Source organism: Flavobacterium sp. ACAM 123, from assembly GCF_000264055.1.
Taxonomy (GTDB): domain Bacteria; phylum Bacteroidota; class Bacteroidia; order Flavobacteriales; family Flavobacteriaceae; genus Flavobacterium.
Window position 1 is genome coordinate 1 of the sequence record NZ_AJXL01000001.1, and the last position, 90,294, is coordinate 90,294.

Annotated in this window: 91 protein-coding genes, 3 tRNA genes and 1 riboswitch; of the genes, 37 read left to right on the forward strand and 57 right to left on the reverse strand. The window is 35.0% G+C overall.

All coding sequences use genetic code 11. The features are described 5' to 3' along the window. Positions 1-243 precede the first annotated feature (243 nt). From A3SG_RS18695 to A3SG_RS0100010, 3 genes are all read left to right on the forward strand, one after another. On the forward strand, positions 244-1,707 hold the full coding sequence (locus A3SG_RS18695) for an alanine/glycine:cation symporter family protein (protein WP_016987952.1): 1,464 nt from the start codon (positions 244-246) through the stop codon (positions 1,705-1,707). Positions 1,708-1,969: 262 nt separating this feature from the next. Beyond that, positions 1,970-2,116, forward strand: a complete 147-nt coding sequence (locus A3SG_RS21460; protein WP_157485238.1) for a hypothetical protein — start codon at positions 1,970-1,972, stop codon at positions 2,114-2,116. Positions 2,117-2,677: 561 nt separating this feature from the next. Then, entirely contained in the window at positions 2,678-4,312 is a 1,635-nt protein-coding gene (locus A3SG_RS0100010) for an ABC-F family ATP-binding cassette domain-containing protein (RefSeq protein WP_016987953.1), read from the forward strand. A 64-nt stretch (positions 4,313-4,376) separates the two neighbouring features. On the opposite strand, the gene A3SG_RS20980 is transcribed toward A3SG_RS0100010, so the two are convergent. The 3 genes from A3SG_RS20980 to A3SG_RS0100025 form a co-directional block, all read right to left on the reverse strand. Continuing rightward, a complete protein-coding gene (locus A3SG_RS20980) occupies positions 4,377-5,081 on the reverse strand; it encodes an ABC transporter permease (RefSeq protein WP_016987954.1) in 705 nt (234 codons plus the stop codon). Positions 5,082-5,165: 84 nt separating this feature from the next. After that, positions 5,166-5,585, reverse strand: a complete 420-nt coding sequence (locus tag A3SG_RS20595) for a TolC family protein (protein ID WP_198008485.1) — start codon at positions 5,583-5,585, stop codon at positions 5,166-5,168. 520 nt (positions 5,586-6,105) lie between these two features. Further along, on the reverse strand, positions 6,106-6,390 hold the full coding sequence (locus tag A3SG_RS0100025) for a GNAT family N-acetyltransferase (protein ID WP_016987956.1): 285 nt from the start codon (positions 6,388-6,390) through the stop codon (positions 6,106-6,108). A gap of 792 nt (positions 6,391-7,182) precedes the next feature. On the opposite strand from A3SG_RS0100025, the gene A3SG_RS0100030 reads away from it, so the two are divergent. Both A3SG_RS0100030 and A3SG_RS0100035 read left to right on the forward strand, forming a co-directional pair. Next, positions 7,183-7,857: an alpha/beta fold hydrolase gene (locus A3SG_RS0100030; RefSeq protein ID WP_029596510.1), complete on the forward strand. Its 675-nt coding sequence runs from the start codon at positions 7,183-7,185 to the stop codon at positions 7,855-7,857. Between the two features lie 37 nt (positions 7,858-7,894). After that, the gene (locus A3SG_RS0100035) at positions 7,895-8,794 is read left to right on the forward strand and encodes a lytic transglycosylase domain-containing protein (protein WP_029596511.1); all 900 of its coding nucleotides are present in this window, start codon (positions 7,895-7,897) and stop codon (positions 8,792-8,794) included. Between the two features lie 92 nt (positions 8,795-8,886). Here A3SG_RS0100035 and A3SG_RS0100040 read toward each other — a convergent pair whose 3' ends face one another. Further along, on the reverse strand, positions 8,887-9,402 hold the full coding sequence (locus tag A3SG_RS0100040) for a hypothetical protein (RefSeq protein WP_016987959.1): 516 nt from the start codon (positions 9,400-9,402) through the stop codon (positions 8,887-8,889). A 164-nt stretch (positions 9,403-9,566) separates the two neighbouring features. On the opposite strand from A3SG_RS0100040, the gene rpmH reads away from it, so the two are divergent. Continuing rightward, positions 9,567-9,728, forward strand: coding sequence for a 50S ribosomal protein L34 (gene rpmH, locus A3SG_RS0100045; RefSeq protein ID WP_007136275.1), 162 nt, complete (start codon positions 9,567-9,569; stop codon positions 9,726-9,728). A 156-nt stretch (positions 9,729-9,884) separates the two neighbouring features. Further along, on the forward strand, positions 9,885-12,737 hold the full coding sequence (gene carB / locus A3SG_RS0100050) for a carbamoyl-phosphate synthase large subunit (RefSeq protein ID WP_016987960.1): 2,853 nt from the start codon (positions 9,885-9,887) through the stop codon (positions 12,735-12,737). 155 nt (positions 12,738-12,892) lie between these two features. Here the strand turns inward: carB and A3SG_RS0100055 are convergent, their stop codons facing one another. From A3SG_RS0100055 to A3SG_RS0100095, 9 genes are all read right to left on the reverse strand, one after another. Then, on the reverse strand, positions 12,893-13,201 hold the full coding sequence (locus A3SG_RS0100055) for a DUF3784 domain-containing protein (RefSeq protein ID WP_016987961.1): 309 nt from the start codon (positions 13,199-13,201) through the stop codon (positions 12,893-12,895). A gap of 38 nt (positions 13,202-13,239) precedes the next feature. After that, positions 13,240-14,280: a zinc-dependent alcohol dehydrogenase family protein gene (locus tag A3SG_RS0100060; protein WP_016987962.1), complete on the reverse strand. Its 1,041-nt coding sequence runs from the start codon at positions 14,278-14,280 to the stop codon at positions 13,240-13,242. A 214-nt stretch (positions 14,281-14,494) separates the two neighbouring features. Next, positions 14,495-14,665, reverse strand: a complete 171-nt coding sequence (locus A3SG_RS22035; RefSeq protein WP_232226215.1) for a GNAT family N-acetyltransferase — start codon at positions 14,663-14,665, stop codon at positions 14,495-14,497. Positions 14,666-14,689: 24 nt separating this feature from the next. Further along, positions 14,690-14,824: a hypothetical protein gene (locus tag A3SG_RS22635; protein ID WP_016987963.1), complete on the reverse strand. Its 135-nt coding sequence runs from the start codon at positions 14,822-14,824 to the stop codon at positions 14,690-14,692. A 111-nt stretch (positions 14,825-14,935) separates the two neighbouring features. After that, positions 14,936-15,829: a DUF808 domain-containing protein gene (locus A3SG_RS0100070; RefSeq protein ID WP_016987964.1), complete on the reverse strand. Its 894-nt coding sequence runs from the start codon at positions 15,827-15,829 to the stop codon at positions 14,936-14,938. A 9-nt stretch (positions 15,830-15,838) separates the two neighbouring features. Then, positions 15,839-16,726, reverse strand: a complete 888-nt coding sequence (locus tag A3SG_RS0100075; protein ID WP_016987965.1) for a dienelactone hydrolase family protein — start codon at positions 16,724-16,726, stop codon at positions 15,839-15,841. A gap of 37 nt (positions 16,727-16,763) precedes the next feature. Further along, on the reverse strand, positions 16,764-17,447 hold the full coding sequence (locus A3SG_RS0100080) for a nitroreductase family protein (protein ID WP_016987966.1): 684 nt from the start codon (positions 17,445-17,447) through the stop codon (positions 16,764-16,766). 137 nt (positions 17,448-17,584) lie between these two features. Then, positions 17,585-18,235, reverse strand: coding sequence for a dienelactone hydrolase family protein (locus A3SG_RS0100090; RefSeq protein WP_016987968.1), 651 nt, complete (start codon positions 18,233-18,235; stop codon positions 17,585-17,587). A gap of 41 nt (positions 18,236-18,276) precedes the next feature. Continuing rightward, positions 18,277-18,912, reverse strand: a complete 636-nt coding sequence (locus tag A3SG_RS0100095) for a phosphoribosyltransferase (protein WP_035663070.1) — start codon at positions 18,910-18,912, stop codon at positions 18,277-18,279. 550 nt (positions 18,913-19,462) lie between these two features. On the opposite strand from A3SG_RS0100095, the gene A3SG_RS0100100 reads away from it, so the two are divergent. From A3SG_RS0100100 to A3SG_RS0100125, 6 genes are all read left to right on the forward strand, one after another. After that, a complete protein-coding gene (locus A3SG_RS0100100) occupies positions 19,463-20,428 on the forward strand; it encodes an ion channel (RefSeq protein ID WP_016987970.1) in 966 nt (321 codons plus the stop codon). Between the two features lie 68 nt (positions 20,429-20,496). After that, complete coding sequence (locus A3SG_RS0100105) at positions 20,497-21,393, forward strand: MerR family transcriptional regulator (RefSeq protein ID WP_016987971.1); 897 nt, start codon at positions 20,497-20,499, stop codon at positions 21,391-21,393. Between the two features lie 35 nt (positions 21,394-21,428). Next, the gene (locus A3SG_RS0100110) at positions 21,429-22,901 is read left to right on the forward strand and encodes a phytoene desaturase family protein (protein ID WP_016987972.1); all 1,473 of its coding nucleotides are present in this window, start codon (positions 21,429-21,431) and stop codon (positions 22,899-22,901) included. Positions 22,902-22,906: 5 nt separating this feature from the next. Beyond that, positions 22,907-23,746, forward strand: coding sequence for a phytoene/squalene synthase family protein (locus A3SG_RS0100115; RefSeq protein ID WP_016987973.1), 840 nt, complete (start codon positions 22,907-22,909; stop codon positions 23,744-23,746). Positions 23,747-24,403: 657 nt separating this feature from the next. Continuing rightward, the gene (locus A3SG_RS0100120) at positions 24,404-24,865 is read left to right on the forward strand and encodes an SRPBCC family protein (protein WP_016987974.1); all 462 of its coding nucleotides are present in this window, start codon (positions 24,404-24,406) and stop codon (positions 24,863-24,865) included. Next, positions 24,865-26,160 (forward strand): cryptochrome/photolyase family protein, encoded by a 1,296-nt coding sequence (locus A3SG_RS0100125; protein WP_016987975.1) that lies wholly within the window; start codon positions 24,865-24,867, stop codon positions 26,158-26,160. The genes A3SG_RS0100120 and A3SG_RS0100125 overlap by 1 nt, the downstream gene beginning before the upstream one ends. A gap of 134 nt (positions 26,161-26,294) precedes the next feature. Here the strand turns inward: A3SG_RS0100125 and A3SG_RS0100130 are convergent, their stop codons facing one another. From A3SG_RS0100130 to A3SG_RS0100155, 6 genes are all read right to left on the reverse strand, one after another. Then, entirely contained in the window at positions 26,295-27,713 is a 1,419-nt protein-coding gene (locus A3SG_RS0100130) for an SDR family oxidoreductase (RefSeq protein WP_016987976.1), read from the reverse strand. Positions 27,714-27,736: 23 nt separating this feature from the next. After that, a complete protein-coding gene (folE, locus tag A3SG_RS0100135; RefSeq protein ID WP_016987977.1) occupies positions 27,737-28,351 on the reverse strand; it encodes a GTP cyclohydrolase I FolE in 615 nt (204 codons plus the stop codon). Positions 28,352-28,388: 37 nt separating this feature from the next. Continuing rightward, entirely contained in the window at positions 28,389-29,072 is a 684-nt protein-coding gene (locus tag A3SG_RS0100140) for an SDR family NAD(P)-dependent oxidoreductase (RefSeq protein WP_016987978.1), read from the reverse strand. Positions 29,073-29,223: 151 nt separating this feature from the next. Further along, positions 29,224-29,505, reverse strand: coding sequence for a TIGR03643 family protein (locus tag A3SG_RS0100145; RefSeq protein WP_016987979.1), 282 nt, complete (start codon positions 29,503-29,505; stop codon positions 29,224-29,226). A 2-nt stretch (positions 29,506-29,507) separates the two neighbouring features. After that, a complete protein-coding gene (locus A3SG_RS0100150) occupies positions 29,508-30,806 on the reverse strand; it encodes an ABC1 kinase family protein (protein WP_016987980.1) in 1,299 nt (432 codons plus the stop codon). Further along, on the reverse strand, positions 30,806-31,465 hold the full coding sequence (locus A3SG_RS0100155; protein ID WP_016987981.1) for a TetR family transcriptional regulator C-terminal domain-containing protein: 660 nt from the start codon (positions 31,463-31,465) through the stop codon (positions 30,806-30,808). Before A3SG_RS0100155 ends, A3SG_RS0100150 begins: the two co-directional genes overlap by 1 nt. Positions 31,466-31,584: 119 nt before the next feature. Between A3SG_RS0100155 and A3SG_RS0100160 the strand changes: the two genes are divergently transcribed. After that, positions 31,585-32,499 (forward strand): TIGR01777 family oxidoreductase, encoded by a 915-nt coding sequence (locus A3SG_RS0100160; RefSeq protein ID WP_016987982.1) that lies wholly within the window; start codon positions 31,585-31,587, stop codon positions 32,497-32,499. Between the two features lie 136 nt (positions 32,500-32,635). On the opposite strand, the gene A3SG_RS0100165 is transcribed toward A3SG_RS0100160, so the two are convergent. The 5 genes from A3SG_RS0100165 to A3SG_RS0100185 all read right to left on the reverse strand — a co-directional run bounded on the left by A3SG_RS0100165 (position 32,636) and on the right by A3SG_RS0100185 (position 36,125). Continuing rightward, positions 32,636-33,172 carry a YceI family protein gene (locus A3SG_RS0100165; protein WP_016987983.1) on the reverse strand — a complete coding sequence of 179 codons (537 nt, stop codon included), beginning with the start codon at positions 33,170-33,172 and terminating at the stop codon, positions 32,636-32,638. A 152-nt stretch (positions 33,173-33,324) separates the two neighbouring features. Then, on the reverse strand, positions 33,325-33,873 hold the full coding sequence (locus A3SG_RS0100170) for an acyl-CoA thioesterase (RefSeq protein ID WP_016987984.1): 549 nt from the start codon (positions 33,871-33,873) through the stop codon (positions 33,325-33,327). Positions 33,874-33,875: 2 nt separating this feature from the next. Beyond that, positions 33,876-34,241, reverse strand: a complete 366-nt coding sequence (locus A3SG_RS0100175) for a hypothetical protein (protein WP_016987986.1) — start codon at positions 34,239-34,241, stop codon at positions 33,876-33,878. 4 nt (positions 34,242-34,245) lie between these two features. Further along, positions 34,246-35,616: a DNA recombination protein RmuC gene (rmuC, locus tag A3SG_RS0100180; protein ID WP_016987987.1), complete on the reverse strand. Its 1,371-nt coding sequence runs from the start codon at positions 35,614-35,616 to the stop codon at positions 34,246-34,248. 131 nt (positions 35,617-35,747) lie between these two features. Further along, positions 35,748-36,125, reverse strand: coding sequence for a hypothetical protein (locus A3SG_RS0100185; protein WP_016987988.1), 378 nt, complete (start codon positions 36,123-36,125; stop codon positions 35,748-35,750). Positions 36,126-36,292: 167 nt separating this feature from the next. Here A3SG_RS0100185 and A3SG_RS0100190 point away from each other — a divergent pair, with 167 nt between their 5' ends. From A3SG_RS0100190 to A3SG_RS22825, 5 genes are all read left to right on the forward strand, one after another. Then, on the forward strand, positions 36,293-36,859 hold the full coding sequence (locus A3SG_RS0100190; RefSeq protein WP_016987989.1) for a pseudouridine synthase: 567 nt from the start codon (positions 36,293-36,295) through the stop codon (positions 36,857-36,859). A gap of 76 nt (positions 36,860-36,935) precedes the next feature. Beyond that, on the forward strand, positions 36,936-37,388 hold the full coding sequence (locus tag A3SG_RS0100195) for a tRNA (cytidine(34)-2'-O)-methyltransferase (RefSeq protein WP_016987990.1): 453 nt from the start codon (positions 36,936-36,938) through the stop codon (positions 37,386-37,388). Between the two features lie 114 nt (positions 37,389-37,502). Continuing rightward, positions 37,503-37,733, forward strand: a complete 231-nt coding sequence (locus tag A3SG_RS22815) for a hypothetical protein (RefSeq protein WP_029596512.1) — start codon at positions 37,503-37,505, stop codon at positions 37,731-37,733. A gap of 14 nt (positions 37,734-37,747) precedes the next feature. After that, positions 37,748-38,299 (forward strand): hypothetical protein, encoded by a 552-nt coding sequence (locus tag A3SG_RS22820; protein ID WP_029596513.1) that lies wholly within the window; start codon positions 37,748-37,750, stop codon positions 38,297-38,299. Positions 38,300-38,344: 45 nt separating this feature from the next. Next, positions 38,345-38,890 (forward strand): hypothetical protein, encoded by a 546-nt coding sequence (locus tag A3SG_RS22825; RefSeq protein ID WP_029596514.1) that lies wholly within the window; start codon positions 38,345-38,347, stop codon positions 38,888-38,890. 222 nt (positions 38,891-39,112) lie between these two features. Here the strand turns inward: A3SG_RS22825 and A3SG_RS0100215 are convergent, their stop codons facing one another. The 4 genes from A3SG_RS0100215 to A3SG_RS0100230 form a co-directional block, all read right to left on the reverse strand. Beyond that, positions 39,113-39,898 carry an ABC transporter ATP-binding protein gene (locus A3SG_RS0100215; RefSeq protein WP_016987991.1) on the reverse strand — a complete coding sequence of 262 codons (786 nt, stop codon included), beginning with the start codon at positions 39,896-39,898 and terminating at the stop codon, positions 39,113-39,115. A gap of 223 nt (positions 39,899-40,121) precedes the next feature. After that, positions 40,122-40,385, reverse strand: a complete 264-nt coding sequence (locus tag A3SG_RS22040; protein ID WP_232226217.1) for a GxxExxY protein — start codon at positions 40,383-40,385, stop codon at positions 40,122-40,124. 248 nt (positions 40,386-40,633) lie between these two features. Continuing rightward, positions 40,634-41,614, reverse strand: a complete 981-nt coding sequence (locus tag A3SG_RS0100225) for an iron ABC transporter permease (RefSeq protein WP_050979811.1) — start codon at positions 41,612-41,614, stop codon at positions 40,634-40,636. A 52-nt stretch (positions 41,615-41,666) separates the two neighbouring features. Further along, positions 41,667-42,758: an ABC transporter substrate-binding protein gene (locus A3SG_RS0100230; protein WP_029596516.1), complete on the reverse strand. Its 1,092-nt coding sequence runs from the start codon at positions 42,756-42,758 to the stop codon at positions 41,667-41,669. A gap of 137 nt (positions 42,759-42,895) precedes the next feature. Then, positions 42,896-43,158, forward strand: a riboswitch (cobalamin riboswitch). 99 nt (positions 43,159-43,257) lie between these two features. On the opposite strand from A3SG_RS0100230, the gene A3SG_RS0100240 reads away from it, so the two are divergent. Continuing rightward, a complete protein-coding gene (locus A3SG_RS0100240; RefSeq protein WP_029596517.1) occupies positions 43,258-45,210 on the forward strand; it encodes a TonB-dependent receptor plug domain-containing protein in 1,953 nt (650 codons plus the stop codon). Positions 45,211-45,506: 296 nt separating this feature from the next. On the opposite strand, the gene A3SG_RS0100245 is transcribed toward A3SG_RS0100240, so the two are convergent. Next, entirely contained in the window at positions 45,507-46,952 is a 1,446-nt protein-coding gene (locus A3SG_RS0100245) for a S41 family peptidase (RefSeq protein WP_016987997.1), read from the reverse strand. A gap of 127 nt (positions 46,953-47,079) precedes the next feature. Between A3SG_RS0100245 and A3SG_RS0100250 the strand changes: the two genes are divergently transcribed. From A3SG_RS0100250 to A3SG_RS0100275, 5 genes are all read left to right on the forward strand, one after another. Continuing rightward, positions 47,080-47,589 (forward strand): RNA polymerase sigma factor, encoded by a 510-nt coding sequence (locus A3SG_RS0100250; RefSeq protein WP_016987998.1) that lies wholly within the window; start codon positions 47,080-47,082, stop codon positions 47,587-47,589. Further along, positions 47,576-48,031: a hypothetical protein gene (locus A3SG_RS0100255; protein WP_016987999.1), complete on the forward strand. Its 456-nt coding sequence runs from the start codon at positions 47,576-47,578 to the stop codon at positions 48,029-48,031. Before A3SG_RS0100250 ends, A3SG_RS0100255 begins: the two co-directional genes overlap by 14 nt. Before the next feature lie 14 nt (positions 48,032-48,045). Next, positions 48,046-48,576: a DUF4252 domain-containing protein gene (locus A3SG_RS0100260; protein ID WP_016988000.1), complete on the forward strand. Its 531-nt coding sequence runs from the start codon at positions 48,046-48,048 to the stop codon at positions 48,574-48,576. A 1-nt stretch (position 48,577) separates the two neighbouring features. Next, the gene (locus A3SG_RS0100265; RefSeq protein WP_029596518.1) at positions 48,578-49,114 is read left to right on the forward strand and encodes a DUF4252 domain-containing protein; all 537 of its coding nucleotides are present in this window, start codon (positions 48,578-48,580) and stop codon (positions 49,112-49,114) included. Positions 49,115-50,955: 1,841 nt separating this feature from the next. Continuing rightward, the gene (locus tag A3SG_RS0100275) at positions 50,956-51,177 is read left to right on the forward strand and encodes a DUF6371 domain-containing protein (protein ID WP_255347637.1); all 222 of its coding nucleotides are present in this window, start codon (positions 50,956-50,958) and stop codon (positions 51,175-51,177) included. Between the two features lie 36 nt (positions 51,178-51,213). Here the strand turns inward: A3SG_RS0100275 and A3SG_RS18725 are convergent, their stop codons facing one another. The 10 genes from A3SG_RS18725 to A3SG_RS0100325 form a co-directional block, all read right to left on the reverse strand. Further along, positions 51,214-52,050, reverse strand: a complete 837-nt coding sequence (locus A3SG_RS18725) for an efflux RND transporter periplasmic adaptor subunit (RefSeq protein WP_232226219.1) — start codon at positions 52,048-52,050, stop codon at positions 51,214-51,216. A gap of 34 nt (positions 52,051-52,084) precedes the next feature. Beyond that, a complete protein-coding gene (locus A3SG_RS22045) occupies positions 52,085-52,387 on the reverse strand; it encodes a hypothetical protein (RefSeq protein WP_232226221.1) in 303 nt (100 codons plus the stop codon). Position 52,388: 1 nt separating this feature from the next. Further along, complete coding sequence (locus A3SG_RS0100285) at positions 52,389-56,720, reverse strand: CusA/CzcA family heavy metal efflux RND transporter (protein ID WP_016988004.1); 4,332 nt, start codon at positions 56,718-56,720, stop codon at positions 52,389-52,391. Between the two features lie 30 nt (positions 56,721-56,750). Continuing rightward, positions 56,751-57,374 carry a hypothetical protein gene (locus tag A3SG_RS0100290; protein WP_016988005.1) on the reverse strand — a complete coding sequence of 208 codons (624 nt, stop codon included), beginning with the start codon at positions 57,372-57,374 and terminating at the stop codon, positions 56,751-56,753. Between the two features lie 10 nt (positions 57,375-57,384). Beyond that, complete coding sequence (locus A3SG_RS0100295) at positions 57,385-58,062, reverse strand: HupE/UreJ family protein (RefSeq protein WP_016988006.1); 678 nt, start codon at positions 58,060-58,062, stop codon at positions 57,385-57,387. A gap of 70 nt (positions 58,063-58,132) precedes the next feature. Next, positions 58,133-58,324, reverse strand: coding sequence for a hypothetical protein (locus A3SG_RS0100300; protein ID WP_157485242.1), 192 nt, complete (start codon positions 58,322-58,324; stop codon positions 58,133-58,135). 43 nt (positions 58,325-58,367) lie between these two features. Continuing rightward, positions 58,368-58,796 (reverse strand): hypothetical protein, encoded by a 429-nt coding sequence (locus A3SG_RS0100305; RefSeq protein WP_016988008.1) that lies wholly within the window; start codon positions 58,794-58,796, stop codon positions 58,368-58,370. 918 nt (positions 58,797-59,714) lie between these two features. Continuing rightward, positions 59,715-59,797, reverse strand: a tRNA-Leu gene (locus A3SG_RS0100315). 42 nt (positions 59,798-59,839) lie between these two features. Then, positions 59,840-59,912 (reverse strand) — tRNA-Lys (locus tag A3SG_RS0100320). A gap of 38 nt (positions 59,913-59,950) precedes the next feature. Beyond that, positions 59,951-60,023: transfer RNA gene (locus A3SG_RS0100325), tRNA-Lys, on the reverse strand. Between the two features lie 126 nt (positions 60,024-60,149). Between A3SG_RS0100325 and A3SG_RS0100330 the strand changes: the two genes are divergently transcribed. Beyond that, on the forward strand, positions 60,150-60,668 hold the full coding sequence (locus A3SG_RS0100330) for a shikimate kinase (protein ID WP_016988010.1): 519 nt from the start codon (positions 60,150-60,152) through the stop codon (positions 60,666-60,668). Here the strand turns inward: A3SG_RS0100330 and A3SG_RS0100335 are convergent. Both A3SG_RS0100335 and A3SG_RS0100340 read right to left on the reverse strand, forming a co-directional pair. After that, positions 60,660-61,160: a phosphoribosyltransferase domain-containing protein gene (locus tag A3SG_RS0100335; protein ID WP_016988011.1), complete on the reverse strand. Its 501-nt coding sequence runs from the start codon at positions 61,158-61,160 to the stop codon at positions 60,660-60,662. The two genes, A3SG_RS0100330 and A3SG_RS0100335, sit on opposite strands and share 9 nt — an antisense overlap. Before the next feature lie 43 nt (positions 61,161-61,203). Further along, positions 61,204-61,596 carry an RNA-binding S4 domain-containing protein gene (locus A3SG_RS0100340; RefSeq protein WP_029596520.1) on the reverse strand — a complete coding sequence of 131 codons (393 nt, stop codon included), beginning with the start codon at positions 61,594-61,596 and terminating at the stop codon, positions 61,204-61,206. Positions 61,597-61,674: 78 nt separating this feature from the next. Between A3SG_RS0100340 and A3SG_RS0100345 the strand changes: the two genes are divergently transcribed. Continuing rightward, a complete protein-coding gene (locus A3SG_RS0100345; protein ID WP_016988013.1) occupies positions 61,675-62,742 on the forward strand; it encodes an FKBP-type peptidyl-prolyl cis-trans isomerase in 1,068 nt (355 codons plus the stop codon). A 268-nt stretch (positions 62,743-63,010) separates the two neighbouring features. Here the strand turns inward: A3SG_RS0100345 and A3SG_RS0100350 are convergent, their stop codons facing one another. Continuing rightward, complete coding sequence (locus A3SG_RS0100350) at positions 63,011-63,964, reverse strand: transketolase family protein (protein WP_016988014.1); 954 nt, start codon at positions 63,962-63,964, stop codon at positions 63,011-63,013. An 84-nt stretch (positions 63,965-64,048) separates the two neighbouring features. Beyond that, positions 64,049-64,897: a transketolase gene (locus A3SG_RS0100355; protein ID WP_016988015.1), complete on the reverse strand. Its 849-nt coding sequence runs from the start codon at positions 64,895-64,897 to the stop codon at positions 64,049-64,051. Positions 64,898-65,106: 209 nt separating this feature from the next. On the opposite strand from A3SG_RS0100355, the gene A3SG_RS0100360 reads away from it, so the two are divergent. Together A3SG_RS0100360 and A3SG_RS0100365 are read left to right on the forward strand one after the other, a co-directional pair. Next, positions 65,107-65,688, forward strand: coding sequence for a Crp/Fnr family transcriptional regulator (locus A3SG_RS0100360; protein WP_016988016.1), 582 nt, complete (start codon positions 65,107-65,109; stop codon positions 65,686-65,688). 15 nt (positions 65,689-65,703) lie between these two features. Continuing rightward, the gene (locus A3SG_RS0100365; protein WP_232226223.1) at positions 65,704-66,294 is read left to right on the forward strand and encodes a hypothetical protein; all 591 of its coding nucleotides are present in this window, start codon (positions 65,704-65,706) and stop codon (positions 66,292-66,294) included. A gap of 629 nt (positions 66,295-66,923) precedes the next feature. On the opposite strand, the gene A3SG_RS0100370 is transcribed toward A3SG_RS0100365, so the two are convergent. The 4 genes from A3SG_RS0100370 to A3SG_RS0100390 all read right to left on the reverse strand — a co-directional run bounded on the left by A3SG_RS0100370 (position 66,924) and on the right by A3SG_RS0100390 (position 69,427). Further along, positions 66,924-67,259 (reverse strand): rhodanese-like domain-containing protein, encoded by a 336-nt coding sequence (locus A3SG_RS0100370; RefSeq protein ID WP_016988018.1) that lies wholly within the window; start codon positions 67,257-67,259, stop codon positions 66,924-66,926. Continuing rightward, positions 67,256-67,549 carry a rhodanese-like domain-containing protein gene (locus A3SG_RS0100375; protein ID WP_016988019.1) on the reverse strand — a complete coding sequence of 98 codons (294 nt, stop codon included), beginning with the start codon at positions 67,547-67,549 and terminating at the stop codon, positions 67,256-67,258. The genes A3SG_RS0100370 and A3SG_RS0100375 overlap by 4 nt, the downstream gene beginning before the upstream one ends. A gap of 737 nt (positions 67,550-68,286) precedes the next feature. After that, the gene (locus A3SG_RS0100385; protein WP_016988021.1) at positions 68,287-68,703 is read right to left on the reverse strand and encodes a DUF1003 domain-containing protein; all 417 of its coding nucleotides are present in this window, start codon (positions 68,701-68,703) and stop codon (positions 68,287-68,289) included. Between the two features lie 169 nt (positions 68,704-68,872). Continuing rightward, complete coding sequence (locus A3SG_RS0100390; RefSeq protein ID WP_016988022.1) at positions 68,873-69,427, reverse strand: RBBP9/YdeN family alpha/beta hydrolase; 555 nt, start codon at positions 69,425-69,427, stop codon at positions 68,873-68,875. Between the two features lie 341 nt (positions 69,428-69,768). Between A3SG_RS0100390 and A3SG_RS0100400 the strand changes: the two genes are divergently transcribed. Beyond that, positions 69,769-70,608 (forward strand): alpha/beta hydrolase, encoded by an 840-nt coding sequence (locus tag A3SG_RS0100400; RefSeq protein WP_016988024.1) that lies wholly within the window; start codon positions 69,769-69,771, stop codon positions 70,606-70,608. A 469-nt stretch (positions 70,609-71,077) separates the two neighbouring features. Here A3SG_RS0100400 and A3SG_RS0100405 read toward each other — a convergent pair whose 3' ends face one another. Next, on the reverse strand, positions 71,078-71,842 hold the full coding sequence (locus tag A3SG_RS0100405; RefSeq protein ID WP_016988025.1) for a prohibitin family protein: 765 nt from the start codon (positions 71,840-71,842) through the stop codon (positions 71,078-71,080). Positions 71,843-72,201: 359 nt separating this feature from the next. Between A3SG_RS0100405 and A3SG_RS0100410 the strand changes: the two genes are divergently transcribed. Then, positions 72,202-72,666 carry a hypothetical protein gene (locus tag A3SG_RS0100410; protein WP_035663072.1) on the forward strand — a complete coding sequence of 155 codons (465 nt, stop codon included), beginning with the start codon at positions 72,202-72,204 and terminating at the stop codon, positions 72,664-72,666. 267 nt (positions 72,667-72,933) lie between these two features. On the opposite strand, the gene A3SG_RS0100415 is transcribed toward A3SG_RS0100410, so the two are convergent. The 4 genes from A3SG_RS0100415 to A3SG_RS0100430 all read right to left on the reverse strand — a co-directional run bounded on the left by A3SG_RS0100415 (position 72,934) and on the right by A3SG_RS0100430 (position 77,737). After that, complete coding sequence (locus A3SG_RS0100415; RefSeq protein ID WP_035663065.1) at positions 72,934-74,334, reverse strand: M16 family metallopeptidase; 1,401 nt, start codon at positions 74,332-74,334, stop codon at positions 72,934-72,936. A gap of 4 nt (positions 74,335-74,338) precedes the next feature. Further along, positions 74,339-75,652, reverse strand: a complete 1,314-nt coding sequence (locus A3SG_RS0100420) for a M16 family metallopeptidase (protein WP_016988028.1) — start codon at positions 75,650-75,652, stop codon at positions 74,339-74,341. 437 nt (positions 75,653-76,089) lie between these two features. After that, positions 76,090-77,175: an L-dopachrome tautomerase-related protein gene (locus A3SG_RS0100425; RefSeq protein WP_029596521.1), complete on the reverse strand. Its 1,086-nt coding sequence runs from the start codon at positions 77,173-77,175 to the stop codon at positions 76,090-76,092. 49 nt (positions 77,176-77,224) lie between these two features. Then, positions 77,225-77,737 carry a VOC family protein gene (locus A3SG_RS0100430; protein ID WP_016988030.1) on the reverse strand — a complete coding sequence of 171 codons (513 nt, stop codon included), beginning with the start codon at positions 77,735-77,737 and terminating at the stop codon, positions 77,225-77,227. Positions 77,738-77,857: 120 nt separating this feature from the next. Here A3SG_RS0100430 and A3SG_RS0100435 point away from each other — a divergent pair, with 120 nt between their 5' ends. Continuing rightward, positions 77,858-78,169, forward strand: a complete 312-nt coding sequence (locus A3SG_RS0100435; protein ID WP_016988031.1) for a winged helix-turn-helix transcriptional regulator — start codon at positions 77,858-77,860, stop codon at positions 78,167-78,169. A 158-nt stretch (positions 78,170-78,327) separates the two neighbouring features. Here A3SG_RS0100435 and A3SG_RS0100440 read toward each other — a convergent pair whose 3' ends face one another. The 5 genes from A3SG_RS0100440 to A3SG_RS21465 form a co-directional block, all read right to left on the reverse strand. Next, complete coding sequence (locus A3SG_RS0100440; protein WP_016988032.1) at positions 78,328-79,176, reverse strand: DUF6671 family protein; 849 nt, start codon at positions 79,174-79,176, stop codon at positions 78,328-78,330. A 278-nt stretch (positions 79,177-79,454) separates the two neighbouring features. Next, positions 79,455-80,807, reverse strand: coding sequence for a dihydroorotase (locus A3SG_RS0100445; protein ID WP_016988033.1), 1,353 nt, complete (start codon positions 80,805-80,807; stop codon positions 79,455-79,457). A gap of 831 nt (positions 80,808-81,638) precedes the next feature. Then, the gene (locus tag A3SG_RS0100450) at positions 81,639-82,805 is read right to left on the reverse strand and encodes an ATP-grasp domain-containing protein (protein ID WP_016988034.1); all 1,167 of its coding nucleotides are present in this window, start codon (positions 82,803-82,805) and stop codon (positions 81,639-81,641) included. 16 nt (positions 82,806-82,821) lie between these two features. Then, the gene (locus A3SG_RS0100455; RefSeq protein ID WP_016988035.1) at positions 82,822-84,276 is read right to left on the reverse strand and encodes a M28 family peptidase; all 1,455 of its coding nucleotides are present in this window, start codon (positions 84,274-84,276) and stop codon (positions 82,822-82,824) included. A 31-nt stretch (positions 84,277-84,307) separates the two neighbouring features. After that, a complete protein-coding gene (locus tag A3SG_RS21465) occupies positions 84,308-84,451 on the reverse strand; it encodes a hypothetical protein (protein ID WP_157485245.1) in 144 nt (47 codons plus the stop codon). A gap of 404 nt (positions 84,452-84,855) precedes the next feature. Between A3SG_RS21465 and tgt the strand changes: the two genes are divergently transcribed. The 5 genes from tgt (at position 84,856) to A3SG_RS0100480 (ending at position 90,247) form a co-directional block, all read left to right on the forward strand. After that, entirely contained in the window at positions 84,856-85,986 is a 1,131-nt protein-coding gene (tgt, locus tag A3SG_RS0100460; protein WP_016988036.1) for a tRNA guanosine(34) transglycosylase Tgt, read from the forward strand. Positions 85,987-86,183: 197 nt separating this feature from the next. After that, positions 86,184-87,272, forward strand: a complete 1,089-nt coding sequence (locus tag A3SG_RS0100465; protein ID WP_016988037.1) for an LptF/LptG family permease — start codon at positions 86,184-86,186, stop codon at positions 87,270-87,272. Continuing rightward, complete coding sequence (locus A3SG_RS0100470; protein ID WP_016988038.1) at positions 87,259-88,182, forward strand: DMT family transporter; 924 nt, start codon at positions 87,259-87,261, stop codon at positions 88,180-88,182. Before A3SG_RS0100465 ends, A3SG_RS0100470 begins: the two co-directional genes overlap by 14 nt. A gap of 266 nt (positions 88,183-88,448) precedes the next feature. Then, positions 88,449-89,015 (forward strand): dual specificity protein phosphatase family protein, encoded by a 567-nt coding sequence (locus tag A3SG_RS0100475; RefSeq protein ID WP_016988039.1) that lies wholly within the window; start codon positions 88,449-88,451, stop codon positions 89,013-89,015. Positions 89,016-89,293: 278 nt separating this feature from the next. Beyond that, complete coding sequence (locus A3SG_RS0100480) at positions 89,294-90,247, forward strand: acetyl-CoA carboxylase carboxyltransferase subunit alpha (protein WP_016988040.1); 954 nt, start codon at positions 89,294-89,296, stop codon at positions 90,245-90,247. Positions 90,248-90,294: the final 47 nt, after the last annotated feature.

The following is a 90,294-nucleotide window of genomic DNA, read 5'->3' on the forward strand; positions in this document are numbered from 1 at the left end:
GCGTTTTGATTGAAGTTATGAAACCACTTTTTTATAAATTATCAAATTGAATTAACACAATATTGTGTTTTTTGTAGGAATTAGTATTCTTACTGATAATTGATTTTTAGTGTATTATAACATGTTTAGAGTTTTATATGCTTCACAGTTAGTTTTTTTTGGCTTAATGTTATAGTTTTATAAAAAATAATTATAAAACGAATACTATTCATGTAGTATCGGGTGTTAAATAGAAAGGTACATATGGAAGAGATTATTGGGATATTAAATGATATTGTGTGGAGTGATGCATTAATCGTTTTGTGTTTAGGAACAGGACTTTATTTTTCCATAAGAACACGTTTTTTACAGATACGTCACATTAAGGAAATGTTTCGTTTGCTGTTCGACGGTAAAAGTTCAGAATCTGGAGTTTCTTCTTTTCAGGCTTTATCAATGTCATTGGCAGGTAGAGTGGGTACGGGGAATATTGCAGGTGTAGCTACAGCAATTGCTTTTGGAGGACCCGGAGCTTTATTCTGGATGTGGATGGTTGCTTTTTTTGGAGCAAGCACCGCCTTTGTAGAAGCTACTTTGGCACAAATTTATAAAGAGAAACATTTGGGTGAATTCCGTGGTGGACCTGCTTTTTATATCGAGAGAGGATTAGGTGTGAAATGGTTTGCTGTTTTATTTGCCGTGGTTTCTATTATTTCAGCAGGTGTATTGCTGCCAGGAGTTCAGGCTAACTCTGTCGCAGACGGAATACAGAATGCCTTTGAAATAGACACTTGGAAATCTGGAATAGTGGTTTCCTTAATATTTGGTGCTATTGTCTTTGGTGGGGTAAAAAGAATCGCCAAATTTACAGAATTTGTCGTTCCCATAATGGCCATTATTTATATTGTAATTGTATTGGTAATTATAGTGATTGATATTGATCAACTTCCTGGAGTTATCGCTTTAGTCTTTAAAAGTGCTTTTAATATGGAAGCTGGTTTTGGAGCTGTTTTTGGTTTAGCCATTCAATGGGGTGTAAAGAGAGGGATTTATTCTAATGAAGCAGGTCAAGGGACAGCCCCGCATATTGCCGCGGCAGCAAACGTTTCCCACCCTACTAAACAAGGGTTAGTACAATCATTCTCGGTTTATATCGATACTTTATTAGTTTGTTCAGCTACTGGTTTCATGTTGCTAATAACGGGTAAATACAATGTTCAGAATCCCGTTTTAGGTGCTGATGGTGCCACCCAGTTTTTATACCAAGGAGCAGAAAGTGTTTCTGCTGGCCCTGGATTTACACAAGCGGCGATGGATAGCGTTTTTCCTGGTTTTGGTTCTTACTTTGTAGCTATTGCATTGTTTTTCTTTGCATTCACAACGATGTTAGCCTATTATTATATTGCTGAAACAAATATCTCTTATTTGACAAGGAATTTAAAATCGCCTATTTACAACCATTTGCTTAAAGTATTAATGATGGTAGTGATTATGTATGGTTCTATCAACCAAGCCAAATTAGCTTGGAATATTGGGGATCTAGGAGTTGGATTAATGGCTTGGTTTAATATTATTGCTATTCTGCTTCTACAAAAGCCGGCATTGCTTGCATTGAAGGATTACGAAAAGCAGCGGAAAGCAGGAAAAGATCCTGTTTTTAATCCAGAAGATATTGGGGTGTCTAATGCCCATATTTGGAATACGATAGGTAAAAATAAAGAAGAGTAGTTCTTTTTCACTACTCACTTTGAAAGCTTCTAGAAACCGAATTTTTATTCTGTTTTTAGAAGCTTTTGTTTTGTAGCAAGCAAACTATTTATTATCAAACGAATCTATCCTTTATTCTCGTGTGTTGTAGTGTAATTAGTCGTCCGTTAAAAAAAGCTCAATCTTGCTGTTTTTTGATTGCGTGTTAATTTTGTAAGCGTAGTACAAATGACCTGCGGTTACAGATAGATCGGTAAGAAATGTAGAATAGACTAGCTACCCTATGTTAAAGATAAGAGTAAACTTCAAAAATGGATGTCTTCCTGAGAAAACGGATTATCTCAGTATCGTTAAAGAGGCTGATGAGCGAATTTCGTCTAGAAAAGGGACTACAATTCACGAGGTAGAAAATGAAATTGAGAACGGGTAAGCTGCAGCAGCTAATTAAAATAATATAGTACGATAAAGCTAAGCCAGGTTTGGCATGGATTTACGACTTCATCAAGATGAAATTAGTTCAGAGAGCAAAAAGGGTCTTTTATAGCATGATCATTGAAACGAATAGTATTCGTTTTGTGTAACAATGTCAGTGCGATTAAATTTTAAGAAGCCTTATACAAGAACAGTTGTTAGCGATTATAAAATAAGTTACAAAGTTAACTAGAAATCAGAAATCTCCAAATTTTTGAGACGTGATAAGGGGCTGATAAAACGTATAGCACTTATGGTGGTTTTTTACTCTGCAAAATAAATAAATTACGACGTCTTCTCTCCTATCTAATTTTGAGGGCAATTCTGCTTTTACTACGATAGTTTCTACAATTCTATTTAAAAACGGGAATACTAGTTTTTATGAGTGCAAGTTTCATAAGTAACATCTTCAAAATTTCTAAATTGGAAAAGCCTCTATTTAATCTATCTTTGCCCTTTCAAAATTTAGTCCTTAGAAATCATCTAATTTCTAACTTCTAACCTCTAATTTTAAGATTCAATGATTACAGTTAACGATATTTCAGTACAGTTTGGTGGAACCACTCTTTTTAGCGACGTCTCTTTTGCTATTAATGAAAATGATAAGATTGCCCTTATGGGTAAAAATGGGGCAGGAAAGTCAACGCTTCTTAAAATTATTGCTGGTCAAAGCAAACCGTCAACAGGAAATATATCTGCGCCAAAAGAGGCTGTCGTGGCTTATTTGCCTCAGCATTTATTGGCTACTGATGGAGCTACCGTTATGGAAGAAGCTTCTAAGGCATTTGGCGAAATTTTCGGTATGAAAGCTGATATCGACGAAATCAACGAGCAATTGACGATTCGTACAGATTATGAAAGTGATGCCTATATGAAGTTGATTGAACGCGTTTCTGACTTAAGTGAAAAATTCTATGCCATTGAAGAAGTAAATTATGAAGCTGAAGTAGAGAAAATATTAATAGGTCTGGGGTTCGTTCGAGAAGATTTTACAAGACAAACTACTGAGTTTTCAGGAGGATGGAGAATGCGAATTGAGTTGGCTAAGATCCTTTTGCAAAAACCGGATTTAATTTTATTGGATGAGCCTACTAATCATATGGATATTGAAAGTATTCAATGGTTAGAAGATTTCTTAATTAATTCGGCCAAAGCAGTTGTAGTCATTTCTCACGATAGGACATTTGTTGATAATATTACGAATCGTACCATAGAAGTTACTATGGGGCGCATCTATGATTATAAAGCCAAGTATTCTCATTATTTAGAGTTGCGTAAAGACAGACGGGTTCATCAGCAAAAAGCATATGATGAACAACAACGAATGATTGCAGACAATAGAACTTTTATTGATCGTTTCAAAGGAACGTTTTCTAAGACTGATGCTGTTCAATCAAGGGTTAAGATGTTAGAGAAGTTAGTGATAGTACAGGTGGATGAAGTAGATAATTCTTCGTTAAAATTAAAATTTCCTGCTACAGTTCGTTCGGGTCAATATCCAGTAATTGTAAAGGACTTGACGAAAGCATATGGAGATCATGTGGTTTTCAAGAATGCGAATATTGTTATTGAAAGAGGCGAGAAAGTGGCTTTCGTTGGGAAAAACGGAGAAGGGAAGTCGACCATGATTAAAGCTATCATGAAAGAGATAGGCATTGATGCAGGAAGTCTTGAGATTGGTCATAATGCGCAAATTGGGTATTTTGCCCAAAATCAAGCTTCTTTATTAAATGAGAATGCTACTATTTTTGAAACCATCGATGATATTGCGGTAGGCGACGTAAGAACTAAAATAAAGGATATCCTTGGCGCTTTCATGTTTCATGGAGATGATGTGACCAAAAAAGTAAAAGTCCTTTCAGGAGGAGAGAAAACACGGTTAGCAATGATAAAACTATTGTTAGAGCCGGTTAACTTGTTGATTTTGGACGAGCCATCCAATCACTTGGACATGAAAACTAAAGACATCATCAAAGATGCGTTACGCGATTTTGACGGGACTTTAATCTTAGTTTCTCACGATAGGGATTTCCTTGACGGATTAGCGACAAAGGTTTTTGAATTCGGAAACAAAAGAGTAGTAGAGCATTTTGAGGATATCACCGGATTCTTAGCACATAAGAAAATGGAGAGTATGAGCGATATAGAGAAGTAATAGTAAGACAATAATTTTTAAAAGCAAAAAGGCATAAGTTGTTTCTTATGCCTTTTTGGGGGAATTAAATCTCAGTTTTTAGAATGTTTTTCTTTTTGAAATACAAAGCGATATAAGCTAATATGGCACAGACTGAACCGATAATAATCATGTTCCAGATTGAACTGCTGGTTTGAGATAATGTCCCGTTCTCAATAATTAAGATTCGGAATGCTTTTAAAAAATGAGTTAACGGAATAACATTGGCTATTCCTTGAACCCAAACAGGCATTTGACTTAAAGGCCAAGTAAAACCACTTAATATAAAACTGGGAGTGGCTACCACCATAAGAATTTCGGTCGCTTTTAGTTGGTTGGGAATTAGAATACTGACTAAAACCCCAATAAAAGAGACGGAGTTTGTAAATATTTTCGCTATAAAAGTGAGTGGCAGTAAATTGTCATAAAAGGGTATTCTAAACCATATTGTAAATAGCCAATACAACAACCATAAGCCAAAACTCATAATCAAATAGGGAACCAAATCATAGTGCACAGCGTCAATCTCAGAAACGGAATAACCAGTCAGGTATTGAATTTTTTTATAGAGTAATTTTTGTTTTCCTTTTAATTCAATTTTTTTTGACTTTAATTCTAATGAAGCTAACTTTATTTTATCTCTGTCATAAGGAATGGCAAGTCCTTCTTCAAGCGCCCTTGTAACTCTTTTGGTTTCCGTTTGAAATCTTTTTTCACTCTCGTTTACTAATTTTTCGACTTCATTAAGCAAGTCGAGCTGATCAAAACTGTTGATGACTTCTTTTATGACCCCGTCTTTCTCAGCTTTTTTCAGATATGCTGTTCCTTTGGCTTTTTATTGAAGTGCTTTGGCTGCGTTTAGAATTTGCAAACCGCTAAATAACAGCATTTTTGCCATTACACGTCTGTTGAATAGATTTCCATAATTATCGAAAGCTATTTTTCCGTCGACTGGGGGGTAATTAAGTATCGGAATAGTTGCAGTAGGGAGATCTATCGTCAGCCGATTATCAAAATAGAAATAAATTGCGGTTGCTTCCAGAGTTGGGATGTATTTATTCCAGCCCCCTTTTTCTTGTAGATTTAATTTTTCAATTTCAAGTTTTTTGTTTCTGATAGACCTATTTTTTTCAATTGCTTTCTCAATCGCTTTTTCTAAGGAGATAGAAACGTCGATTTTAGCATAGCCTGCAAGGGAGAAAAAAGTAAGAATGGAAAGAGTTAGATATTTTTTTATCTTAATTTGTATTTCCACAATAGGATTAATTGTTGAATTAGTCGTTGTACGTATTGAATATATAAATCTAGAAATCAAACTGTTATAAAAAACGGTACTATAACTCGCACCAATTTATGATGAAATATTTAAAATATGCAAATAGTAATAAATTGCAATTGTATTTTGTAGTTTTGATCCACACAGTAGCATTCCTTATAAAAAGAATATTTTTTTAGATCATTGAAATTTTTAAAACAGGAAAGGATTTGAAATATACAGGTAACAAACAAAATGAGCGTTATGCGGTTATTTCTTTTTTTTAAGACTAGTCAACATGAAGAAAAGAGACCCTAAAATTATGGAGTCCAATGAAAAAGTAGGCCTTTTGTTGTAATTACATATTTTAGTAAAAAAATCGCATCTTGTCTTTTAACTAAACATCTCTTTTTTGAGTAAAAAAAAGAGTAAAAAAAATTAAGATTTTCTACTCTTTTAATAAATTCTGATTCTTTTAGGGATCTGTCATTGCGCTCAATATTTGATACAGTCTCTTCTTTTAAAATCTGATTCCCGGAGGAAGCAGTTCTTTGTAAATAGGATTTTTTTTAAAAAATACCACTATTTTTGGAAGTATAGGAACTACTTTTAATTTTCGTTCAATAGCAATTTCCAATATTTCCGACAGGAACTGAGAAACAAACTCTTCATTGTCAAATTGATCTGGGGTATTTATTTTTGTTAAGAATATTTTTCTTTCCTGAAAAGAATATTCAACTGAAACTACTCCTTGCTCTACTATAGTTTCAAATTGCCTTGCAAAAGTATTGTCTTTGATTTCCATGATGATACTAAATTGTTGCATTGTTTATTTAGGTATTTATGAACGGGTATTGTTTTCCCAAGTTTCATTATTGAGAATTCATTGGTATTTCAACCAAAAGTATTTTAGATTTTATGTTCGTTTTATTCCAAATTAATAAAAATCACTGATATCTAGAATCATATACAATTATTAAATTTTGGTTGTTTAGCCTTATTCACCTGATCTAATAAAACAGATAAGCTCCATCTTTAGGGAGGCATATGCGGTTTCTTGTGGTTGTGCTATTTTCAAAAATTGGCAGAGAGAAAAAGCTTATTGTTGAGCCTGTATTGTATTTCTTGCGTTTGTTTTTCAAAGAAGCATCCGTTACAAAGGTATCGCTTTGCTTTCCGATATCAAATTACTTTAACGTATATTGTAAGAATAACCTTTTTTTTATTAGTAAATAGGAGTGTTTAGCGGATTTTTACACGTTAATTTTTGAACTTGTTTATATCAGATTGATCTGCTATAGTTCGCGTGGTCCTTGTTGGGGCTGCTCTCCATTTTTATTACTTTAGCGGCAAATGGAGTTATGCTTTTTAATCCACATTCGGCGAGAATGATATTAGTGTTAAAAGGAAGAGTAGTGCTTTATCTTAGATTGCCCTAGACCCACCGTGCCTTTAGTTTCAGATTTCTAAAGTATGGCGTTCATAATTTAATGCTAATATAAAGGTAGATTCGAAGTTGGTTTCAATAAAAAAATTAATTTTATAAAAATTTGTAATAATTAGACTTCAATCCGCTGTAAAATTAGGAAACACAATTATGAGTAAAATACCAGTTTATTTTATGCCAGGATTAGCGGCCAGTACCGCTATTTTTGAGAGAATACAACTTCCGGTTGCTGATTTTGAAGTACATCTTTTAGAATGGGAAATTCCTAGAGCTAATGAATCTTTGGACGAGTATGCTAAGAGAATTGCCGAAAAAATTAAACTTGAAAATCCAGTTTTAATTGGAGTTTCTTTTGGTGGTATTCTGGTTCAGGAAATGGCAAAGCATATCAATACTAAAAAAGTGATTATTATTTCTAGTGTAAAAAGCAATCTGGAGTTCCCTCGAAGGATGAAAATCGCCAAGAGTACTAAGGCTTATAAATTGATTCCGATGAGTTTGATTCTAAATTTAGAGAACTTAGCTAAGTTTTCCTTTGGTGCAAAGATTAATCATAGATTAAAATTATATAGAAAATTCCTATCGGTTCGTGATATCGGCTATTTGGAATGGGCCGTGGAAAAAGTGATCCTTTGGGAAAGAACAGTTGTTGATGAAAGCGTGATCCATATTCATGGCGACATGGATGATGTCTTTCCTATAAAGTACATTAAAGATTGCACTGTGGTAAAAGGAGGGAGTCACATTATGATTTTGAATAAATACAGGTGGTTTAATGCTAATTTGGCTGCTATTATTGTAGATACAAAGACAAGTGTGGAGTGATTGTTGCTGCCTGATATAAATGACTAAAACAAAAAAAATGAAAAGAATAGAAAGAATAAGCGTAGCTCTTACCATAGTTTTGGCAAGTGGTCTTTTGGTTTTTGCGTCTACTTATAATTCTAAAGATAAAATAGACAAAGAAAAAGTATACGCATCAAGTTACTTTCCGCTAACGGCTAATTTTGCTGGGGAAGCAACTCCGCTGAAAATTTCTGATGTCAAAGAACGTTTGGACCGGGAATTGATTGTGAATATAAATCTTCACGCTTCCACCATTTTAGCAATAAAACGAGCAAACCGAGCTTTCCCCGTTATTGAACCCATTCTTAAAAAGAACGGAATTCCGGATGATTTTAAGTACCTAGCAGTTATAGAAAGCGGTTTGGTCAATGCGGTATCTGGTGCAGGTGCCAGAGGGGTTTGGCAATTTATGCCTGAGACGGCCAAGGAAAGAGGAATGGAAGTGAATGACATTATTGACGAACGCTACGACTTAGAAAAATCTACAGAGGGAGCCTGCAGCTATCTGTTGCGCGCCAAAGAAAAATTTGGAACTTGGACTTTAGCTGCCGCTTCTGATAATGGCGGAATGGGCGGGGTAAACAAACAAATGGATATTCAGAAAGAATCTAATTATTATGATTTGCTCCTTACCGAAGAAACGTCCCGTTATGTCTTCCGAATTTTGGCATTGAAAGAAATTATGAAAAATCCAGAAAAATATGGGTTCTCTCTGGCAGATGAAGAATTATATACGCTGTTGCCAACCAGAAAAATCGAGGTGGACACTACCATATTAGACTTAGCAGATTTTGCCAAAGCACAGGGGATAAACTATAAGATTTTGAAGATTCACAATCCTTGGCTTCGAGATAGAAAATTAGACAATCCAACTAATAAAAAATACACAATCGAAATTCCATTGAAGGGGTATTAAGTTAAGCTGAGATGCTGTTTTTTTAATGCTTTATTTTCCCAGAGGGAATTAAAGTAAAAAAGAGCAAATGATTTCATTTGCCCTTTTATAAATTATATCTTTTTCATCTGCCCTTTCATCATCGTGATTTGCTCTTTCAGCATACCTTGCTTGTCTAGTTTTTTTGCTTGATTCAACAGGTTAGTTGCTTCTAGCTTTCTTCTTCTTGACATCGCAACTCCGGCTAGATTCAATTTGGCAACAGCCAAATCCATATCCATAGACAATCCTAGTTCGATTGCTTTCTTGAAATATTTCTCTGACTGATTGATATTAGTTTGCGAAAGCATAATTCCGTGTAGGTAATTGAAGTATCCTTGTTGTTTTCTTACCAAGGCAGTATCCGGATTTTTAATGAATGTCAACCATTTTGTAGCTCCCTCAAAATCTTGTTTTCTTAGTTTCAAGAACGCCAATAAGATGAATTCATTTTTGAAGTAAAGGAAAATTGGAATTGAAGTCAATAATATAAGGAAAATCCCATTGCCGATATTGTTTTCAGTAAATTGCCAAATGCCAGTAATTACGATAAGTCCGGCGATAAAAAGTTTAATATTCTTGTGAAACATAGTATGATTGTTTTAAGAACGCAAATATACTAAAATGAATTGAAAATATTTTTACAAAACTACTTGTGAGAAAAAAAAGTCTTTGTATATTTGCACTCGGTTTTAGGATAACAGATATTCAAAAACGATAAGACATATAAATAAGATTTTAAAGATACAAAGCAATGAGCAAAAGAACGTTTCAACCATCGAAAAGAAAAAGAAGAAATAAGCACGGATTTATGGACAGAATGGCTTCTGCGAATGGAAGAAAAGTTCTTGCTAGAAGAAGAGCTAAAGGTAGACATAAATTGACTGTATCTTGCGAACCAAGACACAAAAAATAATGTTTGTATAAACATATTTAAGGCGTTACTTTTTTTAGTATCGCCTTTTTTTATACCTATTCGTTAAAAGATAATCAAGGTTTAGGTTTAAGGTGTTTAAGTTCAGTAACTTTAGCCTTTCTAAAAACAACTACACAACACACTAACTTCAATACAATGCCAAGAGATACTTCCATAAAATCAGTCTTAATTATAGGTTCAGGTCCTATTGTTATTGGTCAAGCATGTGAATTCGATTACGCAGGATCACAATCAGCTCGTTCCATCCGTGAGGAAGGAATTGAGGTTATTTTGATAAATTCTAATCCGGCGACGATCATGACCGACCCCTCCATGGCCGATCACATCTATCTGAAACCTTTAACTACTAAGTCGATAATTGAAATTCTAAAAGCACATCCTCAAATTGACGCTGTTCTTCCTACTATGGGGGGACAAACCGCTTTGAACTTGTGTTTAGAAGCAGATGAAAAAGGAATTTGGCAGGATTTCGGAGTAAAAATGATAGGGGTCGATGTAAACGCTATCAATATTACAGAGAACAGAGAGCAGTTCAAACAATTGCTAAAAAAGATAGGTGTACCATCTGCACCGGCAGAAATATGTACGTCTTACCTTAGAGGGAAAGAAATTGCACAGGAATTTGGTTTCCCGTTAGTGATTCGTCCTTCTTTTACTTTAGGAGGTACGGGAGCAGCTATTGTCTATAAAAAAGAAGATTTTGATGTACTTTTAACCAGAGGTTTAGAGGCATCTCCTATTCACGAGGTATTGATTGACAAAGCCTTAATGGGTTGGAAAGAATATGAGTTGGAGCTTTTAAGAGATAAAAATGACAACGTTGTAATTATCTGTTCGATCGAAAATATGGATCCCATGGGGATTCATACAGGAGATTCCATAACGGTAGCGCCAGCGATGACCTTATCAGATCCAACATTTCAAAGAATGCGTGATTATGCAATTTTGATGATGCGCAGCATCGGGAATTTTGCAGGAGGTTGTAACGTGCAGTTTGCCGTTTCGCCTGACGAAAAAGAAGATATCGTAGCAATCGAAATTAATCCTCGTGTGTCTCGTTCTTCTGCATTAGCTTCTAAAGCAACTGGATATCCTATTGCAAAGATTGCTTCCAAATTAGCTTTGGGATACAATTTAGATGAATTGCAAAACCAAATTACCAAATCGACTTCGGCTTTATTCGAACCAACATTAGATTATGTAATTGTAAAAATACCGCGTTGGAACTTTGATAAATTCGAAGGAGCTGATAGAACGTTAGGACTTCAAATGAAATCTGTAGGTGAGGTAATGGGTATTGGACGTTCGTTCCAGGAAGCCTTGCATAAAGCTACGCAATCATTAGAGATAAAAAGAAATGGTTTAGGAGCTGACGGAAAAGGATACACAAACTACGAACAAATTATAGAGAAACTGACTTTTGCAAGTTGGGACCGTGTTTTTGTGATTTACGATGCTATTGCCATGGGAATTCCTTTGAGCCGTATCCATGAAATCACTAAAATCGATATGTGGTTCTTGAAACAATACGAAGAGCTTTATACCTTAGAGAAAGAGATTTCTACTTACGCAGTAGATACTTTGCCAAAAGAATTGTTGTTGGAAGCGAAACAAAAAGGTTTTGCTGACAGACAAATTGCACATATGATGCGATGTCTTGAAAGTCAGGTACATACTTTAAGAATGACGATGAATATCAATCGTGTATTCAAATTAGTGGATACCTGTGCGGCAGAGTTCAAAGCAAAAACACCTTATTACTACTCGACTTTTGAAGCCGAAATAGAAAAAGCGAGTGGCGAGCGTTATGTAGATAATGAAAGCATTGTTACTGATAAAAAGAAAATAATTGTTCTTGGGTCAGGCCCAAATAGAATTGGGCAAGGCATCGAATTTGATTATTCTTGTGTACACGGGGTATTGGCTGCTCAAGAGTGTGGTTATGAAACTATCATGATCAACTGTAATCCAGAAACAGTTTCGACTGATTTTGATACAGCCGATAAATTGTATTTCGAACCCGTTTTCTGGGAACATATCTATGATATCATCCAACATGAGAAACCAGAGGGAGTAATTGTACAGCTTGGTGGACAAACCGCTTTGAAATTAGCAGAAAAATTATCTAAATACGGAATAAAAATTATCGGAACTAGTTTTGATGCTTTGGATTTAGCCGAGGACAGAGGGCGTTTCTCTGAATTGCTGACGGAATTAGAAATCCCTTTCCCTCAATTTGGAATTGCAGAAACAGCTGATGAAGCTTCTGCTCTGGCGGATGTATTAGACTTTCCATTATTGATTCGTCCTTCCTATGTGTTGGGTGGTCAAGGAATGAAAATTGTAATCAACAAGGAGGAATTGGAAGAACATGTTGTCAATTTATTGAAAACAATTCCAGGAAATAAATTGCTTTTAGATCACTATCTTGATGGTGCGATTGAAGCAGAAGCCGATGCGATTTGTGACGGTGAAAATGTGTATATTATAGGAATTATGGAGCATATTGAACCTTGCGGAGTGCATTCTGGAGATAGTAATGCAACATTGCCACCGTTTAATTTGGGTGAGTTTGTGATGCAACAAATTAAAGACCATACTAAGAAAATAGCACTAGGTTTAAGTACCGTAGGTTTAATCAATATACAGTTTGCGATAAAAGACGAAATTGTTTATATAATCGAAGCTAATCCGAGAGCATCTCGTACCGTACCGTTTATTGCAAAAGCATACGGAGAGCCTTATGTGAACTATGCTACTAAAGTTATGTTGGGCCACAATAAAGTGACAGATTTCAAATTCAACCCGCAGTTGAAAGGATATGCCATCAAGCAACCGGTTTTCTCTTTTAGTAAGTTCCACAATGTGAATAAGGCATTAGGACCAGAGATGAAATCAACAGGAGAAAGCATTTTGTTTATTGATGACCTGAAAGATGATCAATTTTATGAGTTGTACTCCAGAAGAAAAATGTACTTAAGCAAATAAGCTTGAATTGCATATATTGAAGAAGCCATTCGATTTGAGTGGTTTTTTTTATAGGGTGAATATTGAAATATTTATATTTTTCAAAAGATGCAGACTTATACGGTCCATAGTTTACCTATTTTTTGGAGTAAGTTTTCAAATGGACTGTTCACAAGTCATTCTTTAATTTTGTATTTTTTTGAATTTGCTTGAATTAACAAATAAGGAACCCCAATAAGTATTGAACTCCAAAAAGTATAATCTTCAATTTTTGGACTTTTAAACCATTTTGCTACAAGAAAACCAATAATAATTAGCAAAGCCATACCAAACATTGCATTTGTAAATACAGATGCAATTCCTTTAATATTATATTTTTCCTGTTCTTTTTTCGGCATGGTATTATAACCTGCTATTAGGAAATAGAATTTCCCGTATTTTATTAAAATTCCAAGTAGTATAAATACTATAGCAGCTACAATCATTTTTCTATTCTGTTAATTATGGACGATATTGGCATTATTTATTCATTAGTAATAATTATTTTTAACGCTTTTTCTTCGGCAGCATTCAAAAACACTTGATACGCATGTTCAAGTTCAGAAAGAGGGAAACGATGTGTAATCATTTTCTTAATATCCATATTATTACTTGAAACTGCTTTTAATAGCATTGGAGTTGTATTTGTATTGACAAGTCCAGTAGTTATGGTTAAATTTTTAATCCATAGTTTTTGAATTTCAAAATCTACTTTTACACCATGAACGCCTACATTGGCAATGTGAGCTCCTGGTTTAACTATTTTTTGGCAAATATCCCAAGTTGAAGGAATACCAACCGCTTCAATAGCCACATCTACACCATCACCGCCTACTATTTCTTTAACGGCTTCTTCAACGTTTGTAGTTCCAGAATTAATGGTATGTGTGGCACCTAATTCTTTGGCTAATTTTAGTCGGTTGTCATCTAAATCAATCATGATTATTTTAGAGGGAGAGTAGAACTGCGCTGTTAAAAGTACAGACATCCCAACAGGACCTGCGCCAACTATTGCAATTTCATCGCCAGGTTTTACGTTTCCGTATTGAACTCCTATTTCATGGCCTGTTGGCAGAATATCGCTTAATAAAACGGCTATTTCATCATCAATGCTCTCAGGGATTCTATGTAAGCTATTATCAGCATGAGGAATTCTAACATATTCTGCTTGAACGCCATCGATCATATACCCTAGAATCCAACCTCCATCAGTGCAATGAGCATACATTTGTTTTTTACAATATTCGCAAGAACCACAAGAAGTAATGCAGGAAATCAAAACTTTTTCTCCCTTTTTAAACTGCGATATACTGGCGCCAACTTCTTCAATAATGCCTATTCCTTCATGACCAAGAATACGTCCACTTTCGATTTCGGGATTTTTACCTTTGTAAATACCTAAGTCTGTTCCACAAATAGTTGTTTTTAATACTTTTACAATTACATCTGTTGGTTTTATGATTGTTGGTTTAGATCTTTCTTCTAAAGCGATTTTATGATCGCCATAATAAACTAATGCTTTCATTTCTTTTCTATTTTGAGGATTTGATAATTAGTGCTAATTTGTTTATGTATTACTCAATAACGTATATTTCTCTATATAAATATATGCTATTTCTATGTAGAAATCATCAAAAGGACTCTATTTGTTATCTCTCGTGGTACTTCAAGGATTTTAAATTTCAGCTATTTTACTGTTTTTTGGTACTGCACATCTTGGCTAATAAATGAGAAAAGGTTTAATCGTTAAGGCTAATTCTCATGTGTTCATGACGAATATCAACCTCTGTAAAAGGGTCGTCATAGATTTCAAACCCTAACTTCAGATAAAAGGAAACAGCGTTATTTCGTGCATGACAAACCACTTCTTTGATTCCATTAACTTTGCAAAAAGATAGTAATTCGTTCACTAATAATTTACCAATGCCTTTTCCTTACTGGTTGGTTTCAACAGCCATTTGCATCAGCTGAGTTTTTGTTTTTTCAGGATTTAAAGGATTTAAGACCACACAGCCCATGATGGCATCACTTTCGACCGCCACAAAATGCCAGGCTTTTTCATCGTGCATTTCCCAAGCATGGTCTGGAACACCACTGGGGGCGCAATAAAATACGGTTTCTTAAATCGCTCTCTAATTGATAAAGAGTATTGCTGGTGTCGATTTGTTGAATTGTGATCATTAATTAGTGGTGTCTGGATTTTTAACAGCATCGTTTTTCTTGCCAAATATTTTTTTAAATCCTTTTACAATGGCCACTGCTATTATTCCAACAATCAGTCCTGAAAGGAATTCACCTGCTATTGATGGTAAATTTTGTAATGCATGATGGAATAGTGCAACTTTGTGCATGAAAATTCCTCCTGCCACTAACAGCAATGCAATAGTACCTACAAAGGCAAGGCTTTTAATGACTATCGGAAGTGCTTTTATTAATGTTTTTCCAATCAACTGAGAGGTGCTGTTTTTATTAGCGGTTAATAGTATACCAAAATCATCCATTCGTACAATCAATGCGACAATTCCATAGACTCCTACGGTGGCTAAGAAAGCAATGAAAGTGACTACAATAATTTGGGTCGAAATGCCTTTTCCTTCTACGCTACCTAAGGCTATAATTACAATTTCTACCGATAAAATAAAATCAGTTATTATGGCTGCTTTTATTTTTCCTTTTTCTAAAGTTAATACTTCCTCTTTGCTAGGTATTTTGTTTTCAATTGTGGTGACTGCTTGTTCGTGAGGAATAATATACTCGTATATTTTTTCGGCACCTTCAAAAGCGAGATAAATAGCGCCTAATATAAGTATGACCGTGATTAACCAGGGTACAAAATAACTCAACAAAAAAGCGAGCGGGAGGATTATTAATTTGTTTAAAAAAGAGCCTTTCGTTATAGCCCACAAAACAGGAATTTCTCTGGAAGAAACAAATCCTGATGCTTTTTCAGCATTGACAGCGAGGTCATCCCCTAATATTCCTGCTGTTTTTTTGGTCGCTATTTTACTCATCACCACAACATCATCCATAAGTGCTGCGATATCGTCCAGTAGTGCAAAAATTCCTGAAGCCATAATCTATTTTTAGTTTAGTTTTTCTTTTAAAAAGTCAATTGTTCGTATCCATGATAATGTAGCTGCAGCTTCATCATATCTGGGCGTACTGTTATTGTGGAAGCCATGATTGACTCCCATATAGGTATATGCCGTGTTTTCTACTTTATTATTTTTGAGTGTAGCTTCATAGGCTGGCCAACCCTCATTTACCCGGCTGTCTAAGCCTGCATAGTGTAATAACAACGGAGTTCTTATTTGCACAGCTTCTTCCGCAGTGGGCTGTCCACTGTAATAGGGTACTGCTGCAGATAAAGTAGGTACTTTAACCGCCAACATATTGGCAATCCAACCGCCAAAACAAAATCCTACAACACCTACTTGACCATTACAGCCTTTATGGGACCTGAGATAGTCGTAGGCTGCGATAAAGTCTTCAAGCATTTCTTCGCGTGTGCGTTTTTTTTGTAATTCTCTTCCATCGTCGTCATTTCCAGGGTAACCGCCTAAGGGAGATAAGGCATCCGGTGCTAAAGTGATGAACCCTTCCACGGCAGCTCTTCGGGCTACATCTTCAATATAAGGATTTAGTCCGCGGTTTTCGTGTACTACGATGATTCCGGGTAGTCTTTTTGTCGTTTCAGCTGGCTGGGATAATAGCGCTTTAATTTTTCCTCCTCCTTTAGGGGACTCATAAGTGATGAATTCTGATTTTAATCGTGGGTCACGAGGCGTAATCAATTGGTAATCATTATAATTAGGCATCATAAAGCTTAGTAAGGAAGGAACAGTAAGCGCTCCTACTGCAAACAAGGATAATTTTTCAACAAACCTTCTTCTGTCGATTTTATTGTGGGCGTAGTCGTCATATAGGTCGAACACTTCCTGACTGATATCTTCTTTGGTTAATTTCTTCATACTCCTAACTTTTTTTTAAGATAATCTTTTGTTCCAATTAATAGAAAATACAAATATCGTCAAGTGTTTTTCTTTTTATATCCGGAACCCAGCAGTCTTGAGCCGGGTATCCCACGGGAATCAATAGAAAAGGTTTCTCATTTTCAGGTCGACACAAGGTTTTGGTCAAGAAATTCATAGGGCTGGGGGTATGGGTCAAGGAAACCAAACCAGCGTGGTGTATCGCTGCTAATAAAAAACCAGCGGCTATGCCTACACTTTCTTGAACGTAATAATTGTTTTTCTTTTTGCCGCCAACGCCAAATTCATAAATGCGCTTAAAAACGATAATGAGGTAGGGAGCGGTTTCCAGAAAAGGTTTGTGCCAATCTGTGCCCAAAGGTTTAAGATCTTCCAGCCAGTCACTAGACATGCGGGATTCATAACTTTGCAGTTCTTCCTCTTCGGCAGCGATGCGTATCTGTTTTTTTATTTCGGGATTTTCGACTACGCAAAACGTCCAAGGCTGCTTGTGCGCGCCTGAAGGAGCAGTAGAAGCTGTCTTTATCAGATTTTCAATCACTTCCTGGGGAACCGGTCTGTCTGAAAATTCCCTTACCGAGCGTCTGCTATCCATGGCTTCATAAAAGAATTGGGAGCGCTCCCGAATTTCTTTATCAGAAAGAATGGTCTTACTGTAGCGCTTATACGGATGGGCATCAATTATTTTTGTGTCTAGCATTTTGAATATTTTTTCCTAGTGTCAAATATAAAAAAAATTATGAGTCTAAGGAATAGATTTATTGGGCATGTAGAGGTTTCTAGGGGGACCGAAAAAAAATCCTTCTATCTGGGTTTTGCTTGCGTTGTAGTGGGAGCTTAATGATACTCTTTTTTGTTGATCAAATGTTTTTTATACCAGATAATTGCTAAATCAGCTACTTCTAAGAGTTTTTCCGGCTCTTCGAATAAATGAGTTGCTCCAGAAACAACTTTCATTTCTTTTACACAATGCAATTCGTCGTAAGCCGTTTTGTTCATTTCGATTACAGGCACATCTCTGCCGCCGACAATCAATAATGTTGGAGCTGTTACCTGATGCAACGCGCTTAACGCCAAGTCTGGTCGGCCACCGCGAGAGACTACGGCCTTTATGGTGTCACCAAAATAAGCAGCTGCTCGCAATGCTGAAGCCGCTCCCGTACTGGCTCCAAAATAACCGATGGGTAAATCCTTTAGTTCGTTATTTTTCATAAGCCATTCCGTCGTTTCAATCAATCGACTGACCAACAGGTCAATATTAAATCTATTTTCGTAAACGCTGTCTTCCTCTATCGTCAATAAGTCAAGCAATAAAGTGCCTATTTTTTGTTTTTGAATCAGTCCAGACACCATTTTGTTTCTGGTGCTAAATCGACTGCTACCACTTCCATGGGAGAACACAACAATTCCTGTCGCGTCTTCGGGAATTATTAAATTTCCTTTTAGTGTCACATACTTTAGGGGAATGTTTATTTCTAATTTTTTCATGATTTATTTTCTTTTAAAATGTGGATTTTAATGTGTAACATTCAAGCAATAAGGTAAGTGACTTGCAGTATTTGGATTACTTCATCGTCTTTTACCTGCTGAAAGTCTTCGTGAAATCTGCCTACGCTACTAAAATGTTTTGAGGCTATTAAATAGACAAATTCATCGGTACGTTTTTCAAAGACAGGTGTTTTATCGTAGGGTGAGACCGGAACCGCAACAATAATTTTAGTGAGATGCTGTTTTCGCAACATTTCGATACTTGCTAATAAGGTGCTTCCTGTCGCTATTCCGTCATCTACGAGGATGACATTTTTATCCTTAAGGACTATAAGCTTTCTATTACCTCTATAAAGTTTGTATTTTCCTCTCAGTGTGTTTTGGAGTCGGACAATTTCTTTTCCTATGTAGTCCTGAGGTACATTAGGATGGTCATCTAAAAGGGTAGCATCAAGTGAAACGGCCCCAATGGCAGATTCTTTATTGGAGGGATGTCCAATTATTTTGGAAAGAACAATATCGAAAGGAAGTTCTAGGTTTTTGGCAATTGTATAGCCATCGGGCACACCTCCTTTTGGTACTACCAAAACAACTGAATTGCTGTTTTTATACTTTTTCAATTTTTCTGAATGCAAAATTGCACCTTCCTTTTGGTTTTCTAAAATTTCGCTATACATGACATAGTTTTTAATTAAAAGATTAGCCTTATACATAAAGTTACTGATTTTTGATTGGTTATAAAAAAAAGAACAGATGTTTATGTGGGTTTCGGACTTTTTTAATGACTAATTATAACGATCTCATGGACAAGCAATTAGCTTCAGTAAGGAATGGAGAACATTAAACTGCTAAACAGGACTATTGGCTCTTTCGGTATTGAAGAAGTTTTGACCGTATCAAAAATAAAATGAGAGAGCATTGGAGTTTAGGGGGGTGCTGATTTAATGTAGGGGTTCACGACTCTTTTACAAGTGTTTATTATATGTTAAGTAGCTATAAATAAAATCGATACTAAAGTAGTTTTGTAAAGTAGCTTCCTTTTTTTTAATACTTTTTTAGTGTAGTGTTAATACCAGTGTAATGATGTATCCGATTCGTTTTTAGCATGTATTTAAACGAGCTGAATTAGGGATTACTATAGCTATTTATAGCAGTAGTTTTTTGAGGAACATTTTTTTGGATGCTAATTAATTTTATCTAATTTTGGTTTTATATAAGACATAAAAAATGGCATTGTTAGAAAGAATAAACCTTCGGGCAAAAGCAGATAAAAATACAGGTTTTGGTACAAATGCTAATAGCTACGGCGGTCGTTTTGTCAATAAAAACGGGAGTGCTAACGTGGAGAAGCGAGGGATGCCTCTTTTACAGCGCATAAGCTGGTACCATACGATGATTGATATGAGTGTATGGCGGTTTATGCTGATTATTCTCGCTTTCTATACGGGTATAAATTTTATATTTGCTACTGTTTATTATGGAATTGGGGTCGAACATTTAGACGGAATTACAAGTACGGATAGTGAATGGGTAAAATTCGGTCAGGCTTATTTTTTTAGTGCACAAACTTTCACCACTGTCGGTTACGGGCATATTAGTCCCACTGGTTTTTTAACCAGTGCACTTTCTTCTGCTGAGGCGCTGATTGGTTTGTTGAGTTTTGCTATTGCGACGGGATTATTTTTTGGAAGATTCAGCAGGCCCACTGCTTTTCTAAAATTTTCACACAATGCGGTGATTGCACCTTACGGAGATGTTTCAGGACTAATGATACGGTTAGCGCCTTTTAAAAACACCAACTTTACCGATGCAGAGGCTAAAATAACGCTAGGGATGAGTATAGAGGAGGAGGGAAAAATGGTTAACAAATTCTATTCGTTGGATTTAGAATTAGAAAAGATAAATGCACTGCCCTTAAGTTGGACTTTGGTGCACCCCATTACTGAGGAAAGTCCCTTGTACGAATTCACGAAAGATGATTATGCCAATACGCAAGGTGAAATTCTCGTTTTTGTAAAAACATTTGATGATATGTTTAGTAATACGGTGGCAATTCGTACTTCTTATACTTTTGAGGAAGTAATTTACGGGGCTAAATTTGAACCGATGTATACCAGAAGTATTGATAATGCGAAAACAATTTTGTATTTGGATAAGCTTAATTCATTTAAGGATGCCCCTATAAATGGATAGTTTTTAACGTATTTTCAGATTTATAACAAATAAATTGACTACATTTGTTTAATAAATCTGAATAAATAATGAACAATATAAAAAATGTTTTTAGCATAAAGGACCTAGAAAACCTTTCCGGCATAAAAGCACACACCATACGTATTTGGGAGAAAAGGTATAATGTGCTACAGCCCATGCGCACAGATACTAATATCAGATTGTATGACTTAGCGAGTTTGCAAAAACTATTGAACATTACGTTGTTACACGACTATGGATACAAAATATCCAAAATTTCTTCTTATCCAGAAGATCAAATTCCTATTATGGTAAGGGAAATCGTATCTTCAAAGAGTGCGAAAAACCATGCCATCACTGCCTTCAAAATGGCGATGATGAACTTTGATCAAGAGCTGTTCTTGAATACTTACAATTGGCTGACAGAAGAAAAAACATTCAAGGAAATTTTTCATCAGGTATTTATTCCATTGCTGGCAGAATTGGGTTTGTTATGGCAGACGGATACCATTACTCCTGCTCACGAGCATTTCATTACTTATTTAATCAAACAAAAAGTACTCCTAAATACCGAAAAACTTCAGTTGGTTAAACCGGTCAAATTAGAGAAGGTTTTTGTACTTTCACTGCCGATGAATGAAATACATGAGTTGGGTCTAATGTATTTGAATTACGAGATTTTGTCGAGAGGCTATAAGACAATCTATCTAGGAGAGAGTATGCCTATTGACAACTTAAAGGATATGAAAAAACATTTCGACTCCATTGTTTTTGTTTCTTATCTAACGGTTCAACCGGATAAAGATGCAGTTAACAGCTACATAGGGCAAATGGCTGATCAATTATTAGGTGGTAACACTGAGTTGTGGTACACGGGCTGGTTAAGTCAGTTTATAGATAAAGAAAATCTCTCTGACAAAGAAGTAGTATTCAATTCTATTGCGGAATTAGTAGAAAAAATATAGTTTTTGTTTAATCATGTCGTATATTTGTTAGACAAATGGAAAAGAAAAAGAAAGTTACAATTATAGGTTCCGGATTTTCAGCATTATCCGCTTCCTGCTACTTGGCAAAAAGTGGCCACGAAGTCGAGGTTTTTGAAAAAAATGCTACAATTGGCGGAAGAGCAAGGCAATTGAAAAAAGATGGTTTTACGTTTGACATGGGACCAAGTTGGTACTGGATGCCAGATGTTTTTGATCGCTTTTTTGCTGATTTTGGGAAAAAGACAACCGACTATTATGAGCTTATAAAATTGTCTCCTGCCTATCGGGTTTATTTTGGTGTAAATGAATTTATTACAATAGCAGATAACCTTGCGGAAATCGAAGCTACTTTTGAATCGATCGAAAAAGGAAGCGGCGCTATCTTAAATAAATTTATAAGGGAGGCGAAAAGCAATTATGACATTGCCATAAAAGACTTAGTATACCGTCCGGGTGTTTCGCCTTTAGAACTTGTAACGATAGAAACAACCAAGAAGATAGGACAATTTTTCAGCAATATCAGTCGCGATGTACACAAGAAGTTTAAGAACGAACGACTGATTCAAATTCTTGAATTTCCAGTTTTATTTCTTGGTGCAAAACCGTCAGATACGCCGTCTTTTTATAGTTTTATGAATTACGCTGATTTCGGAATGGGAACTTGGCATCCAAAAACTGGAATGTTTGATGTAGTTCGAGCTATGGAAAGTCTGGCAACAGAACTGGGAGTAACGTTTCATACTAATTCGAATATTGAGAAAATCATTGTAGAAAATAAAATAGCAACGGCAATTGTCGTTAATGGAGTAACGATTACTTCAGATTTAGTCTTAAGCGGTGCTGATTATCACCATACTGAAACACTATTAGACAAAGAGTATCGAGCCTATTCAGAAAAATATTGGGAAAGTCGTGTTTTTGCTCCTTCATCGTTATTGTTCTACGTTGGTTTTGATAAAAAAATTGAAAACATATCGCATCACGCCCTGTTTTTTGACGTTGATTTTTATCAGCATGCAAAAGATATTTATGATGAGCCCCAATGGCCGAAGGAGCCCTTGTTTTATGCTAACTTTCCTTCTCTAACAGATAAAACCGCAGCTCCTGAAGGAATGGAGTCTGGTTTTTTTCTGGTCCCTTTAGCACCTGGAATTAATGATACGGAAGAGTTGAGAGAGCAGTATTTCGATAAGATAATAGATCGTTTCGAACTTTTGACTCAACAGAATATAAAAAAAAGCATTATCTTTAAAAAATCGTTTTGTAAAAACGATTTTGTCACAGAATATAATTCTTATAAGGGCAATGCTTATGGAATGGCCAACACCTTATTGCAAACAGCTTTTTTAAGACCAAAACTTAAAAGCAAAAAGGTAGGTAATCTCTATTTCGCAGGCCAACTGACTGTTCCGGGACCTGGTGTGCCACCGGCTTTAATTTCGGGAAAATTAGTGTCAGATTTAATTAATAAACAATTTTTAGATTAGTAAATATGAAGCAATTATTTGACGATGTATCATTCAAGTGCAGTAAATTAGTCACAAAAAACTACAGTACTTCATTTTCATTGGCGGTATATATGCTTTCGCCAAGTATTAGAGATGCTATTTATAGTATCTATGGTTTTGTGCGGTTTGCTGATGAGATTGTTGACTCTTTTCATGGATTCGATAAAGAAGAGCTGATAAATGATTTCGAAAAAGAATATTATAAATCTTTCGAAGCAGGGATAAGTTTGAATCCAATACTGAATTCATTTCAGTGCACGGTGAAAGAGTACAATATTACAGATGATCTTATTCAGGCCTTCCTAAAAAGCATGAAGTTGGATTTAGTCAAATCAGATTATAGTAGTACTGAAGAGTATAATGAATATATCTATGGTTCAGCTGATGTAGTCGGTTTAATGTGTCTTAAAGTTTTTGTGGCAGGTAAAACACATAAGTATGAGCAACTGAAAGGTGAGGCGATGCGATTGGGTTCTGCTTTTCAAAAAGTAAATTTTCTTAGAGACCTAAAAGAGGACAATTTAGTACTGAACAGGAATTATTTCCCCGGAGTTGATCTGAATTCCTTTGACGAGGAGGCGAAGAATTCAATTATAAAAGAAATTGAAGAGGATTTTAGAGTTGCCTACGAAGGAATTGTAAAATTGCCTATTGAAGCAAAATTTGGAGTTTATACTGCTTATGTTTATTATAAAAAATTATTAAATAAACTAGAGGACACGCCTTACCATCAAATTGGAACTGAAAGGATACGGGTTTCTAATTATACGAAAGCGGCACTATTGGCACGCTCTTTTGTTTCTTACAAGATGAAACTAGTGTAAAGTAGAACAAGTGTTCGTAGCAGCTGACACGGATTAAATATAAATAGCAATTATCTGTTTTTTTAATTTTATTTGACGTTTTTCTATTTATAGAATGTGTTACTTGGTTAGCTAACAAGTATTTAATTCATGCTTTGATGTGGTATTTTCATGGAGACCATCATCAGCCTAAATATGGGAGTATCTTCAAACGAATTGATATATTTTTCGCAATTTTTGCTTTTTCGAGTGTTTTCTTTTCCTAAGTTGTAGCAGAGGTTGGTTTTAACTACCTGTTCTTTATAGAATTTGGAATTACTGTGTATGGCTTTTTTTACTTCATGATCTTTTAGTCACCAATGACCTAAATGGCTTAAGTCTATAAAAAACAGATACCGGATATGTGTGCGCACAGCCTACAAAGTAGAAGACAAAAAGATGGTTAAAGAGGGTACTGCGTTTTTTAGGATGCGATACGTTCCTTTCAAGTAGTACAACAAGAAGAAATACTTTTGTGTACCATTTATTAAATAATAAAACGTAAATGTTTTTTAATACAATTAAGTTTGATGCTGACGCTTTTATCATTCAACCATAAAGAATATTGAGATAATGGCAGATTGTTCAACTCTACTAATTCAATGATAACAAGTGTTATCAAATCTAAAATGACATCCAATGAAGATATATAAAAAAGAAACTGTTCAGTACGTAAATGCAACAGTAGAAGAATGCTGGAAATTTTTTTCCAGTCCACGTAATTTACAAAAAATCACTCCAGAAACGATGGGATTCCAAATAACGGATTTCGATAATAAACCTATGTACGCTGGACAAATAATTCAATACAAAGTGTCCCCACTTTTGGGTATAACAATACCTTGGATGACGGAAATCAGCTTTGTTAAAGAAAATAGTTATTTTGTCGACGAACAACGTTTTGGACCCTATGCGTTATGGCATCATAAACATTTTTTTGAAGCTACTGAAAACGGTACAAAAATGACTGATGTCGTGCATTATGCTTTGCCTTTGGGGTTTTTAGGGAGGATAATGAATACGTTAATGGTTGAAAGTAAATTAAATGAAATTTTTGCACACAGAGTTCTAAAGGTAGACGAAATTTTTAATTCAAAATAATGATAAAACAGAAAGTATCTATTTTTTGGTTTCGACGCGATTTACGGTTGGAAGATAATATCGGCTTATTTCATGCTTTGGAGTCCCAGTATCCTGTCATTCCCTTATTTATTTTTGACGAGGCTATTTTAGCTAGTTTACCAAGAAATGATGCCAGAGTTGGGTTTATTCATGAATCATTATCTAATATAAATGAACAGCTCAAGAAAATAGGAAGTTCGCTGTTGGTTAGAAAAGGAGAAACAGCTATTGTATTTGAAACGCTTTCTAAAGAATTTGATGTCAAAGAAGTGTTCTTTAATAAAGATTATGAGCAGTATGCTATTGCGCGAGATCATAAGATTTGTGAACTTTTGCAAGTGGAAAATATTATGTCTTTTTCCTTTAAAGATCAAGTTATTTTTGAAGAAAAAGAAATTACAAAAGCGGACGGATTACCTTATACTATTTATACTCCATTTAAAAATAAGTGGTTGGAGAAGTACAATACGATGGCGCCTGTAAGAGAGTACAAAGGTGCAGGTACTTCTGGTAATTATTATAATTCAACGTTTGTCTTTCCGTCTTTAGGTGAGATTGGGTTTGAGGATAGTAACATTAAGGTGCAGGCCTATGATTTAAAACAGATTCCTGAGTATGAAGCGATACGTGATTTTCCTGCTATAGATGGGACATCTCATCTGTCACCACATCTCCGTTTTGGCACAATAAGCGTTCGAAAGATGGTCAATTGGGCCGCTAAAACGAATGCTGTTTTTTTGAGTGAATTGATATGGCGCGAATTTTTTATGCAGATTCTTTTCAATTTTCCCAAGCAAGTAACACATAATTTCAAACCGGCTTACGATGGGATTCAGTGGTTGAATAACGAAGCCGATTTCAAGCGTTGGTGCTCTGGTACTACTGGTTATCCGATGGTGGATGCTGGAATGCGCGAGCTTAATAAAACTGGTTATATGCACAATAGAGTGCGTATGGTTGTAGCGAGTTTTCTATGTAAGCATTTATTGATAAACTGGCAGTGGGGTGAAGCTTATTTTGCCGAAAAACTACTGGATTACGAAATGGCTTCGAACGTCGGAAATTGGCAATGGGCAGCGGGAACCGGTTGTGACGCAGCTCCATATTTTAGGGTTTTTAATCCGATAATTCAATTAAAAAAGTTCGATGAAAAAGGAATTTATATTCGGAAATGGATTCCTGAATTTGAGCTAGGTTATGGCGAGCCTATGGTAGATCACGCTTTCGCCAGAGACAGGGCTATTGCGGCTTACAAAGAAGGTATCTTGAAGTAATTTTTGTTTATGTTTCTGAAACCTGGGTGATGTTAAAGAAAACCATTAGGGGGAGCAAAGTTGTATTTCCAGTTTTTTTAAGACAATAGGTTTCTTACTGTTGAGTAACCGTGGTCGATATTTTAATAATATAGTTATTTGATCAGTTTATTGAGCATCCCATTAAAAATAAATCCATGAAAAGGCAATACAGAGTACCAGTATAATTTTCCCCAAATTCCTCTGGGTTTGAAGGTGGCGGCTTGGTACAAGGTATTATTTATTATTTTGAATTCGAGCCATGCCTGTCCGGGTAGTTTCATTTCAGCGTAGAGGACTAGTTTTCCTTTTTCCTTATTAGCATATAAAACACGCCAAAAATCCAAAACGTCTCCGCTATGAATTTCGTGTCTGTTTGTGCGTCCTCTTCTAGAACCAACGCCCCCAAATAGTTTGTCGATAAATCCTCGAATTCCCCAAAGCCAATCCCCATAATACCATCCTGTTTCTCCACCCAAAGACCAAATTTTATTAATTGTATATTCTCGGTCAACTATTGCCTTTTTTCTTCTATCGATAAAGCAGTTCTTTTTAGGAACCGATAAGTATTCTGAAATGCTACCGCTAAATCTGCCGCTGATTAAAGAGTCTTTCCAACTAGAAGCTACTTTATCCTCATTTATTTTGATTAAAGCACGTGATAATGCCTTTTGATAGGACATAGGTTGCACATCTAATAAATCATTGATTCTAGTTTCCTTACATACAACTTCAACCCGCATACTGCTTACTAAAGCACAGGCTAGCTTATATGAAGTTGAGGTTATGAAATACAACCAATAAGATGATAATTTAGGAGTCATAACTGGTACGGTCCAAATCCACCTTTTTAAGTTTTTCGCTTCGGCATAACCAAGCAACATTTCTCTATAGGTAAGTATGTCAGGACCACCAATATCAAAGCTTTGATTATAGGTCAGTGAATTGAACAATGATCTTGATAATAATTCAAGCACATCAGGAATTGCAATGGGCTGACAACGGGTGTTGAGCCATCTTGGCGCAATCATAATTGGTAGTTTATTAACCAAGTCGCGGATTATTTCAAAGGATGCGCTTCCGGAGCCTACGATAATTCCAGCTCTAAGGGTCGTCGTGGGGAAGGTGCCAGTATTTAGAATAATTTCTACATTTTTTCTGGAAGCCAAATGCTTTGACAGAGAATCTTCATTAACGATACCGCTAAGGTATATGACTTGTTGTACACTAGTGTTGTTAATCCTTTGTACAAAATTATGCGCTGATTCGCTTTCTAATTTGTCAAATTTATCAGACGAGCTAGACATAGAGTGCATTAAATAATAGGCAGCGTCTATGTCATTAGGAACGTCTGATAAAGTTTCCTGTTTTAAAAAATCAACTTCAATTACGGTAATATTTTTTTCGAACTCTTGAGCAGTATAAAACCTGTTTTTATCTCTTGTGCAGCAAACTACATGATGGCCTTGTCCAATTAAAAGAGGTAAGAGCCGTTTTCCAATGTATCCTGTTGCACCTGTTAAGAGAATTTTCATAGCGTTCGTTTTGAAAGCTCAATTTAACTAAATTTATTGGAAATCAAGCTAATAAACTCTCTTCTTGTTTTATCCTCTTCAAATGCGCCTGTAAACGAAGATGTAGTAGTTACGGAATTTTGTTTTTGTATTCCTCTCATTTGCATACACATGTGTTGTGCTTCGATTACTACTGCTACACCTAAAGGATTTAATGCTTCTTGAATACAGTTTTTTATCTGGTCTGTTAAGCGCTCTTGTACTTGCATTCTTCTAGCAAATGCATCTACAATTCTTGGAATTTTGCTGAGCCCTACAATCTGGCCATTTGGAATATATGCAATATGCGCTTTACCGAAAAAAGGCAACATGTGATGCTCACACATGGAATAGACTTCAATATCTTTTACCACAATCATTTGTCTATGATCTTCTGTGAATAAAGCAGACTTTAAAATTTCTAGTGGGTCTAGTCCATATCCATGAGTTAAATACTGCATCGCTTTTGCAGCTCGGACAGGCGTGCTTAAAATCCCTTCACGATTTACGTCTTCACCTAAATTACGGATTATTGATGTGTAATTTTCAGCGATAAAGTCTGTAGTTTCATTATCATACAGCTCTACTTTTTCGTAACTTTTCGTTTCTTTAATTATCATAGTCTTGTTTTTTAGCCTTATCAGCGATTGATTTTAATTATATTTTAAAGCTGACAATTCCATAATCCATTTCAAAAATTTGACCTGAGATTGATTTTGCTTTTTCTGATGTAATAAAAGCAGCCATATCAGCTACTTCTTCTGGTTTTAAATAACTTTTCATAGGGTGACGCTCTACCATGTTTTCTTTCATGCGATCGTTTCTTAGAATATTTGCCGCTAGAGTCGTTTCAGTGATAGTAGGTGCGATTGCATTTACTCTTACAGTTGATGCCAACTCTGCTCCAAGAGATCTTACCAACCCCTCAACTCCCGCTTTGGCGGTGGCAATGCTTGCATGAAAAGGCATTCCTAACTTGACAGCTACTGTGCTAAATAAAAGGATTGATGGATGTGTTCCTTTTTTCAAAATTGGTAAGTACTTTTGAATCGTTTTAACCGCTCCAATAACGTTAATTTCAAAATCATTTCTAAAATCATCAATACTTAAACTTCCTATTGGTTTTAAATTAATAGAACCAGGACAGTAAATTAAGGTGTCGATGTTTTCTATTTGTGGTAGTTCATCCTTAAGAACATCTAATGAATAATGAGTTAAGTTAGCATGTGAAACCTCAGGTTCATTTCTGCTTATGTTGATTACGCGATTGTTTTCTAACTGCTGCAATAAAATTGCATTCCCAATACCTTTACTTCCGCCTACAATTAATATGTTTTTCATCTTGATTATATTTAATATTCTGTTTTGTAATCTTATTGTCTTACTAAAGAAATCGCTCAAATATTTCCTCATTATTATAAGAATCGAGTAATATTTTGTGAACCTTTATAATAATTATATTGGTAAAACTTTACCTTCTTTTATTTTGAAGCTACCGTTTAGAGATTTTATTATTATTGATTTGTCTTTGCATGGTACATTTAAACCGACCTTCTTTAAAACCTCGCAATTTCTCGTGTTTTGTTTTGCGTCCTTGAACTCTTTTACGCCACATTATAAAACTTTTTGGCTTCATTTCAATGCGCATTAAGTCGATTACTTCCTGCTCTTTTAGTCCAAATTGAAGTAAAATCGCATCAAATGTCGTTCTGTCTTCCCAAGCCATTTCTATCACTCGGTCTTTTTCTAAATCTGTTAAAGGCTGTTCTGTCATTGTTAATATCTTAAATAATCATTTACTTTTATCGTAGATTTTAAATCAAACATCAAATTATATAGGCCAAAGAATGTTCTATTGATATAAATAAAATGCTTAGAGCCACGATTTCCATTCATCTTTCTTAGGTTTGGGTCTTTGGCAAACCGTTCCCCTAATAGCGCAATATTTTCAAAAAATACCTCGTCTGAAAAGTCAAACGTTTTTGACTGAAAAGGCTTGGTAAATAAAGAAAGTAAATCATAAAATAAGGCAGTGAAGTACTTGATTTCTTCTTCAGTATCGTCTGGTCTAAGGATTTCCAGTTCAAATAATTTTTCTCTAAATAACGATGCGTTATCTATTACTTTCGGGTCGATTAATTCGAAATAAGGGACGTAAAATTCATTAGGTATTATTTTCATGCATCCAAAATCAAGTGCAATCAACTCGTTTTTCGCACTTACTAAAAAGTTACCAGGATGAGGGTCAGCATGTACTTTTCTTAGGATATGAATTTGGTACATATAAAAATCCCACAAGGCTTGACCGATTTTATTGGCAACAATAGGGTCTGAATTTTTAAACTGAGAAAGATGAACTCCTTCCATCCAATCCATTGTAATTATCTTCTCAGAAGAGTACTCAGGATAATATTCAGGCAAAAGTAGATTGTCTATTTTCTTACATGCAGCAGTAACTTCTTGGCTTTGTTTTAATTCCAACGTATAGTTGGTCTCCTCAATCAGCTTGTCTTCTACCTCTTTAAAATACTGATCAGATCCTTTTCCTTTAAGATTAAACATTCGGATAGCCATAGGTTTTACCAAAGACAAATCAGATGATATACTGTCAGATATTCCTGGATACTGAATTTTTACCGCCAGTTTTTTATTGTTTTTTACCGCCAAATGGACTTGACCTATACTTGCTGCATTGACAGAATTAGCATTAAACTCATCAAAAATTTCATAGGGTGTTTTCCCTAGATTTGTTTTAAAAGTTTTGAGTACTAGTGGGGCTGAAAGTGGTGGTACAGAAAATTGCGATAAAGAGAATTTCTCTACATAGGCTTGAGGCAAAAAACTTTTGTCCATACTCAACATTTGAGCAACTTTTAATGCACTTCCTTTTAACGTCTTTAAGCCGTCGTAGATGTCTTCAGCATTATCCTCGTCTAATTTGTCACGTGTTAGTCCTGAATCAACTATTTTACCGCTGTAATATTTAAGGTAATTAACGCCTACTTTTGCTCCCGTCTGAACCAATTTTGTGGCTCTTTCGATTTTTGACGTTGGTATGTAATCTAATGTTTTCATTATTTTTTTTGTATTTTTTCTTTGAAAATAAATTTCCCAAGATCAATTAAACTGTCTAAAGGGGCAGTATTCATGAGTTCAAAACTCAGGTTTACTGATTTTTCGATATAGATGTCTGTTTTTTCAAATTTTGGTGAAACATCATCTACCCAAAATTTGAGTGTTAACAACAATTGAATCCATGAACTTTCCTGAATTGACTTTGTTTGAAATTCCTGAAACTGCTCTTGCTTTGTTCTGAAATCGTCTGTTATAATATCTGAAACATATGTTTTAAAACTTTCCTTAAGACCTGAAAGCTGTAATAGATTTTTTAGGTTGCTGTCGTACTTTTTTAAACTGAGTGTGACATAACTCCTATTTGCCGTTAGCAATTCAAAGAACGTAAAGTAGAAACTTAACATCTTTGTCTTCATATCGTAGGTTGCGTAATCGCTATCTTTATTAAGTAATTCAATCGTCTTTTCTAAAAATATTTTAAATATCTCTTTTTCTAAACTTTCGATAGTACCGAAAAAGTCATAAAATTCGGATTCTGTGAAGCCATTCAATTTCGCGAAAAGATATACTGATTTGGGTTTTTCGCCGTTTTCTAAAACACAGTCCATATAAAAAGAAACGATTGCATCTTTAGTTATTATAGTTTTCTTAGTCGCCATTTTGAATTATTTAAATTAGAGTATAAAGGTAGTGAATGTTTAACTAAATAACAATTAAGTTAAACAAAATTTATTTTGTATCTTTGATGTGATTGAAGCAACCTAATAAATAAATTGCTATGAAAAAGAATGTATTGCTAACGGGGGGTACAGGTTTTGTTGGAAAAGAACTCACAAAGCTTTTGATAAATAGCGGATATACCGTATCTATACTCAGTAGGACAAAGAGAGAAAATACTGTCAGTACTTTTTATTACATGTGGGATATACACAAGCAAATAATAGAAAAGGAAGCGGTCTTAAATGCTGATTACATAATCCATTTAGCAGGAGCAAATATTGCCGAAAAGCCATGGACTGATAAGCGAAAAGAGGAAGTGATTAATAGTCGGGAACAGTCTGCGCAGCTCATTTATTCCGTGTTAAAACAGAACAATAAAAAATTAGAAGCCTTCATCTCTGCCTCTGCGATTGGGATTTATGGAGCAGTTAACGGAGAGGAAATTTGCAACGAAAATACCGCCTTTGGAGATGATTTCTTAGGTCTTACGTGTATAAAATGGGAAGCCGCTGCAGATCAATTTGAAAAGTTGGGCATCCGTACAGTAAAAGTACGTACTGGTTTAGTATTGGGTGAAAATGATGGTTTTCTAAATAAATTAATGCCTATTTTTAAATTAAGACTCGGTTCTGCAGTGGGCTCTGGAAAACAATACATGCCATGGATCCATGTGGAGGATTTGTGTGCAATCTATCTTGAAGCTATTGTAAACCCAAAGATGAAAGGTCCTTATAGTGCCGCGATAAATGACAATACAACCAATGCTGTATTCTCTGATACATTGGCTAGAGTATATGGATACAAAATTTGTCTTCCCAATGTTCCAGCATTTTTAATTAAAATGATATTAGGTGAGATGTCTAAAATAGTGTTGACGGGAAGAAGGGTTTCGTCCGATAAATTGGAGGAACTGGGATTTCATTTTAAGTACTTTAATTTAGAAAAAACACTTCGTTATTGTTTGTCGAAATAGTTGACACATAGAGGTGGTCGTTTTACCTTAGATAGTACTAAAATGGATTAGTTTAAAAACTAAGTAACTACAATCTACTTGTTTTAAATGTAGTTTTTGCGTCACATACAATTACGGTTTCATCTTAGTAAAAACATCATAAAACAACTTTTACGGTAACCTTTACGTTTGTGGCTATTTTACTTCTGACAATATAAGGGATTGCGATATTATACTCATCAGGTTTTAAGGTAAAATTGGAAATCAATTGTATTCCATTGGCTACTTTTTTAATTTTTGCAGGTACGCTGATATTTTTTGATTTTCCGTGTATGCTCATTTTTCCCTTGATATAATATTCTTTTGCAACGGGCGTAATATTTTTTAAATCGAACTTTTCAATTAAACCTTTGAAGGTTGCTTTAGGGTATTTTTTACTTTCCATATAATTTTCATTGAAATGCTCCTTCATTAAAGCTCTTTCAAAATGAAAATCATTTATGTTTGCAACAAATGATATTGTTCCCCTTTTCGTATTCAAAATACAATTTACTTGCTCATTTGTGGCTTTTATCGGCTCAAAGAATGGCACTGACGCTTCAAAAATAATGATGCCTTGGTAAGCGGTCATTTTTTCTTGTGCGTCGAGTACAAAAGTACTTAATAATAAAAATAGGAGTACTGTTTTTTTCATTTTACCATCTAAATCATACTATTTAAAGTTACGAATATTGATTCAATTATCTAGTAAGAAATAGCTCCAAAAACCCCATGATAAGAACTTAAAAACGAGTCTTTAGGTCATGGTTATGGGTTTTAAATGGTTTTGTCTTATAAGTAGTAAAATTATCCTAATTCCACCAGCACATTGTACTTTCCTAAGCTAGCCAATGTTTCTTTCGAGGTATAATCAAAAACTTCTTCATGACGGTCTTTTTCTTTTTTTAAGGAAATCTGTTTTAAGCAATTGATGAACCGGCGTACTTCTTCTAAATTAGAAAGAATAAGACCCGGGACTTTCTCATTTTTGCCGTCTTTATCTTTTGAAACCATCGTAAAGTAGGAAGAGTTGCAATGTTTTACCGCTCCTGTTTGAATATTCTCAGATATCACGCGGATGCCTATAATCATTGAACTGTTTCCTACATAATTCACACTCGCTTTCATCGTTACTAGTTCTCCTACTTCGATCGGTTTGAGGAAGTCTACTGTGTCCACGGAAGCTGTTACACAATAATTTCCAGAAAACTTTGAAGCGCAGGCAAAGGCAATCTGATCGAGCAAGGAAAGGATATAGCCACCGTGGATCTTTCCGCTAAAATTCGTATGCGAGGGCAACATTAATTCTGAAATGGTAATATTAGACGAGCCAACTGTTTTGTATGTGGTATTCATATTTAATTTGATTTGAAGGGAGATTCTTCTTCTTTTACTGCTGTTACAAAATATTTAGTATCTCCCCACCATGGGAATGTTTTATAGCGTTCTATATAAGATAATTTTACGTACTGTCCTTCCATGTTTTTTAGATTAAAAATTACTTGTTTGTCTTTGTCCAATACAGAAAACGAAAAAATTTGTGAACCTGACATGCCTTGGCTTATTTCTCCTTCCCAGGTTTTGAAAGCGACGCCCTTATGACTAAACTTGATTAGTTGTCCAGATCGAACACCTTCACTATAGGTGGCATAATAGACAAACGTAAAATAGCTAATTATGGACAGTATAAGCACTGCCGCAAGAATTCCTAAAAATTTTTTCATCGTTTTAGTTTAATAGTTGATTTTGATCTTTTTCAGCTCTTGATAAGATTTTTTCAGGTAGGGACTTTTTCGCTTTTGCTCCCATCTTTTTTAGTTTTTCCACACTTATAATGAGGTTGCCTTTTCCGTCGACGAGTTTACTCATAGCGCCGCTATATTCTGTTTTAGTTTCGTCGATTTTCTTTCCAATTTTTATTAAGTCAGCCACGAAGCCTTCAAATTTATCATATAGGGCACCGGCTTGTCTGGCAATTTCAAAGGCGTTTTCCTGTTGTTTTTGATTTGCCCACATGCTGTCAATTGTTCTTAGGGTAGCCAATAGGGTAGCAGGCGTTACAATTACAATGTTTTTTTCGAATGCCTTGTTGTATAAAGCATTGTCCTCATTCAGTGCCATGGCAAATGCGGGCTCGATAGGGATAAAAAGCAACACGAAATCTGGACTTTCTATCTGGTATAAATCCTGATAGTTTTTATTTCCCAGTTGATCTACATGACGTTTGATTGAGTTGACGTGCTCTTTTAAGTGACCGATTTTTAAATCTTCGTCCTCTTCGTTGATGTGCCTTTCATAAGCAGTCAAGGAAACTTTTGAATCGACAATCATCTTCTTGCCGTCAGGTAGGTTGATCACCACATCAGGGAAAACGCGATTTCCTTCCGCGGTGGTAAAGCTTTGTTGTACCTCATACTCGCGTCCTTTTTCCAGACCTGATTTTTCTAGTACTCTTTCCAGTACTAACTCTCCCCAATTTCCCTGCATCTTGCTGTCCCCTTTTAATGCCTTGGTCAAGTTGATAGTTTCCTTACTCATTTGGATATTCATTTCGCGTAAGCCTAAAATCTGTTGGCGCAAAGCCGCGTGGTAATCGATACTTTCTTTATGGGTATCTTCGATTTTTTTTCGTAATAAATGAATTTTGTCTTGCAAAGGAGATAGAATGTTTTTCATGTTTTCCTTATTCTGCTCCGTGAATTTATTCGATTTCTCGTCTAATATTTTATTAGCAAGATTCTCAAATTCTTTCGTGAATTTTTCCTGTAGTTTTTCTACTTCGTTTTTTTGCTCTTTGTTGCGTTCCCACAGATTCTCAAAATCAACTTCTTTTTTAGACAGTTGGATTGCGAGGCTGTCTTTTTCGTTACGTATGGTTTCTTTCTCAAAGCTATTTTTATCGAATTGTTTTTCAAACGCTGTTCTGTCATTTATGAATTGTTCTTTTAATTGGTTGAATTGCGAGTTTGAAGCAATTAGCTTCTCTTCTAAACTAATTTTTTCAGATTTAAAACGGGCTGAGAATACTAGTTTGCCAACGAAAACACCAAGGCCTAAAGCACTAATAAATAACAATATGAACGAAAACATAGTTGGCATAAAATGGTTTTTTTATTTTAAAAGTAAAAGTAAACAATATTATATCTTGGGCTAGATTTATTAATTAGAAAATAAAAAAAGCCAATAAAAAACAATCGTTTATATTGCCTTTGCAGCGGTGTCAGTAGCTTTTATTCATTCTCTGATTTCATGTTTCCTCGATCCTTGTGATTATCCTTTAGGGAGTTAGGGTAGCGATTCACGGTGATATCTGAGTTTAGGTCTTCGTTCTCCACTGTTTTCATTGCTTCTGCCTCATTAGTGACTCCTCGACGCAAGCTTGCGTTTTCATTATATTTGCGTTCTTCATCAGGAATAGGAGTAGTTAATCCATCAATATTTCGGGCTCGGTGTACAGTCGTTTTATTTCCTTCGGTATCAATTTCTATTTCGTCCGTTAGAATAGAATCTGGCGCTTTTTCCATATCTGATGGTTGCTTTGCTTCAGAATCTTCATTACTATTATGTGCATAGAACTCTTTTTTTGAGGTTGTATTTTTATTTTCCATGATGTAAAATTGTACGAGTTTTTATTTTAAAATCAAAAAATAGCACTTTTAGACGAAGGAAGTAAATCATTTAACATCTCTTTTAGATTGTTAAAATGTAATGAATGGATATTTATATGCTAATAAAACAATACTATCTTTGTGTTTGATAAAATTAAATAAAAGCAATGTCCCATCAGCATTTCATTCTTCATAAACCATACGGTTATTTGAGTCAGTTTATCTATGAACAGAAACGAAAAAAGAAATTGCTAGGTGAATTGTATGATTTTCCTAAAGGAACGATGGCAATAGGGCGCTTAGACGAGGATTCGGAAGGGTTATTGTTACTCACCACGGATGGGATGATGAGTGAAATCATTCGCTCTAAAAAAGTAGACAAAGAATACTATGTTCAGGTGGATGGCATTATTCATCAGGAAGCCATTGAGAAAATGAAGTGCGGTGTGGAAATAGGTTTCAACGGAACCAAATATGTTACAAAAAAATGTGAAGCTTCTTTGATAAATGAACTTCCTGCCTTTGGTGCCAGAGGTAAAAAAATACGTGACGCACGGCACGGACCCACTTCTTGGGCTTCGGTAACGGTAAATGAAGGCAAGTTTCGCCAAATACGTAAAATGACTGCGGCAGTTGGATTTCCTACCCTCAGACTGGTTCGTGTACGAATAGGAAATGTATATTTGAATGATTTACAGGCTGGAGCAGTAATTGAAGTTGAAAATTTCCAATAGTAAAAGTCAATGGCAAGGGCAAAAAATAAATTATATACCCCAACTTTAAAATTTCTAACCTCTAACTTAAAATCACATGTTAAACATCGTCTTAGTAGAACCCGAAATACCCAATAATACCGGAAATATTGGTCGATTGTGTGTAGGTACCGGAAGTCGCTTGCACTTGATACATCCTTTTGGTTTTGTAATCAATGATAAAAACTTAAAACGATCAGGATTGGATTATTGGGTACATCTTGATGTTACTGAATATCATAATTCAGACGAATGGATTGCTCAAATTCAAGACACTTCACGTGTTTTTTTAATGAGCTCCCATGCCGAAAAATCATATTTGGAGATTGAGTTTCAAGACGGAGATTGGTTGGTTTTTGGAAAAGAAAGTAAAGGATTAAGTGAAGAATTTTTAGCTAGATTCGAGAATCATCTTAAAATTCCGATGTCAAACTTGATTCGGAGTTTTAATATCGCTAATTCAGTTGCTTTTGTTATTGGCGAAGCCAAAAGGCAAATTATGCTCAAGTAATACAATAGTAGCAGAAGTTGCAAAGGAACTGTATTGTTAAGAATGCGTTTTATATTTTTGAGTATGGCATTTGCATGTTTCGACAAATAGTACTCCTTTTAAAAATCCTTTTCTATGATTGATAAAGTTTCTTTACGAAGTGAGATTTTTAGACATTTAGATCGTTTAGTGACGGCTCCGGTAGCCTATTCCTTGCATAAAAGCTGGAGTTTTATCATTTTACTCTATAAAAAGGAAGGGACTCTGGGTCAGCTTATTTCTCGCTTTAAAGCTAACCAAAGCTATCTTAATATTGGAGTAGGGGTTTTGTATTCTCTAGGATTTCTCCATGAGAAAGAGAGATAAAATATGAGATTGTAATGCATATTGAGGGCACTTTGGTTGGACCAGCTTCAGTGCGATTAGGTATGATCGGTATGTTTCATAAATTTTTTCTGGAGATATCCTTCGGACCTGAGGAATCTCATAAGTTCCCTGATAATTTTAAAACCATGTTGGATTTCTTTGTGCATTTAGTCTGGTTTACCTTAAAGGTCAGAAATTATTTACTCAGGGAAGTGGGATTGTTTTTTGCCAAAAGAGCAGCCGCTTATGGTGTGACGGTTTCTTATTCGCCAATTCGTTGTAAAATGAATAATGTGCTTTTTGGCAATGCTCGTATTTTAAAGACGGTTGCCGACGCGGAAGATGAAGTTCATGTACACCTTGAAATGAACGTTTGGAGAAGCAGTTACACATATGAGTCCTATTTTAAAGTGGTGGACAAAATCGCTATGAAATTATTTAATTTGCCCATAGAAGATCAGTCAAAAAGGGTTCTAGATAAGGGTTGCGGCAATGTAGCCTTTTTAGAACATGTCTTCGCCGTAATCGAAAGGCAAACGTTAAAAGGTCAGATGCTGCCTAATTAGCCGCTATTTCTAGCTGGTGCAGACTATAACCAAGCGGCTCTAAAAGTGACTCGAGCTAATCTGATTAAAGCCGATATTTGGGCCAAAGTTATTTGGGCAGACATAGGTCGTCCCGACTTGTTAGCGGATGACTTAATGGAAAATTACGGTATCGATTTAAAAGATTTATTGAATGTAAGAACCTTTCTAGACCACAATAGGATTTGGGAAGAACCAAAGCACATTAGTATGGACAGAATAAGTCAATCCACTGGAGCTTTTGCACATAAAGGAAAGCGAGTGAGTAATAATCTGGTGGAGGATAATCTTGTGGAGCATTTTAATAAATGGTCTCCCTATGTTAGGAATTTTGGTTTGCTCATGATCGAATTACACACCATTCCGCCCAGTGTAACAGCTACAAATCTTGGAAAGACGGCTGCAACGGCTTATGATGCGACCCATGGTTTTTCAGATCAATACATCGTGGAAATCTCCGTCTTACATAAAGCAGCTGCCGAAGTGGGATTGTATCCTGACAATCAGTATTTTAAGCGATTTCCGGATTCGAATACTGCTACAGTGAGTATTAATTTATTGAAAGGAAAGTAGAAAATAATTAGTGTTCCGTTTTTTAGTGTCCAGTCTCAATTATCGAGGTTGGAGTTTTTTATTATAAGTTTCAACTCTAGTTTTTACAATAAGGCTAACGCTCAGTCCTATAAAAAGTTTCACACCCAGTTTTACACCCAGTTCTATAAAAAGTTTCACACCCAGTTTCACACCCAGTTATTACATCCAGTCTCCTCCTCCTGCGGAGGGGGCGGGGGAGGATCACACAATCACAAACTTCCCTTTATTTGAATCAAAAACAATATGTTCATCTTTGAATAGGGTATTGAAAGTTCCTTTGGAAATAAAATTGCAAGGTTCGTCTTGAACCACAGTTTCGGGAGTCATAATGATCATTTCATCGCTCAATTGTATGGCCATATCGATATCATGGGTAGAAAACAGAATGCATTTATTTGTTTCCTGAGTGAGCTTTTTCAAGAGTTTGAATAGCGACACTTTATGTAAGAGATCCAAATGGGTAGTAGGTTCGTCTAAAATTATTAGTGGAGTGTCTTGTGCGAGAGCTCGAGCAACTAATGCTTTTTGTAATTGACCATCACTGATTTCATAATGTTTTTTGGTTGCCAAATGACTGATTTGAGTCAGTTCCATCGCTTCGTTAACCCTGGCAATATCAGTTTCCGTCAGTTTTCCAATCCAATTAGTATACGGCTGTCTTCCTAAAGCAATCAGCTCGAAAACAGTCAAATTGCTAGGCGGTAACTTTTCGGTTAGCACCACACTTAGGTTTTGAGCTACCGTCAAAGCATCTATTTCATGAATGTTTTTTCCGTTAAGTAAAATAGTTCCTGAAAGCGGTTTTTGAATCCCGGTTATTGTGCGAAGCAAAGTTGATTTTCCAATTCCATTGGCACCAATTAAAGCAATTAGTTTTCCAGATTTTAAATTCAAGTTTAGGTTTTCGGCAATAATAGTAGTCTCCGCTTTGGAAGTATAGCCAATGCTTAGATTTGATGTTGTAAGTATGTCTTTATTACTATTCATTTGTATAACTCATAGTTTTTTAGACACATAGAAACATAGGCCTTTATTGTGTCGAGATAATTATAGATTTGAAACTAGGTCTCAAACATAGTAAAACAACATAATTCTATAGTTTCAATGTGTTTTGTTTTTATTAAATTTTATTTCAACAAACTGGGTTTAATTTTCTGGCAAATTTTTAAAATATTCATTTACAAAAGTTTTGTGTCCGTCTTTAAAAATATTAAAACAATTGAAATTTATAATAATTCCTTTTTGGAGCTTTTAAAAGTTTCATATAAGTTTGAACTTGAGCTTCAATTATGGGATTTAATTGTAACATCGATTTTAGCTCTACAACCAGACAGTTGTCTATAAATAGATCACATCTAAAATCAATTTCCAACTCTCTATTTTTATATATCAAAGGGACTTTCATTTTTGAAATGAATTTTATTTTTCTTAATAGTAATTCTTCTTTCAAACATTGATGATAGACACTTTCCAATAATCCTCTTACTATAGCTTTATGAACTTCTATAGCTGCACCAATAACTTCGAAGGTAGTTCATTTAAATATTTTTGAGTAATCATTTCCAGTATTTTAGTTTTTGCTATGAACCCCTTCTTGGGCTTGTCTATCTCAACCTTTTTATTCGCGTAAAGTTAAGCCTATCTTTTTATGTGTTTTTTAAAAAAAAAACATTTGTATTAAGCTCTGTAGCCAAAAGTATTTTCACCTCATTTAATTAAAACCTATCCAATCATTTTTCGTTTTCTAACTAACAACCATATAACAATCGGTGCTCCAAAAACAGAAGTAACAGCATTAATTGGCAGTGTAATATCTCCTCCAGGAACTTGTGAAATACTGTCGCAGATAAGCATGATACTCGCTCCAAAAAGTAAAGTACTCCAAAATAGTATAGTGTGGTTACTGGTTTGAAAAACTAATTTTGCAATATGTGGAACTGCGAGTCCTATGAAGGCAATGGGACCCGCAAAAGCAGTGATACTCCCTGCCAAAACACTGGTAGCAAAAATAATGATAAGCCTTGTTCTTTTATAATTTAACCCTAAACTACGGGCGTAATTTTCTCCTAGCAACAGCGCATTTAATGGTTTGATACTGAAAAGACTTAGAATGAGTCCAATAAGTACACAAACCAATAAAATGCCAATGGATGTCCAGGATAAATTACCTAAGTTCCCTAAAGACCAAAAGGTGAATTTTTGCAACTGTTCAGCGGTACTAAAATAAGTAAGTGTTCCCACAATTGCGCTTGTTAAACTGCCGAACATCAGCCCCACAATCAAGATAGCCATCGTGTCTCGCAAGCGATAAGAGACTGCTAAAACGGCCATTAAAACCAAAAAACTTCCAAGGCTTGAAGCCAATACAATTCCGTAGGAGGAGAGCATTATGGCAGTAAGAGATTGCGGTAAAAATGCGGCTCCAAGAATCACTGCAGCAACACCTAAACTAGCTCCTGAACTCAGTCCTAAAACGTAAGGGCCAGCCAAAGGATTCCTAAATAAAGTTTGCATCAATAACCCACTAACTGATAATCCCATACCCACTAATATTGCGGCAATGGCTTTGGGTAATCTATAGTTTACGATGATATAGTCCCAGGTTTCTTTGCTCGTAACTCCTCCGGTGAGACTGTTAAATACTTCTTTTAGGGGTATGGAAACAGAACCCAAACTAAGGTTGACCATAAACAGGCAACCCATTCCAATGGTGAGGATAGTGAAGAGAGCGGTATTTCGATTTGTATGATTCAATTTATTCTAATTTCTGAAAGAAAAAAAGCGTGTGGTTTGGTACTAATTCTGGATGGAAAATCTTTATGAAATCTTTTAAAACCCAGTCTGGACGGGTAGGAGACCATTCGAAATAGAGGATACCTCCTTTTGCTCCTTTATTTACAGCATACGAATATACTTTTTTATTTTTAAATGATTCAAATTCCTGATAATGCGGATTGCTGTCGCTCATTTGTTTTAAAGAAGAAAAATCACCGGGGGCAATCCAGAATTCAGCTTGCTGCGCTTTTTCTAAAATAACCTCAAAAGGCAGGGATGCACTGCCAGTACCTTTCGAGTCTTTCCATAAATAATCCGCTTGAGCATCTTTTAAAAATAAAGCTGCCCAACTTTCGCCTTGCGGAACATACCACTGATCTTGAAACATTGCTCCACTAAGAACCGTTGGTTTTCGTGTCGCTTTTTTGGCTAAAGCCAAAGTGGCATTGTATTCTTTTTCAATTTCGATAAAGACTGAATTCGCCTTCGAGTCTAGTCCATATAAAGCGCCAAAAAACTTAATCCATTCGGCTTTTCCAAGAGGAGATTGTTCCGTCCAATCTCCATTGAACATCACTTTTAAACCACTTTTTTGTAAAATATCTAAAGAGGGATTGCTGTTGTTTAGTCCGAAACCAACAATCAGATTTGGCTGCATATCAATTAGCACTTCGGTATTTAGATTTTCGTTTTTCCCCACTTCTCTTACCTTTCCAGCATCAATGCGTTTTCGCGTTTTTTCAGAAGAAATATAATCGGTATTCGGGAATCCAACGAGCGTATTCTCAACACCTAACATTTCTAATGCTGGAACGTGCGTGGTCGAGGTTACAACTATAGATTCTATAGGTATTTGGATTGTGGTAAACTGCTTGATGCTATCTGGAATAGTTCCGTTTTTTTCTTGTAAAACATAGATAAAATTTTCTTTGGCTCCAGGCCAAGGCGTGGTAATTTTAACAACTGAATAGCCATTATACCTATAGATTTCGAATCCTGTAGCATATTGAATTTCATTTTTTACGGTTGCCGTTTCAGCGCTATAAATTTCCTTTTTATTTTTGCATCCGATGGCAAAAAAGGCAACAACAAAACAGTGATTTTAATTAGATTTTTTTCTTATAAAATAGATTTCTAGGAGTTGCAAAGGTAATCTTTAATTACCTTTTTAAAAATCAAATTTTATTTTTTATTCGGTGGATAAAGCTATATTTGCAGCCGTATTGAGGTTGCTGTTTTGTGATTTAAAACGGCATTAAAAGGGAATCAAGTGCAAATTTAGGAACTACGAAGTTAGATTTAGGAATGTAAATTCCAAACCGTAATTCCAAATTAAAATTCTTGAGCTGTACCCGCAACTGTAAGCTATTAAGCTTGTTGTTATCTACAAAACCACTGTTTCGATTATTTGAAATGGGAAGGTAAACAACAAGACGCAAGCCAGGAGACCTGCCTTTTACATCGTGTATCAAACTTTCGGGAAAAAAGGTTTGGGTATGGGTTATTTCATACTTTCTTCCCATTTTTAGTCATGTAACGGCAAGAGTCGTTATTAAAAATGTTTTATTAAAATGAACAACAAAATCGTTCGTATTAGTGCGTTGTGCGTGCTAATGAGTGCTTGTGCTTTTGCGCAACAAAAAGAAACAACTTCTACTCCTAATGAGTTAAATGAAGTTGTAATTTCAGATTCTAAATTTGCTTTGGCAAAAGAAAAATCAGGAAAGGTAATTGTGAAAATTACGGCTGAGGAATTGTCTAAGAAATCCGGTCAATCTCTTGCCACTATTTTAAGTACTGTTGCAGGTGTTGAAATTAACGGAAACCAAAGTAGTGCTGGAAAAAATTTGGGCTACTATATTAGAGGAGGTCGCAACCGCCAAACCCTCATTCTAATTGATGGGATCCCTGTAACAGATGCTTCTGGTATTAATTTAGAGTATGATCTTCGTCTGATTCCTGCAGAACAGGTGGAAAGTATTGAGATCATGAAAGGAGCGGCAAGTACCTTGTACGGTTCAGGTGCTGCAGCCGGAGTTATTAATATCACTCTAAAAAAAGCAGGAAAGAAAGCAATTGCGGGAAATGCCTATATGAACGTTGGGACGCAAACCACAGCAGATAGAACTAACTATCGTCCCGAAGACTACAACCAAGGGCTTTCTGTAAATGGAAATTTGGATAAATTTAATTATTATGCGTCTTTAAACAGTACAGAGACAACAGGGATTTCTGAAGCGGCTGTTGCTAAACCAGCGGCTTATGAAGTTGATCGTTTTTCCCGATTAAACTCCTTGATCAAACTGGGTTTTACGCCAACAAAAAAGCTGTCATTGGACTTTTTTGCAAATTACGATAGAATGAAAAATGATTTTGACGGAACATTTGATAATTTCAATAACCCTGACACCCCATTAAATGTTTCGACTTCAGAACAGTTTCGTCTTGGGTTCTCTCCAAAGTACAAGTACGAAAAAGGCGAGTTTGTATTGAATTCAAGTTTTAATACAATCCTAAGGGACTATAATACTTTTAATAGTTATTCTAATTCGGTAGACATTAGCGATTATAAATCGAGAAGCGTTAATGTGGATGCATTCAACAAATATTCTTTTAGTAATCAATTTTTTGTAGTAGCAGGAGGGCAGTTTCAGTTCCATGAAATGGATTCGAATACACCATATGATGCAATTGCTTCGGAGTCTGCAAAATTTAATTCTATTGATCCTTATTTGACTGCAGTCTATAATTCTGATTTTGGTTTAAATCTTAATGTTGGTGGGCGTTTAAATATGCACAGTGTCTACAATAGTAATTTTGTATTTAATGTGAATCCATCGTATTCTTTTTCTGAAATTCCATTGAAACTATTGGCATCTTACAGCACGGCGTATATTACGCCAAGTCTCTACCAATTGTATTCTCCTTATGGAAATTTGGAATTAACTCCTGAGGAAAGTGCTACTGTTGAGGCAGGATTTGAGGTTTCATTATTAGATAAAAAATTGACTTTTAATACTATTACTTTTTACAGAGAAGAGCAAAATCCATTTGGATTCTACACTAATCCAGATACTTATGCTTCAAATTATATCAATATAGTGGGAAGAAATAATGCGAAAGGAGTTGAAACTATGGTTGCTTATTCTTTTTCGAATGCGTTGAAGGTTAATGCAAATTATACATTTACTCAAGTGGAAGAACCTTTAAGTAGATTAATTCCTAAACACAAAGGAAATGTTTCCTTAGACTATCAGGCAACCGCACGTTCTTTTTTTAATATTAATTATCAGTTCGTTGATAAAAGGAAAGATGCTTTCTTTGATGGCGGAACGTTTGCTACCACAGCTGTTCTTTTAGACTCTTATCAGTTGGTCAATGCAATGGCTAAATATGATTTGATTAAAAACAGATTGAATGTATTCGCGTCCGTAAACAATATCTTAAATGAAGAATTTGTTGAAACGGTTGGATATAGTACAAGAGGAAGAAATTTTAAAATAGGAGTAAACGTTTTGTTTTAGTCGGTTTTTCTTGAGAATTAAAAAAGGCTTTCAGTGATGAAAGCCTTTTTTAGTTTTATCTTCTTTCCAGTTAATGATACAAAAGGAATTTATATTTTATTCCAATGTATCGTGGTATTCTACAACTTGTATATTCAATCGATTAAAAAATATGCAGATGTAGTACTACGCTAATTTATGCTTTGGTCCAAAACGTTCTGTTATCATGCAGTTGGATTACAGAAAAGATATAAGCGGTATGAAGCGAAAGTGGTGTCAAACATCCTAGACACTATCTTTTATTTACAATTGGTGTATTAGTCCAACGCTTTTAAAATACCTTCTGGCGCTTTTTCTAGATACATTTGGTTTTGCAACCCATTCAAAGATTTTGTATCTTTAAAATAGTTGAATTCTTTTTCAGGACTTTGCTTGAGCATTTTGCCTGTTCCTGTAATTTTTCCTATCGCAGTACTTAACAAAGGTTCGGTTTTGTTTCCAAGGACATCTAAATTCCCCAAATTTTCTTTAAGTAGATAAGTAGGTGTTAGTCCGTCGAAGTAATCCCCGAAACCGTCTGCATTTACTATTTTTAAGACGATTGGCTGCATGGCATAGCGGTGATTGGGATTTCTATTTTCTGTTCCAAAAGTAGGGGAGTCGTATAGCGTGACAGAACCTACGTTTTTACCAGTAGTGACATCTCCTATTTGTACAACATCCATATAAGATTTCAATCCGTTTATAACTAGCTCACTTGCTGAAGCGGAACTTTTTGTTGTAAGGATGTAAATTTTGTTCAGATTCAAACTGTTTATGGCTGTGCTTCCTATCTTATCTGTAAACAGGTTTTTTAACGCGTCAGGATTATTGGATTCAAAATAGCTATTGATTTTTGGATTCCATTGCTGCTTTGCAAAAACTTTTCCAGTGTATTGCCCGGTAATCATGCTGGCTAGACGGGTAGCAGTAAGCACAGATCCACCAGAATTATATCTTAAGTCAAGAACTAAGTCGGTCACGCCTTGTGATTTTAAACTTGCGAATGCCTCGTTTAACTTATCGTCATAATCGGCATAAAAACCATTATACATCAAGTAACCAATTTTATGTGTTCCATTAGTGATGACTTTATTGATCAAAATTGGATTTTCGGCTAATACTGTTTTGGTCAATGCAACCGATTTTCCATTTGAGGTAATGGCTCCGGCATTATAATCAGCTAAATTCAGCGTGTAAGATTCTAAGGCTAGCAAAGATTGGTAATTACTTACCGTAAGTTGCGTTCCATTTATCCCATTAAAAATTGTTCCACGTCGAATGTCTTTTGTTGCTGCATCTGAACCCGGAATAATATAGCGCACATAGCCAAATATTTCGGTGGTACTTCCAGCTTTGTAAACTAATCCAAATTCAGCACCATCATTTTTAGTGGTTCCTTGCAATGCTCCTTCAAGTTCTAAATAATCATCTACGATCCAGCTGAATCGATCGATAGACTTATCGACTCTTAAGGCATTAAATAATTCTTCAGGAACAGGATACCCTCTTAGGAAAGTGTTTAACTCATTTTGTGTTGCAAAGCGATCATCAGATAAGTTTGGTACATCCGCTTGCCATAAATAATATTGGTTTAGTCCTTTCCAAATAAAATCCTGAACTTCCAGATTTATCGGTGCCGCAGTGTCATCCATGTCTTGACAGCTTTGGAAAGAAAAAACAACTAAAAAGAGTAGTAATGCAAATTTAAAAGTAAGTTTCATATCGTTGGTATTATTTCCTTAATCTACGTAAAAATACTATCTTTAGTTTTAATTTTGCAATTTTTTGTAACAAAAATAAAACTGCTTCGTCTTGAAAGTATAAGGGAATCTAATAATGTATTGATTTATGAATGAAATAGAGTTTCTACGGATTACGGCTCCATTCAAAGACAAAGTCTTTCGATTAGCAAAACGATTGCTAATAAGTACAGAGAAAGCTGAGGATGCTACTCAAGAGATTTTAAGTAAATTATGGATTAAAAGCGAAAACTTATTTAAGTTCAACAGTGTAGAGGCGTTTGCCATGACGATGACAAAAAATTATTGTTTGGATCAGTTAAAGTCAAAAAGAGCTCAAAACGTAAAGATCAATCATGATAATTATACTGACAAAGCACCAAGGTTAGATAAAGTAGTGGAAGATGGTGACAGTTTGAATTGGGTTGAAAAAATTATTAATCAATTGCCGGAACAGCAAAAAATGCTAATACAGATGCGGGATATTGAACAATATGAGTTTGAAGAAATTGCAAAAATATTGCAAATGAACGAAATTGCTATCCGAGTGGCGCTTTCAAGAGCAAGAAAAACAATAAGGGAAAATATGACTAAAATCCACAGTTATGGAATTGAATAAAATAGAAAGAGTAGTCGAAAAATACTTTGACGGCGGGACTAGTAGTGAAGAGGAGAAAGAGTTACGAAAATATTTCGCTTCATCTGATGTTGCGCCTCATTTAAAACAATATAAGCCAATTTTCGGATATTTTTCAAATGCAGCTGGGCACGAGTTAACGCAAGAAATTCAGGTTTTTCCTAAATTTCAGCATAAAAAACAAACTAAACTTTGGTTGTCGATTGCTGCTTCAATAGTTGTTTTAGTTATTGCTGGAACCTATGTTTATTTTGAAAGGGAAGTTTCAAGCCAAGATCTTGGAACTTGCGACAATCCAGAGGCAGCGATGAAAGAAACACAAAAAGTATTAACAATGTTGTCCAGTCATGTGAATGTTGGCATAGAAAGTGTTAAAGATTTAGAACAATATGAGAATTCAAAAGATTTAATTTTTAAACAATAATAAATAGAATAGAAATGAGAAAAGTTATAATTACATTAGTACTTGCATTAATAACAAGCCCATTTTTTGCGCAAGCCGCTTTCGATAAATTTGACGGGCAAGATGATGTCACTTCGATTATCGTAAATAAAAAAATGTTTGAATTGATGAGTAAGGTTAAAGTGGACGCTTCTGATAGGGAAACGCAGCAATATATGAATTTGATAAAAAAGCTGGACAATCTAAAAGTTTTTACTACCAGTAGTGTTAAAGCGACTACTGATATGAAGTCAGCTGCTGAGAAGTATGTAAGAACGGCAGGTTTAGAAGAATTGATGCGAGTCAATGACAGCGGTAAAAACATCAAAATATTGGTAAAATCCGGAGCGACAGACTCTCAAATTAAAGAATTATTAATGTTTATTGAAGGTGGAAGTAAGGCAAACGAAACCGTTTTGATGTCGCTGACAGGTAATTTTGATTTGAATGAAATTTCTATTCTTACCGATAAAATGAGAATTCCAGGAGGAGACGATTTAAAGAAAGCAACTAAAGGAAAGAAATAATATGAAAAAGTTTTATAGCATCACGATATTTATGTTTTTGTTAGTTGTAGGCTGTAGTTCAGAACCTACGCTACAAAAGTATTTTGTAGAAAACACGGAAAATAAAAATTTTATTGTTTTAGATGTTTCTCCAAGTGTCTTAAACGTAGACAGAGCGAAATTATCTGCAGAGCAAATTGAAGCTTTAGATTCATTTGACAAAATGAATGTTTTAGCATTTAAGCTTAATGAAACTAATAAAGTGCAATTTGAAGCAGAACGGACCAAGGTTAATAAAATTCTAAAGAACAAAAAGTACCAAGAACTTATGAAGTATGGTTCTGGTTCGATAGGGGCTTCAATTAGCTATGTAGGGTCAGAAGAGCATATAGAGGAGTTTGTATTGTTTGCAAATAGTAAAGAGGCTGGATTTGCTGTAATACGGGTTTTAGGTACCGATATGAATCCTAATTCTGTTGTCACATTGATGTCTGTTTTGAAAAGTTCTAATATTGATATGGCACAATTAAAACCTTTAGAGGAAATGTTTAAAAAATAAAACAAGATATTATTAATGAGAAGCGTCCCTGCAATTTGTTGGGACGCTTTTTTTATAGATTTTACTATAGGAAAGGTAGCAAAAGTGAGGGTATAGAAACTATTTTTTACGATTGATAAGTAGTATTTAAAGCGTATCTGCTACTTGCTTACTGTGAAAGCTATAGTTTTTTATGTACCACGGGATGTTTAGTTTTTTTAATTCTAAGTTGAAAGTCCATTTGTAACAGAATTCTGTTAAATTGTTAATTCTGGGGAATAATTGAAAAATCACTAAAAGTTGGTATTGTAAAAAAGTTCCTATCCTTGTTTCTTTGTATTAGAATAAGAAGGGTCATTTTTGGGCTGTTTCTACAATTTAAATTAATGTTATATCATGGATCGGAAACACAATTTAGCTAATATAGGTCTGTCAAGAACGAAGCATAAGAATGACACACTCTTTTTGTATTTAGGTGTTTTTTTTATTGTTGCTGTGGGATGCTGCATCGCATTTTTGTTATTTAGTTTTTTTTAATAAAGCAAGGAGGATAGGTATTCAAAGAGTGTCTGGAAAAAAGGCAGAAATAAAAGAGCTAAAGCAAGATTTGCTGTTTATAACGTTGTTTTTATTCGTGACCATATTTGCAATGGATATCGTTTTTCCCAATAAGGCGCCGCTTTAAAAAAAACAAACGCTATTAAACTAAATTGAAGCAAGCTTGATTATTTTAGTAGTGTCTACGGGTGGAATATTACTCTCATATTAGCATATTTCAGACAATATTAAAATATACTGTAAAGCATTTATTTCTGATTATCAAACAACATTTAAATAACACTATATACGATTGGGGTCGACTAACGGTTGGCTAAATTTTTATAGGCAGATGCTTATATTGTTCTTCGATAAAAAAAAGCCAATTTATAACCTCTTAAATAAAATCGTAGTTTAGAGTTATAAAAATCAAAATACGATGAGTAAAAATAATTATTTTTCTAATACATCTGTTTTATGACAGCTTATTACTTTGATAAGCGACTTTTGCAAACGCGGCTTTTTGCTTTGAAGTAAAATGATAGAGTGAAGTGAGATTACCTTAAAGGTAAGAGTGATCTCATCTATTTCATAAATGAAGTTCTTGGATAAATTTTATAGACCACATTATTAATATACTGAGTCAAAGAAGCTAAATGGAAAAGTGGACAAACATGTAGAAAGAAAAACTAAGTGAGATTTTGTAGATAGGATTTTTTATAAATATAATACTATTGTAGTAGTTCAGTTTTTAAAAAACATTAGGAAAAATGAGACTACTTTTTCGTTCTACAAAGGGAATAAAAATAAATCGATGCTTGGTTCATTGCTGTGTGACTGATTCTCCTTAAACATAGAGACGTAGGCTTTTTGAGCATATCCGGACGGGTGAAAAGGATATGCGCCTTTACAACTACTTCAGCAACCTGACTACCCGTGATCTTCGTTTCACCAAGCATCGATACAATTTTTATTAGATTAGATTAAATCGTCTAAAACAAAAATACTGAAGTTGAAATTTTTTCAGCATTTTTACTTTTATAATTATGACATTTGATTTATACTGATTAGATGTGTATCTCAATAGCAAAGTTACAATACTTTTATTAAAAGTAAGTTACATAGTTATTCAGTTTTATTATATCATTTACAGGTTTATACACTGACCATAATAAATAAGCTAGGAAGCTATTATCAAGATTATTTTTTCCTAATTTTCCTAATTTTGAAAAAGTAGTGTTCTAAAATTTAAGTCAATTTCTGTAATTGCAATGTTTATATTTTATTGCTATCCTGATCTAACCTTCTAATAATCGGGCTTTAATATTAATCAATGTTTATTTGGTTTGCACCTGATAAATGAAAGCAACCAAAAGACTATTGCAGTTGTTGAAAGCGAGAAAACAGCCGTTTTAATAAGTGTTTTTAAACCTCAATATACTTGGGCTGCAACAGGAATGAAAGGCGGGTTTAAATACGAAAATTTGAAGCCTATTAAAGAGTTTAAAATTATTGCGTTTCCTGATAAAAGCGAGTTTAACGATTAGCACAATAAAGCACTATCTAAGGCAGTGAAGGTTGTTTTATTCTTCTACATTTTTCATTTTCATTAAAAGGGCATATGCGCCTTTGATAACTATAGATGCTTCTTTTAAATCAGCTGAAATTATCTCGGTGAAGTCATTATCTGTATTTCCAGTACTCACTTCTTTCATTTCATATTCCTTGTTTCCTTTGTCTACAAAAACATAATTTTTATTTTCAAAATTGACAATGGCTTCTGATGGTAATACATTAGATTGTTGGCTGTGCAGTTCTACTTCGGCATTCATATACATGCCCGGCAAAAGGGCTTTGTCATAATTGGTAAAATGACAATGTATTATGGTAGTTCTATTTTCAGAAAAGTCCTGACCAATCAGAATAATTTTACACGGATATATTTTGCTTGGATTCGTGTTTGTATAAGCAATAAGTGATTGACCAATAGCCAATTTATTAATGTCTTTTTCAAAAACGGTTAGTGCTAAATGGATATCTGTTGGATTTACAATTTCGAAAAGTATATCACTTGGGCTAACATATTTGCCAATATTCACATTGACTTTAGATACATAACCGCTTATTGGCGAATAAATATTAATGCTTTTTGAAATGGTTTTGGCTGATACGCTATTTGGGTTGATACCTGCAAACTTTAGTTTCTCTGCATAGGACTGCACCATTACGGAAAGCGAATTGTATTCGGCTTTTGCTTGTTGGTATACTTTGTCGCTACTGGCTTTACTTTGGTTGAGTTCTTTTTGTCTTTCAAATTCTGCTTTGGCATAGCCAATTTTGGCTTTCGCCAAAAGATAATCTTCCTGTAATTGAATGTATTGTTGGTCTTCCACTACACACAATACCTGACCCTTTTTCACATACATTCCTTCTAATAATTCAGTTTTTTTTAGGTTAGCCGCCCATTGGAACACTTATAGAGACTAAATTTTGCGGTGGCACATCAATTTTTCCGTTTAACTTGAGAGTTGTCGAAATTTCTCTTTGCTCTATTTTTCCAGTTTGAACACCAGCGTTTTTTATTTGGGCATCAGTAAGTGTTGTCGTATTTTCGCTAGTTGGTTTGGCTTCAGCTTCGTTTTCTGTTTTTTTGTTTCCACAGGAAGAAAAAATTAAAACGGATATAATTGCTATAAATAGATGTTTACTCACCATTTTACTATTGTTTTTTTGGTGTTCGTTACTTTTTGATTTCATTTTATTTTGATATTAAATTCATTAGAGAAATGATTGTGTGATTTTCTTTTCTGACCGCTTCAATATAATTGCTTTGAATTGCTGTATTTTGATTGATGAGCATTACCCATTCCAAATAATTGATATCACCATTGATAAATTTTTTATTGGCGGCAGCCGATACCAAATCTGCATTCTTCAAAGCTTTATTTTCATAATAAGCAAGCGTTTCTTTTTGCTTTTTATACTCTTGAAGCAATTCCTGATACTGATTTTGTAGTTTTAATTTTTCATTAGTCAAACTATTTTCGGCGATTTGAGTGTTAATTTCAAATGCTTTTTGTTTGTTTGTTATAGCGGAATTAAATAGCGGTAAAGCAATCCCGAATTGACCGTAAATTCCAGTATTACTATCTTGAAAGCTAGTATTTGTTTTAAAAGTCTGCCAATATACACCACCAATAAATTCAGGTAATCTTTTCGACTTTTCTAAGGAGACGACCGCTTTACTGTGAATGATTTCTTGCTCTTTTAATTTGATACTTGGTTGCTCTGCGATTATGCTTTGATCCCTACTTTCTAAATATTCCATTTTGAAAATAGGTGCAAAAGGGATAAAAGTAGTCTCTGCATTCAACAAATAGTTGAACTGCAATTGCAGTATTTTAGAATCAGTTTGTATTTCCTGCAACTGCAGCCTTATTTGTCCCGATTGATTTTCGGCAGTGGCTTTTTCTAGGATATTGCTTTCTCCTTTTTCGAAACGAAGCGCTGCTATTCGCAAAAATTCGGAATAAAGACTGTCACTTTTAAGCAATATTTTTTCTTTTTCTTTGAGATAAGCAATTTCATAAAATAGTATTGTCACTTGCTTTGTCAAATCTTTTCGCTGTAAATCTTCATTCCACTGGCCTGTTTTTGCATCTTCCACTAAAAGCTGTTTTTGTCTTTTGTAAACTGTTGGGAATTTTATGCTTTGTGAAACACCAATTTTTATATCATTTACAATACCGTTAAACTGACCGTATTCGCTGATAATTCCTGTATTAGGAATATCATATCCCGTTTTAGTCATTTTTTGTAGATACTCGGAGTTTAGTTTTCCGTTTTTGATTTTTATATTATTTGTAAGTGCGGTTTCGATCGCTTTCTCAATTGTGATTTTTTCTTGTGCATTACTATTTTGAAAAAAGAAAAATAATCCAATTGCTACTATGGTTGTGATAGATTTTATCTTTTTAGGCTTTACTTTTATTCCTTTTTCGAACATTATATATAAAATTGGTAACACAAATAAGGTTAGGAATGTGGCAACAATTAATCCACCGATTACGACGGTTGCCAATGGTTTTTGTACTTCGGCACCAGAGCCATTGCTTAGCGCCATGGGCAAGAAGCCAAGTGATGCGACAAGCGCTGTCATAAGAACGGGGCGTAAACGTATTTTAGTTCCTTGCAGAACAATCGCTTTCAAATTAGTCTCTCCTGAATTTTTGATGCGATTGAATTCGGCAATCAAAACCAAACCATTCAAAACGGCAACCCCAAATAAGGCAATGAAACCTACACCCGCGCTAATACTAAATGGCATTCCACGCATTGCCAAAAAGAATATTCCTCCAATCATCGACAATGGAATAGCCGAATAAATTAATAGTCCTTGCTTAACTGATCTGAAGGCAAAGTACAAAAGAATAAAAATTAAGATTAGCGAAATGGGAACAGCAATTAGCAATCGGTCTTTTGCTGCATTTAGATTTTCAAAAGCACCACCATAAGTAGGGTAATAACCCGCTGGAAAATTTATTTTGGTGGCAACCTTGTCCTGCAATTCTTTTACAATACTTTGCACATCGCGTCCACGAACATTAAAACCAACTACAATTCTACGTTTGGCATCTTCTCTTTGTATTTGATTTGGGCCTTCGGTAATTTCAACTTTAGCTAACTGTGATAATGGAATTTGCGAACCGTTTGGAGTAGGAATTAATAAATTTTGAACGTCTGCTACGCCTTTTCTTTTTTCTCCGGCCAATCGGACAACTAAATCAAATGATTTTTCGTCTTCATAAATTAATCCTGTGCTTTGTCCAGCGAAGGCTGTGTTTACTATTCGATTAATATCTTCAATATTTAAATTATATTGAGCAATGGCAGGGCGATTGTAGTCTATCACAATTTGAGGCATTCCCGTAACCGTTTCCACGTAAAGGTCGGAAGTGCCTTCCACGGTATTGACGATTTTACCTAATTTAGTAGCATATAAAGCCAAGGTATCTAAATTTTCACCATATATTTTACAAACTACATCTTGTCTTGCACCCGTCATTAATTCATTAAAACGCATTTGTACTGGATATTGAAATCCATAGGACACACCAGGCACAGCTTCGAGTTCTTTGGCCATTTTTGCTGCTAATTCATCGAAAGTGGATGCTGATGTCCAATCACTTTTGTCTTTTAAAATTACCATCATATCGCTGGCATCGATAGGCATAGGATCTGTTGGCACTTCACTACTTCCTGTCTTTCCGACTACTTTTTCTACCTCGGGAAATTTCTCCAATAATATTTTGGCGCCTTGAGAAATGGCTGTCATCGAAGTTTGTAGATTGCTTCCGGGTAAAACCCTTGTTTCCACAGCAAAGTCTCCTTCCTCTAGTGAGGGCATAAATTCGCCACCCATAAAGGAAAGTGTAACAAGGGCTAGAACAAATAATGATAACGTTGTTCCTATTATAATTCTTGGAATTCCCAATGCTTTATTCAAAAGGGGCTGATAGAAATTTTCTAATTTCTCCATCATTCTATCTGAAAAATTTTGTTTGTGGGTAATTGTTTTATTTAAGAATAATGCCGTCATCATAGGAATATAAGTTAATGACAGAACAAAGGCACCAAACAAAGCAAAAGCGATCGTTTGCGCCATAGGTAAAAACATTTTTCCTTCAATACCACGTAATGTAAAAATGGGAATGTAGACAATCAAAATTATCAACTCTCCAAAAACAGCTACATTACGCATTCTTGTTGCTGTTTCTAGCACGACACCATCCATTTGATTTTGAGTTATTTTACCTTGCTTCCTACTGTGTAAACTAAATAAACAGGCTTCTACAATAATTACAGCGCCATCTACAATTAGTCCAAAATCTAATGCTCCTAAACTCATTAAATTTCCACTTACGCCAAATATATTCATCAGGATAACCGCAAACAACATCGCTAACGGAATAACTGAAGCAACGATTAATCCTGCTCTTATATTTCCTAAAAAAAAGATTAAAACTAGAAGGACAATTAACGCACCTTCAACTAGGTTTTTACCAACAGTTGCAATGGAATTGTTTACCATTTTTGTTCGGTCTAGAAACGGTTCTATAATTACGCCTTCGGGAAGGGTCTTGCGTATTTGTGCAATTCGTTCTTTAATATTTTTGATGACAATATTACTGTTGGCGCCTTTCAGCATCATTACTATTGCGCCAGAAACTTCTCCTTCACCGTTGTAAGTCATTGCTCCGTAGCGTATGGCACTTCCAATACGAACATCGGCAACATCACGAATGAATAAAGGAGTTCCGTTAGCGGTGTTTTTAATAGCAATATCTTTTATATTTTCAATCGTATTAATTAATCCTTCAGTTCGGATGTATAAGACTCTGGGTCCTTTTTCGATGTATGCACCACCCGCATTTTGATTGTTTTTTTCTAACGCGGTGAACACATCAGCAATAGTAATATTATGTGACTTTAGTTTATCGGGGTCAATGGCAACTTCATATTGCTTTAATTTCCCTCCAAAGCTCGATACTTCCGCAACTCCTTCAACTCCTATCAACTGACGCCGAACAATCCAATCTTGAATGGTTCGCAATTCGGTGATATCATATTTTTTCTCAAAACCTGGTTTTGTTCGTACCACATATTGATAGATTTCCCCAAGACCCGTGGTTACAGGGGCTAATGTGGGTGAACCAATCCCTTTAGGGATTTTATCTTTAACAGCACTTAGTCGCTCCGTGACTTGTTGCCTTGCCCAATATACATCAGTAGCATCATCAAAGACAATGGTTACCACAGACAATCCGAAACGCGAAAAGCTGCGAATTTCTTTTAATCCGGGAATATTACTATTGGCTTGTTCAATTTGAAAGGTAATGAGTCGTTCAATATCGGTCGCGCCTAATGATGGCGCCGAAGTGATTACCTGTACCTGATTGTCTGTAATATCTGGAACGGCGTCGATGGGCAATTGCGTAAATTGATAGGCCCCATACCCGATAAGTACAAGCGTAAATAACCCAACAATGAGTTTATTTTTTATAGAAAATTCTATTATCTTATTCAGCATAATTTTTTGATATTAATGAAAATTCAATATTTATATGGAATATTGCCCTTTTAATTTTAGCGTAACGGTGATGTCTTTATCGCCTTCATTTCTAAAAAACCATCCGTGCTTTCCTTCATAAGGAGCTAAAAAAGTCCCTACCATATTATTTGAATAGGCAAGGGTGTAACTTTCAAAATAAGTATCATTAGCCGGCTTTTCTTGTTTTACTTCTCCGTGAAAATCCAAATAAACGGTTCCTTTGTCAGTCGACCATTCATATTTCATTTTTCCATATTTTAGCATATAGATTTTATATTCAATTCCTTTACCTGCGGGAACAATTACTTCTATAGTATCTTCCCTTTCCGCAAATTGTTTTTTGGTCGCTGGATTATCTGCTTCAAGGGGTCTTTTTACTTCGGGTCCAGAACCTGCTTTTTCCATTTTTATTAACGGATATGTTTTTTGAATTCTTGATTCTAATAGATTTTTAGTGTCTTCAGAAATATGAAGTTTATTAAATCCAAACAATTTTCCAGTTCCAGTGGGATCAATTCCATATTCGGCCGGTAAAACGGCACTTATTAAAATGAGTATAGAAAGGAACAAGGCAAATAAAACTGCTTTTATAAGTTGCTTTTTTTCTACTGTTTTATGATTTATTTCTGACATTTTTTATTTTTTAAGATGTAAAATAACCTGTTAATTGATATCCGATTAAAACAAATCCAGCAGCCATAAGAAGCGTATTTATTACTGTTGAAAACTTCATGAAACTAGGATGCCTACGCCATAAAGTAATCAGTATTAGTACAAAAGTCAATGCAATAAATTGACCAATTTCGATACCAATATTAAAGCCAATAAGATTCGTAAAAAGGCCTTCTCGTTCAAATTTGAAATCTTGTAATTTACTAGCTAATCCAAAACCATGAAATAATCCAAAAATTAAAACGGCAGCTTTTGTATTGGGTTGGACTCCAAAAAACTGCTTGAAACCACCTAAATTATCAAAGCCTTTATATACTATTGAGAGTGCAATAATGGCATCAATTAGATAGGCATTTATCGATATATTGCTCATTACACCAAACAATAAGGTTGCACTATGACCAATTGTAAAAAAGCTCACATAAAGCAATACTTCTTTTGGGCGATAAAGGAAAAAGATTACACCAACTAAAAAGAGTAAATGATCGTAACCTGTCAGCATGTGTTTTGCGCCAATATAAAGAAAGGAACCAAAAGCTACACCATCGTTGCCTGTTAAAAAGGCTTGGGTGTTGCCATCTACTCCATGTGCAAAAAGATTTGCACCTCCTACGAAAAGAAGTAACGTAAGTAACATTTTTGTTTTCATATATGATTTTTTTTATAAAATTCTTCTCTTCTCGAGCGATTAAGAAGAGAAGTAGTATAATTAAATTTTACTAGTGCGTATGTCCGTGAGCAGTACCCATTTTTTCTTGTTCTACTTGCATAGTACTATCGATGGGTATTTGAACTTGTTCGATAGTATCAATAGTTTGAACTCCGCTATTTTCATTTTCTTTGTTTTCTTTTTGGTTACAAGAAGTCAAGCTAGCAGCAGCAATTAGTGCAATGATTAAAATATTTTTCATATTTGTGATTTTTAAATTAAGAGTATATTGATTTGTATATTTATTAATGTTGGTGTCCGTGATTAACATCGTGTTCGGAAACCTGGCTATTTTTAAATTTTGAAGTAATTGTTTCTCCCTCATAAATTATTGAAATTATACAATATGTATATAAGTTTGCTCTGGGAACTTCAACTAATAAGGAGTTATTTATGTCTAGCGAGATTGGGTTAGTTGCTTTGGTTTTATTAAAAAATTCAAACATTACTGTTCCTGTAACATTTTTGTTTGAAAGCGTTTTTCCTTTCGCATCTAATACATAGAAACTAATGCTATTTTCTCTTTCGACCATTTCTATTTTGTAGTCACCAGAGTTTTGTATTATGCCATCGCCTGTCGTCTTGATACCCGTTTCATTTACTTGTGCATAAGAAATTATTGTAGCTGAAACTAATAACAAAAAGCTAATGGCTATTGATTTAATTATTCTCATTTGATATGATTTATTTTAAAATAATTGATTTATGTTGTGGACCAACAATACAAATATTTCAGCTTTTTTTAAGAAGATTTAAGTTATTTAAAAACCTAAAGTTCTTAAGAGACCTATTTATTTTAATTGTTGTCATTGATGAAATTGACGTAATTTTCCATTTGCTACAAAAAACAGCAAATAGGAATTTCAATAGTAATTAGTAATATAAGGATGTGACTAGTGTACTATTATCAATAAAAAATAATTAAACCAATTTAGGGGGGAGCCAAATGTTGTCAAAAACATTGGAAGTGTAGAAATCGTGATGGAATGGAATAGTACTATTTACAAAAACCATATTTGGTTTTCGAAATGAAAATAGTGTTTGAGTTTCAAACGCAATTACAGAATAAATACTTGTGTTAATGGTCTTAAAAGGTAAATTTTGATGGTCGCTTTTATGATTATCTTTATGATGATTTTCGCTTTTACTATAATGAATAATTACAAAATCAATAAACGAAATATCGTGATGATCTATATGGTCGTGATCTTTAGAAAAATGTTGTATTAAGTTGGGTAATTTCGATAGTTGTCCTACTTCTGTGTTGGCACACAAAAAAATAAAAATAAATGATATGGTAATTATCTTTCTTAACACTGTGCGAATATATTAATAAAGTTTGTTTTTATTGCTTTTTCATGCTATAATCTTTTATTATTGACAACAAAAGTCTGAGATTGTCATAAAGCTCCGCTTTGAAAAGACAAATGCTATTAAAATAATTTCAAGGACGCTTTTTAATCTTTTATGACTTTTTTATCGGTCGAGATTGACTGCGTCTTTCCCAACAAAGCTCCGCTTTGAAAATAAAATGCCGAAACTAAATAGTTAAAGCAAGCTTTACTATTTAGTTTCGGCATTTTATTTATTCGTGACCACGGTGGGATTCGAACCCACACGCCCTTGCGAGCACCAGCCCCTCAAGCTGGCAAGTCTACCGTTTCTCCACGTGGCCTAAAAATAAAAAGGTCAAGTAATAAATTACTCGACCTTTTAGTGACCCGACTGGGGCTCGAACCCAGGACCCCATCATTAAAAGTGATGTGCTCTACCAACTGAGCTATCGAGTCTGTGCTTCAAGGAAATTATGTGTTGATCACTTAAATTGTGACCCGACTGGGGCTCGAACCCAGGACCCCATCATTAAAAGTGATGTGCTCTACCAACTGAGCTATCGAGTCATATTCTTGCCTTGAATGCGGGTGCAAATATAAGGACTTAATTTGGAGTTTTCCAAGCAATTTTAGTTTAAATTTGTCTTTTTTTAACAATAAATCTTAACGCCTTAGTTTATAAGGTTTTATTCTATGAGGAAAATTATATTATTAGGTTATATGGGTTGCGGGAAGTCTACCATTGCTAAATCGCTGTCGAAAATCATTAGGGTTCCGGTTATTGATTTGGACACATATATTGAAGAAAAAGCGAGTTTATCAATAAATGCTATTTTTGAGCAGTATGGCGAAATTAAATTTAGGAAGATGGAGCATGAAGCTTTTGTCGAATTATTAAATGCTCCCGGAGATGCAATTATTGGCCTTGGTGGAGGGACTCCCTGCTATGCCAATAACCACTTACTGCTAAATGGTGAAAATGTACTATCGATTTATTTGAGGGCATCAATTGATACCTTACATAATAGACTAGTTGCTAATAAAAGCAAAAGACCCCTACTTGCCAGCAAAAGTGATGCTGAAATGAAGGAGTTTATTGCCGTACACCTTTTTGAAAGGAGTTATTATTACAATCAAGCACAATATGCTATTGTGGTCGATGAAAAAACGATTGATCAGACAGTGTTAGATATTCTTGCAATTTTAACTTAAATAGGCATAGCTATTTCCGTTTTCATCAAAAATGATTTGAACGTGCTCTAATAGTGAGGTAGAAAGTGAAATCCCTTTGAAATCTGCTTTTACAGGGTACTTTTTATGATTTCGGTCTACGAGCACCGCAGTTTTGAATTTTTTCAGTGGAACGTCTAAAAAGTGTCTTATGGCGTAGATTAAGGTAGTGCCAGAGTTCAGGACATCATCAACCAGAATTAAACCTTTGTTTGCGTATTCTTCTTTTGTTAGTGAAGTATGTATTGGTAATTCTGGGTTGACTTTGTTGATTTTAACTTCGCACAGCGACACTTTTAAGGTAGAAATACTTTGCAGTTCTCTAGCTATTTTTTCTGCAAAAACGAACCCATTGCTTGCAATTCCAGCAAGAATCACCTCTTCTTCATCGACAAATGTTTCATAGATTTGGTACGCTATTCTCTTTATTTTATGTTCAATTTCTTGATTTGTTAAAATGATATTTTTGCTCATTATTTTAGTTTAAAGTTAAGTTTTGGATGAGTAATAGCCGTAACTACTTGTCTTCGTCTTCCTCGGTTTCTATTTCATTTCCAAATTCGTCGATATCTCTTCGGTCTTTTTTGGTAGGTCGTCCTGTACCATTTTTTCGATAATGCTGCTTGGATAATTTCAGTAGCTCCAGATGTTGGTATGCCTCCGCAGAAGTATCATTTCTTCGGTACATATCTACTAATTTGGCACCTACGCGACTTTCCGGAATATCTAAAACGGTAAGGATTTGTGTGATTTGGTCTTTTCTGAAGGTGATCTTATCAGTAGGAAAAACTTCCTTTGATGGTTTGGCAATATGGCCGTTTACAGTGACATGATTCTTTTTGCATGCCTCTGTCACCATGTTTCTAGTCTTGTAATATCGGACACACCATAAATATTTATCTATTCTCATAATAATTCTAAAATCGGAGTTAAATAGTTTACAAAAATCAATCAATATTGTATCTTGCGCACTTAAAAATCAGCTATAATGAACAAATTTAGGTATTATTTTATTTTATCAATTACAACACTCTCTTTATTTTCATGTTCGAAGAGTGATACTACTGAAATTACTCCACCTAGAGACTATGCAGTACAGTATGCCAGTGATATTACTGATATTGAAGAATATTTAAAAACATATTATATAACGGTTGTAGATCATGCCGGTTTTGCTGATGACCAAGATGTAACCATCACTAAAATTCCTGTTGGAGGAACACAAAAGTCAATTTGGGATCAAACAACTTATCAGCTTAAAAGTAGAGCAGTTAGTCAAAACGATGTTGCTTATAAATTATATTATTTAGTATTAAGAGAAGGAATGGGCTCGGCACCCAGTAATGTGGATGGCGTTTTAGCGTCGTATAGAGGTGATTTTTTAGAGCAAACAGTAGAGTCATCCGGCAGTACATTAACAGCAACGCTGTTCGAAGAAGTGAAGTACCCACAACAAATGGTCAGCTTGTTCAGTACGATAGCCGGTTGGAGTGAAACGTTTCCACAATTTAAAACCGGGAGCTATACAACAAGAGTGGATGGAACGGTATCTTATAATGATTTTGGAGCAGGGATTATGTTTATTCCTTCCGGATTAGGGTATTATGCCTCAGGAAGTGCTAATATTCCGTCTTATTCACCTCTAATTTTTAGTTTTAAGCTATATGAATTAGAGCGATTAGATCAGGACGGTGATGGAATACCTTCTTATTTAGAGGATTTAAATGGGGATGGTTATAGCAGGGTGTTAGCAACTGGAGTTTTGAATCCTGATGATACGGATGGGGATGGCATTCCTAATTTTCTAGATGTAGACGATGATGGAGATGGTTACGGTACAAAAAGCGAAATTAAGAGACCTAATATTACTGTTAACGGTGGCAGTACTGCTAATGGGCATTATCCCTATAACGGCGTAGCTAACGATGATCCATTGACGCTTAATGTAGATGAGAGACAAGGTATACCTGCTTACATCACAGCTTCAAAAACATTAGATTATACGACAGCAGGAAGAACGAGAGTTCATCTTGATAAAAATTATCCGGTGAAATAACTGGGTAGTTATAAATAATTATAAACCTCGAAATCATGCTTGTTTCGAGGTTTTTTTATGTAATACAGATTGTGTATTCAATATAGTTCAATCACATTGTACTATGTTCATATTACATCGGCATTATACCAAAATGATTTGGACTAAAAACATAAATTCCTCTGGTATAAAAAGAATACCGCCATTAGTGTTGATGGAGTAGGGTTAATGAAAAAACCCATCTTGTTATAAAACGAGATGGGTTTTTTTATGGCTTGAAGAAAATAGCTTATTTTCTCTTGATCACTCTTTCTACAGCTTCAACAATCGCTTCATTGTTTAATTTGTATTTATCCATTAATTGTGCTGGAGTTCCTGATTCTCCAAAGCTGTCATTTACTGCAACAAACTCTTGTGGAGCAGGATGGTTCAATGCTAATACTCTTGAGATGCTTTCGCCAAGACCACCCAGAATATTGTGCTCTTCAGCAGTAACGATACATTTTGTTTTAGCCAACGATTTAAGAATCGCTTCTTCGTCCAATGGTTTAATGGTATGTACGTTGATTACTTCAGCAGAAATTCCTTTTGCTTCCAATGCTTCAGCCGCTACAAGTGCTTCCCAAACTAAATGTCCCGTCGCTACGATTGTTACATCTGTTCCTTCGCTAAGCATTATTGCTTTACCAATAACGAAAGATTCGTCAGCTGGTGTAAAATTAGGCACAACAGGACGTCCAAAACGCAAATAAGCTGGACCATGATGATCAGCAAGTGCTAAAGTGGCTGCTTTTGTTTGGTTGTAATCACAAGTGTTGATAACTGTCATTCCAGGCAGCATTTTCATTAGCCCGATGTCTTCTAGGATTTGGTGTGTTGCACCATCTTCTCCTAATGTTAAACCGGCGTGTGAGGCACAGATTTTTACGTTTTTATCAGAGTAAGCTACTGATTGACGTATTTGGTCATACACTCTTCCTGTAGAGAAGTTAGCAAACGTTCCTGTAAAAGGAATTTTACCTCCAATGGTTAATCCGGCTGCAATTCCAATCATGTTTGCTTCCGCAATTCCGATTTGGAAAAAACGCTCTGGATGATTTTTCTTGAAATCGTCAAATTTCAATGACCCAATTAAATCCGCACAAAGTGCCACTACGTTTTCGTTTTTTTGACCTAATTCAGTCATTCCCGCCCCAAAACCGGAACGCGTATCTTTACTGCCTGTGTTTGTATATTTTTTCATTTTTTTAAATTGAAAGATTTAAAATTTAATAATTGAAGGATTTTGAGTACTAATTCAAAATTTACAATTCAAATTTTAAAATTATTAGTAATCGCCTAGGGTTTCTGGATTTTGAGCAAATGCAGTTTCTAATTGTGCATCATTAGGTGCTTTTCCGTGCCATGCATGAGTATGCATCATGAAGTCCACTCCATTCCCCATTTCAGTATGCAATAGCACACAAACTGGCTTTCCTTTTCCTGTTCTAGATTTAGCATCTGTCATTCCAGCAATAATTGCTTCGATGTTATTTCCTTCTTTGATGTCAATAACATCCCAGTCAAAAGCTTCAAACTTAGCGCGGATACTTCCCATTGGTAAAACTTCATCAGTAGAACCATCAATTTGTTTTCCGTTTAAATCGATTGTAGCAATAAGGTTGTCAACTTTTTTTGCAGAAGCATACATGATCGCTTCCCAGTTTTGACCTTCTTGCAACTCACCGTCACCATGAAGGGTATAAATTATATGATTGTCATTGTTTAGTTTTTTAGCTTGAGCAGCTCCAATACCTACAGACATTCCTTGTCCAAGAGAACCAGATGCAATTCTCACTCCAGGTAAACCGTCGTGAGTTGTAGGATGACCTTGTAATCTTGAATTGATTAAACGGAAAGTAGCTAGTTCCGAAACTGGAAAATAACCGCTTCTTGCTAAAACGCTATAGAAAACGGGTGAGATATGTCCATTTGAAAGGAAGAAAAGATCTTCTCCAATTCCGTCTATATCAAAACCTTCTTTGCGGTCCATTAGATTTTGGTATAAGGCTACCATGAATTCAGTACAACCAAGAGATCCTCCCGGATGACCTGAGTTGACATTGTGTACCATTCTAAGGATATCTCTTCTGACTTGGATAGTTAAATCCTTTAATTGTTGTGTGTTAGGCTTCATTTTGTGTGTAAAAGTTAAACTGCGCCAAAGGTAATTTTTATTTTGGCGTAAGACAAATGATTTTTGATTTTGTTAGGATGGCTATTTTAGTTACAATTGTTAGGAAATAAGGGCTTCAACGGTATGTTTTTTTAGGATTTGGTTTTTCTGGTTTGATCATTTTTACTAATCATTTTTTTTATTGATTCAGTAATTATTATCTTGCGTTTATGTATGAACAATTAGCAAAAAGTATTGGTGAGAAAGTGACCCTGACCGCAGCGGAGTTTGACGTGTGTAAGACTTTCTTTATTCCAAAGAAAATACGAAAAAAACAAACGTTGCTGCTAGAAGGGGACGTTTGTACTTATAATGCCTTTATTGAGAAAGGTATTTTACGGTCCTATACTACTGATGAAAAAGGAAATGAACACATCATACAGTTTGCTTTTGAGGGCTGGTGGATCACTGATTTGTCCAGTTTTTTAATGGGAGCACATTCAACCTATACGATCGAAGCAATTGAAGATTCGGAACTGTTGTTATTAACTGTGGCAGCAAGAGCGGAATTAATGAATGCACTACCTGTATTTGAACGGTACCAAAGACTGTTATTGGAAAATGCCTATATTGCTTTACAGGCAAGAGTAAATTCAGCTTTGACTGCAACTGCTGAAGAGAAATACATCAAACTCACAAACGGATACCCTGATATTACATTGCGTGTGCCCCAGCACATGATCGCTTCTTATCTTGGACTTACCCCGGAAACACTAAGTAGGGTGAGAAAACAAATTACACTTCGTAAATAAAATTGATTTAGATCAATGGCATTTCTTGTTCTATCTCAATGGAACGATGTTGCTTCATGCTGTATTTTTGCAACAGTAAAAACAATAACAATGGAAAATGTAAGAACTATTGCCGTGATTGGTGCCTCGGAGGAAAGAAACTTTCCTATACTCAAAGAATTATCAGAGCGTTACCACCTTTTATTATTCGATGACAACCAAAAAGCACTTTCTCAGATTCATGAAAGTCTTGTAGCGCAAAATCGCCATGGCGTCATAGAAAAAATGAATTGTGCTTTAAACGCAAGTTGGGAGGCAGATATTATTATTCTTTCTGGTTTTTGTGTTAACGATGCAGCTGTTGTTGAAAAAATAAAGGAGGTTGCTACAGCAAAGATTATCATTATTATGGAAAATGACGATGATTTCACTAAATCGATAAATCGCCAGTTGAGTTTTGATCTTATTTTCCCTCATTCTAAAATCGTAGAAATTATCAATGTGGCTACAGATGATAACTCAGAAAAAGAATTTTTGTTAGAAGGTCATAATTCAAAAGCGCTAGAAACGGTTGCAGGTATATTTGATAGATGTGGCTTTACCACATTCGTATCGCAATTTAATTAATGATTTATCAAATAAAGTGGGAACCAAGTTCTAGAAGAGGAAGATGTTAATAGAGTAGCATGTGGGTTGCCTTTTATCGCTAATTCTGATTTAGTGCAACACGGTAACAAAAATGCAGTTTTAAACAATGCTGATTTAAGTGCCTTTTATACTTTAACGTCCAGCGGGTGTAATTATTTGCAAAAAATGTAATAGTAATTTATGAATATTTAATTTGTTGTCAGGTTTATAATTTTTACCATCGAATACTAATGATGCAATACTGGTGTTTGTTTGTACGGATTTTTAAGCGTTAATGAAATAAAAAGCCCCAATTTGGGGCTTTTTATTTGAATGTATTTTAAATGTAGTAGTTCGCTGAAGCCTACGATCCTATTTTTCAAGAGTAGTACTTTATAAAGTAACAATTTATTTATTTTACTTCTTTGTATTCCAGATTCTCAAAACTGTCGTTATTCTTTTTCTTTAGCAGTACTATACAACCATTTGCTCCACCACAGCCAGAATTGGTAATGACTTGGTATAATAAAAAACCGGTTAAAAGTACTGAAAGAACGCTTTGGGTTTGACAGGCTTATACAATGATATAAATTCCCAGAGCAAGATTAACAAAACGCATAAAGTGCTAATCATGTAATAGGTTTTGTACATTCATTATATTTTTTTTGTAAACTACTCCAGCCGCCGCCGTTATGTACTTGCTCAAAACCGTTCGATTTTAAAATACTTTTTGCAGAAGCGCTTCGCATTCCTGATGCGCAACAGGTAATAATAGTAGCGTCTTTTTTTAATTTTGCACTATGTCTAGAAAGATCATTCAACGGAGCGTTTAATGAACCTTTTATATGTCCTTGTTTGTACTCTCCTGGACTACGAACATCTAGGATTACCGCTCCTTGTTTTACTAAATTGGCGTAGTCTAATTTAGGTCCTAGACCAAATAGCTTTTTTAATGTGTTTATCATTTTATTTTTTTGTCTTGTGATTTATAATAATTAATGTCTAACCAAGAACCACCATTGTAACATTTAATTCCTAGTTCTGAAAGGAAGTGCTGCGCCTGTCCACTTCTATTTCCAGAGGCGCAACAGAGTACTAAAGGTGTTTTTAATTTTTTTAATTCTTCTACTCTTTCCGGTGTTTCATCTAACGGAATGTTGAGGGAATCCAACACGTTACCTCCCATAAATTCACCGTGAGAACGGACATCGATAATCGTCCCTTCATTTTCTTTGATTATTTTTTCTAAGCTCATTTTTTTATATTATGAGATTTGAATTACTCTTAAAAGTAATCCCATTACTGCATTGTATTTGTACTAGATTCTAATTTGATAAGGCAAAAGTAAGACAAAGGAAAAGGTTTCTCAGTAACTTTTGTTACACAAGCAAATAATTAACGTTCCATAGTTACTACTAGCTAATGTGCTATGACGGCCAACATATATGTTCGTTTGTTTCCGTCATATTTTTATTTACAGTACTTACCAATTCTGGAGTTGAAGCATTTTTTCAATTTTCAGAAGCGTTTTAATCACTATTTTTTCTTTATAATGTTACCATTCCATCCCAATTGAAATAAATCTTACAATCCATGAGCTACTTTTTTTCGCTTTTGTAACTTCTAATTTTTTTACTGATTGAGGTGCTATAATAATTGATTTTAAACATTTTTTTTCTAAAAACAGATTTAAATTATCATTAATCACATAAATGAGAATAAAAAAAGCGTTTTTGACTTAAAACAATAAGGCTATTTCTTGACAAATTAAAAATTTCAGTATTTTGGCAGATGGTATTTATTTTTTATTGGTTGGAAACAAAGTAAAAAGAGGGAGTACAACATTTAAATTAGATGGGAAGCACTGAAATTAAAAGATTCAGATAACAAAGAAAGCCCATTTAGCTCTTATTAAGAAGGCTAAATAGGCTGCATTTTCTAATTATAAACAACGAGATAATTAAAGTCTTGGTCGTTGTTTTTATCCTTTAATTAAGGCTGATTTTCTAATTTTTCTAACATTCTAATTATTTTGTCTAACTTGTCCACTTCAATACTATTGAGCTTTGTTGTAAGCGCTTCTATTTCCAGTTTAGCCTCTACATTAGTCTGGTAGTCTGCTTGTGCTTGTGCCCGGTCTCTTTCGCTTTGTCTGTTTTGGGCCATCATGATAATTGGAGCTGCATAAGCTGCTTGTGTTGAAAATACCAGATTGAGTAAAATAAAAGGATAGACATCCCAATGTTTTATAAAAGCAATCGTGTTTAATGTCATCCAAAGAACGACTAAAACTGTTTGCACAATTATAAATTTCCAGGAACCCATACTTTTTGCTACGGCATCGGCCAAGCGACTCCCAAACCCTAGGGTTTCAAAATGTTTTTGATGCCAATTTTTTCTTGCTAACATAGTACGTTTATTTTATAAAGGGTTACTGATTTTCAAAAATCTCCATTGTATTTGGTAGTAAAAGCGCTTATAAAAAGGCCGTTTAAATAATCTACCGTCCGTTTATAGCGTATCCCTCTCTATTTCATGTTACTAGCACGAAGAGGAGTTACGGTTAAACCCGTGGACACTACTTGTTATCTTGTATCATGTGTACTAACGATTGTAAAATTTCCTGTCCTTCTTCCCAGTGTTCTAATTTTGATTCAGAATTTAGATGCCCTTTCTCTCCAACATTTATAAAGGAACTTCCCCATTTTTCAGCTAGGAACGTGGCTCTCTCTACTGAAATATAGGGGTCATTAGCACTTGTGATTACAATGGAAGGATAATCTAACTTCAATAAGGGAATGGGGGAGAAGTTTCTGATTTGTTCTGGAGTATGCGCTGGAGAATCTACATCTGCTGGTGCGACAAGCAAAGCGCCGGCTATTTTATGGGTTTTATTTTCTTTTGACCAATGGCTAATAAGCGAGCAGGAAAGGCTATGAGCAACGATAATGATTTCGCCTTCCGCAGATTCGATGGCAGTGTTGAGACTTTCCAACCAGTCTTCTAAAAGAGGGTTGTCCCAATCCTTTTGAATCACTTTTTGGGCAGTTTCAAAATGCTGTAACCAATAGTTTTGCCAATGCTTCTCTGCCGAGTCCCCTAAACCGGTTACGATCAAGATAGTGTACTTCATGTCTTTCCTTTTAATTAAAGTGTAAGTGTGTATCCCATAAAAGTAGCCTAGCTATTTCTTAGAATTCGTTCGCTTTTGCGTCTTTGATTTTGCACCCTTATTTTCTAATGAGGATTGTTCAATTGGATTAGCGTATTTCCACCTTTGTATTAACTGTAGTTTTAGCAATAGTAAGTAAGAACCAGCAGCCATTTCAAATTATATTCTGTGGTTACAAAGCTAATGAATTCCAGTTCGCCCTGAGTTCATAATAATGAATTTCATCAGTAAAAAAGCAAAGCAAAGGCTGTTGAAATAATTGCGTTTACTTTTTCTTTAATTTATATATTTGTAGAAAAAACATGCGTCATAAAATTGCGATACTCGTTCTCTTAAATAGTTTTTTATTAGGCAGTTGTGCCTCAAAAAAAATTAAGGATGCCTCTTATTTAGCACCTTCGAAAGAAAGCACAATAGCGGTACCGAAAATGAATGTTTTTGTTCCCAGAAATTCAAAAACAAAACAGCTTCCCGTTTTAATCTTTGTACATGGGGGATACTGGAATAGTGGACGAAAAGGGACTTATGATTTGTTGGGCAGAAACTTTGCACGTAAAGGAGTAGTCACTGTTATTCCTGATTATACTTTAAGTCCGAATACGGATTATGATGGGATGGCTAAACAAATTGCTGCCGTTATTCAATGGACGAAAGATAGTATCAGCAAATACAATGGTAATCCAAATGAAGTTTTTATAACTGGACATTCAGCAGGTGGTCACCTGAGTGCATTGGCCGTTATGAATCCGAAGTATGGAATTAATCCTAAAAGTATTTCTGGAATCATCTTGAATGATGCCGCTGGATTAGATATGAAATACTATTTAGAGGGAAACCCGCCTACTGCAATGCACAATTATACAACAACGTGGACCAAATCACCCGCTAAATGGCAGGATGCTTCCCCTATTTATTTTTTGGATAAGGACACGCCTCCTTTTCTAATTTATGTTGGTGATAAAACCTATTCTTCCATCAAAACAACTAACAAGCGTTTTATAGATGCTTTGCATCCGTTTCAACCGGATGTTAAAGCAATACTCTTAAACAAAAAGCATGTTCCTATGGTCACACAATACTTTTGGCCGTGGAGCAACCGTCTCGATGAAGTTGTTGACTTTATGAAACTACATGAGAAGTAAAAAGGATGTAGTTCAGTACGTTTTACTATTTTTGCGTACTTCGTAATCAACAAAAACAGTGTTTTAAAGAGTGAAATCGTTTAATTTGGGTGGCAAAATGATTGGCGTTGTTTTCTAGCAAGTATCAAAATGGTTCTAATAAGACTACTTTTTACTTAACATATAAATCAGATAGCGTAGAGAAATCATAGATTATTCTATTTAAGATAATAACCAAAATCAAATAAAAAAAACCGATTAGCTTTCTAATCGGTTTTTTTAAAAGAAGAGAATTAATATCAAACGAATTTATGCTTTAGTCCAAATCGGTTTGGTATCATGGAGATGTAATTTGAAAGATAGTACAATGTAATTGAAGTACATTGATGTATACGATCAGTGTACACTTCTGTTTAAAATGACTTTTATCTTCCAACTTTACAAAGCAAAAGTAACTTTAGAAATTGAAATGTCTTACTACAAGAAGCTATTAATCAACTAAAAAAGGCGTCTTACCGTCAGTTATTATGATTTTTGAATTGCTTGATTTAGATAATTCAAGAAAAGCTTCAATAGATCGTAATTTAATAATATCATTATTTAGACCTTCTGCTACTATTTTTTGAGAATCTCTTGTTCCTTTGGCTGCAATAATTTTCCTTTCTGCTTCGAGTTTTTCTTGCTGCAAAACAAATTCCATTCGCATTGCATCTTGTTCAGCCTGCAGTTTTCGTTCAACAGAACTTGCTAAACCCGCAGGAAGCTGAATGCTTTTCATTAAAACTGATTCTACAATTATTCCTTGCTTCGATAATACGTCACCCATTTTAGCTTTAATCTGTGCTTCTATATTGGAACGCATACCGGAGTGCATATCTTTTGCAAAAAAATTAGAACTAACATCAGCCGAAGCAGAGCGGAAAACATTAGAAATTATATTTTCATAAGACAAACCGTATGTCTCTATGATTTTACCTACTTTTTCTCGTTCAAGACGATACAAAATTGATACTTGCGCATTTACGCTCAACCCTTCTTTACTAGGCAAACTAAGGTTTTGTTCTAAATCATTTGTTTGAATAGAAGCCTTAATAATTTTACTAGTAAAAGGATTAAACAAAGCTGGACCTTGAGTTGTAATTTCGTTAGAAAGTTTGCCCATGCGTTGTTTAACACCAACCTCTCCTGGGCGGACAACAGTGCAACTTTGTAGTACAAACAAGGTAAAAACGGGTAGTAGAAGTTTTTTTATCATGATTTTTTTTACTAAAATTAGGAATAAATAGATGTAATTTTCATATATCTATATTTATATAATTTATAAATTACATAAAAATTTTTATTATTTATTTTTTACTCTTAGTATCTAAACCATTTTTTTTAGAACGGGATTTTGCGGACTTTAATTGCAGATCCATTATTTGTATATCTGTTATATGTTGCAAGTCATTTTAATCTGTGATGAAAAGCGGCATCGTATTTATTGTTCACAATTTTGCTTAATAAATATTTTTCTAGATTTAAGGATAATAAGGTAGGGTAAACTTGTTTACAGTTGTCTTAGTATCGAAGTTATCAATGAAATACTATTGTACTAACACTAATTTTAAAATTATGAAAACAGTTAAAGTCGCACTAATACTATTAATTTTTTCTTTTGGGCCAGATATGAAAGCGCAACAATCTAGAGCCAGTGATCAAGCCCAAGTAGAGACAAAAAGCAGGATGTCTTATTATCAGCAAAGAGGTTTAGAAGATGCTCAACATGAACAAGAGCTTGAGGTTAAAAGCAAAGCAGAGGAATACACTTTTTGGCAAGAACAAAGACAATACGAAAAGGAATTAAAGAAAAATGATAGAAGAGCACATCGAGCTTATCTTCAAGGTAAAAAAGAGGGTTACGCTGTGCATCATAAGTATTGTGACAATAATTGTCATCATAGCGAATACTGGTATCAGCATGCAGGATATTATTATTATGAATATCGAGAACCACGTAACCAAAATAGAACTTCGAGGACCACAGTGAACACGCAAATAGGAGTCAGAACACCTAAGGTGAGATTAGGTCTTTTTTAATGTAATATCAAACGAATTTATGTTTTAGCCTAAATCGTTTTGGTATAATTTGAATATCGAGTTTAGGGAGCGGGAGCGTTGCAATCAATGCAATAAAAAAGACCACTTTTAAAGTAATTTAAAAGCGGTCTTTTGTTTTTATCTGGCAGTAGTGCACTTATACTAGATGAATTTATATTTTATTCCAATGTGTTGCTGCTAACAAAAATTATTTGATGAAATAGCTCTTTATTTTTTGCCATCGAATACATTGGGTAGTCGTAGTAATTAAAGTCCTCTTTTTGGACCATCTTTTATTTCCACCTCGGTTACTTTACCATATTTTTCAGCAATGTTTTTAATGTCATCTGCTTTTCCTACCATAACAAATTGGAGGGTGTCTTTAGGAAAATATTTAGCAATGATTTGGTTGGCTTTTGCCAAATCCAAGTCGTCAACATTTTTTTCGAAATTATTTATGAAAGACTTGTCAAAATCATACCAGAACATTTGGGTCAGCAAGTTGGCCTGTTGTTCGGTAGTTTCGTATCGTGGCGGAAACTGTCCTTTGACATAATTTTTAGCAGATGCTAATGATTTTTCATCAATACCATTTTTATGAAGTTTGTTAAGAACTTCCAAGGCTTTGTCGATAGCGGGCTCGGTAGTTTTTTCGGCCGTGAAAGTACTGATTGCAAATGAACCTCCATTTTTCAAGGCATTAAAGCGACTGCTTGCTCCGTAAGTTAAACCAGAGTTTACCCGCAGCTCATCATTTAGCATAGACGTAAAGCGTCCGCCAAAAAGAGTATTCACCACTTCAATAGCAACATAATCCGGATTATTTCTGCTCACGCCTGGCGCACCTATGTAAAATGTGGTTTCCTTTGCGTCTTCTTTATTTACGAGTAATACCCTACTTTCTTTCGGGATGACAATCGCTTTTGATGCAGGACTTTCTTCCTCTTTTACTGATTTCTTCCATTTTGAAAATAAAGTAGTCAATGAAGCTTTCATTTCTTTGCTGTTGAAATCACCCACTACGCTGATGGCAGCATGGTCCGGATTGTAATTCGTTTTGTAAAAAGCGTCGAGATCATTAACTGTTAATTTACTAACGGTTGCCGGAGTACCAGTTATTATATTTCCATAAATATGATCTCCGTAAAGCATCGATTCAAAGTAAGCTCCTATGACAGATTGTGGACTTTCTTTTTGCTGCTCTAACCGAACTAATAACCTACTTTTCTCTTTTTCAAATTCGGAAGCGTTAAAAACAGGGTTGAGCAATACTTCTTTAACGATAGTCAGTACCTTGTCTTTGTCTTTAGTTGCAAAGTGGGAGGAAAGTCCGGAGTATTCCTTCGAAGCATAAGTGCTGACGTTGGCACCAATGAAATCGAGTTCTTCATCTAAATTTGCTTTTGTAAAATTTTTAGTACCATGCTTTAAAGCTGTAGCAGTCAATGAAGCGAGTCCAGATTTATCTTCATCATTAATGGCTCCTGCAGGTATGAGTGCAGATATGCTGATGACTGGTACATCATGTTGCTCCATCAGGAAAACAGTAAGGCCATTTGCTAATTTAAAAGTAGTGTACTCTGGTAATTTATAACTTTGGGCGTGCAAGCTTATTTGTGTGATTACAAGTAGGCTGACCATTATGATTTTTTGGCTAATACTCTTCATATAATTAGTTTTCTACATTTGTTTTTAATACTCCTACTGTTCGGTTACTTTTTGTAAAATATTTTTTGGCTACGTTCTGTACATCAGCTATGGTAGTCTTATTAAAATTGGCTGGAGCAGCAAACATTTTTTTATAATCACCGAAAAACACTTCATAAGTACCTAGGTTATTCGACTTACCGTTGATGGTTTCTACTTGGTCGTAAAACTCCATTAGTTTTTGGTTTTTTACTTTTTGCAATTCTGTTTCGCTAATGCCTTCTTTTTTTATTTTTTCAATCTCAGCATAAATGGCATTTTCTAAATCTGCTTCATTCACATCTTTATTGGCTACAGCATAGACATTGAAAAGACTAGGATCAAAGCTATCGCCATAATCTGTAAATACTTGCGTGGCAAGCTGTTTTTTATCTACGAGTGAAGCATACAATCGGGATGATTTTCCACTGGAAAGGATCGAACTGAGAATATTTAAGGCGTAGTAATCCTCATGTTTAGTTTCAGGAGTATGATAACCAATCATTAGATAAGGAGTAGCTACTTCTTTTTGAACCGTTATTCTTCGTTCGCCAGTTTGTGCTGGTTCTACAATGTGGACTTTCGGTGGTGCTGGTTGAGCGGGAATTGGTTCAAGATATTTCTGCGCTAATCGTTTTACCTCTTCGGTTTTTATAGCACCACTAACGACAACGACACAGTTATTTGGGGCATAGTATGTTTTAAAATAACGTTCTAAGTCTTGTTGGTTCCAATTCTTCATATCATCTTCATAACCCATCACCGGCCAGTGGTAAGGATGTTCTTGAAAAGCAGTCGCCTGCATGGATTGTGACAACAGTCGCCACGGAGAATTTTCCAGACCTGTACGACGTTCACTTAATACAACACCTCTTTCACTTTCAACAATGCTAGGATCAATACTTAAGCTCGAAATGCGATCCGCTTCGAGGTCAAATATAACAGCGGCAGCTGAGGCAGGAAACCAATTCGTATAGACGGTAACATTTTCAGTAGTATAGGCATTATTAGCACCTCCATTGAATTCCATTGTTTGGTCAAATTGTTTTGGACCATACTTTTTTGCACCATTAAACATCATATGTTCAAAAAAATGAGAAAGACCAGTGATACCTTGATATTCATTGCGGCTCCCTACTTTGTAGAATAGATACATATTAGCGTTGGGGATAGAGAAGTCTTCCACAACCAGTACTTTCATTCCGTTTTTCAGAGTGAAGGTGTTTACATCGTCGGCCTTTATTTGCGCTTTTCCTGTAAGAGCGAGCAAAAGAAAAAGCGGTAGTATTATTTTTTTCATGCTGGGTAAATTAATTTTTATAATTATCTAAAGTTCACTTTTGTCCCTATTGGACACTAACAATAGTCCTTCATTCTTTCGAAATTGTACTGTTTTCATTAGTTTTTATTAGAATTTTAACTGTGATAACAAGACGTTAGTTTTTAGTAATTGTTACACTGATAAGATGAAAAGAGTTGTGATTCGTAAATTATCATCATTCAGATTAACACGATTTTCAAGACTTCCGTTTTAAATTGTTCTGATAACAATCATTCAAGATTTTATTTCCATGGATAGTATAGGTGTTTGTATTGCAATTTGAATGTCTAATTTAAAAGTAGATAGCACTTAATTAAATAAGAAGACCGTCTTTAAATTACTTTAAAAGCGGTCTTCTTTTGAATTGTTTTTGAAGCAGAAGTGTGGCTTAGCAGTTAAGTTACCTTGCCCTTTTTTTAATCGTCAGCTAATTTTATTTTATTCAAAGTAAAAGTCATATTTGAAATAGCTCCTGTAACTTCATTAATTCTAGAGTTAGTGAAATACAAGTAGTGGTTATAGATACTAAATGTGTCAGCCCATCTGATTTTTTCACCCTCCACTAGGGTGTGAATACTGCCATCTTGCTTGCGGTACATGATTTTGTTGTTTTCTAAATCAGCAAAATATAACGTACCATTTTCATCCAATATCATTCCATCAGGAGCTGCTGTTTTCGCTACCAACTTGACTGATTTTTCTACTTCAGCATTGTTTGCATTGGCCAATACCTTTGTGGGTACGGAATATAAACTGTAGCCTGTTAGTGCGTGAAAGTAGAGTAAGTCATTTTTAGTATCTAACGCAATTCCGTCAGAATTAATCGTATTCTCCCATTTTTTGTCGCCAAAGGTCAAATAGGCTTGCTCTGCTTTTGTAGAAAAATGATTGTCTAAAACTCTAGTAGATTTTCCAGAAGTCATATCCAGTACAATTAAACCCGCTCTGCCAGAATCAGTACAATAAATTTTATTGTTTTTTGCATCAACACGTAAATCGTTAATATAAGAATTAGGATAATAACTGTCTTTTTCTAATATGTAGGTTTTCTCTAATTTGTTGTCATTTAAATTAAAGACAAAAAGCCGAGGTGCGTCTAAAACGGCGCCAAATAATGGACTGCGTGTGTCTAGTACATAAAGTTTGTTTTCAAAAGCAACCACAGACTGAACACCAATAAATTTTTGATCTTCAACGGCGTTGCCAATTTCCCAGGAATTCCATTCTTCATTAGGATACGCTAATTTTTGATTGTCTTTAGTGATTTCAACTACTGAATTTTCAACTCCTTTTCTCCATCGAGGAAAGTTTACAAAAATCCGTTCTGTCGAAGTCACCGTAACGCCAGTAACTTGTTGCCCAATAAATTCAGCAACTTGTAGTACTTGATTTGTAATGCTATCTCTTTGTTTTGACATTTCAGGGTCTAATTTCTTGTTGATCGCTTCTTTACAAGAAACAACTGCTATAAAAAAGGAGAGTAGGTAAATACTTTTTTTCATTTCATTTTTAGTTTTAATAGTCCAATACAACTTATCGAACTTCATTGATTTATTTTGTGTAGGCTCCGGAAGAATAAGTTAATTCGTAACTATGTGTGTATATTTCGAAAACAATTCCGAAGGGATCTTCTACATAGCACATTTTAAAAGGCTTGTCTTTTGGATAATACTCTCGAATAGGCATTCTTTGTTTGCCACCGTAAGATACAATTTTTTCGATGAGGTCTTCAATGTTTGGATCTTGTACACAAAAATGAAAAAGACCAGTATTGAAAGGATTGAATTCTGGTGCTTCTTTGGCTCCGTTAGGGAAAGAGAACAATTCGATTCCGATACCATCTGAAGTTGCTAAATGTGCAATTTCAAATTCTTTCCAATCTTCACCAAAAACGTCAATACACATTTGGCCAATAGCCGTTTCCTTTTCTTTCTTTACTGTAGATGGTTTCATAATAATGTACCAGCCCATTACTTCTGAATAGAATTTAACTGCCTCTTTTATATTCGGAACTGTAATCCCTATATGTGAAAATGATTTTGGGTAATTTGTATTTGTAGTCATATGTTATAGTATTTGATTGCAAAATTAGGCTAGATTTGCATAAATAGCAAGTACTAACCATAAAGTGTTACAGTTACTTAAAAGAGTAAAATGTTGATTATCAATAGATTATACTTTAATATGAGCGAAAAAAATTATTGTCCACTTAATTATACAATGAGTTTAATAGGGACTAAATGGAAACCTTTGATTTTATTTCATTTATTGGATGGCAGTTTACGTTCCGGATTGCTGCAAAAGCAGATCTCTGGTATTTCTAATAAAATGTTTACTCAAACCGTAAGGGAATTAGAAAGAGACGGCCTTATTTCTAGAAAAGTTTTTCCCGTGGTGCCCCCGAGAGTGGAATACAAATTAAGCGAGAGAGGAAGATCGCTTGAAAATATTTTAAGAAGTTTGGATACTTGGGGCGTTGCAGATAATCCGAATTAATGAAAGGAGATTGTTTTATTTAGTTGTGAACTATAGTAAATGGATGGGCGTACTATTGTGAGTCTTGGATGAAAAAGTCTTTCAAAAGTAGCCCATAAATAAATGGAGCAACTGTTGTGTTTTTAAACTGAACTACCTCGCGAAAGCGTTCAAAGTCATTACGGATTGCAATAGTCACAATACATAGGATCTTCGGTTGTTTTTTTATGTGGATGCATCTCTTCTTTTGTGTAATGACAATCTTGGCATGTATAAATGAAGCTTAAAGTTGAATTAGTAGGCGAACCACATAAGCTACATTTTAAGCCTCTTTTAGCGTCTGTAATTCCAAAGCCTGGGACTTCACATTGAGGACAACAAGAATTTATCTTTTCAATCAGTTTTTTAGTTGCATTTTGAATTACAGTCATCCGACTAGGATTGTACATGGCGCGCATATCTGTTTCAACATAAAGGTTGTTGCTCTTTTCATGTAGCAAATGAAAAGCATTTTTTAGATCTTTTAAGTTGGTAATACCTTTGATGATAGTACTATTTTCTGCTTTTGATGAACGCAGTATTAATCCGTGGGAAGGGAACTGCGCCATTTCAGCAAATTCCAATAGTTCTTGTTCATTCGTAATTTCAGTTCCGTTAAAATTGGTTTCCATACTCAGTTCTCGGGCTATTATTTCCAAGTTGTTTTTTGTATCGATAAATATTAAAAATTCATCATCTGCACTGGCAATAAATAGGGAAGGATGAGCACCAAAAGAACCTTCACTTGCCACACCTAAATCGCAGTTGCTTAGTTTCATTGCTAAAAGACATTTTTGCCTTGCGGTTGCTATCGGATCTAGTTTTCTTTCAATTTCTCCTGTAAAAGTGCCTAATAAGTCTGTGTCGAAATCTTCATTAACAAAGCAGATTACGCCAAGGGTTTGTTCTAGTAAAGGAGCAATTACTTTTTCCTTTTCATGCTTAGTAGCAATTAGGAGTCTTCTGTTTTTAAATAATAGGGTACTCATAGTGGTTTGGGTTGATTATAATATTTGCGTAGCTCTCTCTAAACTATTTTTAACTGAATTTTTTTTAATCCAAAACGGAGTACTTCACTGCTAATCTTTTACAATCAACTAATGAAGTGAATGTACCCTGTCTAAGTAAAGTTTTTACTATACGAGAAGTATTTTACCAATTATTTTGACTCTCGCTATTACTAGTCAATAAATAAACTATATCGGTGCTTATTGTTATTTGATCTTTATTATTTAAGATTGGGATTGCTCTTGAATTAAGATCCGTTTTAGATTTCTCTATTGTCAAATTCTATTGCCATACCGAAGGTGTCTTCATGGAATTCTCCGTGGTCATAAATTAGCGTTCCGTTTACAAAAGTCTGTATTACTTTGGTATTAAAAGTGGTGCCTTCTAACGGTGACCAACCACATTTGTACAAGATGTTTTCCTTAGTAACTGTCCACTGGCTATCTAAGTCTACCAAGGTCAAGTCGGCGAAATAGCCTTCTCGGATAAATCCTCTGTTTGTCATACGATAGAGGATAGCAGGATTGTGGCACATTTTTTCAACTATTTTTTCTAAAGAAATGAGTCCTTGTTTATAAAACTCTAACAGGCAATTGAGTGAATGCTGAACCATTGGCGCACCTGACATAGATTGAAAATAGGTTTTTTGCTTTTCCTCTAAGGTATGTGGTGCGTGATCAGTCGTGATGATGTCAATTCGATCGTCAAGTAGCGCCTTTAATAAACCTGCTTTGTCTTGTTCTGTTTTTATCGCGGGATTCCATTTGATAAGCATTCCTAATCGTTCATAATCTTTGTCCGAGAACCAAAGATGATGCACTGAAACTTCGGTTGTTATTTTTTTATCTTCTAGCGGTATGTCATTTTGAAACAGATGAGTTTCTGCTTCTGTCGTTAAGTGTAGAATATGTAATCTGGCGTTGTGCTTTTTTGCCAAATCAATGGCACGTTTTGTGGCTTCATAACAGCCATTGGTACTTCTAATAATTGGATGGTACTTTACAGGAACGTCTTCACCATATTGTATTCTAAAAGCCTGTTCGTTTGCTTCTACTATTTCTTCTTTCTCAGAATGAATCGCAATAATGGATTTGCAGCCAGCGAATAATTTTTCCATTGTTTCTGGATTATCAGCAAGTAGGTTTCCTTTTTTGGTAAAGTAGAGGCCGTCATCAGAAACCCCAATAAATTGACTCGTATCCGTTTTTAGAATTTCATCAATATTGTCTCCATTAACCCCCATGAAAAACGAGTAGTTTGCGAAGGACTTTTTTGAAGCAATAGCATACTTTTCTTTTAGGCTTTCTACGGTCAAAATATTCGGAACCGTATTTGGCATATCAATAAAAGAAGTCACTCCACCTGCTACAGCAGCTTTACTTTCTGTATATAAATCTCCTTTGTGGGTAAGTCCAGGGTCTCTAAAATGGACTTGTCCGTCAATAATTCCGGGTAATAGGTGTTTGCCCGTTCCGTCAATGATTTTATAAGTAGGATAAACGTCAATAGTTCCTATTTGACGAATAACTCCGTCCGCCAATAACACGTCTGCGATAAATGATTTTCCTTCATTTACAATCGTTGTATTCTGAATTAAAATTGTTTGATTCATGGTTTAATGCTTGTCTTTGGGTTCTTGTGAGCTGCTTTTTTCTGACTGAATGAAGATAGGAATTAAAACAATGATGTATTAAGTAGTTCGTATATTCGAAACCGATTTTATTGGCTGGTCTTTTGTTAAGGTTTTATTATCTTCCTCACTAGATCTTATAGGAGCAGATCATGACTTTTAAAATGCAAATTTAGTTGGCCATAAATAAAACAATGCTCTACTGCGGTGGATTACTATAAAATAATTTCTTGAGAGGCATTCATTAATACAAGACCTATTTGATCTCTTCTTGCGACTGTTGTTTTTATTATTTGATTTTTTCCTTACAAAATTAGGAATCTTAATTCATAATTTTTTATTTATAAAAATAATGGAATGCATAAATTATATTTATAGACAATTCCTTAAATCAACTTTGGATGGTATGAGGATTTTTACAAGCACAAAGAGATACATCAGCTACGGAAGCTTTGCATACAAGAAGACTAACTATTTATATTGAGTTAGATAATTTTCAAGACCGTTTTAGATTCTACTTACGGAAGGGATTGGACAAGAGATTATACCGATGCAATATGAAAACGATTTAGACTAAAACATAAATTCGTTTGGTATTACCACAATAGCAGAATTGAATACCAGTCAATTTTATTGATAAGAAACGATGGCATGGAAAGGACAGTTGACTGCTAGGTTAAAAAATCAGTAGTTGCAGTGTGGAAATAGATTAGACCTTGTTTTCTTTCTGATTTTAAGAAGGAAAACAAGGACATGGAGTTAACAATTAATGCAGCTCATGTAAAAAAATATTTTTGAGTGTTAAAATTCCCTCTAATTAAGTACTATATATTTTCTTAGATCAGAGGTGAGAATATCACTTAATTCCTTTCTATTACTGGCAGCACTTTCAATAAAAGCAAATCCAAATACGGGATATTTATTGATATCTAACTCTCTAATTAATATTGGTTTTTCAAAATCGTTAGCAAGATCTGAATAGTTAAATCTTAAAATATCAGAAGAGATTATTCCTGAATTATTATCTAAAATAATTACACTAAATATTTTAGTCTCTTTTCCCTTGAATATAGTATCCCAGTCTGGTTTTTTGTTTTCGTAAAAGCATTTGTATTCATTAAACCCTAAAGTTACTCCTAAAAGGTCAGCCGTAGTACAAAATCCACCGAATCGTAGAGGGTTTATTTCGATAGGAACTATTTTTCCGTTTTCATCGATGCGGACTTCAGCATGAGCTGGGAAATTTTTTAAATTTAACGCTGCACCAATTTTGCTTAAAAAATATTCGAGATCAATTTTATACTTTTCAATGATTGCCTTGGATGTTGAGTACACCCGATCACTTGTATCTGTTCCGGAAGAGAAAAGATGATGTAAAACGTTTAATAAAACAGCATCTCCATTATTGTCGTAATAGTAATCGATTGCATATTCTTCTCCTCGAATAAACTCTTCGATAATAAAATTACTTGTGTTTAATACATTTTCAGGAAATATACTTTTAAGTTTATCAGGTTGTAATTCACTTTTAGCTTTTATCCAGTCTTTTTCATTTTCTACGATATGAACTCCTATGCTAAAGAAACCAATCGCAGGTTTAATTACAAACGGGAAACGGATTTCATCATCGGACAGTAGTTGGATTTCTTCAATACTTATTTCTTTGAAATAAAAGTCGGGAAATAATCCTTTTATCAGTTCTCTAAACTTTATTTTGTTTTTTAAAATTTTTAGTTGACTTGATAGTTCACGCTCTCCATAGTTTTCTTCGATCCAGGCTAACGCGTTCTCTGAATTGCTGTAAAGAGAAATTTGAGGATTCCTTTTTAGTAAAGAGATAGCTTCCTCTTCCTCTATCCATACCAACGAATCATCTTTCACTAATTCTTTGGCTACTTTGGTTGCAATTATTTTATAATTATTATCTTTTATTGTTTCGATAAGAAAATCAGAAACAAATGGCTTGTCTATTAAGAACATACGATTTAGTTATTTTTTACTTTTTCTTTATTGTCAGAGCTGGACGTTCTGCACTTTCAGCAACTCTCCAGCCGGTTTCATACATCCACTTGGTCATCTTAGTAAGTTTGACATAGTCAATTTTATCTGGGCTATCGAAAGGGGTATGGTAATCAGGATGCAATAGGGTGGTAAAAAAAATTGCGGGTACATTAGCCTGAGCATAGGGAAGATGATCGCTTCGATAATACCAATTCTCCGGATGATCTGCAGCATCCCAAGAGGTATCTATTTTGAAGTTGGCAATACTTTTATTAGCAGCTAAAGTGATAGCTACAAGTTCAGAAGAATTAAGATGAGGTTCTGTTACACCTAATAGCGCCGCAGAATCAGGTGCATTGCGTCCTATCATATCGCCATTTAAAACAGCAACAATGGAAGACAGTTCAACGGTGGGATGGCTAACAAAATAGCGAGAACCCAATAAACCCCTTTCCTCAGATCCATGCCAAACAAACAAGGCTGATCGCTTAGCAGGCTGTATATTCCATGCTGCTCCTATTGCAAGCATCGCTACCGTAACTGATGCATTATCATCGGCACCATTCCAGATAGGGTCACCATTAACTGCGGGTCCTACTCCGTCATGGTCTTGATGACCGCTGAATAACACATATTCCTCTTTCAGTTTAGGATCAGTTCCATCAACTTTTGCAACAACATTAACAGAAGGATAGTCAAAATTCTCTACTTTTAATTTGGTATTTAAATAAGCACCTTGGCTAGAAAGTGTATTCGCTAAATTTTTACTTGCCAGAAAAATAGGTGCCGTATCCGTGTTAGGAACTTCGTTATCTTCAATTCCATAATTTCCTTCTTGAAAATGAAATCCTGTAAATGAAATTAGTGATTCTACCTTATCATCGGCAACAAAAATGATAGCGGCAACGTCACGGCTAAGGAGTTCTTTCCCCTGCTGACGTATGGCAGAAGCAGTATAACGATATTGCCAAAGGCTAACCCAGCTTGGAATCATGGGAGTAGGGGGCATAATATTCAAAGCTACAATTTTACCTTTTAGATCAACAGTACTTTCTGGCATCCTGTCTAACCAAACTATAGCGCCTTCTAAGGCAATGTCTACTAGATTAGTTGGCCAAATTTCTTTCCAAAGATCAAGTTTTTTACCATTTAAATTAATAGCACTGCTATTGGCCACACGGCTGCGTTTGAGATTGAAGAACTGGAAATAGGTTCCGTCTTCACCTGCAGGTTTTAACCCAGCTTCGCGCGCTTTTTGAGCGACCCAAACGGAAGCTCGCATTTCGCCAAGTTCTCCTCCTCTTCGTCCTCGGAAGGCATCACCTGCTAGTTCATATAAATCATCTTTCAGGTCTTGTTGCTTAATTTTATCTAGTTGTGGCGCTGTGCTTTGCGCATAAAATGAAGTGGAAATAAATAATAGCAAAAGAAGAATTTGTTTGGATTTCATAAGATTTATTTTAAAAAAATTGAAAATTTTACTATCGTAAAGTATTTATGGTTAGTGTTAGCCTGTCTGTAATCGCTACGTAAATAGCAACTGTAGACCAACTATTGAGTAGAGCGTCGCTATCGAAAGCCGCATTCTCCTCAAATATATAAATAATCTTTTTAGTGCAAATCATCAAAAGCATTTTTAGTTTTAATTCTCTTAAATAATAAATTGTTCTTTTAAAAGTGTCGTTCTGGCGATTGTGTGAAGTATAATCCTGAAGGGGCGGAAAAAACGGTATCTCGTTTTATTTTTAAAACGAGGCGGGAGAGATTGTAGCGTTCTGGGAGTCCGACGGGAGTGAAATTGCAAGGTGGAATAATGAAGCAAGCACTAGGGGGTATGGACAAATAATTCTTGATTTACTATTTGCGATTCATGTTAGTAGAAAAAGCTCTGACATCGTATGTAACCAAAAGAAATTTCGGTATCACAACCTCATTTTCGGAGGAAATCCTAAATCTTAAATAATTTTTGTAATTATCTAATTTTCAAATTGTCGAATTAGCCTATCTTTGCTCACTGAAAAAAGCATCTATGAAGTTTGATTTATTACAAAAAGACCCGCAGACTAGAGCGAGAGCGGGCAGTATTACTACTGATCACGGTGTTATTGAAACACCTATTTTTATGCCCGTTGGTACCGTGGCCTCGGTAAAAGGGGTACATCAAAGGGAATTGAAAGAAGATATAAATCCGGATATTATTCTGGGAAACACTTACCACTTATATTTACGCCCACAAATGGAGATCCTAGAGAAAGCCGGTGGTTTGCATAAATTCATGAATTGGGACCGTAATATTTTGACAGATTCCGGTGGATACCAAGTGTATTCGCTTTCGGCAAACCGAAAAATAAAGGAAGAAGGGGTGAAGTTTAAATCGCATATTGACGGTTCGTTCCACTTTTTTACACCAGAGAATGTGATGGAAATTCAACGTACTATAGGTGCTGATATTATCATGGCATTTGATGAATGTACGCCTTATCCTTGTGATTACCGTTATGCGCAACGCTCGATGAAAATGACACACCGCTGGCTAGACAGATGTGTCAGCCACTTAGAAACAGTGCCGGTGAAATATGGGTATGACCAAGCTTTTTTTCCTATCGTGCAGGGAAGCTGCTATAAAGATTTACGTCAGCAATCAGCGGAATATATTGCTAACAGCAACCAAGTAGGAAACGCCATTGGCGGACTATCAGTAGGGGAGCCTGCAGAAGAAATGTATGCCATGACCGAAATAGTTTGTGAAATTTTGCCGGAAGACAAACCTCGTTACTTGATGGGTGTGGGAACTCCGATAAATATTTTGGAAAACATAGCTTTGGGAGTTGACATGTTTGACTGTGTAATGCCTACTCGTAATGCCAGAAACGGGATGTTGTTTACGGCTAACGGTACGATTAACATCAAAAATAAAAAATGGGCGGACGATTTTTCTCCTATTGATGAAATGGCAATCACTTATGTGGATACGGAGTATACTAAAGCGTATTTGCGTCACTTGTTTGCTGCTAATGAATACCTAGGAAAACAAATTGCTACCATCCATAATCTTGGGTTTTATATGTGGTTGGTTCGTGAGGCCAGAAAACATATCTTAGCAGGCGATTTTAGAACTTGGAAAGAAATGATGGTGCGCAATATGAACCAGAGACTCTAATACTGTTTAATTAGTCAATTAAATCAAGGGTTAAACGATTAACTGATTCGATCGCTGTAGTTTTAATTGCTCTAAGGACTGCTTTTATTTTTTGCAACTTATTCACGTGTTTAAAAATGATTTTTAGAAATCTGTGGTTATTATTTCACTAACACCTAGAGGGCCCTGCTCCAGGTAGCATACTCAAATTAGTCTTTATGCTTTCAATAATTGATAAATATATTCTGAAAAGATACCTGGCCACCTTCGCGGCCATGTTGGGTATGTTTATTCCTATTGGAATAGTTATTGATGTCTCAGAGAAGGTGAATAAGATGATTGAAAACAAAGTTCCATTGTGGAATATTGCTATCTATTACTATCATTTTACTATTTATTTTGCCAATTCTTTATTCCCCATATTTCTGTTTTTATCGATTATCTGGTTTACCTCAAAACTAGCTAATAATACCGAAATTATCGCTATTTTAAGCTCAGGGATTTCTTTTACACGTTTCTTGAGACCCTATATTATTGGGGCATCCCTTATATCGATTTTTGTACTGATTATGGGTTTTTATGTGGTCCCAGCATCTAGTGAAGGTTTTAATAATTTTAGGTATACGTATCTAAAAGGAAATGGTCCCGAAGCGATGAGAGAGGGCAATACAGACGTTTATCGCCAGATAAATGATAATGAATTTTTGTATGTGAACAGTTTCAATAGTGTTTCTAAAGTGGCTTTCAATTTTGCCCTTGAAAAATTTGATAAAGAGAAATTGGTGTCTAAAATTACCGCTAGCAGATTAAAGTGGAATCCACAGGACAGTACCTATACGATGTATGATTATACCAAAAGAACGGTGGGAGAATTAGGAGATAAGATTGAAAAAATGCCTGAGAAAAAGACCAAATTTAGTTTTGATCTCGAAGATTTGACTCCGGTAATTTATATCGCAGAAACCTTGAGTTTGGATAAATTATATCAATTTATCGATAAAGAAAAAAAGCGGGGTTCTTCTAATATTAATATCTATATGGTAGTTTTATATAAAAAGTACAGCGTGCCTGTTTCAGCATTTATACTAACAATAATAGCCGTTTCTGTATCATATAAGAAAAGAAGGGGAGGTATGGGAATGAATCTGACCATCGGTATTGCTATTGCTTTTGGCTATGTATTTTTTGACAAAATATTTGGTACCTTGGCTGAAAAATCTACTTTTTCACCACTCCTGGCAGTGTGGTTTCCCAATATAATTTTTGGAATATTAGCAATCTTTTTACTTCGCAATGCAAAACGATAAATTAAAAAGTTATATCAATCTTCATTTAATTGTCTTTATTTGGGGCTTCACAGCCGTTTTAGGGGCTTTAATTACCATTACTGCAGACGCTATTGTTTGGTACCGCATGCTTTTAGCAGCGGGATTCTTATTTGTATTTATCCTTTTTAAGAAAAAAACATTTCGAATTCCTTTAAAGTCCTTTTTGACATTGACATTTGTTGGATTCTTGATCGCAATGCACTGGGTTACTTTTTTTCACGCTATCCATGTTTCTAATGTTTCCATCACCCTTTCTGTTTTTTCATTGGGAGCTTTTTTTGCCTCCATTTTAGAACCGCTTTTTTATGGTCGAAAAGTATTGTGGTACGAGGTCTTCTTTGGACTCATCATAATAGCCGGATTAGGAATGATCATGCAAGTTGAGGTAAATTATTTAAACGGAATGTTGTATGCCTTGATTTCGATTATATTAGGGGTATTGTTTACCCTTATGAACGGAAAATTAATTCAAAATCACGACGCTACAGTGATCTCCTTTTACGAGTTTATAGCAGGTGTGTTTTTTATATCTATTTATTTTGTCTTCCAAAATAAATTTACTGCAGACTTCTTTATACTGAGTTTTAATAATTGGATTCTTATGTTGATTTTAGCTTCTATTTGTACGGCCTACGCTTTTACAGCTTCCGTAAAAGTGATGAAAAAATTGAGTCCCTATACCGTTATGCTGACCACTAATTTAGAACCGGTTTACGGGATAGTTTTGGCGTATTTTATTATTGGCGGAAAAGAAAAAATGAGTTTCTCCTTTTATGTAGGAGCCGTAATTATCATCATTACGGTAATCTTAAATGGCATTATCAAACACAAGGCTGGCAAAAAAGTGCTGGCAATTGTAGACGACACCGGAACTACAGATGCAAGCTAAGTGGGATTGATGCGACAAAGATTGTCTATCCGTTTTTAATAAGGAAGTACAGCTACACTTTTATTGGGAAAAAGAACTTACTTTGAGGGTCCACGGCTAAGCTGGTTGAGGCTATTCGATAAGAAACAGGTATTCAGCTTTGGATGTGATTGGATTAAATTACAAATCTTTTATTCAAGAGTACGTGTAGTGGGGTATTGATGAAAAACGATGGCTGAAGCAATTAAATTTCACTGGTTTTACAATCGTAAATCTATAATTCAAGGATGAAAAAGAATAAGAAAATAATTGGATTTGCGCTGCTTGCGCTACTCTTAGTGTTTGTAGGTAAATATGTTTATGACATGAATATCAATCATAATTTTGAGACCATCACAGAGGGGAAGGTCTATAAATCCGGGGTGATTCCTCCCGATGAAATCGCAAGTTATATTAGAAAATACCACATCAAATCTATTGTGGACTTACGGATGCCGGGGACCAATGATTTGGCTCTAAACCCTGAAAAAATTGGAGAAATTCAGTCAGAAAAGAACGCTGTCGCAAAAATTAAGGGGGTTAATTACTTTAGTAACCCATCAGAACAAGTTCCGAACGAAAAAAATATAGAAACCTTTATAAAAATAATGGATAATAGTGATAATTACCCTGTCCTAATCCACTGTTATCATGGTACAGGAAGAGCTGAAATGTATTCTGCTTTGTACCGCATCGAGTATGAGAATTTCACTAATGAAGCCGCGCGTCAAGGAGTGAGGACGCTAGTTAAATTTAGTTCTTTTGATGACGGAACCCCTAAAGGAGAATACCTTAAGGCATACAAGTTAAGATAGAAATAAGTCGTCAAAAGTCAATAATCTAAAAGGAAGATATTATTTGAAGCAGTTGTTAAATTATCTGGAACGATGCCGGACGATAGAAATATAAAATAAAATTGCCCATTTTCTTTGTAGTCCTAAGGTGGACGAGCTTGCAGGTTTTATGCAGAATGGGAGGCTTAATTTACGCTTTGATAAAGTCTTTTAGGACTTAAATATAAAATAAACGATAGCGAACGATATAAAATTTTATATTTGCAATTCGAAATAAAAAATAAAAACGCACAAATCCTATGGAATATTTAGATTTTGAGCTTCCAATAAAAGATCTAGAAGATCAGTTAGAAAAATGTATCGTTATTGGTCGAGAATCAGATGTTGATGTTACGAATACTTGTAAGCAAATTAACAAGAAGCTAATAGACACCAAAAAGACTATTTATAAAAACTTGACCGCATGGCAACGTGTGCAATTGTCGAGGCATCCAAGCAGGCCGTATACATTAGATCATGTAAGAGCGCTGTGTGGAGATACTTTTTTAGAACTTCATGGGGACAGAGGCTTTAAAGACGATAAAGCGATGATTGGTGGTTTAGGAAAAATTGGCGGTCAGTCTTTTATGATTGTTGGTCAACAAAAAGGATACAATACGAAGACGCGCCAATACAGAAACTTTGGAATGGCAAATCCAGAAGGATATCGAAAAGCGCTGCGTTTGATGAAAATGGCAGAGAAGTTTGGTATTCCTGTTTTGACACTTATAGACACGCCGGGTGCTTATCCAGGTCTTGAAGCAGAAGAACGTGGACAAGGTGAGGCTATCGCCAGAAATATATTTGAAATGGTCCGTCTTAAGGTACCGATCATCACTATTATTGTTGGTGAAGGAGCTTCAGGAGGAGCATTAGGAATTGGAGTGGGGGATCGAGTTTATATGTTAGAAAACACTTGGTATTCTGTAATTTCTCCAGAATCTTGTTCTTCTATTTTATGGAAGAGCTGGGAATACAAAGAAGTAGCTGCCGAAGCTTTAAAATTGACTTCTTCAGACATGAAAAGACAAAAATTAGTGGATGACATTATACCAGAACCTTTGGGAGGTGCGCATTACGATAGAGAGACTACGTTTGTAACAGTAGAACAATATATCATGAAGGCATTTAATGAACTTAAAGACTTATCAACAAAAGATTTAATCGATCAGAGAATGGACAAGTACAGTAAAATGGGTGAATACAAAGAGTAAAATATTTCAAGTCTAAAAAAAGCCGTCTCGTTTACAAACAAGGCGGC

Coding starts and splice junctions, on each gene's coding strand:
- A3SG_RS18695 (WP_016987952.1), top strand. CDS start 244: ATGGAAGAGATTATTGGGATATTAAATGATATTGTGTGGAGTGATGCA.
- A3SG_RS21460 (WP_157485238.1), top strand. CDS start 1,970: ATGTTAAAGATAAGAGTAAACTTCAAAAATGGATGTCTTCCTGAGAAA.
- A3SG_RS0100010 (WP_016987953.1), top strand. CDS start 2,678: ATGATTACAGTTAACGATATTTCAGTACAGTTTGGTGGAACCACTCTT.
- A3SG_RS0100025 (WP_016987956.1), bottom strand. CDS start 6,390: ATGGAAATCAAAGACAATACTTTTGCAAGGCAATTTGAAACTATAGTA.
- A3SG_RS0100030 (WP_029596510.1), top strand. CDS start 7,183: ATGAGTAAAATACCAGTTTATTTTATGCCAGGATTAGCGGCCAGTACC.
- A3SG_RS0100035 (WP_029596511.1), top strand. CDS start 7,895: ATGAAAAGAATAGAAAGAATAAGCGTAGCTCTTACCATAGTTTTGGCA.
- A3SG_RS0100040 (WP_016987959.1), bottom strand. CDS start 9,402: ATGTTTCACAAGAATATTAAACTTTTTATCGCCGGACTTATCGTAATT.
- rpmH (WP_007136275.1), top strand. CDS start 9,567: ATGAGCAAAAGAACGTTTCAACCATCGAAAAGAAAAAGAAGAAATAAG.
- carB (WP_016987960.1), top strand. CDS start 9,885: ATGCCAAGAGATACTTCCATAAAATCAGTCTTAATTATAGGTTCAGGT.
- A3SG_RS0100055 (WP_016987961.1), bottom strand. CDS start 13,201: ATGATTGTAGCTGCTATAGTATTTATACTACTTGGAATTTTAATAAAA.
- A3SG_RS0100060 (WP_016987962.1), bottom strand. CDS start 14,280: ATGAAAGCATTAGTTTATTATGGCGATCATAAAATCGCTTTAGAAGAA.
- A3SG_RS22635 (WP_016987963.1), bottom strand. CDS start 14,824: ATGCACGATGAAAAAGCCTGGCATTTTGTGGCGGTCGAAAGTGATGCC.
- A3SG_RS0100070 (WP_016987964.1), bottom strand. CDS start 15,829: ATGGCTTCAGGAATTTTTGCACTACTGGACGATATCGCAGCACTTATG.
- A3SG_RS0100075 (WP_016987965.1), bottom strand. CDS start 16,726: ATGAAGAAATTAACCAAAGAAGATATCAGTCAGGAAGTGTTCGACCTA.
- A3SG_RS0100080 (WP_016987966.1), bottom strand. CDS start 17,447: ATGCTAGACACAAAAATAATTGATGCCCATCCGTATAAGCGCTACAGT.
- A3SG_RS0100090 (WP_016987968.1), bottom strand. CDS start 18,235: ATGAAAAAATTAGAAATAAACATTCCCCTAAAGTATGTGACACTAAAA.
- A3SG_RS0100095 (WP_035663070.1), bottom strand. CDS start 18,912: ATGTATAGCGAAATTTTAGAAAACCAAAAGGAAGGTGCAATTTTGCAT.
- A3SG_RS0100100 (WP_016987970.1), top strand. CDS start 19,463: ATGGCATTGTTAGAAAGAATAAACCTTCGGGCAAAAGCAGATAAAAAT.
- A3SG_RS0100105 (WP_016987971.1), top strand. CDS start 20,497: ATGAACAATATAAAAAATGTTTTTAGCATAAAGGACCTAGAAAACCTT.
- A3SG_RS0100110 (WP_016987972.1), top strand. CDS start 21,429: ATGGAAAAGAAAAAGAAAGTTACAATTATAGGTTCCGGATTTTCAGCA.
- A3SG_RS0100115 (WP_016987973.1), top strand. CDS start 22,907: ATGAAGCAATTATTTGACGATGTATCATTCAAGTGCAGTAAATTAGTC.
- A3SG_RS0100120 (WP_016987974.1), top strand. CDS start 24,404: ATGAAGATATATAAAAAAGAAACTGTTCAGTACGTAAATGCAACAGTA.
- A3SG_RS0100125 (WP_016987975.1), top strand. CDS start 24,865: ATGATAAAACAGAAAGTATCTATTTTTTGGTTTCGACGCGATTTACGG.
- A3SG_RS0100130 (WP_016987976.1), bottom strand. CDS start 27,713: ATGAAAATTCTCTTAACAGGTGCAACAGGATACATTGGAAAACGGCTC.
- folE (WP_016987977.1), bottom strand. CDS start 28,351: ATGATAATTAAAGAAACGAAAAGTTACGAAAAAGTAGAGCTGTATGAT.
- A3SG_RS0100140 (WP_016987978.1), bottom strand. CDS start 29,072: ATGAAAAACATATTAATTGTAGGCGGAAGTAAAGGTATTGGGAATGCA.
- A3SG_RS0100145 (WP_016987979.1), bottom strand. CDS start 29,505: ATGACAGAACAGCCTTTAACAGATTTAGAAAAAGACCGAGTGATAGAA.
- A3SG_RS0100150 (WP_016987980.1), bottom strand. CDS start 30,806: ATGAAAACATTAGATTACATACCAACGTCAAAAATCGAAAGAGCCACA.
- A3SG_RS0100155 (WP_016987981.1), bottom strand. CDS start 31,465: ATGGCGACTAAGAAAACTATAATAACTAAAGATGCAATCGTTTCTTTT.
- A3SG_RS0100160 (WP_016987982.1), top strand. CDS start 31,585: ATGAAAAAGAATGTATTGCTAACGGGGGGTACAGGTTTTGTTGGAAAA.
- A3SG_RS0100165 (WP_016987983.1), bottom strand. CDS start 33,172: ATGAAAAAAACAGTACTCCTATTTTTATTATTAAGTACTTTTGTACTC.
- A3SG_RS0100170 (WP_016987984.1), bottom strand. CDS start 33,873: ATGAATACCACATACAAAACAGTTGGCTCGTCTAATATTACCATTTCA.
- A3SG_RS0100175 (WP_016987986.1), bottom strand. CDS start 34,241: ATGAAAAAATTTTTAGGAATTCTTGCGGCAGTGCTTATACTGTCCATA.
- rmuC (WP_016987987.1), bottom strand. CDS start 35,616: ATGCCAACTATGTTTTCGTTCATATTGTTATTTATTAGTGCTTTAGGC.
- A3SG_RS0100185 (WP_016987988.1), bottom strand. CDS start 36,125: ATGGAAAATAAAAATACAACCTCAAAAAAAGAGTTCTATGCACATAAT.
- A3SG_RS0100190 (WP_016987989.1), top strand. CDS start 36,293: ATGTCCCATCAGCATTTCATTCTTCATAAACCATACGGTTATTTGAGT.
- A3SG_RS0100195 (WP_016987990.1), top strand. CDS start 36,936: ATGTTAAACATCGTCTTAGTAGAACCCGAAATACCCAATAATACCGGA.
- A3SG_RS22815 (WP_029596512.1), top strand. CDS start 37,503: ATGATTGATAAAGTTTCTTTACGAAGTGAGATTTTTAGACATTTAGAT.
- A3SG_RS22820 (WP_029596513.1), top strand. CDS start 37,748: ATGCATATTGAGGGCACTTTGGTTGGACCAGCTTCAGTGCGATTAGGT.
- A3SG_RS0100215 (WP_016987991.1), bottom strand. CDS start 39,898: ATGAATAGTAATAAAGACATACTTACAACATCAAATCTAAGCATTGGC.
- A3SG_RS0100225 (WP_050979811.1), bottom strand. CDS start 41,614: ATGGGTTGCCTGTTTATGGTCAACCTTAGTTTGGGTTCTGTTTCCATA.
- A3SG_RS0100240 (WP_029596517.1), top strand. CDS start 43,258: ATGAACAACAAAATCGTTCGTATTAGTGCGTTGTGCGTGCTAATGAGT.
- A3SG_RS0100245 (WP_016987997.1), bottom strand. CDS start 46,952: ATGAAACTTACTTTTAAATTTGCATTACTACTCTTTTTAGTTGTTTTT.
- A3SG_RS0100250 (WP_016987998.1), top strand. CDS start 47,080: ATGAATGAAATAGAGTTTCTACGGATTACGGCTCCATTCAAAGACAAA.
- A3SG_RS0100255 (WP_016987999.1), top strand. CDS start 47,576: ATGGAATTGAATAAAATAGAAAGAGTAGTCGAAAAATACTTTGACGGC.
- A3SG_RS0100260 (WP_016988000.1), top strand. CDS start 48,046: ATGAGAAAAGTTATAATTACATTAGTACTTGCATTAATAACAAGCCCA.
- A3SG_RS0100265 (WP_029596518.1), top strand. CDS start 48,578: ATGAAAAAGTTTTATAGCATCACGATATTTATGTTTTTGTTAGTTGTA.
- A3SG_RS22045 (WP_232226221.1), bottom strand. CDS start 52,387: ATGAAATCAAAAAGTAACGAACACCAAAAAAACAATAGTAAAATGGTG.
- A3SG_RS0100285 (WP_016988004.1), bottom strand. CDS start 56,720: ATGCTGAATAAGATAATAGAATTTTCTATAAAAAATAAACTCATTGTT.
- A3SG_RS0100290 (WP_016988005.1), bottom strand. CDS start 57,374: ATGTCAGAAATAAATCATAAAACAGTAGAAAAAAAGCAACTTATAAAA.
- A3SG_RS0100295 (WP_016988006.1), bottom strand. CDS start 58,062: ATGAAAACAAAAATGTTACTTACGTTACTTCTTTTCGTAGGAGGTGCA.
- A3SG_RS0100300 (WP_157485242.1), bottom strand. CDS start 58,324: ATGAAAAATATTTTAATCATTGCACTAATTGCTGCTGCTAGCTTGACT.
- A3SG_RS0100305 (WP_016988008.1), bottom strand. CDS start 58,796: ATGAGAATAATTAAATCAATAGCCATTAGCTTTTTGTTATTAGTTTCA.
- A3SG_RS0100330 (WP_016988010.1), top strand. CDS start 60,150: ATGAGGAAAATTATATTATTAGGTTATATGGGTTGCGGGAAGTCTACC.
- A3SG_RS0100335 (WP_016988011.1), bottom strand. CDS start 61,160: ATGAGCAAAAATATCATTTTAACAAATCAAGAAATTGAACATAAAATA.
- A3SG_RS0100340 (WP_029596520.1), bottom strand. CDS start 61,596: ATGAGAATAGATAAATATTTATGGTGTGTCCGATATTACAAGACTAGA.
- A3SG_RS0100345 (WP_016988013.1), top strand. CDS start 61,675: ATGAACAAATTTAGGTATTATTTTATTTTATCAATTACAACACTCTCT.
- A3SG_RS0100350 (WP_016988014.1), bottom strand. CDS start 63,964: ATGAAAAAATATACAAACACAGGCAGTAAAGATACGCGTTCCGGTTTT.
- A3SG_RS0100355 (WP_016988015.1), bottom strand. CDS start 64,897: ATGAAGCCTAACACACAACAATTAAAGGATTTAACTATCCAAGTCAGA.
- A3SG_RS0100360 (WP_016988016.1), top strand. CDS start 65,107: ATGTATGAACAATTAGCAAAAAGTATTGGTGAGAAAGTGACCCTGACC.
- A3SG_RS0100365 (WP_232226223.1), top strand. CDS start 65,704: ATGGCATTTCTTGTTCTATCTCAATGGAACGATGTTGCTTCATGCTGT.
- A3SG_RS0100370 (WP_016988018.1), bottom strand. CDS start 67,259: ATGATAAACACATTAAAAAAGCTATTTGGTCTAGGACCTAAATTAGAC.
- A3SG_RS0100375 (WP_016988019.1), bottom strand. CDS start 67,549: ATGAGCTTAGAAAAAATAATCAAAGAAAATGAAGGGACGATTATCGAT.
- A3SG_RS0100385 (WP_016988021.1), bottom strand. CDS start 68,703: ATGTTAGCAAGAAAAAATTGGCATCAAAAACATTTTGAAACCCTAGGG.
- A3SG_RS0100390 (WP_016988022.1), bottom strand. CDS start 69,427: ATGAAGTACACTATCTTGATCGTAACCGGTTTAGGGGACTCGGCAGAG.
- A3SG_RS0100400 (WP_016988024.1), top strand. CDS start 69,769: ATGCGTCATAAAATTGCGATACTCGTTCTCTTAAATAGTTTTTTATTA.
- A3SG_RS0100405 (WP_016988025.1), bottom strand. CDS start 71,842: ATGATAAAAAAACTTCTACTACCCGTTTTTACCTTGTTTGTACTACAA.
- A3SG_RS0100410 (WP_035663072.1), top strand. CDS start 72,202: ATGAAAACAGTTAAAGTCGCACTAATACTATTAATTTTTTCTTTTGGG.
- A3SG_RS0100415 (WP_035663065.1), bottom strand. CDS start 74,334: ATGAAGAGTATTAGCCAAAAAATCATAATGGTCAGCCTACTTGTAATC.
- A3SG_RS0100420 (WP_016988028.1), bottom strand. CDS start 75,652: ATGAAAAAAATAATACTACCGCTTTTTCTTTTGCTCGCTCTTACAGGA.
- A3SG_RS0100425 (WP_029596521.1), bottom strand. CDS start 77,175: ATGAAAAAAAGTATTTACCTACTCTCCTTTTTTATAGCAGTTGTTTCT.
- A3SG_RS0100430 (WP_016988030.1), bottom strand. CDS start 77,737: ATGACTACAAATACAAATTACCCAAAATCATTTTCACATATAGGGATT.
- A3SG_RS0100435 (WP_016988031.1), top strand. CDS start 77,858: ATGAGCGAAAAAAATTATTGTCCACTTAATTATACAATGAGTTTAATA.
- A3SG_RS0100440 (WP_016988032.1), bottom strand. CDS start 79,176: ATGAGTACCCTATTATTTAAAAACAGAAGACTCCTAATTGCTACTAAG.
- A3SG_RS0100445 (WP_016988033.1), bottom strand. CDS start 80,807: ATGAATCAAACAATTTTAATTCAGAATACAACGATTGTAAATGAAGGA.
- A3SG_RS0100450 (WP_016988034.1), bottom strand. CDS start 82,805: ATGTTCTTAATAGACAAGCCATTTGTTTCTGATTTTCTTATCGAAACA.
- A3SG_RS0100455 (WP_016988035.1), bottom strand. CDS start 84,276: ATGAAATCCAAACAAATTCTTCTTTTGCTATTATTTATTTCCACTTCA.
- A3SG_RS21465 (WP_157485245.1), bottom strand. CDS start 84,451: ATGATTTGCACTAAAAAGATTATTTATATATTTGAGGAGAATGCGGCT.
- tgt (WP_016988036.1), top strand. CDS start 84,856: ATGAAGTTTGATTTATTACAAAAAGACCCGCAGACTAGAGCGAGAGCG.
- A3SG_RS0100465 (WP_016988037.1), top strand. CDS start 86,184: ATGCTTTCAATAATTGATAAATATATTCTGAAAAGATACCTGGCCACC.
- A3SG_RS0100470 (WP_016988038.1), top strand. CDS start 87,259: ATGCAAAACGATAAATTAAAAAGTTATATCAATCTTCATTTAATTGTC.
- A3SG_RS0100475 (WP_016988039.1), top strand. CDS start 88,449: ATGAAAAAGAATAAGAAAATAATTGGATTTGCGCTGCTTGCGCTACTC.
- A3SG_RS0100480 (WP_016988040.1), top strand. CDS start 89,294: ATGGAATATTTAGATTTTGAGCTTCCAATAAAAGATCTAGAAGATCAG.